A 114436-nucleotide genomic window follows, 5' to 3' on the forward strand; every position below is an offset into this window, starting at 1 on the left:
CGCCGCGACAGCCCCCGAAACACCGCTACTCCTCACAGCCCTCCAGCGGCTCAACGCCCTCGCCCCGCCATAGGATCAACGACCGCCGACCACCCCGACACAGAAAGACGAGCAGCTGCACCGTGATGGACGTGGAACCATCACCGATCACCGCCACGGTCAGCGGCAGAAATCGTCACACCCACATGCCAACATCAACACCATCAGGCAGCCAGTAAGCCCCGATCACCGAAAGAACCCCGCCTCATGAAAGATCGAGGCTAAGCCCTACTTCCAGTCGACGAGGACCTGAATCGTTACCGTTCTATAGCGGCCGAACACCCGGTTTCGAAACTTCTGCGAACGGTCCTGATCCAACCGTCCGTGCGGGCGCACGGTGTCTGTTACGACCACGTCGGAGTTATACGCGTTCCAACCTCCGATGCCGGCCGATCGGCAGGTCGACGTCCACGGCGTCGTCGGGTGAAACGGCGCCCCCGCGAACGACGACGCCCATGACGCCTGCTCTACGGATCACGTTGCCTGCGTCATCCCGCGGCAACACAGCCTTGAGGAGTCCGGCTTGGAAGTGGTCGATCTGCCAGCAGGGATTGCGGAGCCCGGTCACCTCGACCAATGCGTCCGGACCAACGCGTAGGAGGGCGCCGACAGGTAGGCCGAGGAGATCGATACCTCGGGTGGTGATGTTCTCACCGAGATCGCCTGGGCTCACCCGGAACCCTCGGTGCGCGAGATCATCGAACAGCTCTGCCTGGATGAGATGTACCTGACGGAGGTTGGGCTGAGAGGGGTCCGCTCTGACCCGGGAGAGATGTTGCACGGTTGCTCCTGCGTGAGCGTCACCCTGCACGCCTGATCCCTCGACGAGCAGGATCGACGCGACGGGTTCCTTGGTGAAGTCGTGAGAGGCGCTCATGCTGACTGACATGACCGATCCGCGTATCGCCGCCGTCATCGAGTCGTAGTCAAGGGCGGGCAGCGTTCCGGACGAGCTCTGCGATGAGTGCAGGCTGTTCGAGGCCAGGCAGGTGTGCCACCGCGGGCAGGACCCGTCCTGGTTCCTGGCCTATCCGGCGCGCGGTCTCTTCGTAGAACGGTATGTCGCAGGGCAGATCCAGCTCACCCCAGGTACACAGGACGGGCACGCTCACCTCGTCGAGTCGGGTCCATGCATCAACGCCGGCATCCCCGGCGGAGTCGGGAGCTCCGACCGCAAGAATTCTTCGATTCATCTCCACGAAAAGGTCGCGGGCACTACCGGAGACCCGGCCTTCCGGCGCTTCCGGACCGTCCAGCCACAGGTGGGCGAGCGCTCTGATCCTGTCATCGGCTGTCGCCTCGGCGTCGTCTGCACGTGCCAGCAGTGGCGCAGAGGCGTCGTCCGGTTCCCAGTCGAACGCGGTGTCGTCGTCGGTCATGCCGGATACTCCAGCGCCGAGGAGCACCAGGCCGCTGACGCGATCAGGATGCAGCAGTGCTGTATCGATGGCGACTGCACCGCCCATCGAGTTCCCGACGAGGAGAACCTTCTGCAGATCGAGATCATCGAGAATGTGAATCAGGTCGTCGACATGCGTGAATGATGACGACGGTGCGGCGGCCGGGGTGTCGCCGTAGCCTCGTCTGTCGTATGCGAGGAGATCGAGACTCTCACCCCGAAGCGTGTCCGCAACCAAGGTCCAGGACCGCCGATCGGCCACACCAGCGTGCAGGAAGACGATCACAGGTCCCGGCGCTGGCCAGCGGGTCACGGCGAGCTGGGCTTGGTCCGGGGCTGTCACCATGAGCTGCTGAGCATCCATGAGTCCGAACCTACGTCAAAGCTGGTGCCGCCGACAGGGCTTGCTCGTCCCAGTTCCGCACCCGCAGATGGATTCTGGCGGTCGCTGCGGTACGACTTGCGTCAGCCAGCGACAATTTCCACTTTTCTATCGACGATCATTGCGACGACGTCGTCAAGAGTTCCCTAGCACTTCTCCAGTTCAGGCAGGTGGTAGAAGCTACCTGTCGTCTCGGGACCGGTGATTGATGTCCTCCGGCGCATGCAGAATTGTCCACTTGCGTCGACCGATCGCGATGCCAAGCTCAAGGTGCGTGCTCTTGCCGCCTCGAAGCAGGACGACGACGTGCTGTTGGGCCTCGCGGCGAGACGAGTTACGCGCGGGCTATGAGCCATTCGATCTGCGCGCCGGTGAATGCCCGGTCCGCATAGATCCTTCGGCAGACATCGGCTGCGACAGCGTCCCTCGCCGGTCCTTCCCAGCGCAGCGTCAGGCCCGCGCGCTCCGCGACAGCAGACGAGGCCGGGTTGTTGGAGAGCACGCGAGCCATGACCGGCGCGGTGGGATCCGCCGTCGCCGCCGCCGATAGCGCCGCCGCGGCCAGCTCCGTAGCAAAGCCATGGCCCCAAGTGGCCGGCGTCAGACGGTAGCCGAGGTTCCAGAGCCCTGAGCCGGTCAGGGTCACTCCGCCGATCCCGATGAATGCTCCCGGCGGCAGGCCACCCGGACCTCCGGCCTCTCCCACCCTGACGGCCCATGGTCCAGCCCCCGATTCGTCCCAACTTCTCTGCCCGGCGGCGATCAAGGCTTCGGATTGTTCTTGGCGTCGGTGGCGGCCGGAAGGTAGATGCGCCCAGGTCCTCGGGTCGCTGAAGATCTCGAACACGTTGGCGAGGTCACCCGGTGAGAGTGGCGTCAGGGCGAGTCGCGTGGTGGTGACGGAGGTGATCGGGTCCATCACCCCATTCTGCAACCGGCACCGCCGACTCGCTCACGTGCATACGCTGAGCCCTCAGCGTGCTGCGGCGTCGCATACTTCCTGGTCGCGCCGCTCCGGCCGTGGACGAGCCTCTTCGTCACTGCTGCACAGTGGGGCCGCTGTGACACGCGGGTCATCGCCCGTCGCTGCCGCCAGCTTCGCTGAGTGTGCGGCCGCCCGGGGCTGGTGCTGCCCCGGGCGGATCCATTACCACCACTGATGCAGGGCAGCTCGATTTGCGGACCCTGTTCTGTACACGGTCGAACGAAATCTCGAGTGCAACATGCACCGAATAGAGCTAGCTTGAGCGCATGGCAAAGGTGATGCGGATTCGAGACGTGCCCGATGACGTGTACGAAGCCCTCGCAGAAGCTGCGCGGACCGAGGGGTTCTCGCTCACCAAGTACATGCTCCGTAAACTCGAACACCTGGCTCGGGTGCCGCAGATCGCGAGGCACAACAGCGCGGTGATTCGTCGCACTCAGGAGAAGGTTCAGGGGCGGGCAGATCGTACGACGATTTTGTCCGTACTCGATGGCGGTCGTGGAGATCGAGAGTCGTGGATGCCGGCGTCGTCGTCGAACTGCTTGCCGGTGGACTCGATCCCGGCCTTCTGGGCGACGAGGAACTCGCGGCGCCCCATCTGATCGACAACGAGGTCATGCATGCGTTGCGCGGTCTTGTCCGACCGAGCATGCTCACCGGGGAGGAGGGCTCCATCGCCATGGAGGGCTTCAGCAGTCTCAGGATCACAAGATTTCCTGGCGACTGGCTCAGATCGCGGATGTGGGCACTGCGCCACAATCTGAGCGGCTATGACGCCACCTACGTCGCGCTGGCCGAAGCAACTGCTGCACCCGTCCTGCTGACGACAGACGTCCGCTTGGCCGAGCGCCCGGCGTCGAACGCAGGATCGAGCTGTTGGCCTGACACCCAGGCACTGCTGCCAGGACGCGACTCCCGAGATCTGCTACGCGGAGATGCTGCGTATTCCACGTCAGGGCCTTGTAGAACCGACGTCGAGAACTCGACGGCCGGCGTGTCGGACCGACGGTGGTCGTAGGGATTTCCGAACATAGTCCGAGGTTGCACTCGTCTTGCGGCTGTCGCGTGACGAATACCATATGTGCGGCGCAGGCGATTTTCTTCACATCGCTCGCAGCGTCCGTGACTTCGATCCGATCCGTCGAGACGTCGGATGGGTCGAGGTCAGCACACCAATACACCGTCCATCTCTGGAGAACATCGTGAAAACTGCAAAGCACGCTTTGTCCGCCGTCGTCCTCGCCGCTCTGGTCATGGGGTCCACCGCCTGCACCCCGGAGGAAACCAACACCACCGATCCGCCCGAGGGCGTGATGCCGAGCTCGGCCGCGGCAGCGCCCATGACGTCAGCTCCGGCCATGCCGACGACCGAGGGTCCCTCCGCAAGTGAGGCCCCCGCATCATCCGACGCCGCCCCAGCCGAGGAGGCGATCATCACGATTGCGGATTTCGAGTATCAGATGCCCGAATCCATCGCCCCCGGCGCCGAAGTGACCGTCACCAACGAGGACGATGCGCCCCATACAGTCACCGCTGACGGTGAAGGCGACTTCGACGTCGAGGTGGGTGCAGGAGAGACCGTGACCTTCACCGCCCCCGATGAGCCCGGCGACTACGCCGTGGTGTGCACGTACCACCCCCAGATGTCCGGGACGCTGGTCATCGGGTGATGTCGACGAGAGCTCCTGACGGTATCGGCGGTGGAACCGTGTTCCGCATCCAGGGCGTGATCGCCATCCTCTCGGCACTGTACGTCCTCGTCAGAGGTAGCAGCAGAGCCTTCCTGATGGCGGGACTGGTGGCGTTCGCATCCCTCGCGGCGGTGCTGGCTTACCGGTACCTGCAGATTCCGTCGATCGGTCCGATCCCATCCATGTACGAGCCCGTCTGGTACACCACGAAGGTCATCACCGCCGTCGTCGAAGGACTCGCCCTGATCCTCGCCGTCGTCGCCTACCGGCTTCAGCGCGGCACCTCCGCGAGCTGAGCGCAAACGTTGGTGCGTTCCCTGCAGCGGCGTGTCCTCGTTCGCTATGGTGGCGGGATCGACGAGCCGGATTCAGTTCCGGGGTACGGGGGAGCACATGCAACGTGTGGAGCCAGGGATCGATCGGCCGAGGATTTTCGGCGTAGCGCGGGTGCTCAGTTTCATCCACATCGTCGGCGCGACCCTGGTAACCCTGGTCATCATCGTCTCCGTGGTACTCCTGGACCGACCGCAGCAGATCGAGCTTCCTGTGGTGTCCTTCTGGCCGCAGATCCCCGAGCAGATCACCGTCTCCGAAGGGCCCACAGCTGAAGTGGTCGAGGGCGGATTCACACATGCAGAGGTGCTCGTCTCCGGCCTCGGCAACGGCGTGAAGTTCTGGCTCGCGGTGGGCCATCTGACCCGGGGAACGACTGCCGTCCTCATCGGTCTTGCCGTCCTTCACCTGGCGTCATCCCCCGATCGCACAGGAGTATTCCGGCCGGCCGTCAGTCGCGCGGTGACGGTCGCCGGTGTCGCGATCATGGTAGGCGGCATCGTGTGGCAGGTGGCATTCTCGATAGCGGGATCGATCGCGTCCCAGGAAACTCTCCGCTACACCAGTTGGAGAAGCGAGGGTGAGGTACCTCCGACGGTGACCGAGTCCTTCCCGCCGAGTCCGCTGGGTATTGCGCCGACGCCGGACATCACGGTCGAGTTCTGGCCTGTCTTCGTGGGTGTGGCGGTTCTCGCTGTTGCCGCCACGCTTCGGTATGGCGAGAAGGGCCAGTCACCAGGTGCGGTACTGAATGCCGCCGGACGCTAATAGATCACTCGCGTCGCTGCGCCGTCCCGGAACCGGGGACGTCACCCGGCTGGCCGATGAAGAACCAGAAAAAGGGACCAAGAAGCGGGAAGGCGAGAATGATCAGCACCCACACTGCTCGAGCCGTGCCGGACAGCCGCTGGGAGCGGGCTATTCCTACGAGGGCGACGACGAAGAGAATGAGCGCCCCGATGGCCAGGACAAGACCGAAGATCATGACTCCGCTGGTCAGCCTCATGACCTTTCCCCTTCGCTGCGGTCCGCTTCATCGGCCGGACGTCCTGATCGCAGACTGTACATCAGGGAAATGGCCGACTGCTTGAAGGCTGATGGTTACTGCGGGGTTCGTCCGGAACGGATACCACGGCCCTCCGGGGTGAAGGTGCCGGGTATCCGATCGACGCTCAGTCCTGCGGGGGAGTGACGAGACCGAAGAGGTTGCCGAAGGGATCGCGGACCTGGAGCAGGCGCTCACCACTGAAGATCGTCTTGGGTCCCCGATGTGCAGTAGCGCCGAGCTTCTCGCAGTACGCGAGCGCGGCGTCGACGTCGTCGATCCCGAAGTAGGCGACGGTTCCGGCGGTGTCCGCGGCCTGGACGTTGTATTCGTCCTCCGAGTGGACCGTGAGGCGAACGCCGTCGAGCTGCCACACGGCGAGCTGCTTCTCGCGTTGCTCCGGCGGGCGGCCCACGAATCGTTCGTACCAGTCCACAGCGTCGTCGAACTGCCGCACGAACAGGAAGACATTGCCCACCGAGCCAAGACCTACACCCTGCTGATCCGTCACTGTCCCGCGCCTTTCACTCGTGACCCTGGGGTCATGTAGCGGAATCTTCGCCCCGAAGGAGTGCTGGTCGTACAGCCGTTCTGCACGTCCTTGAAGCACTGCCGCACCGCGGAGCGCATCATCAGCCGATGACGCGCTGCAGGAAAGCGAGTGTGTCGTCCAGGGCGTCGTCGCGGTAACCCTTCGCATGCCGACTGCCCGCGATGGTCCGCGCCGTGGCCTCGCCCCCGTGCTTCGCGAGTTCGGACTGCAGGGCGAGGATCCCATTGACCGGGACGAACTCGCGCAGCGAATTGATCAGCAGCATGGGGCCGGCGCCTTCTTCCACCCGCCTCAGCGGCGACGCCGCGCGGGCTGCATCCGGGTCGTCACCGAGGTAGTTGAGCAGGAACCACTTGTAGAACGGCTCGTCCTCGCCCGACTGGTCGATCTCGGACGACGACGTATCGTTCCCGGAAATGCCCTCGCTCTTGCGGGCGACGACGTCCGGGTGCTCCGCCAACCACGTGTCGATCTCGATGATCCCCGACCACGAGACCGCCGGTAGTGCCCTGCGCAGGCCCATCTCGATGGCGAGATTGCCTCCGGCTGAGGAGCCGAAGACGGCGAGGCGATCGCCGTCGATCGCGACATCGGATCCGAGATTACGCGCGATCACCCAGTCGATGGCGGCGGAGACGTCCTCAATGGGCGCCGGGAAGCCGGCATCGGGCGCCAGCCGATAGTTCGGTATGACGGTGACGAAACCACTCTCGGCGAAGATGGCGCCGAGGTCGGCGTCCTTGGCTTTGTCGCCCTGGAAGAAACCACCACCGTGGAGGTCGACGACACAGCCGCCGTTGGGCGATTCCGGGAGGTAGACGTCAAGTGGGAGCTGATGCTCGGCACTGTAGACGAGGTCGGTTCGGGGTGTCGTCATGGGGTTCTCCGATCGCAGGACCGCGGATGCCCGGCCGACGTTACTCCGCGACGAGTCGGAGAACAATATCGGGCCGGGTCACCTCAGACGGGCTGAGCACATGCCGGACGGGCGAAGGAGGCGGCCAGCGCTACGCTCTCCTCGACGAATCTGCCGAGCCATTGGACGGGACCGAGGTCGGGCTGCGACGAGGCCATGGTCACGGAGGCCCGGGAGCACTGGGAGATATTCACCGAAGCCCGGGTTACGTGATAGGTGGACGTCACGACGATCACGGTGTCCCAGCCCTGCTCGCGAGCAAGGGCGGCGATCGCGCGCGCCTCACCCCGGGTGGTGAGTGGGTCGGGGCTGAAGCAGGTCACCTCAGGGGAAGCGACCCTGCAGACTTCGTCGGTAGCGGCATTCCCGGGCAGGCCGGTGGACGAGAGCGCGAGCTCACGGGCGATGCCGCGGTCGATGAGTTCCTCCGCGACCGGCAGGCGTTCACTCGCGGCTCCCGCGAGAACGACGACGGCATCGGCCGAGCCGAGCGGAGGGTCGGGCGGGCTGTGGAAGAGCTGGAAGGCAAGAACGAGCCAGCCGATACATGCACTCAGGGCGATACCGAGCGCCAGACGCCGAGCGCTGCGCCTGGCGCTCGGCCTCGGTTCCTCGGGTACGACGACGGGATCGGGTGTCACAGGGCGAGCCTAGACCGGGTACCAGATTTTGGGGCTGTCCCTCTTGACGGGCTAGAATGGTTCGTCGGTCATATGTTCTACAGGAGTCACCATTAGAAGCGATCTCAGTTCGCCTCTGACATTCAATGTCAGGGACCTCGGACGCAGTCCGGGAAGTATGCGGACAATCGAGGAACATGTACCGGCACCCAAGGACTTCGGAGTGGCACTGGTCGGTGTTCAGGAGGGTTCCGACATGGAACTGGACCTGCGCTTCGAATCGGTCCACGAAGGCATCCTGGTGTCGGGGACAGCCCACCTCGAGGTTACCGGTGAGTGCGGGCGGTGCCTGGAGCCGCTGCACTTCGAGCGTGATGTGGACCTCCAGGAACTCTTCTTCTACAGCGACTCCGAGTCGCTGCCGGTGGAAGACGACGAGGAGCAGTACACGGTGGAGGACGATGCCATCGACCTGGAACCCGTCCTGCGGGATGCGGTAGTGACATCGCTGCCGTTCCAGCCGGTGTGCCGGGAGGATTGCAAGGGCCTGTGCTCCGAGTGCGGAGAACAGCTCAACGATGATCCCGATCACCATCATGAAGTTCTAGATCCTCGCTGGTCAGCCCTCGCCGGGTTGACGGGCACCGCCGCTGAGAACGACGCGGCGAACAAGTCAGAGTCAGACGAGAGAGAAGAGAGTTAGCCGTGGCTGTCCCGAAGCGGAAAATGTCCCGCGCGAATACCCGCGCACGCCGGTCCCAGTGGAAGGCAACAGCGCCGAAACTGGTCAAGACCCTCGAGAACGGCCGCGTCACCTACAGCCTCGCGCACCAGGCGAAGGTCGTCACCGACTCGGCGGGAACGCCCCTGTTCCTCGAGTACAAGGGCCGTAAGGTAGCCGACGTCTGATTCGGACCACCCGCACTGCGGCTGCGCTCTGCAGCTGAGGGTACTCGTCGGATGCAGCGTCAGCTGATGTGATCGTGAAGAATCCCGAAGAACTCTTGAAGCGTCTCGGAGTCGACATCGACTCCGAGACGCTTCGTCTTGCCCTCACACACCGGTCGTACGCCTACGAGAAAGGGGGCATCCCCACCAACGAGCGCCTGGAGTTCCTCGGCGACTCGGTCCTCGGCCTGGCCGTGACGGATGCCCTCTACCGTGACAATCCGGCGCTCTCGGAGGGGGAGCTCGCCAAGCGGCGCTCCGCCGTCGTCAGCACGAAGGCGCTGGCCGGCGTTGCGCGCACGCTGGACCTCGGGAGTCATGTCCTGCTCGGGCAGGGGGAGAAGCTCACCAACGGACGCGACAAGGCATCGATTCTCGCCGACACGATGGAGGCCGTGATCGGAGCGGCGTACCTGAGTCACGGCGTCGAGACTGCGCGTGCCATGGTGATGCGACTCATCAGCCCGCTGCTGCGTGATGCAGCCGTGTTGGGCGAGGGGACCGACTGGAAGACCCGGATCCAGGAGGCTGCGGCAGCACGCCGGTTGGGACTGATCGACTACCGCGTCGAGGGCGCCGGTCCCGACCATGCCCGGACCTTCACGGCACGCCTGCTGATCGGCGCCGTGGAGTACGGCTCCGGGAGCGGCCCCTCGAAGAAGGACGCCGAGCAGGCTGCCGCGGCGCAGTCCTGGAAGATACTGACCGAGGGCGCCGCCCCGGCTCCCGCCGATCCGCACGTGGTCGGCGACTGAGTGCCGGAGCTTCCCGAGGTGGAGGTGGTGCGGCGAGGGCTCGCCCGCTGGGTGACCGGACGCACCATCGAGTCCGTGCGGGTCCTCGACGCCCGATCGCTGCGACGCCACGTGGCCGGCGTCGAGGACTTCATGGGCACTGTCGCCGGATCCCGCGTGCGGGATGTCGTACGCCGCGGGAAGTTCCTGTGGATGATCCTCGAGGAATCGGGCCACCCGGAGCCCCTGCCCCGGGTGGCCCTCATGGCACACCTGGGAATGAGCGGTCAGCTGCTGATCGAGGAACCCGAGGCACCCCCCGAGAAACACCTCAGGGTCCGGCTGCAGCTCTCCGCGGCCACGGACGAGGACGGCGTGAATCTCCCCACCGAACTGCGCTTCGTGGACCAGCGGATCTTCGGCGGGATGTTCGTCGCCGAGCTGGAGCCGACACCGGACGGTCAGCCGGGTGGGCTCGGCGACGGACTCCTGCCCCTGATTCCCCATCAGGCCGGCCATATTGCCCGTGATCCGCTCGACCCAGCCTTCTCCGGCGAGGATTTCCATGTACGTCTGCGCGCCCGCCGGACCGGCTTCAAGCGTGCGCTCCTGGATCAGGGCCTGATCTCCGGGATCGGGAACATCTACGCCGACGAGGCCCTCTGGGCAGCACGAATGCACTATGCGCGTCCCACCGACACCATGCGGCGCCCGGACACCGAGCGTATCCTCGACGCTGTCACCTCGGTCATGTCCCGAGCCCTGGCCGCCGGCGGAACGAGCTTCGACTCCCTGTATGTCAATGTGAACGGGTCCTCCGGCTACTTCGCCCGCGAGCTCGAGGCCTACGGGCGCGCAGGACAACCGTGCCGTCGATGCGCTGCCGCGGGGCGACACACTCTCCTGAGGCGCGAGTCCTTCATGGGCAGATCCTCCTTCCTGTGCCCGTGGTGCCAGCCGAGGCCACGGAACGCGCGCCTCTGATCTCTCCGAAGCCGTCAGAAGCAGTGCGGGGGAGGGATGAGGGGGCGATATCAACAGCTTCGTGACCTTAACGTGACAATCGGCTTTCCACCCAGTACCGTTTATCTCGCGCTCGATCCACAATGGATGAGAGCCCGTCCTCATTCTGCTCAACCCTGTCGATGAGGAACGGACCGTTCGCTCTACACATTCGACAGGGGCGGGGGAACCATCAGATGGGCTCCTTCAGGAGTCCTAGGGGTAAAGACACGTCATCACCGGCCCTGGCGCTGGTGGATGCACTGCGTGTCCGGATGTCCCATCCGAATCCGACAGCTAACTCCGCAGGCACAGGGAAAGGCATCAACTTGTCCAAGAACATCTCTTCAGCGCGCCACCGTGCAGTTCCGACGCGTGTCAGCCCCTTCGTCACGGCATCGCGTGCCGTCACCATGAGCGCCTCGGTGGCAGGCAAGCCTGCTGCTGTGGTCGCAGCAGCTTCGGGCCTGATGCTCGGTGCAGCACTTCCCGCCAACGCGGCCGGTGAGATCGCTCCGGCATCAGCGACCGGAGGCGTCTACACCGTCACCGAGTGGGACGAGACAGGGACGCGCACCTACACCACCAACCAGTGGAACGCCGACCAGTTGGGTGCACCGGCGCCAGCCACGTACGCCCCCGCAGTCGCGGCACCCGCGTACACGCCCGCACCCGCGTACACGCCCGCACCCGCGGCCACCTACACCCAGGCTCCTGTCGCAGCACCGGTAGCCGCTCCGGCTGCAGCCCCTGCGGCCGCCGCCCAGTCCGGATACAGCCTGCAGACCTCGGCATCGCTCAGTGTCCGCCAGAGCGCACCGGCAACCGGTATCGTCGGAACGGCGATGCAGGGTGAGGGCGCGGGCTACTCCTACGGCGGGACCGCATTCGGTGCCTGGGACTGCTCGGGCTTCGTGCAGTGGGTCTACGCGCAGAACGGCATCAACCTGCCGCGCACCACCTGGAGCCAGTTCGCCGCGCTGACGCCCACCTCGAACCCGCAGCCGGGTGACCTCGTGAGCCAGAACGGTGGCAGCCACGTCGGCATCTACCTCGGCAACGGCCAGATGATCAGCGCACTGAACCCGGGTTCCGGCACGCAGGTCCACTCGGTCAACGCCATGTCGGTGGACGGCTACTACACCCGCTAGACGGTGCAGGTTCCCGGCCCCCACGCTGACGAACCAGTGAGCTACGACGAAGGACGGGATGATCTTCATCCCGTCCTTCGTCGTAGGTAGGAGTTCCTCCGAGCGGCAGGCGCGATCAGGGCCGTCGTGAGGCCGGTGAGCCGAAGGCCCATTCCTCAACGGCGGTAGTACGACTCCAGCCGCCGAAGGCCCTCCTCGATATCCACGGCAGGTGTCCAGTCGAGAACCTCACGGGTGGCACGCTGGTCGAACCAGTGCGCAGTGGAGAGCTGCTCGGCCAGGAAACGGGTCATGGGCGGCTCCTCCGAACGGCCCGCCGCCAGCCATGCCCGTTCGATGACGGCTCCGGCGCCACGCGCGACGAGGCCCGGAACCGACCAGCGAGGTGGTGCGACACCGCCCGCGCGGCAGATGCCCGCGAGCAGTTCGGCGATGGGCCGCGGCTCTCCGTTGGTGACCACGAGGGCCCGTCCCTGTGCCTGGTGCATGCGGCGCAGACAGGCGACGATCGCAACGGCCGCGTTGTCCACGTAGGTGGTGTCGATCAGGGCGGTCCCGCCGTCGAGCAGCGGGAGGCGCCCCTGGCGGGCGCGCTGGATCACGCGCTCCACGAGCTGCGTGTCGCCCGGACCCCAGACGATGTGGGGCCGCACGGCCGCAACGCGGAACCCGGGGGACGACCGGGCGAGGGCGAGGAGTTCGGCCGCGGCTTTCGTGCGGGCGTAGTGACCCCTCGCATGCGTCGGGTCCGCCGGCCCCGCCGGGGCGCCCACGAGGGAGGATCCACTGTGCGCGACGGACGGTGAGGAGACGTACACGACGTCGCCGACGCCTGCCTTTCGTGCCGCATCGAGGAGGCAACGGGTCCCCACGACGTTGATCCGGTCGAAGTCGGCCGCGGTGCCGGTGAACGAGACCTTCGCGGCGAGGTGGACCACGCTCGAACACTCCTGTACTGCCTCCGTGACGGCGGCGGAGTCCTCGATGGACCCGAGGTGGTCACGGGCTCCCCGCACACCGGAGGGGCGGCGCTGGAAGCAGCGCACCTCCTCGCCGTCGGCCAGAAGCTGTTCGGCCACGGCACGTCCGAGCATGCCGCTCGCCCCGGTCACGAGAACGGTCACAGGGGCCCGGACCGCCCGCCTGCGAGGAAGCGAGCGCTCCATCGGGCAACACGGGTACGGTCGATCTTCGCGTTGTGGCGGATGTCCACCGGGAGCCGCGGGACGGCGATCACCGCAGCGAGGTCGATGCCGCGTTCGCGCGCAAGCGCCCGGGCACGTGCGGTCACGGTATCGTCGGCCAGGCGCGCGCGACGACGCTTCGGTGCTGCCCTGCCTCCGCCGTCCACTGCATCACCCGCTGTGTCTTCTTCGATGACGGCGACGACGACCTGCGTACCCATCGGGCCGACGCCGACGACGGCGGCGAGCCGGACGCCATCGAGCCCCTCCAGCGCCTGCTCGAGCCCCACGGGCGTCATGGCGCCATCGGGTGAGCTGATGACATGACCCAGCCTGCCCTCGACCCAGAGCCGTCCGTCGGCATCGAGGTGCCCTACGTCGCCCGTGCGGTGCCACGGCGGAATGCCGGCGGAGAGTTGCTCCGTCCTCCAGAGGCGGAAATAGCGATCCTTCACGTGCGGGGCGCTGACGAGGATCTCGCCGGTCACACCGGGCTCGACGGTCACGTCCTGCGACGGGGCGCCGACGTCGTCCAGCGCGGCGATGCCCACGCGAGCCCCGTGCACCGGACGCCCCACGCACACACCGTTGCCAGCGCCCTCCGTGCCCGTGCCGACCGCGGTCATGGCCTCCCGGATGCCCTGCAGATCGATGTCGGCGACCAGAAGGGACTCCGTCATCCCGTAGGGCGTGTGCAGGTCGGCGGCTGGAACGAGGTCCTGCACGGCTTCGAGAAGGGGCACGGGAATCGGTGCACCGGCCGAGAGGAGCAGCGTGATCCGGGCCAGCGCAGTCCTGCCCGACGGCGTGAGCTCGCCGCGTGTGGCGAGGACATTCCGCAGCGCGGCGGGAGAGGCGAACACGACGGTGGCCTCGATGGCCTCGGCCGCCTCCGCCAGTGCCTGGGCGGTGAGGGTCCGTGGAGCAGTGACGTCCATGGCGGGCGTGACCGAAGTGGCGCCCAGTGCAGGCCCCAGCAGCGCGAACGGAGCGAAGCCCGCCACGAGTGCCGTCCCCGGGCCGAGGCCGAGCGTTCGCTCCACGGCGTCCCGCATGGCGGCGAGCTGCCGATGGGTGTAGACAACTCCCTTCGCAGGACCTGTGGAGCCGGACGTGAAAAGGATCGCCGCATCGGCGTCAGGGTCCGCCTCCGGTTCCGGGGGAGCACCTCCGGTAGCAGACAATGCGGTGGATCGCAGATCCTTCAGGGACGCCTCTATCCCGAGCGCCGATCGTTCGGCAGCGGACAGGGGTGCCGCGCTGATCCGGCGCCCGGGCCAGCCGAAGACCCGTGCGGCGACAAGGGCTCGCTCTATGCCGATGACCACATCGGGTGCCGCCCCCCGGACGGCGCGGCTCAGACCGCGCGCCCCGAGGCCTGCATCCGCCACGACGATGACGGCGCCGACACGCAGGCACGCGTAGATCAGTACCGTGAGGTCCACGCCCGGCGGCACGAGCAGGCTCACCCGGCTGCCGTGCCCGATTCCGCGGGCCAGGAGACCGTGGCTGACACGCTCGATGTCGTCCTGCAGTTCGCGCCAGGACAGCGTTCTCGGAACTCCGGCGGCGGTCATCTCCGCTACGGCGGTGCTGCCGCTGTCCGGTCCGACCGCGAGCTCACCGACGCGCTGTCCGAGCGGTGCGTATGCCGTGTGTCCGGAGCGTTCGAGTGCTCCTGCGGGGACCGGGTCGAGTCCCACACCGCGGGCCTCGAGCCACTGCAGGGCCGTGGACGCGGTATCGGCGTCCTCCTGCACCAGATGTCCGGCGCCTTCGAAGCGATGGATGTCCGCGTGGGGGAGACGCCGGGCCAGATCCTCGAGATAGGGGTCGGAGAAAATGGGATCCTGCGGTCCCCACATCATCAGCACGGGAACCGTGATGCTGCGGATACCCTCTGCCGCTGCTGTGAGCGCGGCGTAACTGGGGTGCGTGGGCCCTACCGGGATGTCGGCCACGAAGTTCGCGATGCCCTGGCGGGCCTTCGCGTCACGATAGGGAGCCCTGAAGGCACGGCGCACCTGACGGTCCAGGCGCGGCCGTGCCAGCGCGAGGGTCACGTCGAGGAACGCGCTGGTGGTCCGTGTGCCGAGCCGGTGGACGCCCCTGGCCAGTGCGAGCCGGAGTGGGGCAGGGATGGGGCGTGCGGGATCCTGGTGGATGGCCGTGTTCGTGAGGATCACACCCGCCAGCCCTGCGCGGTTCCGGTCGGCGTAGCCGAGACTCACCACACCGCCCCAGTCATGTCCCACGGTGACCACAGGGCCCGTGAGGCCCACGGCGGCGACGAAGTCCTCGAGATCGGTGATGCGGTCCGCGAGCCGCCGGAACACGCCGGTCCTGGCGGAGTACCCCATGTCGAGCTGATCCACGGCGATCACCCGCCACCCGGCTGCAAGCCCTGCCGCGAGGTATGTGCGCCAGAGGAAGGAGAAGGTGGGGTTGCCGTGCACGCACAGGAGCGTTCCCTTGACCGTCCTGCCGTCGTGGTCCGCCCGATTGTCGAGGTAGTGCCAGCGGTGGGTGGTGCCGGGGGTGTCGGCCGAGCTGGTGGAGGGTACGTCCGCGAACGTCGACCACGAGGGGTCGACGCCAGGGAGTGCTACCACGCAATCTCCATCATCGACGTATTGAGGCCCGATCCCACGCCGAGGCAGAGCACGCGGTCGCCCGGGTTCAGCGACTGGGACTCCTGGGCCAGGGTCATGGGCAGTGATGCCGGGCCCACGTTGCCCCAGTGGGGGAAGGTGATGGGAACGCGCTGCCGCTCGAGGTCGACGGCCTTGATGATGGCGTTGGTGTAGGACGTGGAGACCTGGTGGGTGACGTAGCGATCCATCGCGTCCCACTTCCAGCCGTCCTCCTGGGCCTCGTGCCAGGCGGTGACCACCAGATCCAGACCGCCGTCGAGGAGTCCCTTGGTGTCGGTGTACATGCCGTCGATCCCGCCGACGCACAGTTCATGGTGCTGCGTACCGGCGCGGGACACGCCGCCGAGGATCCGGTGCGAGCCGGGGTGGAGGTCGGCCGGCCCGATGACGGCCGCGGCGGCTCCGGAGCCGAGCGTCAGGGTCGCGAACTCGCTGAGGAAGTCCTCCCGCGTCGAATCCTCGTGATTGAGCCGATTGAAGGTGGCCTCCTGCGTCTTCTGCGCGTCCTCACCTGCCACGATCAGCGCGTACTTGATCTGGCCCGAATCGATCATGTTCGCGGCCAGGGTCATCCCGTTGACGAAACCGAGACAGGCATTCGCGAGGTCGAAGTTCATGGCGGAGGTCGGCAGACCCAGGGAGTGGTGGATCTTCACGGCCACGGACGGCTCGAGGTTGCGCCGGGTCACCGACGTGTTGACCAGCAGGCCGACGTCACCGGGCTCGATCCCTGCCTCGGCCATGGCTTTCGCACCGGCCTCGATCGCCGCGTCGTCGAAGTCGGAACCTGGGGACCACCACCGGCGCTCCGTCACCCCCGCCACCCGCTCGAGCAGTCGCTTGGAGAGCCGGAGCCTCTTCAGGCTGGGGGCCAGCCGTTCGTCGAACTCGGTGGAACTGACGACTACCGGCGCCTCCACGCTCGTGACGGCGAGCAGAGCCGTGTTGTCATGTCGGAACGTCGCGTTACCGGTCAAATTTCCTGCCTCGTCAACTGGTCAGCGTCCGTGAAACGCCCCACCGGCGGGTGGGAGCGAACGCCTTCGGATAGTGCTGAAACTTTGGTAAGCCTACTTGGTAGGCGGGGTCGGGTCACGTGGAGCTCTCCCGTACCCGCGACCGAGCGGTCCCGATGCGGTGGTCCTCGGATGCCGTCCAGTAGATTGGGCAAGTCCTACCCCACCTGGAGATCCTGACACCGTGCATCTGAAGAGTCTAACCGTGCGCGGGTTCAAGTCATTCGCCTCGGCGACAACCTTCGACTTCGAGCCCGGCATCACCGCCGTCGTCGGTCCCAACGGATCCGGCAAGTCGAACGTGGTGGACGCGCTCGCCTGGGTGATGGGTGAGCAGGGTGCCAGGAGCCTGCGCGGCGCCAGGATGGAGGACGTCGTCTTCGCCGGGACCTCCGCCCGCGCGCCGCTCGGGCGTGCCCAGGTGGTCCTGACCATCGACAACAGCGATGGCGCCCTGCCGATCGACTACACGGAGGTCACGATCTCCCGGACCCTCTTCCGGACGGGAGGTTCCGAGTACGCGATCAACGGCAGAGCATGCCGGCTCCTCGATGTCCAGGAATTGTTGTCGGACTCGGGTCTGGGTCGGGAGATGCACGTGATCGTGGGCCAGGGCCAGCTCGACAGGGTGCTGCACGCCACGCCGGAGGAGCGCCGCGGTTTCATCGAGGAGGCCGCAGGAATCCTCAAGCACCGTCGGCGGCGGGAGAAGACGGTACGCAAGCTCGAAGCCATGCAGACGAATCTGGCTCGGCTGTCCGATCTCACCGCCGAGCTTCGACGGCAGCTGACCCCCCTGGGCAAGCAGGCAGAGGTCGCGCGCCGCGCCCAGCAGGTGCAGCTCGCCTTCCGGGACGCGCGGTCGCGTCTGCTCGCCGACGATCTGGTGAGTCTGCGCGAGGCCCATGACCGGGAGGTCGCGGCGGAGGCAGAACTACAGGCGAAGCGCTCGACGCTCGAGGATCAGCTCGCCGTGGGCCGCGAGCGGCAGCGCGAGCTCGAGCAGGACTCCGCCGCAGCTGCGCTCCACCTCGAAGGAGCGAGGGAGTCCTGGCACGGGCTCTCCGGTGCCCGGCAGAAGCTAGCAGCCCTCGCGGTGCGAGCGGAGGACCGGGCGTACCTGCTGGAACAGGGCGAGTCCAGCCCGGATAGGCGGACCGACCCGGACCGGCTCGATCGCCACGCCGCGCAGGCGCGGGCGGAAGCCGGTACGCTGCAGGAGCAGGTCACCGCGAATGCCCGAGCGCTCGAGGACGCTCTGGTCCATCGCACGGAGGCGGAGGCAGCAGCCTCGCAGGAGGATGCCAGACTCGCCGGCCTCCTGCGCTCCGCGGCCGATCAGCGCGAGGCGATGGCGAGACTCACAGGAACCGTCGGCGCGGCGCAGACCCGGGTCGACGCCGCAGTGGCCGACCTGGCACGACTGCGTGCCTCGATCAGCGCAGCCGAGGAGGACCAGCGAACAGCCGAACGCGCGTTCGCAGCACTCGAGGGTCAGGTCCGGGTGGACGAGGCCGGCGAAGCAGGGCTCGACGCCGAGTACGAGAAAGCATCCGCGATTCTGACGTCCATCGGCGCGGAGCTGGAATCACTCCTCGACCAGGAGCGTCGGACCGATCGTGAACGCAGTTCCCTGGCGGCCCGACTCGAGGTGCAGCGCGAGGGGCTGCTCCAGCGCGATGCCGCAGGGACACTGCTCGACGCCGGACTGGACGGTGTGCTGCAGCCGCTCTCCGACGTCCTGCAGGTGGCTGCGGGTTACGAGCGGGCGCTCGCCGTCGCGCTCGAGGAATTCAGCGACGCCGTGATCGTCGAGAGTCTCCCTGCGGCGCTCGCTGCTCTCGAGCGGGTCAGGCGCGACGACGCCGGTCAGGTCTCGCTCGTGATCGCGCCGGGACACCGCGCGGTCCAGCGCGGGGACATCGAGCCCGGCACCGCGGATCGCACGGCGGAAGCACAGGAGGGCGTCGCCGGTGAGGGTGCTGTTCCGTTGCTCTCGGTGGTCGCAGCCCCACCCGAGGTCCGGGCCGCGCTCGAGAGTCTGCTGGGCGGGCTCGTGGTGGTGGACGATCTCCCGCACGGCGTCCGCGCGGTGGAGAGCGGATCAGCTCGCGCAGCGATCACCCGGACCGGTGAGGTCCTGTCCCCGCACACGGCGCGCGGCGGCTCAGCCGGGGCGCCGGCGTATCTCGAACGGCGCGCGGCCGCCGAGCAGACCCAGGCTGAGCTGACGCGCGCCGTCACGGCAGCGGAGGACATCCGGGTTCGTCTGGGCACGGTGCGCGGACGTCACCGGTCAGCCCGGCAGCACGTCGACGAGGCACTGGGACACCTGCACGACTCCGATGCGAGAATGGCCGCGCTGACCGAGAAACTCGGTCAGCTGAACGCGACCCGGCACTCGGCCTCCGGCGAGAAGGACCGTCTGGATGCTCTCCTGAGCACCGCCCGGTCGACGCACGAGCGCGAGGTCACGAAGCTGGCGGACGCCGCACGAGCCCTCGAACGACTCCGCGAGCGTCCTGTGGAGACCGAGCCGTCGACTCAGCGGCAGGAGGAGCTCCGGCAGGCCGCCGCCGAGGCACGCCAGGGTGAATTCGAGGCACGCCTGACCCTGCGCAGTAGCGAGGAGCAGCTCTCGGCCCTGAAGAATCGGGCCCTGTCGCTGGAACGGGCGGCGGGTGACGAGCGCCGGACGCAGGAGCAGGCGGCCCGCAGGGCCCGGATCCGCAGGGCCCAGGCGCTCAGGGCCGGTGCAGTTGCCCGGGGTGCACGGCAGGCGGAGGAGTACGCGGCTGCGTCCATGGCCGTGGCCGCCGAGAACCGGACCACCATGGAACAGTTGCGCCGCGACCGGGACATGCAGCTGCAGGAGATCCGGCGGAGGAACACGGATCTCGGTGAGGACCTGGCTCGACTGACCGATGCGGTGCATCAGGACGAGCTCGCTCGCACGCAGCAGAGACTTCGGATCGAAGCCCTGGAGAAACGGGTGCTCGAGGAACTCGGGCTGACCCCGGATCATCTCGTGGCGGAATTCGGCCCCCACCGTCCTGTCCCGGAAGATGCGGTGCACGAGGACAGGTGGGCCGAGCTGCGCGCACCGGTCGACGACGCCGGTCACCCCGTCCCGACGGGGCGGCCCTTCGTGCGCAGCGAGCAGGAGAAGAGACTCAGGCGGGCCGAGAAGGACCGCGCCGCGCTCGGAAAGGTCAATCCCCTGGCGCTCGAGGAGTTCACGGCACTCGAGGAACGGCACCAGTTCCTCAGTACGCAGCTGGCCGATCTCGAGGACAGCCGCAAGGATCTGCTCGAGATCATCCGGGAGGTCGACGAGCGCGTGGAGCAGGTCTTCGCGGCGGCCTACCAGGACACCGCCGAGCAGTTCGAGCGCGTCTTCGCCGCCCTCTTCCCCGGGGGAGAGGGCAGGCTCGTCCTCACCGATCCCGAGGACATGCTCTCCACAGGCATCGAGGTGGAAGCCCGGCCGGCCGGCAAGAGGATCAGGAGGCTCTCGTTGCTCTCGGGCGGGGAGCGTTCCCTGACGGCGGTTGCCCTACTGGTCGCCATCTTCAAGGCGCGCCCCTCGCCGTTCTACGTCATGGACGAGGTCGAGGCAGCGCTCGACGACACGAATCTCGGTCGGCTCATCGCGATCCTGCAGGATCTGAGCCGGACCAGCCAGCTGATCATCATCACGCATCAGAAACGGACGATGGAGATGGCCCACGCCCTCTACGGCGTCACCATGCGGGGCGACGGCGTATCGACGGTCATCAGCCAGCGCCTCGCAGCGCCGGCTGAATACTGAGCACGCACGCGTCGAGCCCGCTCAGTCCGTGCCGTCGGAGGAGGCCCCTGCCTGCTCGCCACTGGTTTTCCGCGACTTCGACAGGGTCTCCCTGGCGCCGAGCCAGACCACGGCGGCGAGCAGGGCGATGGCGCCCGTGGTGATGAAGGCCAGATCGTAGGAGCCCACCCAGAGCCGGTCGATGATGATCCCGGCCACGATCGGGCCGAAGATGGCGCCGAGGTCGGAACTCATCTGGAACGCGGCGAGAACCTTCCCCCCGCTTCGGTCCCGACCGATGACGTCGGCCACAGCGGCCTGCTGCGCCGGATTGAGCAGCCCCGTTCCGATACCGCCCACCACGCAGATCGCCAGGAACACGACGACGTTGCCGGAGAACCCGAGGGCGGCCATCGCGAGCCCGTTGATGATCAGGCCGGTGATCACGAGAGGTTTCCGGCCGGCGCTGTCCGTGAGGCGCCCGGAGACGGTGAGGGCGAGAGCGGTACCGGTGGCGAAGAACGCCAGGGACAGTCCGGCGATCTCGGGGCCGGCACCCAGGACCGCCGAGGCGAACAGGGGCACCAACGCGATCCGGATGCCGAACGAGGACCAGCCGTTGGCGAAACTGGACACCAGCGACGCACGGTAGGCGGAATCGCGGAGTGCGACCCCGACGGTCAGCGGCGCCTGCTTGCGCGCTGCCTGGCGATCGGCGAGGGAGGTGTCCTTCAGCTGGAAGAACACCACGGCCGCGGCGATGAGCAGTGTCACGGCGTAGACGAGGAACGGTACGCGGAGCCCGAACCCCGCGAGCAGACCGCCGATGACGGGTCCGCCGATGTTACCGAGGAGGAACGCGGTGGCGTAGGCGCCGGAGACCCGACCGCGGATCGCCGAAGGGGCGAGTCGGACGATCAGACCCATCGCGGAGACCGTGAACATGGTGGACCCGATACCGCCCAGGCCGCGGAAGATCAGCAACTGCCAGTAGGAGGCGGCGAACCCGCTCGCAGCGGTGGAGAGTGCCACGATCAGCAGGCCGGCAATGTACACGGGCCGTTCCCCGGCCCGCTCGATCAGCCACCCGCCTGCCGGCGCGAACAGCAGGCGCGTCAGGGCGAAGGCGCTGACGATCACCGATGCCGCGGTCACCCCGACGTCGAAGCTCTGGGCGAAGGCGGGCAGGATCGGTGCGACGAGCCCGAAGCCGATCGCGATCACGAAGGCTGCTGCGATGAGGACCTTGATCTCGCGCGGGATCGGCTGCTTCTCGACGGCGGACCGGCTGGATGACGGCCGCCTCCTGGAGGGATCGCCGGGGGAGGGGTGTCTGCGCGTGCGTGGGGAGCCGGACATGGTTCTCGCATTCTCTCACTGTCCGACGACCCGTGATCACGGACGAGTGGTCACCGGTCGTCGGACAGGTGGGCGGGATGAGCGCTGTGAGAAGGTGGATCGGTGAATGAATTACTGCTGCCCGTCATTTTCATCGTCCTCGCCATCGCCGTCATCGGCTCGCTCATCACGCTACTCGTCCGCGGCCGACGCACACCGCCGGGGCTGTACTCGTCGCCGCGTGATCCCGATGACCGCGTGGAGCCCGGACCGCACGGTGCCACCTCCACGGATGTCCTGGACCGCCCCGACGGCACCACGACGGACGTGCTCGTCCCCGACGATCTCAGCGGCCTCGAGGAGGCACCGCCCGCTCCGGGACTGGACCTCGTCGACCCGGTACAGGGCAGGCTCGCCCGCCTCCGGGCGCGGCTGGTGCGCTCCAACAACGCCCTCGGCAAGGGCCTGCTGGCCCTGCTCTCGCGGGACAGGATCGACGAGGACGTCTGGGACGAGGTGGAGGAGACGCTCCTGCTGGCGGATCTGGGAACGGACCCCACCATGGAGCTCGTCGATGCACTGCGCGAGCGCGTGAAGGTAGCCGGCAGCCGTGACGCCGCGGAGGTCAAGGGCATGCTCCACGAGGAACTCGTCAAGCTCGTCGACCCGGCCATGGACCGATCGCTGGCCACCGAGCGCCATGTGGACCGCCCCGCCGTCGTGATGGTGGTCGGCGTGAACGGTGTGGGGAAGACCACGACGGTCGGCAAGCTGGCCCGCGTCCTGGTGGCTGACGACAAGGATGTGCTGCTCGGAGCTGCGGACACCTTCCGTGCAGCCGCGGCGGAGCAGCTGGCCACCTGGGGTGCGCGGGTCGGCGTGCCGACCGTCAGGTCCGACGTCGACGGCGCCGATCCCGCCTCCGTGGCGTTCGACGCCGTGAAGGCCGGCATCGAGCAGGAGGTCGATGTGGTCCTGATCGACACGGCAGGGCGTCTGCAGAACAAGGTGGGGCTGATGGACGAGCTAGGGAAGGTCAAGCGCGTCGTGGAGAAGCACGGTGCCGTGGATGAGGTCCTGCTGGTGCTGGACGCGACGACGGGCCAGAACGGCCTGAATCAGGCCAAGGTCTTCGCCGAGGTGGTCGACATCACCGGGATCGTCCTGACGAAACTGGACGGTACGGCGAAGGGCGGCATCGTCGTGGCCATCCAGCGCAGCCTCGGGGTACCCGTGAAGCTCATCGGGCTGGGGGAGGGCGCGGACGACCTGGCGCCGTTCGAGGCCGAAGAGTTCGTCGACGCCCTCCTGAACTGAGCATCTCGGCCGGTGTCAGCGGACCGTGAGTCAGCTAGCACCGGCGGCGCCCGGCTACTCGCCGCGCGAGGTCGGCCAGGCCTCCGGCCCGGCCGACCCGGCGGTGTACTCGTCGAGTGGAACCTGGCCCTGGGACCACGACTTCAGAACGGGGTCCACGATGCGCCAGCAGTCCTCGGCCGTGTCACCGCGGACCGAGAGCGTGGGATCCCCGGCGAGGACACCCTCGAGCACCTCGCCGTAGGGGAGCAGATCGGTGGCGTTCAGATCGGTACTGAGGGTGGTGCGGTCCAGTGAGAAGATGTCGCCCGGACCGTTCACGTCGATTTCGAGCTGCAGTGTGTCGGGGCCGAAGCCGATGCGCAGTTTCGTGGGGACGTCCTCACCCTTGAAGCCGGTGGGCAGATGGCTCACGGGCTTGAACGTCACCACGGCCTCCTTGCGCGTGACTCCGAGGGCCTTGCCGGAGCGAAGGATGAACGGTACCCCCGACCACCGCTCATTGTTGATCGAGACGGTGATCTCGGCAAGCGTCTCCGTGTTGTTGCCGGCATCGACGCCGGGCTCGGCCGTGTAGTCGGAGACCGTCCGATCGCCGATCCGGCCCGCGGTGTACCGGGCACGCCGACTGCTGCCCGGGGCGTCGAGATCCACCGAACTCGCGCGTAGGACGGAACCGATGTGGTCGCGCAGATCCCGCTCGTGCAGGGTCGACGGCGCGTTCAGGGCCAGCAGAGCCATGACCTGCAGCAGATGACTCTGGATCATGTCCCGCAGGGCACCGGCGTGATCGTAGTAGCGGGCACGGTTCTCGAGGGCGAGTGCCTCGTCGAAGAAGATCTCGACCTTCTCGATGTGGAGATTGCTCCACACCGGCTCGAGGATGCGGTTGGCGAAACGCAGTCCGAGGATGTTGAAGACCGTGGCCTTACCGAGGAAATGATCCACGCGGTGGATGTTCTGCTCGGGGACGACCTTCGCCAGCTTCTCGTTGAGCAGGTGGGCAGAGGCCTGGTCCGTGCCGAACGGCTTCTCCATGACGAGTCGCGTGCCCTCGGGCAGGGAATCGGCACCGAGAGCATTGAAGGCCTTCTGGCTGACGGCCGGTGGCAGGGCGAAGTAGATGGCGACCGGGCCGTCGAGGGTTGCCACGAGATCGGCCAGACCCGGCTTCGTCACGTCGAGGAAGTGATAGGAACTGTCATTGCGGACCTGCTGCAGTGCGGCCCGCCCGGCGTCGTCCGCCTTCTCCATCGCCAGGGCGAACGAGCCGTCGATGCGCTCGTGCCAGTGCTCGTTCGTCCAGTCGTCGGAGCCGGCACCGACGAGCTTGAGGCCGTCAGCGCGCCCGAGGCGGATCAGCCGGGCCAGTCCGGGGAGCAGGAGGCGGCCCGCCATGTCACCGGACGCGCCCAGGACCAGCAGCGTCTTCACGCGGGTGTCCGCTTCGGCGGGGATCGAATCGTGTTCTGCGAGTGAGTGAGTGTCCACGCCCTCACTGTGCCATGACTTCCCGGGCGTGTCCCATATTGTCCCCCGTCATTGTTCCCCGTCATTGTTCCCCGTCCAGGTCACCGGGCCGCGCAGGTACTGCCCGGCGCACATTCGTGGGCACATGCCCTGTTGATACCCTAGGGAACCAGAGTCTCCATCCTTTCCCGATGAAAGAAGTTCACGGCACGTGTTCAATTCACTTTCCGACCGCCTGACTGCGACCTTCAAGAACCTCCGTGGCAAGGGGCGGCTGAGCGAAGCCGACATCGACGCCACGGTCCGCGAGATCCGGCGCGCCCTGCTCGACGCCGACGTCGCCGTCTCCGTGGTTCGCGCCTTCACGGCGTCCATCAAGGAGCGCGCGCTCGGCCTCGAGGTGTCGCAGGCGCTGAATCCCGGCCAGCAGATCGTCAAGATCGTCAACGAGGAACTCGTAGGGATCCTCGGCGGCGAGACGCGGCGCATCCGCCTCGCAAAGAATCCGCCGACGGTCATCATGCTGGCCGGACTGCAGGGTGCAGGCAAGACCACCCTGGCCGGGAAGCTCTCCACGTGGCTCAAGGGGCAGGGGCACAGCCCGCTGCTCGTCGCGTGCGACCTCCAGCGCCCCAACGCCGTGCGGCAGCTCCAGGTCAACGGTGAACGCGCCGGCGTACCGGTCTTCGCGCCGCACCCCGGTGTCAGCTCCGAGTTCGAGGCGGCCACCGGCGACCCCGTGGCCGTGGCCCGCCAGGGCGTCGCCGAGGCGCGCGCCCGCCTGCACGACGTCGTCATCGTGGACACGGCCGGACGCCTCGGTGTCGACGCCGAACTGATGCAGCAGGCCGCGGACATCCGGGCGGCGATCAGCCCCGACGAGGTGCTCTTCGTGATCGACGCGATGATCGGTCAGGACGCCGTCACCACCGCACTGGCGTTCAGCGAGGGTGTGGACTTCACGGGCGTGGTCCTGACCAAGCTCGACGGTGATGCGCGCGGCGGCGCGGCGCTCTCGGTCGCGTCCGTGACCGGCAAACCGGTGATGTTCGCCTCCACGGGTGAGGGGCTGAAGGACTTCGAGCTGTTCCACCCTGATCGGATGGCCTCGCGCATCCTCGACATGGGCGACATCCTGACCCTGATCGAGCAGGCGGAGAAGTCCTGGGACAAGGACGAAGCGGCCCGGATGGCGAAGAAGTTCGCCGACCAGGAGGACTTCACCCTCGACGACTTCCTGGCGCAGATGCAGCAGATCCGCAATATGGGCTCCATGAAGAAGATGCTCATGATGATGCCCGGCGCCGCCAACATGCGGGAGGCCCTCGAGAACTTCGACGAGCGCGAGATCGACCGCGTCGAGGCGATCGTGCGCTCCATGACTCCGCACGAGCGTGTTGCGCCGAAGATCCTCAACGGCTCCCGGCGCGCGAGGATCGCCCGCGGGTCGGGCGTGCACGTCTCCGAGGTCAACGGACTGCTCGAGCGCTTCGCGCAGGCGCAGAAGATGATGAAGAAGATGGCCTCCGGCGGCGGTGTCCCCGGCATGCCCGGGATGGCCGGACCCGGTGGTTTCGGTGGAGCCCGCAAGAACAAGGCCGTCGCGGCCAAGGGGAAGAAGAAGCCGCGCTCGGGCAACCCGGCCAAAGCGGCGCAGGAGGCCAGGGAGGCCGAGGAACGGCGCGTCGCGGCCCGCAGCGCTGCGCCCTCGGGTGCGGCGTTCGGCGGCCAGCAGGACTTCGATCCCTCGGCGATGAATCTTCCGAAGGGCTTCGAGAAGTTCCTCGGGAAGTAGCCCCGGTGGTACGGGTCCGGCCGACGGTGAACCGGGAACGGACGTGAGGCCCGGGCGCATGGTCCTCGTCCACGGCGCAGGCTCGTTCGGTGCAGCGGCATGGCCGCGCCAGCACGGACTGTCCCTGGAGTTCGATTGCCTGTATGTGCGGCGCCACGGGTTCTCGGAGACGGAGGCACCGCTGCCCACCGACCATGAGCGCGACAAGGCCATCATCGCCGAAGCACTCGGCGCCGGGGGACACGTCGTCGCTCATTCGCAGGGTGCGGTCGCTGCCATGCTGCTGGCTGTGGAGCGCCCGGATCTCGTGCGCACCCTGACCCTGGTCGAACCGGCCTGCTTCTCGCTGACCGCGGAGTTGCCGGCGACGAAGGCGCACATCGAGCTGGTGGCGCCCCTGTTCGCCGAACGGGAGAAGATGTCGGACGAGCAGTTCCACCGGGAATTCGTGCGCCTGGTCCTCTCCGCCGATGCCCGTGAACCCACCACGGAGGCGGCCCGCCGCTCGGCGGCGAGGCTGCGACTCCAGAGTCCGCCCTGGGAGGCGCCCCTGACGATCGTCCCCGGTGTGCCCACGCTCGTGCTCACCGGGGGGTGGGAGCCGCTCTACGAGGAGGTCGCCGGGTACCTGGCCGGCACGGGGGCCATCCATCACCACGCGCCGGGCGGTCACCGTCCGCAGGATTCGGACGAGGGGGACACCCTCATCAGGACGTTCCTGCGCTCTTCCGCTCAGGCCGAAGTCGCCTAATGCAGCACCGTCTGGCACAATGAATCCGTACCCGATCCGCATGGCCCCTCTCTCCGTGCGCGCATCGTGTCCTGAAGAACCCCCATGAATGGCCCGCCCCACGGGAGCAGGATGACGGGTTCGCCCCTTTTCATTTACAAGGAGTGACCACACCAGTGGCCGTAAAGATTCGCCTCAAGCGCATGGGCAAGATCCGTGCACCGTTCTACCGTGTCGTCGTCATGGACGCACGCTCCAAGCGTGATGGCCGTGCCCTCGAAGAGATCGGCAAGTACAACCCCACCGAGGAGCCCTCGTTCATCGAGATCGACTCGGACCGGGCCCAGTACTGGCTCGGCGTCGGTGCGCAGCCGACGGAGCAGGTCTCCGTCCTGCTCAAGATCACCGGCGACTGGCAGAAGTTCAAGGGACTCAAGGGCCAGGAAGGCACCCTGAGGACCAAGGCATCGAAGGAGCAGTTCGTCGCTCCCGACAAGGGCTCCGTGATCGTCCCCGAGGCCATCACGCCGAAGGCGAAGAAGAGCGACGACGCCGCAGCGGAAGCGACCGAGGCGGAGTAGGTTGCTGGCCGAAGCCCTGGGGCACCTCGTCCGCGGCATCGTCGACAATCCCGACGCCGTGCGGGTCTCCGCGAGGAACGACCGCCGCGGTGAGACCCTCGAGGTCCGCGTGCACCAGGAGGACCTCGGCCGGGTGATCGGCCGCCAGGGCCGCACCGCCCGCGCACTGCGCACGGTCATAGCAGCCCTTGCGGACGGTGAGCCGGTGCGCGTGGACGTCGTCGACACCGACCGCCGCCGGAGCTGAACCGCACCTGAACCACGGAGCACGAGCGCTTCTGATCGGCCCCACCACCAGGACCTGGCGGTGGGGCCGTTCTCATGCACGACCCCCATCGATTTCAGCAGGAGCACCACCATGGACGTACTCGTCGCCAGGATCGGCAAGCCGCACGGCATCAAGGGCGAGGTGACCGTGCAGCTGTTCACCGACGCGCCCGAGGACCGCTTCGACACCGGCGAGGTGTTCCGCGTCGAGGGAGCGGCCGTGACGGAGCTGACGGTCGGGCAGGCCCGCTGGAACAAGGACATCCTGATCGTCGGGTTCGAGCGGATCGGCGACCGGAACCAGGCGGAGACCCTCCGCGGCGCCCGGCTGTTCATCGACACCTCCGAGGTCCAGGACGAGGACGACGACGCCTGGTACGAGCACGAACTCGTCGGCCTCGATGCCCGGGTGGACGGCGTGTCGGTCGGCACGGTCACCGCGCTGCGGACCATGGCGGTGCAGGATCTCCTGGTCGTCGAACTGACCGACGGACACGAGGCCTACGTGCCGTTCGTCGGCGACATCGTGCCCGAGGTGAACCCGGAGGAAGGGTTCATCGTGATCACACCGCCCGCAGGGCTCTTCGAACTCAACACACCGGGCTCGAACCAGGCGCCCGACGACGGCGACGGCGTCGATGACGGTTCCGGGGCACGTCCGGGGTCCGGCGAGGCGCTGCGCTAGTGCGCATCGACGTCGTCTCCATCTTCCCGGAGTACCTCGCGGCGCTTGATCTCTCCCTCATCGGGAAGGCGCGCCGGGACGGCGTCCTCGACATCCGTATCCACGATCTGCGGGACGCGACGACCGACCGGCACCGGACGGTGGACGACACTCCGTACGGCGGCGGGGCCGGGATGGTCATGAAGCCCGAGCCGTGGGCGCAGGCGCTGGAGTCTGTACAGGCCTCGGCTTCCGTGCCACGACCCACGCTCGTCGTCCCGTCGCCGGCGGGGGCGGTCTTCGACCAGGCGATGGCCCACGACTTCGCCGAGCTGGACCACCTCGTCTTCGCCTGCGGCAGATACGAGGGCATCGACGAGCGCGCCATCGACTGGGCGCGGGAGTTGTTCGACGTCCGTCCGGTCTCACTCGGTGACTACGTGCTCAACGGCGGGGAAGTGGCCGTCCTCGCGATGGTGGAGGCCGTGGGCAGGCTGATACCCGGCGTCGTCGGGAATCCGGCCTCCCTCGTGGAGGAGTCGCACGCGGACGGACTGCTGGAGTACCCCGTCTACACGAAGCCGTCCTCCTGGCGGGGCCGGGAGGTCCCCGAGGTGCTCCTGAGCGGCAATCACGCCAGGATCGCTCAGTGGCGGCGACTCGAACAGGTCCGACGGACAGCGCAGCGGCGGCCGGATCTGCTGTCCGGGCTCGATGCGCCGGCGTTGACCGACGAGGAGCACGCGGCGGTGCGTGAGGCCGGAACCGGGCCGGACGACGCTCGGCGCTGACCGGGGCAGCATTAGCGGTTGGCCCGGCCGCTGTGGAATAATCGGTGCCTGTGTCCACTGGGCCGGACCCTGCCACAGGGGGCGTCCGGTCGACAGTTCCACACCGGCCTGCCGAATCATCGGACCGGCCGGACATCCCCTTGCCGGAGGTATTGCCGGGACCTACGTGTCCCGTCCTTGCCGCCGTGACCCACGTGAATGACCTGTGGCGTTCATCAGGAGCACCAATATGCATATTCTCGATTCCGTCGATGCCGGATCCTTCCGCAACGACGTCCCGGACTTCCGCGCGGGCGATACCGTCAACGTCCACGTCAACATCATCGAAGGCAGGAACACCCGCGTCCAGATCTTCAAGGGTTTCGTCCTCGGCCGCCAGGGCGATGGTATCCGCGAGACCTTCACGGTCCGCAAGGTGAGCTTCGGCGTCGGGGTGGAGCGGACGTTCCCCGTCCACAGCCCGGTGCTCGAACGCATCGAGGTCGTCTCCCGTGGCGACGTACGTCGCGCCAAGCTGTACTACATGCGTGATCTGCGCGGCAAGGCTGCGAAGATCAAGGAGAAGCGCGACCCCAAGACGCTCAAGTAGCTGGTGCACGAACCCCCTGCCGCCCGGCCGACGACCGGGAAGCACGCGAGACGCCGGTCCCGATCCGTGGGCTGGCGTTTCGTGCTCTCCGCCGTCGTCATCGCGACGCTCGTCACCGGACTGGTCCGGGGCTTCCTCGTGGATGTCTACTTCATTCCGTCCCCGTCGATGGAACCCCTCCTCAGCGAGGGCGACCGCGTCCTCGTGGACAAACGTGCGGGTACTGCCGGGCAGGTGCGGCCGGGAGAGATCGTCGTCTTCGACGGCAGGGGGTCCTTCGACCCGATCACCGACGATCGGGAGCTGCCCGAGCGCCTGCTCGCAGCCACCGGCCAGTGGCTCGGAGTCAGTGGTAGCGACACCGTCTACATCAAGCGCGTGATCGGGGTCGGCGGTGACCATGTGCAGTGCTGCTCGAAGGAGGGGGACCTGACCGTCAACGGCTCCGTCCTGGACGAGCCGTACCTCTACCCGGGCGACCGAGCGAGCGACGACGACTTCGACGTCGTCGTGCCGGAGGGGCGTGTGTGGGTCCTCGGGGACCACCGTGCGGTGTCGCAGGACTCGCGGTCACTGCTCGGTGCGCCCGGCGGGGGACTCATCGCCGAGGATCGGATCATCGGGAGGGCCTTTCAGCTAGTCTGGCCCCCTGGACGGTTTGCGCCGATCCCGGGTTCGGCCGCCTGAGCCGGTCGGAACTGCGGGGAGCAGATCAGTGCGCCGGGCCCGCGACGGGCAGCAGCCGGGCATCACCACGACCACAGAGGAATCAGTACATGGCACGGAGCTTCCGCAGGAAGTCGAACCAGGGGAACGAAGCAGCCGGGTCCCACGCCGTCGAGCCGGCCATGGATCCCGCGCTCGCTCCGGCTGCCGACGATGCGCCCCGGCGCGCGTCCCGCCAGAAGGCGGAGAAGAGTGCCGATCGCGGGATCGGTGCCTGGCTCAAGGAGATCGCGACGATCATCGTGATCGCGTTGGTCCTCTCGTTCCTGATCAAGACCTTCTTCTTCCGTGCCTTCTTCATCCCGTCGGGCTCCATGGAGGAGACCCTCGAGATCGACGACCGCATCTTCGTCAATCAGCTCGTGCCCCAGCCCTTCGATCTCCAGCGGGGGGACATCGTGGTCTTCGAGGACACCGAGGGCTGGTTGCCGCCGCAGGAGGAGGTCCAGCTCAGCTGGCTCCAGGAGGCGCTGATCTTCATCGGTCTCTCCCCGGACCGGTCCCAGCAGCATCTGGTGAAGCGTGTGATCGGGCTGCCCGGGGACACCGTGGCCTGCTGTGACGCCGAGGGTCGCCTCACGGTCAACGGTGAGCCCATCGTGGAGCCCTATCTGTTCCCGGGCGCGAACCCCTCGGACGTCCCGTTCGACGTCGTCGTCCCCGAGGGCAGCGTCTGGGTCATGGGGGACCACCGCAATGCCTCGGCCGATTCCCGCGCGAATCAGGACAAGTCCGGGGAAGGGTTCGTCGACATCGACGACGTCGAGGGCAGGGCCGCCGTCATCGCCTGGCCGCTGGATCGCATCGGCTTCCTCGACAATCATCCGGACGGCGTGTTCGACGGCGTTCCGGAGCCTGCGGGATCGTGAATGCCCTTCGTCGGCCACGCTCAGTTGCCCCTACCCTCCGCGTCGAGAAGTCCCTCGCGGAGCAGGGCCACAGATTCGTTGCGGGATGCGACGAGGTCGGTCGGGGAGCTCTGGCCGGTCCGGTGTCGGTCGGCGTCGTCGTCGTCGACCTGGAGTCCGTCAAGGGGTTGCGCGGAGTCCGCGACAGCAAGCTGCTGCGGCCCGCCGAGCGTGAAGCGCTGGTGCCGCGCATCCGGCGCTGGTCCGTGGCCTCCGCCGTGGGCCACGCCTCCGCCGCGGAGATCGACGCCGTCGGTCTCATGGGCGCCCTCCGGAGCGCCGGGAGCAGGGCATGGGCAGCCGTCAGCGCGATCGTCCCTCCCGACGTCGTCGTGCTCGACGGGAACCACGACTGGCTGTCCGCGCGCCTGCCGGGCGCACGGGGCGAGGACGCCGGGAGTGCTGCGGCTGAGCCGGGCTGCAGGGCACCCGTGCACACACGGATCAAGGCGGACCTCACGTGCCTGAGCGTGGCCGCCGCGAGTGTACTCGCGAAGGTGGAGCGGGATGCCCTGATGGTCTCGCTCGCCGCACACCACCCGTCCTTCGGATGGGACGTCAACAAGGGGTACGCCACCGAGGGGCACCGCGCAGCGATCGACGCCGCCGGCCCCACGGGGTATCACCGTAGAACCTGGCGTCTGGGCAGCCTCGACAGGCCTGCCGCGCCGATCCTGGAAAGAGGATGATCGAATGAGTGCCGAGGATCTCGAGAACTATGAAACCGATATGGAGCTCCAGCTCTACCGCGAGTACCGGGACGTCGTGGGGCTCTTCAGCTATGTCGTGGAGACCGAGCGCCGGTTCTACCTGGCGAACCATGTGGATCTGCAGGCGCGCTCCGCGGACGGCGAGGTCTACTTCGATCTGACGCTGCAGGACGCGTGGGTGTGGGACGTGTACCGCTCGGCGCGGTTCGTGAAGAACGTCCGCGTCATCACGTTCAAGGACGTCAACGTCGAGGAGCTGACGAAGACGGACGACATCACCCTGGCGAAGGACGGGACGCTGGGCAGCTGAGCGCGGCTCACCCCACCTGGTCCCGCGCCGTCAGAGCACGATGACCTGCCGTCCGGCGGGGCGCCCGTCCGGCGGTGACGCGAGTACAGCCAGCGCCTCGCCGGCGTCGTCGAACGACCACTCGTCGACGTCCAGGGGCTCGAGTGCGCCGGAGTCGAACCCGCGTCCTGCCTGCGTGAGCGCATGCGCCGTCTCCACGCCGGTGAGCTGCAGAGTGTCCAGGCCGATCAGCCGGCGTCGACCGTGGAAGAACTCGGCCAGATCGAAACTCACGGTGGGCTCCGCCGAGAACATGGCGACCTGCCGCCCGGGGTTGGCCTGCGCCTGCACGGACGGGGCGAAGAAGTCACCACCGACGGTGTCCAGGACGAGGTCGGCGCCCCGTCCCTCGGTGACGTCCTGCACGGCATCCGCGAGGTCGGCGGCATCGAGGTGCAGCATGTCATGGACACCTCGCACCGGGGAACCCGAATGTCGGCTCGCGCCGATGACCCGCGCCCCCGACCACGCCGCGACCTGCGCAGCCATCCGACCGACGGCGCCGGTGACCCCGGTGATGAGCACCCGCTCGCCGGGCTGCACCCTGCCGATCGAGACGATGGCCTCCCACGCCGTGAGCGTGGGAATACCGTGCGCTGCGGCCTGAGCCGGTGAGAGGGACCGCGGCCGCCGTGCCACCCAGTCCGCGGGCACGGTGACGTACTCGGCGAGGCTGCCGTCCCGGTCCGCTGCGAACCCCTGCGGGGTGCCCCACACGGCGACCCCGTCGAGGTCACCGCCCGCTACCGTCCCGGCGAAGTCCCGCCCTGCCGTCCGCGGCAGTTGGCCTCCGAAGGCGCCCTGCAGATTCGCAAGATCCATCGGGTTCAGACCTGTCGCCTCGACGCGGACGAGGACCTCACCTGCACCAGCCTGCGGAGTGTCGACCGTTCCGAGGTGCAGCACCTCCGGTCCGCCGAACTCCTCGAATCGCCATGCCCTCATGTCAGCTCCTCTCGACTCAGCTGTCGTCGTTCAACCACTCGCGTCCCTGCGCGTACAGGGCTTCGACCTCGGGACCCTTCATACCCGGTCGCGGGGGGCCCTTGACCTCGTAGCCTATCTGCGTCTGCAGATAGGCCAGATGGCGGTACCCGTACGGGAAGGAGTCGAGCAGGCTCCGGTCGAGATCGACGCCCGCCCCGGGTGTGGTCGGGTCCATGCGGTCCTTCTCGTAGATGCAGCGACGGTGGACGATGGCCCAGCGTCCGTCGCGTTCCTCGAAGAAGTCGTAGAACCGGCCCGTGCACACGACGTCCACCTCGACCCCATGAACCTCCGCGCGCTGCGAGATCGTCATCTTCGTCTGGGCGATGGCCCGCCGCCCCACCAGGTCGAGGCTCGTTCCGCCGAGTGCGTGAATGATCGAGACGCCCTTCTCCCACCCTTCCCGGCGTCCGGCCATGAAGTCGTCGGCGGACGCCTCGCGCCACGTCGCGGACATATCGGCACCCTCGTGCCACACGGTCCCGAACTCGTCCCAGAATCCGGAGTCGGAGAAGACGATCCAGTTCTCGATGACCTCTCGGATCGCGAGCTTGTCCTCCCAGCGAGTGGTGCTCATCGTCCCGTCACCCCTGGCTTGATGGAGATGTGCGTGAGCTCGAGGAAGTCGTCGAGCACGGCGCTACCGCGCATACGGCCCGTACCGGAGGCCTTGAAGCCGCCTTCCTCGAACTGGTCGTACAGCGCCGCCCGGTCGTTGATCCAGATGGTCCCCGCATCGATCGCCTCGGCGACGCGCAGCGCGCGATCGACGTCACGTGTCCAGATGCTGGCGGCGAGGCGGTACTCCGTGGCGTTGGACATCTGTACGGCCTGCTCCTCGGTATCGAACACCTCCATGGTGAGAACCGGACCGAAGATCTCCTGCTGGACGACGCCGTCGATCCGGTCTGCATTCGCCTGGTCGATGACCGGGCCCATCTGACTGTCCGGGTCCGAGGCGGGTCCGACGACCAGTGCCTCGAGGGCGTCCTTGAGTCTGCTGCGCACCTCGTCGGCAACGCCGCTCTGTACGAGCAGGCGGCTGCCGGTCATGCAGAACTGCCCGGCGAAGACGGCGAGGGCCAGGACGGCCTTCTCGACGGCCTCGCCGAGGTCTGCGTCGTCGAACACGACGAGGGGGGTCTTGCTCCCGAGCTCCAGAGCGAAACGCTTGAGGTGTTCGGCCTCCTGCTCGGAGATGACCCGACCCGTGGCCGTCGACCCGGTGAAGCTGATCGACGGGACGTCCGGGGACTTCACGAGCACCTGCCCGGTCTCCGTGCCGCCGTTGAAGAAATTGACGACGCCCCGGGGCAGGTCCTCGGTCTCCGAGACGACCTCGGCGATGAGGGAGTTCGTGTGCGCGGTCTGCCACGGCAGGTGGAAGGCCACGGTGCAGCCGGCGGCCGGAGCCAGCGAGCGGATGCCCAGAGCAATGGGACTGTTCCACGGCGCGATGATGCCTGCGACGCCCATGGGCTGTCCGATGACCCAGTCCAGTACGCCGGCCTCGACCGACGACACGTGACCGCTCTCGGTCAGGGCGAGGGCCGCATTGAACCGCAGCGTGTCCGGCACGAACCCGAACTCGACCTCGGCGTGGGCGCGCACCTTGCCGTTCTCGGTCATGAGGACCTCGAGCAGGTCTTCCTTGCGTGCCTCGAAGCGGGCGGCCATGTTGTTGCCATTTTGTTGAGGACCCGGGCCCGTAGCCGACGGTCCCGCTTCCAGTCGGTCGTGTCGAACACGCGTTTGGCGACGTCGACAGCGTGCTGCGCGTCGTCGGCGGTCGCCTCCGCGTACTCACCGATCTCCTCCCCGGTTGCCGGGTCGATGGACATACCGGTTCGTCCGGAATCCAGCCACTGGCCATCGATCCAGTGGCGGGCCTTCTCGTATCTCGTCATCGTGGGCCGCGTCCTTTCGAGCTGCCGGAATGATGCACACGATGGTACAGGGCACTCAGCCCCCTGCGCCCCCCTTGACGAGACGGGATCCGTTTCGTGCCATGGTTCCTCCCGCCTCGACCCTCGGAGCTGCCCGGCGAGGAATGTCCACCGGCTGTGGTGCGCGTGCTGTTGTCCACATAGCAGCTTCTCTTCCTCGGTTCTTCCTTCCCCTGTTCCAGGCTGGGGGTGGAGGTGATGACCATGTTGGCGAAGGATCAACTGGGACGCCGCGGGGAAGCGACGGCCGCTGAGTTCCTCAAGGGCGAGGGCCTGCTGATCGTGGACCGCAACTGGCGGTGCCCGGCGGGTGAGATCGACCTCGTCGCGGTGGAGGGCTCCACCCTGGTGATCGTCGAGGTGAAGACGCGGAGCTCGGACGACTTCGGGCAACCGCTCGAGGCGATCAGTGCCGGCAAGCTCGAGAGGTTGTACCGGCTCGCCCTGACGTGGGCGCGGGCCCACGAGTTGCGCTTCAGCGGTTTCCGCATCGACGCGGTCGGGGTGCTCGACGACGGTTCCGGGGCTCCGCGTATCGAGCACGTCAGGGCCATCGTCTGATGGCCCTCGGTCGGACCTACGCGGTCTCGCTCGTGGGCATGAACGGTCACGTGATCGAGGTGGAGGCCGACATCGGGCAGACCCTGCCGGCGTTCGTGCTCCTCGGGCTGCCCGATGCCTCGCTCAACGAGGCGAAGGACCGCATCAGGGCGGCGGCCCGGAACGCCGGTGTTCCGCTGAGCCGCAGGAAGCTCACCGTCAATCTCATCCCCGCCTCCCTGCCCAAGCGCGGTTCGGCGTTCGACCTGGCGATTGTCATGTCGGCTCTTGCCGCGGCGGGGGATGTGCGTGGGTGCGGTTCCACGGTCTTCATCGCAGAACTCGGACTGGACGGCCGACTGCGTCCGGTCAGAGGAGTGCTCCCGGCGGTCATGGCGGCTGTGGCGGCCGGACATCATCGCATCGTCGTCGCCGAGGAGAACGAGGCGGAGGCCGCACTGGTCCCCGCGGCCGAGGTCAGTTCCTTCCGCACACTTGCCGACGTGGCGCTCGCCTTCGGCGCCGACGCGTCACTGGTGAAGCTGCCCGATCCCGTGCTCGCCGTGGCGACGGCGGCGGAGCACGCACAGCCCGAGCACCTACGTGACCTCTCGGACATCGCCGGCCAGCAGGAGGCCCGCTTCGCGCTCGAGGTCGCCGCTGCGGGCGCCCACCACCTGCTGATGGTCGGACCGCCCGGGGCGGGCAAGACCATGCTCGCCGAGCGTCTGCCCGGAATTCTGCCTGATCTCCAGGACGACGACGCGATGGAGGTCACGGCCATCCACAGTCTCAGCGGTGACAGACCCTGTGCGGAGCTGGTGCGCAAGCCTCCCTTCGAGAGCCCGCACCACACGGCGACTCCGGCCTCCGTCATCGGGGGAGGCAGTGGTATTCCGCGCCCGGGTGCAGCATCCCGTGCCCATCGCGGTGTGCTGTTCCTCGACGAGGCGCCGGAGTACGAGCGGCGGGTCCTCGAGGCGCTGCGTGAGCCGCTGGAGAGTGGGCGACTCGTGCTGCACCGAGCCTCGGGAACGGCATCCTACCCGGCTCGTTTCCAGCTCGTGCTGGCACTGAATCCGTGTCCGTGCGGTCTCGCCAGCGGAAAGGGAACCGACTGCGTGTGCACGGCCCAGCAGCGTCGACGCTACTTCAACAGGCTCTCCGGGCCGCTGCTGGATCGTGTGGACCTGCAACTGGCGGTGCGGCGGGTCGGACTCGCCGACTACGCCGATGCCCATGCAGCGGAGTCCTCGGCCGTGGTCGCGGCACGGGTCTCCGGTGCCCGTGGTGCCCAGCGGGAGCGGTTGAGCGCGTGGGGCATCGCCACGAATGCGGAGGTGCAGGGCCGGATCCTTCGCGACGAGCTCGCCCTGCCGCGCACCGTCACGGCCTCCCTGGACAGGGCCCTCGAACTCAATCTCGTCAGTGCGCGTGGCTGGGACAGGGTCACACGCGTCGCATGGACCATCTCGGACCTCGCCGGTCGCACCCGTCCCGATGCCGACGACGTCGTCACCGCGCTCGGGTTCCGACTGCAGGAACGGGCGGCGTGATGAAACCCGACAACTCCACCACACTCGCCAGGGCGGCACTCTCGCGCCTGTTCGAGCCCTCGGACAGCGTGGGACTCGGTCTGGTCGCCATGGTGGGACCCGTCGATGCCCTACGGATCGCCCGCAGGGACCTCTCGGCGGACACCACCCTCGGGTGCTCTCTGCGTGAGTTCCTCGGGATTGCCGACGGGCCGCGGGACCCGCTCCAGGACGGGCTCACCCGGTGGGCACCGCGACTGGCCGATCTTTCTCCTGAGCGTGACCTGGCCACCCTCCGCCGGCTCGGCGGTCGGCTGGTCACCCCCGAGACCGATGAGTGGCCCGAGGCCCTGGACGATCTCCAGGGCGCTGCTCCGGTGTGCCTGTGGGTGCGTGGGACGCAGTCGGTCCCGCCGCTGAGCCGTGTGGCGGCCGTCGTGGGATCCCGGGACAGCACCGCGTACGGCGACTCGGTGACAGCTGAACTGTCCTCGGGTCTGACCGAACGCGGGTACCGGGTGATCTCCGGTGGTGCCTACGGCATCGATGCACGTGCGCACAGGGCTGCACTGGTGTCCGCCGATGGTCAGGGTCCGTCGACCATCGCGGTGCTTGCCGGCGGCATCGACAGGTACTATCCGGCGGGCAACGAGGAGCTGCTACGCAGTATCGCGCACTCGGGTCTACTGATCTCCGAAGTTCCGCCTGGGGGCTCTCCCACCCGCTGGAGATTCCTGCAGCGGAACCGGTTGATCGCAGCGCTGAGCGCTGTGACCGTCGTCGTGGAGGCGCGTTGGAGATCGGGAGCCCTGAACACGGCACACCACGCCGCAGGACTCGGCCGTCCTGTCGGTGCCGTGCCCGGCTCGGTCCATTCCGCCAATTCGGCCGGGTGTCACAGACTGCTGCGCGACGGGTCCGCGGTCTGCGTCACCGACGCGGCCGACGTCGTCGAACTCGCCGGCCCGTTGGGCGGCGAGCCCCTGGGCGATCGTGCACGGGCCGAGGCCGCTCCCACCCGTGACCAGGACGGCCTGACGGTACCGGATCTGCTGGTACTGGACGGGTTGCCGGTACGGAGCACGACGACCGTGGACAAACTGTCGTCCGTGGCCGGTCTCTCCGTCCGCGAGGTCATCAGCGGGCTGTCCCGCCTCGAACTCGCAGGCCTCGCATGCCGCACCGGTGAGGGGTGGCGGCGGCAGAGAAGATGACGTGCCCGACCAGGGCTCGAGCAGCCGGTACCCGGCCGACAGCAGGAGGATCACCATGGCGAGAAGCAGTGCAGGCAGCATGCGTGAACGATGGCATCAGGAGATCGAGTCCCCGGTGGGAGGACTCGTGCTCGTCGCCGAGGCAGAGACCCTCGTCGGTCTCTACCACCGGAACCACGACCCGGCACCCGAGCCTGTACGGCTCGGGTACGCCGTCCACCGGTCAGGGCCGACGCCCGCGGTGGCGGGGACGGGTAGCGGGTCCGATGCCCAGCAGCCCGTGCCGGACACCACGATGGCCGTCCTCGACCGAGCAGCACTCCAGCTCGGTGAGTACTTCGCAGGCGCCCGTCAGGGGTTCGATCTTCCTCTTGGGCTTCACGGCTCCGACTTCCAGGTACGCGTCTGGACCGATCTGCTGAAGATTCCCTACGGCGAGCGTCGCAGCTATCGTGATCTCGCCGAACGCGAGGGGAATCCCGCCATGGGCCGGGCCATCGGAGCAGCCGTGAGAGCCAATCCGGTGTCCATCATCGTGCCGGGTCACCGAGTGGTCAGCAGTTCCGATCGACTCGTGGGTTACGCCTCCGGTATCGGGACGAAAAGCGCCCTGCTCGAGCACGAAGCCGGAACCCGCAGCCTCGTAGGTACTGTGGGAGGGGCTGCCGGCCGTGGGTCGCAGTGAGTACTCGCTGTGGGGCGCGGTGAGGCGCGATAGGAACCGGAAGCGGAGGCGTCATGGGAAGCGGCAGCGCAGCAGGCCCCAGGCAGTTCGAGACGGCACTCGAGATGTTCCTGGATTACCTGACTCGGGAGCGTCATCGATCCGACCACACCAGGCGCGCCTACCAGCTGGACATCGAGCTGTTCCTCGCACATGCCTCTGGTGCTGGCGCGTCCGGTCTGCAGGACCTCGAACTGCACCACTTCCGTGCCTGGCTCGGTGCACTGGATGCCGCCGGCCTCTCGCGTTCCACGATCGCGCGGAGGGCAGCCTCGGTCCGGACCTTCATGGACTGGGCCGTCCGCGACGAGCTGGTGCCGGTGAATCCGGCACTGCGCCTTCGTGCGCCGAAGCGGGCCAGTGCTCTCCCCGAGGTGCTGAGCCGGTCGCAAGCCACAGCGCTGTTCGACACGCTCGCCGAGCGGGCCCGGTCCGGCGACCCGCGCGAGCTCCAGCGGCGCGCGATGCTCGAGCTGCTGTACGGGTCAGGGGTTCGCGTGGGGGAACTCGTCGGCCTCGACATCGACGACCTCGACCTCGAGCGCCGCACGCTCGTGGTTCTGGGCAAGGGGGAGAAGGAACGAACGGTTCCGTACGGAGTGCCCGCCGCGGAGGCCACGGATGACTGGCTGAGGCGAGGACGAAAGCAGTGGGTCACCGGAGTGAGCGGTGCCGCGTTGTTCCTGGGACCACGTGGCGGGCGAATGGGTCAGCGCGCCGTGAGGTCCCTCGTGGCGGAATCCCTCGAGGCGCTCGGGGACACGGCAGCCCGCGGTCCGCACTCCCTGCGGCACAGCGCTGCAACCCACCTGCTCGACGGCGGTGCCGATCTGCGGTCGGTGCAGGAGCTCCTGGGTCATTCGAGCCTCGCAACCACCCAGTTGTACACGCACGTCTCGGTGGACCGCCTCCGCCAGAGCTACCAGCAGGCGCACCCCCGGGCCTGAGAGCACTACAGCCCTCCACCGGGACCCGCGGCTATCCACCTCGCCCGGCCGGCGCTCCCCGGCAGTGGCGCGATCCGCCGATCTCGGGCACAATGAGCCGTAGCCGGCGAGGATCCCTCGTTCCGCGGAAGACTTCCGCGGAAGACGTGGACAGCGTCGGTATGACACGGGCAGTGCCATCCATCACTGAAGGTCGTTGGGGAAGACGTACCTACAGCTATGGAGGATGGAATGTCTGTTGTGATGGCGCGCGGTGTCCTGTACGTGCACTCGACCCCCAGTGCGCTCTGTCCGCATGTCGAGTGGGCCGTAGGGTCCGTGCTGGACCAACGCACCGACCTGGCGTGGACCGTGCAGCCTGCTGCTCCCAGCATGCTGCGAGCGGAATTGCCCTGGTCAGGCGTGCAGGGCTCGGGTTCCCGCCTGGCATCCGCGTTGCGCGGCTGGGCGCACCTGCGTTTCGAAGTCACCGAGGAGCAGAGCCCCGGTGCCGACGGCGGCCGGTGGTCCTACACTCCCGAACTCGGAATCTTCCATGCGACGACGGACGTGCACGGCAACATCATGATCAGCGAGGACCGGATCCGCTACGCCTACGAGGCCGGAGCGGGAGATCCCGCAGCTGTCTACCACGAGCTGTCGCTGGCGCTCGGCGAGTCCTGGGACGAGGAGCTCGAATCGTTCCGTCATGCCGCCGAGGGGGCCCCTGTCCGATGGCTCCACCAGGTGGGTTAGGAACAGGTCGGCCGGGAACTCGCCGGCCAGGTGTATCGACCCCAGGGGTGGCCGGCAGGAGGACGCAGGCCGCTGCCAGATGTATCTCGCCCAGGGTCGACCGGCGCTCAGACGTTGCGCAGCACGATCACCGCGTTGTGTCCTCCGAAGCCGAACGAGTTGCTCAGGGCGACGACGTCTCCCGCCGGCAGATCGCGGGGTGCGGTCACGATGTCGAGGGGAATCTCCGGATCCTGGTTGTCGAGATTGATCGTCACGGGGGCTTTCCGCTCATGCAGTGCCAGGACCGTCATGATGGCCTCCATCGCGCCCGAGGCTCCGAGAAGGTGACCTGTCTGCGACTTCGTCGCCGAGACGGCCACCTGATCGAGATGAGCGCCCAAGGCGGCGTTCAACGCCGTGTACTCGGGCTTGTCACCCACGGGCGTCGATGTGGCGTGGGCGTTGACATGGACGACATCCTCCGCCTGGGCACGAGCGTCGAAGAGTGCTGCCTTGAGTGCCCTGGTGGCGCCGAGACCCTCGGGATCCGGTGCGGTGATGTGGTAGGCGTCGGCTGTGACGGACGTCCCGGCGAGTTCCGCGTAGATCCGCGCGCCGCGGGCCAGCGCGTGCTCTTCCGCCTCGATGACGAGGGCGCCGGCGCCCTCTCCCATCACGAAGCCGTCGCGGTCGGTGTCGTAGGGGCGTGAGGCGAGTTCCGGTTCGCTGTTGCGCCGTGACAGGGCCTGCATCGAGGCGAAAGCGGCGATCGGCATCGGGTGGATCGCAGCCTCGGCCCCACCGCACATCACCACATCGGCCTTGCCCGAGCGAATGAGTTCCAGTCCCTGATGAAGTGCTTCTGTCCCCGAGGCACACGCCGACACCGGAGTGTGTGCTCCTGCACGCGCGCCGAGGTCGAGACTGACCGCCGCGGCAGGGCCGTTCGGCATCAGCATCGGGACGGTCATCGGCAGCACCCGGCGCGGCCCCTTCTCCCGGAGCGTGTCCCAGGCATCGAGCAGGGTCCAGACACCGCCGATACCCGTTGCGAAGGCCACGGCCAGCCGGTCCTTGTCCACCTCCTCGATGCCCGAATCACGCCAGGCCTCACGCGCCGCGACCACGGCGAACTGCGTCGAGGGATCCATACGCTTGGACTCCACGCGGGAGAGGACCTCCGATGCCCCAGTGGCGATCTGGGCGGCGAAGGTGACCGGTAGCTCGTACTTCTGCACCCAGTCCGCTTCGATGGTTCGTGCACCCGAGACCCCCGTGAGGGCGTTGGCCCACATGGTGGGTACGTCCCCGCCGATCGGGGTGGTTGCACCGAGTCCGGTGATGACGACTTTGCGTGGCATGGTCACTCTTTCGAAGCGGGAAGAACGCACCGGCTGCACCGGGGCGAGGACGTGACGACTGCGGCCGCTCACACGGCGGGTGTGCCGGGAGCGGCCGCAGGGCGGGAGCCGGAGCTGCTAGGCCTGGGCGCCGGAGATGAAGGTGACGGCGTCGCCGACGGTCTTGAGGTTCTTGACCTCTTCGTCGGGAATGCGTACGCCGAACTTCTCCTCCGCATTGACCACGATGGTCATCATGGAGATCGAGTCGATGTCGAGGTCGTCGGTGAAGGACTTGTCCATCTCGACGGACTCGGGGGCGAGCCCGGTCTCCTCGTTGACGATCTCTGCCAGGCCGGCCAGGATTTCTTCGTTGCTCGCCATTACGGCTCCTTTTCTGTTCTTGCCGGCGGACCGGCGGGGATGGGCAGATCGCGCTGTCGCGATCTGGGCTTGGGGACTAGGGCAGAACCACGACCTGCGAACCGAAGACGAGTCCGGCACCGAAGCCGATCTGCAGCGCGAGCCTGCCACTGAGCTCGGGCCGCTCCTTGAGGGTGCGGTGCATGGCCAGCGGGATCGAGGCGGCCGAGGTGTTCCCCGCATCGACGATGTCCCGCGCCACGTAGACGTGCTCCGGCACCTTGAGCTGCTTCACCATCTCATCGATGATACGGATATTGGCCTGATGCGGCAGGAACACGGCGAGATCGTCGACGGTCACACCAGCGGCATCGAGGGCGCGCTGGGCCACTTTCGCCATTTCCCAGACCGCCCAGCGGAACACCGTCGGGCCGTCCTGGCGCATGGTCGGCCACAGGCTCTGCCGCTCCGCGTCCACGTCCTGCTGGCGTTCGGCGTCGGTGGCGACGGCGCCGATGGCGTAGTCGCGCACGTCCAGCAGCGAGCGGTCCATCCGGATCGCGTCGCGCTTGCTGCCGTCGGAGCCCCACACCGACGGTCCTATCCCGGCGGAGTCGGCGGGACCCACGACGACGGCGCCGGCACCATCGCCGAGCAGGAAGGAGATGGTGCGGTCGGAGTTGTCGATGAAGTCCGAGAGCTTCTCGACGCCGACCACCAGGACGTACTCGGCCGTTCCGGCATGCACGAGGGCGTCGGCCTGCGCGATTCCGTAGCAGTAGCCGGCGCAGGCGGCGGAGATGTCGTATGCGGCGGCGGGCGTGGCCCCCAAGCGGTCCGTCAGCTGGGCCGCTGCCGAGGGAGTGGCGTAGGGATGTGTCACGGTCGAGACCAGGACGGCGCCGAGCTGGGAGGCGTCGATGCCGGAGGCTGCAAGTGCCTCCTGGGCTGCGGCTTCCGCCATGTCGATCACGCTCACATCGCGCGGCGCACGGTGGCGTGTGACGATGCCGGTCCGCTGCCGGATCCACTCGTCCGAGGAGTCGATCCACTGACAGACGTCCTCGTTCGTCACGATCACCTCTGGCCGGTAACCGCCCACGCCACGGATACGTGTGTGTTCGCGGAGGGGGGCCTGCTTGAGTGTACTGATGCTCACTTGGATCCTTCGGGTATGAGAGACGGATCGAGATCCGGGGTCCGCGAATGCTCTTCGATGAACGCGGCGGCGGCGTCCAGGTCCTCGGGAGACTTTACGGGCAGCGATGCGGTTCCGCGCATTCCCCGGCGGGCCAGCCCGGTCAGGGTTCCGGCGGGGGAGAGCTCGATCATTCCGCTGATCCCCATCTGCTGCATCGATTCCATGCAGAGATCCCAGCGGACCGGACGCGATACCTGCGCGATCAGGCTGTCGAGGTTCTGCTGCCCCTGGACGATGGGCCTGCCGTCGTAGTTCGAGATCAGCGTGGCGACCGGCGCCGAGGGGGAGAGCGAGGGCCGAAGCGCCTCCAGCGCCGTGACGGCCGGCGTCATGTGTCGGGTATGAAATGCGCCCGCGACCTTCAGGGCGATCACACGTGCCTTCGCGGGAGGATTCTCGGCGAGGGACGCGAGTTGCTCGGTGGTACCCGCGGCAACCACCTGTCCGCCACCGTTCATGTTCGCTGCGGTGAGTCCGAACTCCGCCAGACGCGCGGCGACGTCCTCGGGGTCACCCCCGAGCACCGCGCTCATGCCGGTCGCTGTTTCGGCGGCGGCCTCGGCCATGGCATTGGCCCGGACTCGGACGAAGGCGACGGCGTCGTCCTCGGTCAGCGCTCCGGCGACGGCCGAGGCGGTCAGTTCCCCGACGGAGTGACCGGCGACGACGGTGGCCGCCGTCAGGAGGAAGTCCTCGAGGAGAAGGCGGGCCGTGACCAGGCCGGCGGCGACGATGAGCGGCTGGGCCACCGCGGTGTCCTTGATGGTCTCCTCGTCCGAGACGGTCCCGTGACGGACCAGGTCGACCCCGGCTCGCTCGCTGAGCTGTTCGAGGTGATCGCGGACTCCTGCGAGTTCGAGCCAGGGGCTCAGGAAGCCCGGAGTCTGGGAGCCCTGTCCGGGGCAGGTGATTGCAAGCACTCTTCCAGCTTTCCAAATGGAGTCGGTGTTACCGCGTGGCCGGCCGAACCAAGCTGGTTGTGGCCCTTTGTAGGAAGTCTACAAGGAGCCGGGACGTCCGGCAGTCGACGGCCTCGCCTTCGCGGCGGCAGTCGTCCGCGGTGAGGTAGTGCTCGCCGCGGGCGATCCGCTGTGTCGGACGGGGTCGGCGCCTGCCTCGGCAGGGGTGAGCCGCCCCACGACCAGCGCCGTCTGCAGGACATAGGCCTCGCGGGGGACGAGAGGATCCCAGCCGGTCAGATCGCTCACCCGGCGCAACCGGTACCGAACGGTATTGGCATGGACGAAGAGCGATCTCGAGGTGGCTTCGAGGGAGTGACCGAGCTCGAGATAGGAGGACAGCGTCTGTTCCAGACCGTTCGATGCTGCCAGCAGGGGCCTGTAGATGCTGCGGACCAGTGCACCGCGTGCCGTTGCGTCACCCGAGATCACGCGCTCGGGCCACAGGTCCTCCGAGGAGACGGGGCGGGGTGCGTCCGGCCACGCTCTGGCCGCCGTGAGCCCGGCGAAGGCGGCCTGCGCCGAGCTGCTGGCCGTCACCAGCGACGAGGCTTCCGGGCCGAAGACGACGGCGCCGGCGCCGAAGAGCTCACTGATGCGTGGGTAGGCCTTCTCCGGTTCCCGCACTCCGCCCAGGACCAGGATGAGCCGCTCACCCTGGATGCCCACGAGGACGTCCTCCGCCAGACGCCCCGTGATGCGTCGGAGCTCGTTCAGCAGACCGGCGTCCGGATCCCGCGGCGTACTGCCGACCATGACGGTGATCCGTGCCTGTGACTTCCAGCCCACGGCCGCGATGCGGGAGCGCAGGGCGTCCGAGCTCTCACCGCGCAGGATGGCGTCGACGACCAGTGCCTCGAGCCGGGTGTCCCACGATCCCCGGGTCTCGGCGGCACGGGCATAGACATCGGCCGCAGCGAAGGCGACCTCACGAGAGTACCTCAGCACAGCCTCCCGCAGAGGTCCCTGATCAGGGGCGGGCGCGAGGAAGGGCACCTGGTCCTCGACCACCTGGACGACCACGCGGATCAGCTGCAGCGCCTTCTGCAGGCTGATGGATCGGGTCAGTTCCGTCGGAGCAGTACCGAAGACGTCACTGAGCACCCATGCCGGCGAGACGGGCTTCTGGTACCAGTTGACGAAGGAGGCGATGCCCTTCTGCGCCACCAGGCCCAGCGCGGAGCGTTCGTCGGGCCTCAGACCGCGATACCAGGGCAGATCGGCGTCGAGTTGCCTGAGGGTAGCCGTGGACAGCGAGCCGATCGTCGCCCGCAGCTTCTCGACGGTGGCCGGGTCGGGAGGAGTGCTCCCCGCATTCGTCGCTCCGACCCCACTGCGGGCCCTGCCGGGGTCGACTTCGGGTTGCGGCATCCTCCGAGCATACGGCGTGCGCCCTGTGGACCTCCATTTGTGCAGAAGCTACAAAGAACGACGGCGGGAAACGGCTGTGAAGCCGCTCCCGCCGTCGTTCCTGCTCAGGTGTTGTGTTCGTCGTGCTCAGGCGTCTCCGCCGGTGTTGCCGGTGGTTCCGGCGTTGACGTCGTGGAGGTTGTATTTGTCGATGGCCTGTTGTGGTGCGTCGGTGTCGATGTCGCCGTTCTTGGCGAGCATTTCCAGGGTGCGGACCACGATGGAGTGGCTGTCGATCTTGAAGTAGCGCCGTGCGGCCTGGCGGGTATCGGAGAAACCGAAGTCATCGGCTCCGAGGGTCGCGAAGTCGTGGGGCAGGAACTGGCGGATCTGGTCGGGCACGGCTTTCATGAAGTCCGTGACAGCGACGACCGGTCCGGTGGCCTCGGCGAGTTGCTGTGTGACGAACGGGGTGCGTGGTTCGGCGTCGGGGTGCAGGAACGCGTGTTCCTCGGCGGCCAGGCCGTCGCGGCGCAGTTCGTTCCAGGACGTCACGGACCACACATCGGCGGCCACCCCCCAGTCCTCGGCGAGGATCTGCTGGGCTTCGATCGCCCAGGGCATGGCCACGCCCGAGGCCAGCAGCTGGGCCGCAGGTCCCTCGCCGGTGGCCGGCTTGAGCCGGTAGATGCCCTTGAGCAGTCCCTGGACGTCGAGGTCCTCGGGTTCGGCCGGTTGCAGGATCGGCTCGTTGTACACGGTGAGGTAGTACATCACGTTGCGGTAGGACTCGGGCCTGTCGCCGATGTCCCCGTACATGCGCTCGAGCCCGGCTTCCATGATCCGCCCGATCTCGTACCCGAACGCCGGGTCGTAGGAGATGACGGCCGGGTTGGTGGAGGCCAGCAGGGGCGAGTGTCCGTCGGCGTGCTGGAGACCCTCACCGGTGAGCGTGGTCCTGCCCGCGGTGGCCCCGATCAGGAACCCGCGGGCCATCTGGTCCCCGGCAGCCCACAGGGAGTCCCCGGTGCGCTGGAATCCGAACATCGAGTAGAACACGTAGATCGGGATCAGCGGTTGGCCGTGGGTGGCATACGCGGTCCCGGCGGCGGTGAACGCGGCAACGGATCCGGCCTCGTTGATCCCCGCGTGCAGGATCTGGCCCTGCACGGATTCCTTGTAAGCCAGGATCAGATCCCGGTCCACCGACAGATAGTTCTGGCCGTGGGGGTTGTAGATCTTCGCGGTCGGGAAGAACGAGTCGATACCGAACGTGCGCGCCTCATCGGGGATGATCGGCACGATCCGCTCCCCGAACTCCTTGTCCCGGGTCAGGTCCTTGAGGATCCGCACGAACGCCATCGTCGTCGCGGCCATCTGCTTGCCCGATCCCTTCCGGGCCATCTCGTACGTCTTGGGTGCAGGCAACACCACATCGGTGTGCCCGGTCCGCCGCTCGGGCACGAACCCGCCGAGCTCCCGCCGCCGGGCGAGCATGTACTCGATCTCGGGGGAGTCCGCATCCGGACGGTAGTACGGTGCGTTGTACAGGTCCTCGTCGATCTGCTCATCGGTGACCGGGATCCGCAGATGATCCCGGAACGCCTTCAGATCCTCGTTCGTGAGCTTCTTCATCTGATGCGTCGCGTTGCGGGCCTCGAAGTGCGGTCCCAGCCCGTACCCCTTAACCGTCTTGGCCAGGATCACCGTCGGCTTGCCCTTGAACTCCGTCGCCGCCTTGTACGCCGCGTACACCTTGCGGTAATCGTGCCCGCCACGCTTCAGATTCCAGATCTGCTCATCCGACATGTCCTCCACCATCGCCTTGGTCTGCGCGGAGCGACCGAAGAAATGATCCCGCACGAACCCACCGGACTCGGCCTTGAACGTCTGGTAGTCGCCATCGACGGTCTGGTTCATGATCTCCACCAGCGCCCCGTCCTCGTCCCTGGCCAGCAGCGGATCCCACTCCCTACCCCACACGACCTTGATCACGTTCCAGCCCGCACCACGGAAGAACGCCTCCAACTCCTGCATGATCTTCCCGTTACCACGTACCGGCCCGTCCAGGCGCTGCAGATTGCAGTTGATCACGAAATTCAGATTGTCCAGATTCTCGTTCGCCGCCAACTGCACCAGACCCCGCGATTCCGGCTCGTCCATCTCCCCATCACCCAGGAACGCCCACACCTGCTGCTCGGAAGTGTCCCTGAACCCCCGATTATGCACATACCGGTTCGACTGCGCCTGATAGATCGCGTTCATCGGACCCAGACCCATCGACACCGTCGGGAACTCCCAGAACTCCGGCATCAGACGCGGATGCGGGTACGAGGACAACCCATGACCCTGCCTGGACTTCTCCTGCCGGAACCCATCCAGGTCCTCCTCCGACAACCGGCCCTCCAAAAAGGCCCGCGCATACATCCCCGGAGAGGCATGACCCTGGAAGAACACCTGGTCCCCACCCGAGGGATGATCACGGCCCTTGAAGAAATGGTTGTACCCCACCTCGTACAACGTCGCAGCCCCCGCATACGTGGAAATATGCCCGCCCACACCGATCTCCGGACGCTGCGCCCGATGCACCATCACCGCCGCGTTCCACCGCAACCACGCCCGGTACTTCCGCTCGATCTCCTCATCCCCCGGGAACACCGGCTCCTGATCGACCGGAATCGTGTTCACATAATCCGTCGTCGTGACCATCGGCACACCCACCGACTGCGCACCCGCACGCTGCAACAAGGACCGCATGATGAACTGCGCCCGCTCCGTCCCCTGGACACGGATCAACCCATCCAACGACTCCACCCACTCAGCCGTCTCCTCCGGATCACCATCAGCCTTGCCAGCGGTCAGACCGCTCAGAATGTCCCCTGTACCTTGATCTGCAGCCACGCGATATCTCTCCACTTCCACGGACCAGCGCCCGTGTCGCTTTGTACCTGTACCGGCCTTCGAAGCAGGCACGGCGATGCATGCGGAACCGCCGGGCATCGGCTCAGCGGCCATATGATCACTCTATCGCCGCCGTCCTGCCCGTGCGTAGCGGGACCGGGGATCACTGCCGATCGCGACGGGTCCGCGCCCGCGGTGCGCACCCCGCGACGCTCCGCAGCGCTCGATCCAGCAGCGGATGAAACCGAATACCGGCTTGATGCCTGACGTATAAAGGTGTTGGCTGGTAGCAAGCAGCACCAACTCGAGGGCGCGTCATTCGACGGTCCGTCTTTTCAGGAGGAGTTAATTGAGCGAGGCTGAAGCCGCCACTGCGGTTGATGTGGCAGGCAAGTTGGGTTTCAAGAACGGGGATCTCGTTCAGGAACTCGGCTACGACGACGACGTCGACTTCGACTTCCGCGAACTCCTCGAGGCGGGCATCGGCGGCGAACTGCTCACGGAGGACGATCAGGAGGTCGTCGACGGAGTCATCCTCTGGTGGCGCAGCGGCGACGGTGACCTCGTGGATGCGCTCGTCGATTCCCTCACCTCCCTCGATGCCGGCGGTGTGGTGTGGCTCTTCACCCCCAAGACGGGTCGTGCCGGCTACGTCGCCCCTGCGGACATCCAGGAGGCCGCTCCCACGGCGGGTCTGCACTCCACGTCATCGGTAGGTGTCTCGGGCGACTGGGCCGCCACACGACTCGTCAGCCGGAAGCAATAGGCCATGCCGCTGGAGGTCGGTGTGGCGTCACCCGAGTTCGCCCTGGCCAACCAGTTCGGCGAGACCGTCGAGAGCGCATCCCTCACCGGCGGTGCGGTGGTGGTCTTCTTCCCCTTCGCCTTCTCCAGGATCTGTACCGATGAGCTCGGCGAGCTTCGCGACAATCTGGAGATGTTCGATGCGGCAGGCGTGGCGCTGGTGGCCATCGCCGTCGACCACAAGTACACGCTGCGGGCCTTCGCGGACGTGAACGACATCTCCTTCGACCTGCTCGCCGACTTCTGGCCGCACGGATCTGTGACACGGGCCTACGACGCGTTCGACGAGGCCAACGGATACGCGCAGCGCGTCAGTTATGTACTCGATGGGAACGGCACGGTGCGCTCCGTCATCACCGCTGCGCACGGACAGGGAAGGCCCATCGCGGAATACTCACGCGCGCTGAGCCTGGTGGAAGACGTCCTGTGACGATGTCCGGCGGTGACATCACCGGGCGCGCATCGCAGCCGGGGCCGGAGTCCAATCCACGGCTCGGTCTTACCGGCTTCGTGAGCACGACGCCGATGTCGACCCTTGCTCCCCTTCTGCGCGAAGAACGCGACATCCTGGATCGGGCTGTTTCCCTGCTCAGTGGACTGCCGCTCGCCGTACTGACGGGTGCCGGCCTGAGCACGGATTCCGGGATACCCGACTACCGCGGACCCCAATCGGTGAAACGTAACCCGATGACCTATCAACAGTTCGTCGGGGATGAGGAACTGCGGCGTCGGTACTGGGCACGCAATCATGTGGGCTGGCGGCACCTGCGCCGTGCCGACCCGAATGCCGGGCATGCGGCTGTGGCGCTGATGGAGGAGCGCGGTCTGCTCACCGGTCTGGTCACCCAGAACGTCGACAAGCTCCATTCCTCCGCCGGGAGTCTCAACGTCATCGATCTGCATGGCACCTTCGACCGCGTGGTCTGCCTGCAGTGCGGGTCGGTCTTCCCGCGCAGTCGTGTCGCCGAGATCCTCGAGGAACTCAATCCCGGCTACCTCGAGCGGGAGTCCGACGCCGGTGATGTAGCGCCGGACGCCGATGCGGACGTCGACGACACAGGTGACTTCTCGATGGCGCCGTGTCCGGTGTGCGGTGGCATGCTGAAGCCGGACTTCGTCTACTTCGGGGAGAACGTGCCCAAGGACAGGGTGGCGGCAGCGTACGCGATGGTGGACGCGGCCGGCGCCCTCCTGGTCGCGGGTTCCTCGCTGACGGTGATGAGTGGCCTGCGGTTCGTCCGGCACGCAGCCAAGCAGGGAAAACCTGTCGTCATCATCAATCGCGGGCCGACGCGCGGCGACGACTTCGCCTCCCTCAAGATCGAGGTGGGCGTCTCGGAGGCGCTGACCTACCTCGCGGAGCAGCTTCCCGCGCTGCCGACCGGGCACGTACCGGTGCCGAAGGAACCTGAGTAGCCCAGCACCTGATTCAGGTAGCCGCTACTGTTCCCGAGCCGTTCTTCCCGTCGTACGTTCATCTCCTGGGTCTCTCGACTGGGGTGGAAAATGCGTCATTCAACAAGGTCTCTGTTCGTGGGTGTGGGAGCGGCTACGGCTCTGCTCGCACCTCTCCTCCTCGACATGGGGGAGGACGAGGGGAGCGCAGGGAGCACGGTGGTGCCGGTGGCTCTCCAGCAGGGGCCCGTACCTGAGGAGGACCTGCCGAGGGCAGGAGCGCTGACGATGAAGGAGGTGCCGGGCGCCGTGGCCGTCCGGGACGAAGGCTCCGGCGCTGTGCCGGCGTCGTCCGCCGGGAGTGCCATGGGAGGGGATCTACCGACCAGCGGGTTGCCTTCGCCTGCATTTCCCCGATGTCCCACCCCGGCCGAGGGAAACTGGTGGACCGATCCGGCCGATCCCTATACCTGCCTGCCTCCGGTCCCGGTCCCGTTCCATGAGCCGACGCCGCCGGGGATGCCGCCGGAGCTGCTTCAGCCGATCGACGCGGCGCCGACGGCGCCGGGGGTGCTGCCGGTCCCGGTCCCGTTCCATGAGCCGACGCCGCCGGGGATGCTGCCGGAGCTGCTTCAGCCGATCGACGCGGCGCCGACGGCGCCGATCGACACCGACGACTGCCGGGTGAGTGGTGCGATGCAGTGCACCGTGACGATCATGGGCCAGGCCTATGTCATCGACTTCGTGGGCGGCGAGCCGGTGGCAGTGAGCCCGGCCGAGTAGGCGTGGAATCGCCGGCAGGCACCTCCCGCCTATGCTTGACCCATGCGACGTGCTCGGCGGTGGAACCGCACAACAGTCATGTTCGTCGTCGGCGCCTCACTGATGGCGCTGTGCGTCGCGGCGCTGAGACTGGGACTCGGTACGGCGACCGGGGAGGGCGGACCTGCGTGGTGGCTGGCGGCGATGTTCCTGGTCGGCGCCGGCCTGCTGATGATCGTCCTGGTGCAGAGGATCCTTGCCATGGTGCGGAAGCCGTGAGGGCTTCGCCCGACCGATGATGGTGGGTCCTACCGGGATCGAACCGATGACATCCACGGTGTAAACGTGGCGCTCTACCAGCTGAGCTAAAGACCCTTACGTACTTCTTTCTCACTGTCAGCACCGCCGGATGTCTCCGGCCGGGCTCACGAGGACCGACTATACCGGCTCGGCTCCGCCCCTCGCCACTTTCCCGTGAGCATCACTCCTCGGCAGCGAGTTGCCCGCACGCTCCGTCGATCTCCTTGCCGCGGGTGTCGCGGAGCGTCGTCGGAATCCCGGCGGCGCGGAGCCGGTCGATGAACTCGGCCGAGACGGAGGGTTCCGATGCCGTCCAGATGGAGCCCGGCGTCGGGTTCAGCGGAATCGGGTTGACGTGTACCCACCCCCGACCACGCTGGTTCAGCTTCTTCGCCAGCAGGTCGGCGCGCCAGGCGTGGTCGTTCATGTCCTTGATGAGCGCATACTCGATGCTGACGCGGCGCCCTGTGGTCCGGTAGTAGCCGTACGCCGCGTCGAGCGCCTCGTCGACCTTCCAGCGCGTATTGACCGGAATGAGCTCGTTGCGCAGTTCGTCGTCGGGCGCGTGGAGCGACAGCGCGAACGTGACCGGCAGCGACTCGGCAGCGAGCTTGTCGATGGCCGGCACCAGGCCGACGGTCGAGACCGTGATGTTGCGCGCCGACATGCCGAGTCCCGCCGGGGATTCGTCGACGAAGCGATGCAGGGCGCCCATCACGCGCCTGTAGTTGGCCAGCGGCTCGCCCATACCCATGAACACGATGTTGGTGACGCGGGGCGCATCGTGTCCGCCGTCCGTCCGCAGGCCGCCGAGTGCGTTCTCGGCCAGCGCACGATTCGCGGCGACCACCTGATCGACGATCTCGGCGCTCGACATGTTACGCGTCAGCCCGGCCTGTCCGGTGGCGCAGAAGGGGCAGTTCATCCCGCACCCGGCCTGCGAGGAGACGCAGAGGGTGACGCGTCCCGGATAGCGCATGAGCACGGACTCCACGAGCGCACCGTCGAACAGCCGCCACAGGAATTTGACGGTGTCCCCGTTGTCCGTGGTCAGCCGCTTCACCTCGGTGAGCAGCGGCGGGAACATCGCGCGCACGAGATCCTCGCGTCCGGCCTTCGGCAGATCGCTCATCAGCTCGGGGTCGGTGGTGTGGTGCGAGAAATAGTGCGTGGAGAGCTGCTTGGCGCGGAAACCCGGGTGGCCCAGTTCCTTCAGCCGTTCCTGCCGTTCGGCGAGGGTGAGATCCGCGAGGTGCACGGGCGGCTGGCTGACACGGGGGGACTTGAACTGCAGCAGGGGACGGCCGTCGCTCGCGACGATCGGCTGCGCACCCTCCACCTCAGGGCGGACCTGTGGTCGGGCGGCAGCGGGGACAACGGGGGTAACGGTAACGTCTGACATCGTCTTTATTGTTTCACGTATCAGAAGCACCCGTGCCGGCGTGTGGCGGCGGTCCCGGGACGGTAATAGTGTGAGATCACCGGGATGGTCCGCGCGGACGTGCGCGGTAGCGCCGGCGTACGCAGCGCTATGCATCCAGCTGAAAACGACGGAGAACACAGTGAGCGCACAGATCGGTGTCACAGGCCTGGCAGTCATGGGGGCGAATCTCGCCCGCAACCTGGCCCGCAACGGCTACACCGTGGCCCTGCACAACAGGTCCATCGAGAAGACGGACGCCCTGCTGGAGGAGCACGGTGACGAGGGCGATTTCGTCAGGACCGAGACGCTCCAGGAGCTCGTCGACTCGCTCGAGAAGCCCCGCCGCATCCTGATCATGGTCAAGGCCGGCGCGCCGGTCGATTCCGTGATCGAGCAGCTCACACCGTTGCTCGACCCCGGCGACATCGTGATCGACGGCGGTAATTCGCATTTCGAGCACACGCGGCGTCGCGAGGCCACCCTCGCCGGGCAGGACCTGCACTTCGTGGGTGTGGGGGTTTCGGGCGGCGAGGAGGGCGCGCTCCTCGGCCCGTCGATCATGCCCGGGGGCTCCCGGGAGTCCTACGACTGGGTCGGTCCGATGCTGGAGAAGATCTCCGCCAAGTACCACGGCGAACCCTGCTGCCGCTGGATCGGCACGGACGGCGCCGGACACTTCGTGAAGATGGTGCACAACGGCATCGAGTACGCCGACATGCAGGTCATCGGGGAGGCGTTCGATCTGCTTCGCTCAGGTGCCGGCATCGAGCCCCAGGACCAGGCGAGGATCTTCTCCGACTGGAACGCCGGGACCCTGTCCTCGTACCTGATCGAGATCACCGCAGAGGTCCTGGGCCACACGGATGACAGAACGGGCAAGCCGTTCGTGGACGTCGTCGTCGACTCAGCCGGCCAGAAGGGCACGGGACGCTGGACGGTCGTCTCCGCCCTGGAACTGGGGAGTCCGACGTCGGGAATCGCCGAGTCCGTCTTCGCCCGCGCGCTGTCCTCGCAGCAGGACCAGCGCGTCCTGGCACAGGAGTCACTGGCCGGGCACGAGGCGACGGTGGAACTCCCCGAGAACTTCGTCGAGGACGTCCGCCTTGCCCTCTACGCCTCGAAGCTGGTCAGTTACGCGCAGGGTATCGACATGCTGACCGCTGCGGCAGCCGAGTACGGCTGGGAGCTCAAGCTCGATGAGATCGCCTCGCTGTGGCGGGCCGGGTGCATCATTCGCGCCGAGCTGCTCGATGACATCATGAAGGCCTATGCAGGCAAGGACCGCCCGGCGAATCTTCTGCTCGCGCCGGCCTTCACCGAGGCCATTGCCGGCGCCGTGCCCGCGTGGCGCAGAGTGGTGTCGATCGCGGTGCAGCTGGGCATCCCGGTGCCGGTCTTCTCGGCCTCCCTGGCGTACTACGACGGCCTGCGACGCGAGCGGCTACCCGCCGCCCTGACCCAGGGCCTGCGCGATCTCTTCGGCGCGCACACCTACAACCGCGTGGACACCGAGGGGACGTTCCACACGATGTGGGGTGCCGACAGGTCCGAGGTCGAAGGGGTCGACACCCACTGATCGCTGATGCAGACGAATGCCCCCGGACCAAGGATGGTCCGGAAGGCATTCCTCCGCCGGCTCAGATGTACCCGCTCAGATGTACCGGCTCAGATGTAGATGGCCGGGTCCACGTACTCGGCGGGGTCGACCGCAGGCTGTGTCTCGCGTCGGGCATCCCGGTGCCGGAACGTGGCAGGGATGCCCGTGACGATCGAGTCCGCCGGCGCGTCCTTCACGACGACGGCGTTGGCGCCGATCGCGCTTCCGGACCCGATGGTGATGGGCCCGAGCACCTTGGCGCCGGCACCGATCGTGACGCGATCACCGATGGTCGGGTGCCGTTTGACCTTCTCGAGCGACCTGCCCCCGAGCGTCACCCCCTGATACAGCATGACGTCGTCGCCGATCTCGGCCGTGCTGCCGATGACGATCCCCATGCCGTGATCAATGAAGAACCTGCGCCCGATCGTCGCCGCCGGGTGGATCTCGACCCCCGTGAGGGTCCTGGCGAGCTGGGACAGCGCGCGTGCCGGGAAGCGCAACCTCTCGTTCCGCCACATCCTGTGGGTCAGGCGGTGCACCCAGATGGCGTGGAGTCCCGAGTACACCGTCGTCGTCTCGATCGGGCCACGGGAGGCCGGATCATGGGTGCGAGCGGTCTCAAGATCCTCACGCAGTCGCTCCATGAAGCTCACGGAGGCTCCTCTCAGCAGAAATAGCGGCATCGTCGGCGTCGTCGCGGGCTGTCTCCCCGGGGAGTCAGCCGCGGATGTCGTCGAAGAGGACCGTGGAGATGTAGCGCTCACCGAAGTCGCAGACGACGGCTACGATGAGCTTGCCGGCGTTCTCCGGGCGCTTCGCGAGTTCCAGGGCCGCCCAGACGATGGCTCCCGAGGAGATTCCACCGAGAATGCCCTCCTGGGTGCCCAGCGCCCGTGCTACCCGGACCGAGTCCTCCACCGTGGCGTCCAGGACCTCGTCGTAGGCCGTGCGGTCCAGGTTCTCGGGGACGAAGTTGGCACCCAGGCCCTGGATCTTGTGCGGTCCCGGGGCGCCGCCGTTCAGGATGGGGGAATCGGCGGGCTCCACCGCGACGATCTGCACACCGGGCTTGCGCTCCTTGAGGACCTGACCGACGCCGGTGATCGTTCCGCCGGTCCCCACGCCCGCCACGAAGATGTCCACCTCGCCGTCGGTGTCGTCCCAGACCTCTTCCGCCGTGGTGGACCGGTGTATCGCAGGATTGGCGGCGTTGGCGAACTGTTCTGCCCAGATCGCGTTGTCGGTCGTCGCGACGATCTCCTTGGCTCGCTCGACCGCGCCCCGCATGCCCTCCGAGCCGGGTGTCAGCACGATCTCCGCGCCGTAGGCCCGGAGCATGACCCGACGCTCGGTCGACATGGTCTCCGGCATGGTCAGAATGACCCGGTACCCGCGCGCGGCGCCGACCATGGCCAGTGCGATACCCGTGTTGCCCGAGGTGCCCTCCACGATCGTGCCGCCCGGCTGCAGTGCTCCCGCCTGCTCCGCCGCGTCGATGATGGCCACGCCGATCCGATCCTTGACACTGTTGGCCGGATTGTAGAACTCGAGCTTCACGGCGACCTCCGCGTCGAGGCCTTCGGTCAACCGGTTGAGTCGCACGAGGGGCGTACGTCCGACCAGCTGGGTCACGTCGTCGTAGATCTTTGCCATGCGGGGCCTGCCTGTTCCGGAACGGAGGATGGATGGGGAAGGTGTGGTGCGGCTCGTGGGTGGTGAAGTCACCCACGAGCCGATGGTACTGCTACTACGCCGCCAGCCACTGGGCGTGCTGCTTGCGCGCCTTGGACAGTTTCGGGTCGATGATCACCTGGCAGTACCCCTGCTCGGGGTGCTTGGCGTAGAAGTTCTGGTGCGTCTCCTCGGCGACATGGAACTCCGGGAGACGGGCGATCTCCGTGACGATCGGGTTCTTCCAGTTCGACTGGTGTCTGCGGATGGCGTCCTCGAACAGTTCCTTCTGCTGCGCATCCTGGTAGTACATGACGCTGCGGTACTGCGTGCCGACGTCGTACCCCTGCCGATTCAGCGTGGTGGGATCGTGCGAGACGAAATACAGGTCGAGGATGACGTCCTCGGGGATCACGGTCTCGTCGAACGTCACGGCGACGACCTCTGCGTGGCCCGTCATGCCGGAGCACACGGAGTCGTAGTCCGGGGCCCTGGTGTGTCCGCCGGTGTATCCCGAGACCACTTCGGTCACTCCGCGCGTCTTCTGGTAGAGAGCATCGAGGCACCAGAAGCAGCCTCCTCCAAGTACGAAAGTCTTCATGCTGTTATCAATGCGCCGCTCGCCGCGATGATTCCCGTCCGGGATCAGCCTGCGGTGAACAAGGCGGAATTGCCGCCACCAGCAGCGGCGGGTATGACTGGGGCATGGAACAGAACCAGCACGACGCCGGTGCAGCAGGCTCGAGCGAGGGGCCGGCGTCGGCGGGTGAGCAGAAGGACGCCGTGACGGGACCTGATCCAACTGGGCCCGACTCCGCCGCGTCCGCCTCGGCTCCCACGGTGGCCGATGTGATGGCTGCTGTGGAGGAGCTGTGGCCGCAGGGTCTTGCCGAGCCGTGGGACGCCGTGGGGCTCGTCGCCGGACGGCCGGGCACCCGCGTGGAGAAGATCCTGTTCGCGGTCGATCCGACGACAGCCGTGCTCGACGAGGCGTTCGCGTGGGGCGCGTCGATGATCCTCTCGCACCACCCGCTGCTCCTGAAGCCCGTCTCCGGCGTTGCGGCGTCCGGTTTCAAGGGTGAGGTGATCCACCGGCTCATCGAGGGCGGATGCGCCCTGGCCACGGTCCACACCAACGGCGACAGCGCCGTGGGCGGCGTCTCCGATGTGCTCGCGGAGGCACTCGGTCTCCACGACCTCGAGCCGCTGATGCGTGCTGATGGGGGATCGCCCGCGGAAGGGATCGGGCGCGTGGGCGAGCTGGGAACGCCACAGGCTCTGGGGGACTTCGCGGAGGCGGTCTTCTCGATCCTTCCGGCCGTGGCCGGAGGGGTCCGCGTGGCGGGGGACCGGAAGGCGCTGATCCGCAGGGTCGCCGTCTGCGGGGGAGCAGGCGACTCTCTCTTCGATCAGGTCCGCTCGAGCGGGGCCGACGTCTTCGTCACGGCTGATCTGCGCCACCACCCGGCATCCGAGGCCAGGGAGGCGGCCGGTCCCGGAACCCCGTATCTGATCGACGTGTCCCATTTCGGCAGCGAATGGCTCTGGCTGACACCGGCTGCAGCACGCCTGGGCGCCCTGCTCTCGGATCGGGGATTCGGCGTCGACATCCGGGTCAGCGAGGTCAACACCGATCCCTGGGACTTCGTGCTCACCCCGGGCCGCTGACGCCTGAGCGCACTGACGTCGGGCTGAACGTCAGTGGGAACAACGCCTAGGCTGGAACCGGCGTCGGTGCGGGCGCCTGTCCCCGTACCCCATTCGTTCCGATCCCGGAGGTTTATCGTGGCCAAGGCTGCACCTGAGGAACAACTCCGTCTGCTCGATCTGCAGGCCCTCGATTCGACCCTCAATCTCCTGCTGCGTCAGGCTGCTGCCGCCCGCAGCAATCCGGCCCTCGCGGCTGCTGCGGCGCGGGTGGCGGAGGGCGACGGCGAACTCGTGCGCGCCGAGACCGAGCTCGGTGATCTGGAACGCGAGCTGACCCGCGCGGAGGACGAGGTCCAGGCGGTCGTCACCAGGCTGGAGCGTGACGAGAAGCGGCTGAACAGCGGCACCGGCACCTCGAAGGACCTCACGGCGCTGCAGCACGAGGTGGCCTCGCTGTCCAGGCGACGGTCCGATCTCGAGGACGTGGAACTGGACGTCATGGAGCGCGTCGAGACGGCACGTGCGGCCCGGGCCGCGATCCAGGAGCGGACGAACAGCGTCCGCGCCGAACTCCGCGACCTCGAGCAGACCCGTGACACCGAACTCGCCGGGATCGAGGAGCAGCGGGCGCAGGTCCAGGCGCAGCGCGAGGAACTCGCGGGAACCTTCGACGCCGGCCTGCTGAGCACCTACGAGCGCATTCTCGCCCGGCGCGGCGTCGGCGCCGCACGGCTCTTCCACGGCAAGTCGGAGGGCTCGGGCATGCAGCTGAGCCCCGGAGACCTCCGCGACATCTCGGGTGCCGCGCCCGACGACGTCGTGATCTGTCCCGACTCCGGGGTCATCCTCGTCCGCTCCGCCGACTGGGGGAGCCAGTGACCGTGGATGAGAGGCAGCTGTTCGACACCGCTGGCACGGACGACGACGGGAGCGCCGGGACGGGCAGGCGCCTGATCGTCGAGGCCGATGGAGGCTCCCGTGGCAATCCGGGTCATGCCGGCTACGGCGCGCTCGTGCGGGACCCCGAGACGGGGCGGATCCTGGTGGAGAAAGCAGCGTACATCGGCAAGGCCTCGAACAACGTCGCCGAGTACACGGGCCTGGTCGCCGGGCTGGAGCTGGCTCGCGAGATCGATCCGCGCGCGAGCGTTCACGTGAAGATGGACTCCAAGCTCGTGGTCGAGCAGATGTCCGGTCGGTGGAAGATCAAGCATGCGGACATGCGGGTCCTGGCGGAGAAGGCACGGAAGGTGCTGGCACCTAGGCGGGTGCGCTACGAGTGGATCCCGCGCGAGCGCAACAAGGACGCCGATCGCCTGTCCAACGAGGCGATGGATGCCGGTATGGCCGGCGTCGACTGGGCGCCCCGGAACGCGAGCGCGGCGGACCGGAGGCGCGACCCGGAGTCGGCCGCGACCGGAGGGACCGCCGCACCGGGTACGACCTCGGTGACGGGTGCGGCGCCGGCAGCCGAGCAGGGGCAGCGACCGACCGGAAGCCTGCATCACGTGGAGGTGTGGACGGCGGATCTGCCCGGAGCGCAGGCGAGCCTCGGCTGGCTGCTCGAACGTCTCGGGTTCCCGCAGCGGAACGCCTGGGGCGGCGGAGCGAGCTACGGGTCCGACACGTTCTACCTGGTGCTCGAGAGTGGGCCCGATCTCGCACCGGGAGGCCACGAACGCCGTCGTCCCGGGGTGAACCACCTCGCGTTCAGGGCCGGCTCGCGCGCCGACGTCGATCTGCTGGCGCGTCGGGCATCCAGTCACGGCTGGACGCTCCTGTTCGCCGACCGGCATCCTTTCGCCGGCGGCGCGGGGCACTACGCCGCGTACCTGGAGAATGCCGAGGGCTTCGAGGTGGAGCTGGTCGCGGACTGAGCATCCGGTCCTGCGGGCTCCTGGCGAGCGCGGTCGGGCACGGTGGTCGGTGGAGCACGATGCTCACTCGACCAGGATGTTCAGTTGCGCCGGTTTCCGTGCTGTCGCCGGCGTCAGGTCCGCAGTCCATTTCTCCTGTGTCGCGGCCAGCAGTGCAGCCGGGGTGGCCGGCGGTGCTCCGCGGCGGGTCAGCAGATGGCGTGCCAGCTCGCCCCGGGTGTGCTTGGCGAAGTGCGAGACCACGGTGCGCCGGCCGCCGCGCAGTGCGAAGACGTTCACCGCGGCGCTGTTCTGCGGAGGAGGAGTCCAGGCCGCTGCGTAGGTGCTGGAGCGGCAGTCGACCACGAGGTCATGGCCCGCATGTCGGGTGAGCGGGGCGGCCAGCTGCTGCTTCCAGAAGGTCGTCAGGCGTCCGATGCCCGGCAGGTCCACCGCCATCGACAGCCGGTACGCGGGAATGCGATCACCGAGGCCGATTGCCCCCCACAGTCCCGAGACCACGATGCACTGGCTCCGGGCCTTCCGTTTCTGGGCCGGCGTCAGAGTTGCGTAGCCGAGCGCCTCGTACAGCACTCCGGAGTAGATGCTGTGGGCGCCGGATGCGGGTGCTGTCCCGAGCAGGAGATTCCGCCGGATGTCTCCGGCCAGCGATGCCCCGACGCCGAGGACGGCGTGGGCGTCAGGGGCGTCGCTGGCCTTCTGCAGGCCGGCGAGCACTGCCCTGCGCGCCTCGTTCAGTTCGGGGAACAGGAGCTCGTCCCAGCGGAACGGGGTTCCCCTTCGCGCGGAGGACTTGCCCTCGGAGGGTGGAAGCAGGATCAGCACCGATCAACCCTACCCACTGCACGACGGCGTCCCGTCCCGGACGAGCGGGGTGGCGTGGTCACCTCTTCGGTCGGAACATCTAGGATGGTCACTGGATGGGTCGACCAGGCGGCCGCGTTGGACGGTGCCGAGGCATCCGGTCCACCGAGGAACGTCCGGGCTCCACAGGGCAGGGTGGTGGGTAACGCCCACTCGGGGTAACCCGCAGGCCAGTGCCACAGAGAACAGACCGCTGTCCGCAAGGGCTTCGAGCCCGAGCGGGGAGTAAGGGTGAAACGGTGGTGTAAGAGACCACCAGCGCACCGGGTGACCGGTGCGGCTCGGTAAACCCCACCCGGAGCAAGGCCAGACAGTGCGCGATCGAGGGCTGCCCGCCCGAGTGCACGGGTAGGCCGCTGGAGGTCGTCGGTAACGGCGACCGTAGATGGATGGCCGCCACTCGCACGACGGCGACGTCGTGCGATGACAGAACCCGGCGTATCGGTCGGCCCATCCCACTGCCTGTGCCACGGCCCAGTCACCGCCCGACGACGGCACACCGTGCTCACCGTGCGAAGTCCCGGCGCGTCGTGCCCTCCCCGGCATCGTAGGGGTGCCTACGCTGTGGGTACCGCCGCGGGTCTCACACGCTCGGCGCGACGGTACGAACGGGCCGGCCTGCTGCTGGGGACCTGGGGCCGGCCCGTTCACCACGACGGCGATCAGCAGAAGACCTATCGAAGGGGTGACCGCATGAGTCGATCCAGCAGTATCACCGGAGGGTCACCGATCGTCAAGAGCTGCGCACTTTCCTGCGTGGACCGCGCCCATCCGGTCAGGCAGCCATTCCTGACGCGGTTAGAGTGATTCGATGGTTGCTGGGGGCATCAAAAAAAGTCTGTTCGTGCGCAACGCGAACTTCCGGGCATTGCTGGTCTCCAGTACCTCGGGTGTGCTCGGCAACGCCATCGCTGCGGTGGCGCTTCCGGTCATCGCCGCCGTCGAGCTCGACGCCAGTAATTTCGCCGTAGCCGCGCTCGCAGGCATGACGTTCCTGCCGTGGCTGCTGTTCGGTCTGTTCATCGGTGTCTGGGTGGACCGGCTACCGCGCAAGCCCGTGATGCTGACAGCCCTCACCGCACGCGTGATCGTCCTCTCGCTGCTTCCCCTGGGGTACTGGCTGGGGTTCCTCACCACACCCCTGCTCTTCGCGGCGGCTTTCGCTGCCGGTGTCGCCTCGGCCTTCTTCCAGCTGGCGGACGCGGCACTCGTGCAGCAGGCGGTGACCCCGGACGAGCTGATGGAGGGCAACGGGCTCATCACCGGAGCCGGAGCCGCGGTGGATGCCGGAGGACGATCCGCGGCAGGATGGCTGACGGGTCTCGCCGGGGCGTCCAACACACTCGTCGTGCAGGTGGTGACGTCGATCGTCTCCCTGGTCGCCATCCACCGACTGCAGGTGAAGGAGGTCCTTCAGCCGCCCAGTGGGCATCACATCTGGCGGGAGATGATCGACGGACTGCGCTACACGTTCAGTACCGCACCCCTGCGAGCCCTTCTCTTCAATGCCGCTCTCTGGAATCTCGGAGGCAACATCGCGGCGTCACTGCTGGTGCTGCTGGTCCTTCGGACCCTTCAGGAGTCGGAGATCTGGCTGGGTCTGCTTCTGGCAGCGGCATCCGTGGGCGGCGCGGTCGGAGGGATCAGCGCCCACGCGATGGGCGAGAGATTCGGATCCGGGCCGCTGTGGCGCTGGTCGATGGTGCCGGGAGTCCTCGGCTATGCCTCGCTGCTGATCCTCACACCGGGCTGGGGCATGCTCTGGGGCGTACTGGGCATGTTCGTCATGGGCTCGAGCGTCGCCTGGAACATCGTGGTCGGGTCGAGCTTCCGCCAGCGTGTGTGTCCCCCCGGCATGATGGGGCGGCTCGGTGCGGCGTCCAGGATGGTGAGCTGGGGAATGCTCGCACTGGCGAGCTTCGTGGCGGGTGTCCTCGCCGAGGTGATCGGTATCCGTGAAGCCATTCTGGTCGGGGTCGTCATCGCCTGCTCGGCACCGCTGGTGGCATTGCTGGGTTCGTTGCGGGGCATCAGGCGGCTCGAGGATCTCGTCGAGGCGCCCGCTCCTGCCGGGCTGGACGCGACGCCCTCCCAGGGGTGAGGGCCCGCGGTGAGGACATGCGCCCGGTCAGTGGCCGAACGGGTCGGGATCGACACCGGGCAGCCACGTGAGTCCGGGCACGCCCCACCCGTTGTTCCGGATGGTCCTGCGTGCCTTGCGCTGGTAACGGCTGGTGAGCCGGTCGACGAAGAGCTTGCCGTCGAGGTGGTCGTACTCGTGCTGCATGCACCGCGCGAACCAGTCGGTGGCTTCGAACTCCAGCGGAGCGCCGTCGCCGTCGAAGCCTGACACGCGGGCCCACGACGCACGTGTGAGCGGGAACGACTCACCGGGGACGGAGAGGCACCCCTCCGACTCGTCGTCGGGATCGGGCTCCGAGCCCGGGATCTTGGAGGTCACGATCGTCGGGTTCACCAGGACGCCGCGCGCCGGGACGTCGTCGTCGTTCTCCATCCCGTATACGAAGACCCGCAGTCCGACGCCGATCTGCGGCGCGGCGAGCCCCACGCCGTTCGCCGCGTCCATCGTCTCGAACATGTCCTCGACGAGCGTGCGCAGCCCGGCGTCGAAGCTCTCCACGGTCCGGGCACGCCGGTGGAGGACGGGTTCTCCGGCGATGGTGATGGGATGTACTGCCACGGAGGACTACCTGTTCTGCGCGGGGCGGTCCGCGATCGACCGTCCGATGGACTCGCGCATGATCTCGCTGGTGCCACCGAAGATGGTCAGCAAACGGGCGGCCAGGAACGCCTGCGAGACCGGGTACTCGAGGATGTACCCGTACCCGCCGTGCAGCTGCAGGCAGCGATCCGTGATCGACTTCGCCCGCTCGCTCGCCCAGAGCTTGGCCTGCGCAGCGGCCTCTCCGGTGAGCGACCCGGCGTTGAATGCCAGGACGCACCGGTCCACGAAGGTCTCGGTGACCTCGAGTTCGGTGAGGATGTCCGCGAGGACGTGCCGCGTGTTCTGGAAGTCCAGCACCCGCTCGCCGAAGGCGCTCCGCTCGGTGACGTAACGGAGCGTCTGCGCATAGGTGGCCCGTGCCAGCGCGGCGGCAGCGACGGCGATACCGAGGCGGCCCTGCGGGATCTGCTCAAGGCTGTACCGCAGGCCCTGACCCACTTCTCCGACGAGATCGGCGCCGGGGACCCGCACGTTGTCGAAGAACAGCTCAGCGGTGTCGGAGGCGCGCAGGCCCATCTTGTCCAGCTGCCTGCCGGGCGTGTAGCCCTCGCCCTTCCGCACCATGAACAGCGAGAAGGCGTCACTGGACCCGCGACCCGAGCTTCCGTCCGTGCGGGCGAGCACGAGGGAAGCGTCCCCGCTGATCCCGTTGCCGATGAAGACCTTCTGGCCCGTGATCAGCCAGTCGTCGCCGTCGCGCACCGCCCTGGTCCGGATGCCGCGCAGGTCGCTGCCGGCCCCGGGCTCCGTCCAGGCGCAGGAGGTGACGATCTCGCCGGAGACCATCCCCGGGAGCCAGCGCTCCTTGAGGTCCTGCGAGCCATGGGCCAGCAGGTGCGGCAGGACGAGGTCGTCGTGCAGGTGGAAGGCGAGGCCGACCGCGAGGTGGTTGCTCCGTGCGAACTCCTCGTCCAGTACGGTCCGGAACCGGTAGTCGGGCATTCCGGCGCCGCCGAACTCCTCCGGAACCGCCAGACCGAGCAGGCCCTGCTCGCCGGCGGCGGTCCAGACCGAGCGATCGATCATGTGCTCGCGGTCCCACTGCGCGTAGTGGGGGGCGACGGCGCGTTCGTTGAACTCGCGGGCTACGTCGCGGAAAAGCTCGTGATCCTCTTCGAACACTGTGCGTTCCATGGAAGTGGTCCTTCGGTGCTGTCGGCCGGAGGAGGCGATCGACCGGCGTCGCCGTCGTCCCGGGCTTCGGATTGCTGGAGCCGGAAATGCGGATGCCGTCCCGGAGTCTTTCCGGGACGGCATCCGCTGCCAGGAGATCTCCTGACATCCGAGGGTGAGTAACGGGGGTTGAACCCGCGACCTCCTGGACCACAACCAGGCGCTCTGCCAACTGAGCTATACCCACCAGGTGTCTTCGCCGGTTCGGCCGATGAGGTTCACGGACGCGATGTCGACGAAAGGCAGCGGTCACAAGTCTACACACTCCCGGGAGTGATCCGGACCGTCACCCGGAAGAGCCGCCGGGAGGCTCGGCGTTCTCAGGGAGCGATGGCGTCGGCTATGGCCTTGCTCGCTGCCGAGTCCGGTCCCGGCGAGGCGACGAAGACGGCCTGACGGTAGTACCGCAGTTCCCTGATGGAATCCTCGATGTCCCCGAGGGCGCGGTGCCCGCCGGTCTTGGCCGGCGACTGGAAGTAGGCGCGGACGTACCAGCGGCGGGCGAGCTCCTTGATGGTCGAGACGTCGATCACGCGATAGTGCAGGTGGTCGACGACGGCCGGCATGTCGCGGACGAGGAACGTCCGGTCGGTGCCGATCGAGTTGCCTGCGAGTTGTGCCTTGCGCGGCTCCGGGACCCGCTCGCGAATGTACTCGAGCACCCTGGCCTCGGCGTCGGCCATGGTGAGCCCGCCGTCGAGTTCCTCGAGCAGGCCCGACGTCGTGTGCATGTCACGGACGAAGTCGCCCATCTGGGCGAGGGCTTCGGCGGCCGGCTTGATCACCACGTCCAGTCCGTCGTCGATGGTGTTCAGCTCGGCATCCGTCACGACGACGGCGACCTCGATCAGGGCGTCGCGGTCGAGGTCGAGTCCGGTCATCTCGCAGTCGATCCAGACGATGCGTTCATTCGATATCGGCATCCGACCAATGTACCGCCCGGTGCTTCGGCGCCGACGACATCCCCAGGGCAGGACGAGGCAGCCGCGACAGTCCGCGCGGGCTCCGGTGCTAATATTCCTACAGCCCATCCGGAAGCGCGCGCTGACCCGAATGTGCTGCGCCTGTCGTCGGCAGGAGTGCCGCCGAAGACCGGCCCGGGCGGAAGATTCTCCAGCCTTTGTCGTGACACGGGAGCTCAGCGCCACCTCGAGCCTGCCGACGATTGGACCTTCCCTATGCCCGCCCATGTGCCGCGCGTCGACACCGCGCCACCTGCGGGTCGGAATCGGCCGAACATCGCGATAGTGCAGGGCTTCATCGGGTCGCTGATGATGTGGCTGGGATCGCTCGGGGTCGGCTGGCTCTCACAGGCATCGGTCGAGCTCAGACGCAATCCCATCATCATCGCGCTCCGTTTCGAGCCGGTGGGTGCGGTGATCTCGGTCCTCCTCCTCGCACTGGGCGGGATGCTGCTCGTCCGGGCGTGGCTGCGACTGGGCCAGCGGCTCAACGGCTGGTCCGAGGACGCGCGCCCGTACGTCCTGAAGGCGATCATCGCGTGGGCGGTTCCACTCGCTGCTGCGCTGCCACTCTTCAGTCGCGATGTGTTCGCCTACATCGTGCAGGGACAGGTGATGGTGGCCGGCCTGAATCCCTATGTCGACGGCTATTCGCAGATCTCCAACTACCAGCAGATCGGGGCCGACGAGCTCTGGGCGCAGAGCCCCACGCCCTACGGACCGGTGTTCCTGTGGATCGAGGAGGGAATCGTCCGTCTCACGGGTGGGAATCCGGACACCTCGATCATCCTCTTCCGGATCATCGCCCTCATCGGCGTCGCCCTGTGCGTCTGGGTGGTGCCCAGACTCGCCGAGCTCCACTCCGTGAACCCGACACGGGCCCTCTGGCTGACGGCGGCGAATCCGCTGCTGCTGATCAACTTCGTGGCCTCCGTCCACAACGATTCCCTGATGATCGGTCTGGCGCTCGCGGGACTGTATCTCGCGGCGAGAAGGCGTCCCGTCGTGGGCATCCTCCTGATCACCCTGTCCGTCGGTATCAAACCGATCACGCTGATCTTCCTGCCCTTCGTGGGTCTGCTGTGGGCCGGGAGGGGAGCGTCGTGGCCCAGGCGCTTCCTCTACTGGTTCGTCACTGCAGCCATCAGCCTGGGCATCCTGTGGATCATGGGACTGATCAACACCTTCGGCTTCGGCTGGGTAGGGGCACTGAGCACGCCGGGAAGCGTGTGGATCTGGTATGCGCCCGTCGGGTTCATCGGCATGGTCGTCGCAGTGCTGGGCAATGCACTCGGCCTTCCCGGGTGGGACCTGGCCGACGTCGTCCACACAATGGCACGGGTGCTCTCGCTGGTGGTGATCGCCTACGAGGTCCTCCGCGGTGACCACAGCCACATGGTGCGTCGGCTGGCGATCGCCTTCGCGGCGATCGTGCTGCTGGCACCCATGATCCAGTCCTGGTACGTGGTCTGGCTCATACCGCTGTTCGCGGTCACCGGGATCCGCGACGACTGGCAGGTGAAGTCGCTGTACCTCGTCGTGGCGTTCTTCATGGTCTACGCGATCACCGATCAGCTCGACATCTTCCCCTACTTCGGGTTCAGTCTGCTGATGGCCCGGGTGATGGCCGCCGTCGTCGCCCTCGCCTTCGGGATGTACCTCGTGTTCTTCGACCGCAGTACCAGGGTGCTCTTCCGCAGGCGCTACACCCCGCCGGCACCCGGGCACCTCCACTGATCCGCAGGATGCACCCGGGCAGGCAGCGTCACACTGCATGCCTACCGTGCAGGTCCGTCACCGAACGGCAATACTGGGCAGATGACCGAATCAGGGATCGAGACGTATCACGGTGAATTCGAGATCACTGCCTGGGACGCAGCGGCCTACTCGGAGCCCGGCAGCCATGACGAGCTGTCCCGGGTCAGCGCCGCGAAGGTCTTCGAGGGGGATATCCGCGGTACGAGCACGGCCGAACTCCTCATGGCGGGCAACGCCGTGGGCGCAGGGTACGTCGCGTCCGAGCACTTCGACGGGGCGGTCGGAGAGCGCCGTGGTGCGATGACGGTGCAGCACTGGGGTGTGGCCGAGGGCGTCGATGCGGCGAGTTCCGGGCACATCATCCCGGGCTCGGGCACGGGGGAGCTGCGCGGTATCTCCGGCCGTGCCATCTACACGCAGGATCCGGACGGGCAGCATCGCCTCGAACTCCGCGTGAGCTTCGCCGATGACCCGCCGGGCGTCGACGCGGATGCCGACCCCGACGTGTAGCCCCGCCCTGGCATCCGACGCACCGCTGAATCCGCCCATAGTAAAGTGGGTGTACTGCCTCCGTAGCTCAGGGGATAGAGCAGGGGCCTTCTAATCCTCTGGTCGCAGGTTCGAATCCTGCCGGGGGCACCACTGCAAGGGCCCCCTGACCCGCATCACCGCGGATCAGGGGGTCCTTTCCCGTTCTGGCATGACGTTGTCAACATAGGCCAGCGACCACTCCCACGTCGTAGCGGTACCTCGGAGACTGAGTCCGGGGCGGCACGCGCCGCACTCCTGAGCGAGGGAAGGACCGACCATGACCGACATCATCACCGTACGGGGCTACGTAGCGACGGAGGTACGCCTCGCCGTCGCCCACAGTGGCCTGCCGATCTCGAGCTTCCGGATGTGTTCCACCGAGCGCCGTTTCGACAAGGAGGCGAACGGGTGGGTGGACGGCACCACCAACTGGTACTCGGTCTCCATGTTCCGGCAGCTCGCGACGAACGCCGGAGCCAGCATCAAGAAGGGCGACAGGGTGATCGCCACCGGACGGCTCCGCATCCGCCCCTGGACCACCGCCGACGGCCGCACGGGAACCTCCGTGGAGATCGATGCAGACACCGTCGGGCATGATCTGATGTGGGGTACGGCGAACTTCAGGAGGAACTCAGCGGATCGTGCACAGGGGCAGAGCGGAAGCCCGGAATCGTCGGCAGACGGGAGCGGCGAGCACGACCTTCCGGAAGGGGTCGATCCGGGGACCGGGGAGGTCTACGACGGCGTGTTCGGCAGTGCTCGCGATGAAGGTGCTGCCGACGGTGCGGCCGGCGCCGTGTCCACGCACGGACCGGACACGGAAGAGCACGACGGCGGGAACCACGACGCGCTGCACGCCGGGGCGGTTCCGTTCTGACCTGCGTTCCGCCGCGCCCCCTGCCCGTACCGTGGAACCGCACGCGTCCGGGGTGAATGGGAGAACCGGGTGGTCTACCACTAGCCTTGAGGACATGGCGGAATTCATCTACACAATGACCAAGGCCCGCAAGGCCGTTGGTGACAAAGTCATCCTCGACGACGTCAGCATGTCGTTCTATCCCGGTGCGAAGATCGGCGTGGTCGGTCCGAACGGTGCCGGTAAGTCCACCATCCTGAAGATCATGGCGGGTATCGACACCCCGTCCAACGGGGAAGCCCGCCTGAGCCCCGGCTACACGGTCGGGATCCTCCTGCAGGAACCCCCGCTGAACGAGGACAAGACCGTTCTCGGCAACGTGCAGGAGGGCGTCGGGGAGATCTACGGGAAGATCCAGCGGTTCAACGAGATCTCCGAGGAGATGGCCGACCCCGACGCCGACTACGACACGCTGCTCGACGAGATGGGGAAGCTGCAGGAGGCCATCGACGCCGCCGATGCCTGGGACATCGATTCCCAGCTGGAGCAGGCCATGGATGCGCTGCGCTGCCCGCCCCCCGACGCCGATGTCAGCGTCCTCTCCGGCGGTGAGCGCCGCCGCGTGGCGCTGTGCAAGCTGCTGCTGCAGAAGCCGGACCTGCTCCTGCTCGACGAGCCCACGAACCACCTCGATGCCGAGAGCGTGCTCTGGCTGGAGCAGCACCTGAAGTCCTACGCCGGCGCCGTCCTCGCCGTCACCCACGACCGGTACTTCCTGGACCACGTGGCCGAATGGATCGCCGAGGTCGACCGCGGTCACCTGTACCCGTACGAGGGCAACTACTCGACGTACCTCGAGAAGAAGCGCGCGCGCCTCGAGGTCCAGGGCAAGAAGGACCAGAAGCTCTCCCGCCGCCTGACGGAAGAGCTCGAGTGGGTGCGCTCCAACGCCAAGGGACGTCAGACCAAGTCCAAGGCGCGCCTGAACCGCTACGAGGAGATGGCCGCGGAGGCTGATCGCACCAGGAAGCTGGACTTCGAGGAGATCCAGATCCCGCCGGGCCCCAGGCTCGGAAGCCAGGTCATCGAGGCCCGCGATCTGCGCAAGGGCTACGACGACCGCATCCTCATCGACGGGTTGTCGTTCTCTCTGCCGCGCAACGGCATCGTCGGAGTCATCGGTCCCAACGGCGTGGGCAAGACCACGCTGTTCAAGACCATCGTGGGTCTGGAGCCCCTCGACGGCGGAGAGCTGCGTATCGGCGACTCCGTGAAGATCTCCTACGTGGACCAGTCCCGCGCCGGTATCGACCCGGACAAGTCGCTGTGGGAGGTCGTCTCCGAGGGCCACGACTTCATCCAGGTGGGCCAGGTCGAGATGCCGTCCCGTGCCTACGTCTCCGCCTTCGGCTTCAAGGGGCCGGACCAGCAGAAGAAGGCGGGCGTGCTCTCCGGTGGAGAGCGGAACCGGCTCAACCTGGCCATGACCCTCAAGCAGGGCGGAAATCTGCTGCTGCTCGACGAACCGACGAACGACCTCGACGTGGAGACACTCTCGAGTCTGGAGAACGCGCTGCTGGAATTCCCGGGCTGCGCCGTCGTCGTCTCGCACGATCGCTGGTTCCTGGACCGCGTCGCGACGCACATCCTGTCCTGGGAGGGAACGGACGAGGACCCGGCCAACTGGTACTGGTTCGAGGGCAACTTCGACGCCTACGAGCAGAACAAGATCGAACGCCTCGGCGCCGATGCGGCCAAGCCGCATCGCGTGACGCACCGCCGCCTCACGCGCGACTAGCACAGCGCGTACCCGGCGGAGTCGGAGGGACACGGCCGCATGGCCGTGCCCCTCCGTGGTTCTGGGTCGTGGATCAGCGGCTCTGCGCCGGACCCCGGTGCAGTGGGTTGTCAGGCCGGGGGAATCCGGACCATGCCCTCCTGGGCCACACTCGCCACGAGTTGTCCGCTCCGGTCGTAGATGCGTCCTGCTGCCAGGCCCCTGGCACCCGAGGCGCTGGGCGAGCTCTGCACGTACAGGAGCCACTCGTCGACCCGCACGGGTCGATGCCACCACATGGCGTGGTCGAGGCTGGCAACACTCATTCCCGGGCTGATCCAGCTGAGGCCGTGCGGGCGCAGGATCGGCTCCAGGAGCGTGTAGTCGCTCGCGTAGGCCAGGGCTGCGCGGTGCAGCTGGGGATCATCCGGCATCGGCCCGATACTGCGCATCCATACGGCGTTGCGCGGCTCGCTGGCACCGGTGTTCGAGGTGTAGAGCGGACTGTCGACATGGCGGATGTCGAACGGACGCTCGAAGGCCCACGCGCGGGCCACGGGATGGTCGAAGGTACCGAGGATTTCCGCCGTGGTCGGCAGGCTCTCGGGCTCGGGGATGCCGGCCGGCATCCCGTCCTGGTGGGTGATGCCGTCGTCGGGCTCCTGGAAGGAGGCGATCATCGACAGGATCGATACACCGTTCTGGTAGGCGTGGGTACGGCGCGCGGAGAAGGACCGTCCGTCGCGCAGCCGCTGCACGCCGAAGGTGATCGGTTGGTGAGAATCGCCGGCACGCAGGAAATACCCATGCATGGAATGCACCTCGCGCGAGGGTTCGACGGTGCGCATGGCGGCGACGAGTGACTGGGCCAGCACTTGCCCGCCGAAGACGCGTCGACCGGGCTGCCGGGAGGACGCGCCGACGAAGATCTCCTCGTCGGTCTGGGCGCCGTCGGCGCCGCTGAGGTCGAGGATGTCCAGGAGGTCCGCCGTGGGGTCCCTGCGCGTGCTCGGCTCCGCCTCTGTCTCTGCTGCCGGCGCCTGATCTGCCATGGTTCGGAGTCTCCTCGGGGACGGATGGGAGCGGAGCCGTTGCTCCGTGGCCTTCACTGACACTAGACGGCACGCAAGCCGTGCTCAAAACGGGGGCTCGTGATGCCTCCGCCGACCGTGATACTGCCCGGTGCACCCGGGTCGAGGGGTCTTTGAGAGAATGGGGTCATGTCTTTCGTGCACACCGTTCCCATGCCTCTGCGCTTCGGCGACGAGGATTCCTACGGCCATGTCAACAATGTCCGGTTCCTGCAGTTCCTCGAGGACGCGCGCGTGATGCTGATGAGCGAGCCCCGCGACAGCGGTTCGTTCATGGAGCTGCTCGACGCGGATCACTACACCCTCGTGGCACGCCAGGAGATCGAGTATCTCGCGCCGCTGAATTTCAGCACGACTCCGGCGGCCGTCGACGTGAGGGTGACATCGGTCGGTGCCTCGAGTTTCGAGATGGGATACGTGGTGCGCGATCGCGTCGGCACCGAGGGGAGCACGACGAGTGCGATCGCTTCCACCAGCCTGGTGCTGGTCAGCCGGAGCACCGGGCGCCCGGTGCGCATCGCGGACGTCCTGCGGACGATCCTCGACTCCTGGCTCGGTCCCGCCGTCCTGTTCCGGCGCTCCTGTTCCGGGCGGGATGCGTGAGCGTCGACGAGCTGCGCTTGACCGATGTCGAGACGGTACGTGACTTCCGCACCCTGGCCGCGCGAGCCCGGGCGGCGGACGACGACGGTGCTGTGCGCCTCGTGGGAACGGGTGGAGTACTCGCCGCCTATGTCCGTGCGCTTGGCCCCACCGTGCTCGGCGAAGCGGTACCGACGGTGCTCGGGCTGCGGACCATGGCGCTCCAGGACGACGCCGACGTCGATGTCACGGTCCCTCTCGGCGCGATCCTGGACCGGCTCGCACGGATGCCCGAGGACGGCCTCGTCCTCCCCCTGCCGACCGTGAGCGCCACGGCGGCATGGGCCGGGGTCCTGCCGCCGCGTTCAGGGTGGATCCATGAGGGAACGGTGGCCGGTGAGGTGCTGGTGGAGGCGGCCCGGGCCGGGATAGCGGAAGTTGCAGGCGTTCTGCCGGAGCGCGCGGGAGCACCGCTGGTCAGCAGCGCGAGGATCGCGGTCTGGGGGCGGGAGCTCGAGGGCGTTCCCGGGCGCATTCCTGCCGGCGCGGCGTTCGGCGGACTCAGCCTCGGTTTCCTCGGGACCGGGGCGGAGGCGACAGCTTACAGCAACGGCCGCTGGTCCCGGCTGAGCACCGTCCGCGGCCATGTGCTGGTCCGCGCCGCTGCCGTCCTGTGACGCGGGAAGGAACGCGAGCCCGGATGCAGGCAGGCTCTCCGGCGGTTCAGTCCGCGGCGTTCACCATCGAATGGGCTGCCCGCTCCAGGTAGTCCCACAGTGTCGCCTCGTGCAGGGGGGCCATTCCGAGGGCGTCGACGGCGGCGCGCATGTGCTGCAGCCAGTGGTCCCGCGCCTGGGGTGTGACGCGGAACGGCAGGTGCCGCATGCGCAGGCGGGGGTGGCCACGCTGTTCACCGTAGGTCTTCGGCCCGCCCCAGTACTGTTCGAGGAAGAGCAGCAGGCGTTGCTTCGCGGGTGCCAGGTCCTCCTCCGGATACATGGGCCGCAGCACCTCGTCCTGGGCCACGCCGTCGTAGAAGGCGTCCACGAGCCTCACGAAGACCTCGTGGCCGCCCACGGCCTCGTAGAAGTTGTCGGTGTACTGGGGCTGGGTGAACTGGCGACCGGCGGCCGCCAGTCGTTCGACCGGCAGCGCCGTCCGGTCACCGGGGTTCTCCGCAGCCGAAGGATTCTGAGTGCTCATGCCTGGCCTTCCGCGGCCGACGAGGTCGTGCCGACTGGAGCGTCCGGACTCTCCGGCGCCACGTAACTGCCCTGCGATCTGTTGCCCACCTTGGCGATGTCACCGTTGCGGATGTACCAGACGGCGCCATCGGCATCGACCAGCCGGGTGATGCGCAGACCCAGTGACTCCACGACGCCGACGGTCTCGCCGACCTCGATGGTGTCGCCGATGCCGTACTGGTCCTCGATCGTGATGAAGAACCCGAGGAAGGCGTCACGGATGACCTCGCGGGCGCCGAAGCCGATCGCGATCCCGACGATGCCGACACTGGCGAGAATGGGCCCGATCACGAACCCCAGCGTGTCGATCGCCATCAGGACCGCCACGGTGGCGATGGTCCCGGCGGCGATACTCGAGAGCAGGCCGCCGATCGTCTGCGCGCGCTGCACACGCCGGGCGCTGTCGAACGGGCGGAACACCGGTTGGGCCCATGCCAGGTGCGCCTTCTTGAAGACCGTGTCCCCGTTCTGCACGCGCCTGACCGCGCGGGCGATCAGTGCGCGGATCACGAGCCACAGGAGCAGCGCACACACCAGGATGATCAGGGCACCGATGATCCGGCCGCCGTAGCCGAGGGAGGGGAAGAAGGTCATTGCAGTCACTTTCACACAATCATTCCCGACCGGGCATCGGAGGTTGTCCGCGCACGGTCTGGAGCGTCTCGGGTGCAGGGTGTTCCTCAAGGCTACCGCGGGGATCATGCCCGCCTGCCGCGAGGGTGGCTCGCGTCCGGGTGCACGACGTCAGTGGGAGGACACCTCGCCGATTGCGGGTCCGGAGGAGGAGGGTTCGTGCTGCACGGGGAAGTTCACGGATCTCGCGATGAAGCACAGACTGTTCGCTTCCGCGTGCAAACGGTCGGCCAGGGAGGACTGAGCCGGATCCTCCAGTTCCACCTGCGGGTGCAGGACGACGCCGGTGAACTCGCCACTGCCGTCGGCATGCAGGCGCAGGGTACCGGTTGCCGTGTCCCGGTAGCCCGTGACCACGACGCCGGCCCTCACCGCGACATGCAGATAGGACAGCATATGGCACTGCGCGAGGGCTGCCAGGAGCAACTGTTCGGGGTTCCAGCGGTCCCGTGAGCCGTGGAAGGTGGGATCCGCGGTGCCCAGGAGCACACCGGCGCCCTGGACCTCCACCTCATGATCACGACTGTAGGTGCGATACCCCGATGTGCCGGAGCCCTGGTTGCCGGTCCAGCGGAGCTCAGCCGTGTAGTGGTGTTCCGCGAGTCCCATGATGTGATCCGCTGCTATCCGTCGACGGCCTGGGCCCGGAGCGCCCGCTCCACGCCGTCGCGGCTCTCGAGCACCAGTCGGCGCAGGGACGAGGACTCGGGATCGAGACCGGCCAGGAAGGCATCCGTGGCGTCGAGTGTCGCCTGCTCGGTCAGGAGTGAGGGATACAGCCCGACGACGATCTGCTGGGCGATCTCGTGTGTCCGGGAGGACCAGACGCCCTCGATCGACGTGAAGTACCGCTCGACGAACGGAGTGAGCAGGGACCGGTCGTGGACGCGCGTGAAGCCGGCGATCATGGAGCGTTGCACCGCGTTCGGCAGATCCGCGGAATCGACGAGCGCACTCCACGCGGCCTCCTTCGCCTCCGCCATTGGTACCGCTGCCCGTGCCCCTGCTGCGGCGAGCTGCCCCGTCGCCGTGGAGTCCTGCACCAGTTCGGCGGCGATCTCGCTCTCCGTGAAGCGGCCTCCGACGACGAGACCGGTGAGCAGCTCCCACCGCAGATCCTGGTCGATGGTCAGTCCGGCAGGAACACGCTCACCATTCAGCATCGCCTCGAGCGTGTCGAGCTGCCCTTCCGTACGCGCATGGTCGGCGAAGGCCTTCGTGAACTGGAGTTGTGCATCGGAGCCGGCGGGTGCCGCCAGGGCGAGCTCCAGCAGACTGTCCGCTGCCGCATCACCCAGGGCACCGCGGTCCTGCGGCCTCACGTAGAACGCCAGGGCCGAGGCGAGCTGACGCAGCAGCACGAGCACGACGGAGGAATCTGACTCGGCGCCGATGTTCCGTAGGACCAGTTCCAGGTACTCGCGAGCAGGACTCTCGCCGTCGCGGGTGGCATCCCAGGCCGAGGCGAGGACGAGGGTGCGGGGGAGGGAGTCGCGGAAGTCCCTCACGTGCTGCACGGACGTGCGCAGGCTGGCGGGGTCGAGCCTGATCTTCGCGTACGTGAGGTCGTCGTCGTTGAGCAACACCAGGGCCGGCTGCTGCCGGCCGATCAGCTCCGGCACGTCCGTGCGCTCGCCGTCGACGTCGAGCTCCACGCGGTGCACGCGGACCAGGGCGCCGCCGTCGTCGTGGTCGTAGAGGCCGACCGCGAGGCGGTGCGGGCGCAGGGTCGGGAATGCCTCGACGGCACCCTGCAGGATCGCGAAGGAGGTGATGCGCCCGTCATCGTCGGTCGTGAGGTCCGGGCGCAGGGTGTTCACGCCGGCCGTCTCGAGCCAGAGGGCCGACCACGCCTTCAGATCGCGGCCGCTGGCTGCTTCCAGCTCGGTCAGGAGATCGACGAGCTCGGTGTTCTTCCCGGCGTGCTCGGCGAAGTACCGGCGGACTCCGGCCATGAACTCCTCCTGGCCCACCCAGGCGACCAGTTGCTTGAGCACCGACGCGCCCTTGGCGTAGGTGATGCCGTCGAAGTTGACCTGGACGTCCTCGAGATCGTCGATCCGCGCCACGATGGGGTGGGTCGAGGGGAGCTGGTCCTGACGGTAGGCCCAGCCCTTCTCGAGCATCGTGAACGTGGTCCACGCCTGTTCGAACTCGGTCGCCTCCGCAGCCGCGAGGGTCGACATGTACTCGGCGAACGACTCGTTCAGCCACAGGTCGTTCCACCAGCGCATGGTCACGAGGTCCCCGAACCACATGTGGGCGAGCTCGTGGAGGATCGTGATGGCGCGGCGCTCGACCGTGGCGTCCGGGACACGCGAGCGGAAGACATAGGTCTCCACGAGAGTGACGGCCCCGGCGTTCTCCATCGCACCGGCGTTGAACTCGGGAACGAACAGCTGGTCGTACTTCTCGAAGGGGTAGGGCGTGCCGAACTGCTCCTCGTAGAAGGCGAAGCCCTGGCGCGTGAGCTCGAAGATGTTCTCCGCGTCCAGGTACTGCATGAGCGACTTCCGGGCGAAGACGCCGAGCGGGATGGTCCGGCCCGACGAGCTCGTCAGCTCGCTGCGGACACTCTGGTAGGGACCGGCGACGAGCGCGGTCACGTAGGAGGAGATCACGGGCGTGGGCGCGAAGGACCAGGTGGAGCCCGCCGCTGCGTCGGGACCGGCAGGGACAGGGTCGGGCGTGGCGCTGTTGGAGATGACGTCCCAGTGGGAGGGGGCGGTGACCGAGAACCGGAAGGTCGCTTTCAGGTCGGGCTGTTCGAAGACCGCGAAGACGCGGCGGGAATCAGGGACCTCGAACTGGGTGTAGAGGTACACCTCGTCGTCCACGGGATCGACGAAACGGTGCAGTCCCTCTCCGGTGTTCATGTAAGGCATGTCGGCGTCGACCACGAGGGTGTTGGTCGCGGCCAGCGTCGGCAGCTGGATGCGTACCCCGTCGCTGACGTCGTCGGGCTCCAGCACCACCCCGTTCAGTTCGACGCGGTGCAGCGTCTGCGTCACGGCGTCGATGAACGTCGAGGCGCCCTGCTCGGCGTCGAAGCGGATCACGGTGGTCGACCGGAACAGCCGATCGCCGCGGGTCAGATCGAGCGTGATGTCGTAGGAGTGGACGGTGAGCAGATCGGCGCGCGCTCGTGCTTCGTCGCGCGTCAGGTTCAAACCGGGCAAGGATCGCCTCCAGGGTCGGCAGGGGTAATCGCGGGTGTGATCGTGCCCACGCGGTGCTTCGTATTCTGCCACTGTGGCATGCGTGCAGCATATCGATCCGACCGAGTGCCGACTACGCTGGGAAGGTCCGTCCGGACCCGGGGGACCCTCTGAGCCCGTCGCGGGCCACGCCGGCGAGATTCCCAGGAAGACAAGGAACCCACAGTATGCGCGTCCACCTCGCAACAGACCACGCCGGTATGGAACTGAGCGCCAATCTGCTCTCGCACCTGACCGCGGCCGGGCACGACGTCGTGGATCACGGTCCGTCGTCCTTCGATCCCGAGGACGACTACCCCTCGTTCTGCATCAACGCGGCCGAAGCCGTGGTGGCAGACCGCGCGGCCGGTGTCGACGCTCTGGGGATCGTGCTCGGTGGCTCCGGCAATGGCGAGCAGATCGCGGCGAACAAGGTGCACGGGGCTCGCGCGGCTCTCGCGTGGAATCTGGATACCGCGCGGCTGGCCCGGCAGCACAACGACGCCAATCTCGTCGCCGTCGGCGGCCGCCAGCACTCCGTGCAGGAGGCGACGGAGATCATCGACGCCTTTCTCACCGAGCCGTTCAGCGGTGCCGAACGGCACAGCCGCCGGATCGCGCAGATCGCCCACTTCGAGGAAACCGGAAGCGTTGCCTGAGGGTCATTCGGTCCACAGGCTGGCACGGCAGTTCACGTCGGTCTTCGGCGGTGAGCGGCTCAGGGTCTCCAGCCCGCAGGGGCGCTTCGCGGACGGGGCCGCGCGGCTCGAGGGTGCCACCATGCTCACGGCCCTGGCACACGGCAAGCAGATGTTCCTCCGGTTCGACAACGACCTGGTGCTCAGGGTGCATCTCGGGCTCTACGGTGCGTGGAGCTTCGGCGGCGATTCGACCTTCCGCGGTGCCTCGAGCATCGGAGCCCCCCGCAGGGTCGGTGAGTCCGAGCGCTCCGAACCTGTGGGAGACGCAGGGCCCGGCGGCAGTACGGAGTACATCGGGCCACCCGAACCCGTCGGAGCGGTGAGGGTCCGGCTCGTCTCGGAGCATGGCTGGGCCGACCTGCGTGGTCCCACGGCCTGCGAGGTGATCACTGCCGCCGAGGAGCAGGCCGTGCGTGCCAGGCTCGGCCCGGATCCGCTGCAGCCGGGCGCCGACGGAACGCACTTCGAGCGGAGGATCACCTCCAGCGTCACGCCCGTCGGTGTGCAGCTGATGAACCAGGCGGTGATCGCGGGCATCGGCAACATCTACCGCGCGGAGCTCCTCTTCCTGCAGGGCGTCAGCCCGTGGCGCCCGGGCAGGCAGTTGCGCCAGGACGAGGCGGCCGGTCTCTGGTCCGATGCGGTGCGGTTGATGAGCGACGGGGTGCGGGAGGGCCGGATCATCACCACCACGCCCGAGGCTCGTGGCGGACGGCCGAGGAGATCGGCCCCGCACTACGTCTACAAGCGGACCGGGGAACCGTGCCGACGCTGCGGCACCCCGATCCGGAGCTCGGAGATGTCGGCTCGCACCGTGTTCTGGTGTCCGCAGTGCCAGCCGGACTGAGCTGGTCCGCGCGGCTGGTCTGTGCGCGAAGCGGGAGAACACGAGAGCCGGAAGAAGAGAGGGGATGACGGGAATCGAACCCGCATCATCAGTTTGGAAGACTGAGGCTTTACCACTAAGCTACATCCCCGCGTGAGCACATTTCGCTGCCCAGGAACGCCTACAACTACACCACAGCTCTTCCACGATCGCCAAATGTGCATGGCGGTGAAAAAAGATGCGTAGACTAGCACTCGCACTTACGGGGTGTAGCTCAGCTTGGTAGAGCGCCTGCTTTGGGAGCAGGAAGTCGCAGGTTCAACTCCTGTCACCCCGACTCTGTCGTGCAATGAGGAGAGTGCCTTGCGCTGCAGAATCATTCCCAATCATCTCAGGAGTCCTACGCTGTGAAGAGCGCTGTTGAAACCCTTTCCCCCACCAGGGTGAAGCTGGCCGTCGAGGTTCCCCTCGAGGAGCTGAAGCCGAACATCGACGAGGCCTACAAGACCATTGCGACCCAGGTCCAGGTTCCCGGGTTCCGCAAGGGCAAGGTTCCACAGCAGCTCATCGATCAGCGGGTCGGCCGCGGCTACGTGATCGAGCAGGCCATCAACGACGGCCTGAACGGTTTCTACCAGAGCGCGGTCCAGGAGACGGGCATCCGCCCACTCAGCCGCCCCGAGGTCGAGATCACCGAGGTGCCCGATCCGGCGAAGAAGGAGGGCCGGCTCGCGTTCACCGTCGAGCTCGATGTCCGTCCCGAGATCGAGCTCGCCGAGTACAAGGGCCTCGAGGTCACCGTGGCGCCCGTGGAGGCCTCCGATGACGACGTCGAGAAGGCCATGGACGAATTGCGCGGCCGCTTCGGGACGCTCAGCGTCGTCGATCGTCCTGCCCAGGACGGCGACTTCCTGACCATCGATCTGAGCGCGTCCGTCGATGGGGAGGAAGTCGACTCCGCGCAGGACCTGTCCTACCAGATCGGCTCCGGAACCATGCTCGACGGCATGGACGAGGCCGTCACCGGTCTGTCCGCCGACGAGGACGCCGTCTTCGAGACGAAGCTCGCCGGCGGTGAGTATGCCGGTGTCGACGCCGAGGTCAAGATCCAGGTGAAGGCCGTCAAGGAGCGCGAGCTGCCCGAGGTCGACGACGAGTTCGCCCAGCTGGCCTCCGAGTTCGACACCGCGGAGGAGCTGCGGGCGGATCTGGCCAAGCAGGCCTCCGAGTCCAAGCTCCTGGACCAGGGCGTCGAGGCGCGCGACCTGGTCCTCGACAAGCTCGTCGAGATGGTCGGAGTCCCGGTTCCGGAGAGCGTCATCGAGGATCAGCTCGAACAGCACTTCAACGGGGAGAACGCCAGCGGCGGCGAGGACCACGACACGGAAGAGCACCGTGCAGAGATCCGCAGCAACACCGAGCGTGCCTTCCAGAACGAGGTGATCCTCGATCTCGTCGCCGAGAAGGAAGAGGTGGGGGTCAGCCAGAGCGAGCTGATCGACTACATCGTCTCCACCGCCGGCCAGTACGGGATGGAGCCGAACCAGTTCGCGCAGATGCTCGACCAGAGCGGGCAGGTGCAGATGATCGTCGGCGAGGTGCGGCGTCGCAAGGCCCTGGCCAAGGTCCTCGAGTACGCGACGGTCACGGACACCGATGGTGCCGTCATCGATCTCAGCGACTTCGTCCGCGGCGAGGGCGACGAGGACGGATCGGGCGTCACGGACGACGTCGAGCAGGACATCGACGCCACTGACGTCGGGCAGGGCGTGGATGACGCTGACGTCGAGGCGGACGACAGCGATGACGCCGATGGAGCCGCACCGACGGAGCAGACCGAGGAAGCTGCGGGAGAGCCGGGAGCGCTGCAGGAGGCTGCAGGGCAGCCCGCGCCCACGGAGCAGACCGAGGAGGCCGCCGGGGAGGCGGTGTCCACCGGCGAGCCCGGGAAGACGAACAAGACGTCGGAGTAGGACCGAGGTCCCTCTGCCGATACGGCGGCGCCGCAGCCCACGGGCAGCGGCGCCGCCGTTCTCATCAGGGGCGATACGGCTCGCTCCACTCCCGCAGGAGTGCCTCGGAGGCGGTGTCCGAGGTGCACGGGGAGCGCATCCTGCGCACCGTGCGCCGTCAGCGAACAGTCCGTGCAGCGGGAGTACATCCGCGCGCTTGCGGGTTAGTGTCCAAGGAGAGACAAACGGACGGGTCCGCCGGAACGGCGTGGCCCGCCAGAGTGAAAGGTCAACGCCCATGGCAACCGAACCAAGCACCCCGAGCATGGCCGGCCCCGAGATGGCCGGTCGTGACGAGTACATCTACAACAGGCTCCTCAAGGAGCGCATCATCTGGCTCGGTTCAGAGGTTCGCGACGACAACGCCAATGCGATTTGCTCGCAACTGCTTCTGCTGTCCGCCGAGGATCCCGAGAAGGACATCTTCCTCTACATCAACTCCCCGGGTGGTTCGGTGACGGCCGGCATGGCCATCTACGACACCATGCAGTTCATCCCCAACGACGTCGTCACGGTCGCCACGGGACTGGCGGCCTCGATGGGGCAGTTCCTGCTCTCCTCGGGCACGAAGGGCAAGCGCTACGCGACGCCCCACGCCCGCATCCTCATGCACCAGCCCTCCGGCGGTATCGGTGGAACGGCAACGGACATCCGCATCCAGGCCGAACTGATCCTGCACATGAAGCGGGTCATGGCCGAGCTGACGGCGGAGCAGACGGGCCAGAGCGTCGAGAAGATCCTCACCGACAACGACCGCGACAAGTGGTTCACGGCCCAGGAAGCACTCGAGTACGGATTCTTCGACCACATCTCCGCTCACTCGGGTTCCGTCTCGGGTGGCGGCGGAACCGACCAGACGTCGTAGTCCGCAGAACATCAACGACCAGTCGGCCAACAGGAGACACCATGAACCACGAATTCCAGGCAGCAGCGGGATCGAAGGCGCAGAACCTTCCTTCCAGCCGTTACATCCTTCCCCAGTTCGAAGAGCGCACGCCCTACGGGTTCAAGCGCCAGGACCCGTACACCAAACTGTTCGAGGATCGCATCATCTTCCTCGGCACGCAGGTCGACGACGCCTCGGCCGATGACATCATGGCCCAGCTGCTCGTGCTCGAGTCCACGGACTCCGAGCGGGACATCACGCTCTACATCAACTCACCCGGTGGTTCGTTCACCGCGATGACGGCGATCTACGACACCATGCAGTTCATCCGTCCCGAGGTCCAGACGGTCTGCCTCGGTCAGGCTGCCAGTGCAGCTGCCGTGCTGTTGGCCGCGGGCGCACCGGGCAAGCGGCTCGCGCTGCCCAATGCGCGTGTGCTGATCCACCAGCCCGCACTTTCCGGGGGCCAGGGCGGACAGGCCTCGGACCTGGAGATCCAGGCCAACGAGGTCATGCGCATGCGGACCTGGCTCGAGGACACCCTGGCACTGCACTCGGGGCGGACTTCCGAGCAGGTGAACCTCGACATCGAGCGTGACAAGATCCTCACCGCGGCGGACGCCGTGGAGTACGGACTGGTCGACGAGGTGCTGAACTCCCGCAAGCTCACGCCGCCGAAGATCAATACGCCCTAGCACTCCGGACGGCAGTCCGAGACCGCGCGAGCGGTCTCCCGGAGTGTCGTGGAACCGGTCGCTGAATGCCCGTGGTGCCCCGAGGCACCACGGGCATTCGTGTACCGGTTCTGCTGCACTCGTGGCCTAGAGTGGAGATAGTAATCGCGTAGAACCTAAGGGGATCCAACATGGCTCGCATCGGTGAGAGCACTGATCTGCTCAAGTGCTCTTTCTGCGGGAAGAGTCAGAAGCAGGTCCGGAAGCTGATCGCCGGACCCGGCGTGTATATCTGCGACGAGTGTATCGACCTGTGCAACGAGATCATCGAGGAGGAACTCTCGGAGGTGGCCGACCTCGGCACGTTCGAGCTTCCGAAGCCACGCGAGATCTTCGACTTCCTGCAGGAGTACGTGGTGGGCCAGGAGCCCGCGAAGCGCTCCCTCGCAGTAGCGGTGTACAACCACTACAAGCGCATCCAGTCCGGTAGCGGCCCACGTGCGGCAGGCACCCTCGCCGATGCGCTGGACACCGAGGACGTGGAGATCGCCAAGTCCAACATCCTGCTCATCGGACCCACGGGCTGTGGCAAGACGTACCTCGCGCAGACCCTCGCCCGGAGACTGAACGTTCCCTTCGCCGTTGCCGACGCGACGGCCCTGACGGAGGCCGGTTACGTGGGGGAGGACGTCGAGAACATCCTCCTGAAGCTCATCCAGGCCGCGGACTACGACGTCAAGAAGGCCGAACAGGGCATCATCTACATCGACGAGATCGACAAGATCTCCCGCAAGAGCGAGAATCCCTCGATCACGCGTGACGTCTCGGGCGAGGGCGTGCAGCAGGCCCTGCTGAAGATCCTCGAGGGTACGGTGGCCTCCGTGCCGCCGCAGGGGGGCCGGAAGCATCCCCATCAGGAATTCATCCAGATCGACACCACGAACGTGCTCTTCATCGTCGCGGGGGCGTTCGCCGGTCTCGAGGAGATCATCGGCTCACGCGCGGGACGCAAGGGCATCGGCTTCGGCGCGCCCCTGAGTTCGCTGACCAACGAGGAGGTCAGCTACAGCGACGTCATGCCCGAGGACCTGCTCAAGTTCGGTCTCATCCCCGAGTTCATCGGGCGTCTACCGGTGATCACCACCGTCACGCAGCTCGATCGGCCGGCACTCATGCAGATCCTGACCGAGCCGAAGAACGCCCTGATCAAGCAGTACCAGAAGATGTTCCTGCTCGACGGCGTGGAGCTCTCCTTCGAGCCGAAAGCGCTCGAGGCCATCGCCGATCTCGCGCTCGAGCGGGGCACCGGAGCCCGCGGGCTCCGGGCCATCATGGAGGAGGTGCTCCTGCCCGTCATGTTCGACCTGCCGAGCCGGGAGGACGTGGCAACCGTCCTGATCACCGACGACGTCGTGGCCAAGCGCGCCGAACCGACGCTGATCTCCCATGAGGTCATGGCCAGACGACGCACCAAGTCCGCCTGATCCTCCGCGCTGGGTAGGGTGGAACGTGGAAGGGCCCGGCCGACCGGCCGGGCCCTTCCACGATCTTGCGTCCCGAGCGTCAGAGACTCGACGCCGACACCGACGCCGTTGCGGCGTCCGTCTCGGCGAGGGGATAGGACGGCGGATGGACCGCAGCCATCTCCTCGAGTACGCGCACGACCTGGCAGCTGTACCCGAACTCGTTGTCGTACCAGACGTAGAGCACGAGGAACTTGTCGTTGGAGATGGTGGCGAGGCCGTCCACGATCCCGGCCCGGCGGGAGCCGACGAAGTCCGTGGAGACGACCTCCGGGCTGTCGATGTAGTCCACCTGCTTGCGCATGCCGGAGTGGAGCGAGATCTCCCGCAGGTGCGTGTTCGCCTCCTCCTTCGTGGTGCCCTCCTCGAGCGTGAGATTGAGGATGGCGATGGAGACGTCCGGGGTCGGCACTCGGATGGAACTACCGGTGAGCTTTCCCGCGAACTCCGGCAGGGCCTTCGCGACCGCGGTGGCCGCGCCGGTCTCCGTCAGGACCATGTTCAGGGCTGCGGAACGGCCGCGGCGGTCCCCGCGGTGGAAGTTGTCGATCAGATTCTGGTCGTTCGTGAAGGAGTGCACGGTCTCCACGTGCCCGTGCACCACACCGAAGCGGTCGTTGATGGCTTTGAGGACCGGTGTGATCGCGTTCGTGGTGCACGATGCCGCGGTGATGATGCGGTCGTCCGCGCCGATGGCGTCGTGGTTGATCCCGTGCACGATGTTCTTCAGGGATCCCTTGCCCGGAGCGGTGAGGAGGACCTTGGCCACCCCGGTGCTCTTCAGGTGCTGGGACAGTCCCTCCTCGTCGCGCCAGCGACCGGTGTTGTCCACGACCACGGCGTCCTGGATACCGTACGCCGTGTAGTCGATGGAGGCCGGGTCGTTCGCGTAGATGACCTGGATCCGCACCCCGTTTGCAGTGATGGTCTCGGCTTCCTCGTCCACCTGGATGGTTCCCTCGAAGGAGCCGTGGACGGAGTCCCGCCGGAGCAGGCTGGCGCGCTTCATGAGATCGTTGTCAGAACCACGACGCACGACGATGGCGCGGAGCCGCAGCCCGTGGCCCCCGCCGGTCTTCTCGATGAGCAGGCGCGCCACCAGGCGCCCGATACGCCCGAAACCGTAGAGCACGACGTCGGTGCTGGTGCGCTCGTCACGACCACCCCGACCCACGATGTCCGCCAGTTCGGCTCGGACGAAGTCCTCCAGGGAGCTCCCGTCGGCGGCGCGATCATAGGCCAGACGCAGCCTGCCGATGTCGATCGAGGCGGCACCGAGATCGAGATCGGCGAGGATCCGCAGCAGGGGAGCGGTGTCCTCCAGCCGGAGCTCCTCGGTGGTGATGCGCCGGGCGAACCGGTGCGCCTTGAGGATGCTCATCGTGGACTTGTTGACGAGGCTGCGCCCATGGATGCTCGTCACCACGTTGTTGGTCCGGTACAGGCGTCCGATGAGCGGGATCATGGCCTCGGCGAGTTCCTCGCGTTCGAGCCAGATGTCGTGGTTCTCGGTCCGGTCAGGGTGCGTCAACGGGATCCCTCACTGCTCCGGTCATGCCGGTGCTACCTCACCCAGCCGGGCGGCAACGCAGGGATAGCGCCAAGCATCAGCGACTGGTCGTGTCCTACAATTACACCGCCTCCCGGCGCGCGGCACAAACCCGGGCCCGTCGCAGGACGGAATACGCCGATGAGGGGTCGGGTTGCACCCGGAAAGGCCGCGGCCCCGTCCCACCCTTCGAGGAGCATCGAATGACCGAGTCCACCACCGCCCGGAAAGCCGTTCAGAAAGCGGATTTCTGGTTCGATCCGCAGTGCCCGTTCGCCTGGGTCACCTCCCGCTGGATCCAGGAAGTGGAGCAGGTGCGCGAGATCGCCGTCGACTGGCATGTGATGAGCCTGTCCGTCCTCAACGAGGGACGTGATCTTCCCGAGGACTACCAGGAGATGATGCTCCGTGGGTGGGGCCCGGTCCGCGTGATCACCGCCGCGGCGCACCGGCACGGCGAGGAGTACGTCAAGCGGCTGTACGACGCGATGGGTACCCGCATCCACGTGGAGGGCAACGAGGACTTCGACGCGGTGATCGCCGAGTCCCTGGACGACGTGGGCCTGCCCGCCGAGCTCTCACGCTACGCGCATTCCCAGGAGTACGACGATCAGCTCCGGGCCTCCCACCAGGAGGCCATCGACCGGGTCGGCGACGACGTCGGCACTCCCGTGGTGGCGTTCAACGGTACGGCGTTCTTCGGGCCCGTCCTGACGAGGATTCCGCGTGGTGAGGAAGCCGGGCGGATCTTCGACGGAGCAGTTCTCATGTCCGGGTTCCCGGAGTTCTTCGAGCTCAAGCGCACCCGTACCGAGGATCCGGCCTTCGGCTGACCCGTGCGCGGATCGCTGCCGCACGGATCGTTGCGACGCAGCTGAGCGGGACGGTGGAGGACTGCCGCCCGCGGGTCCTCCACCGTCCGAGAGCCTCAGCCGGCCTCGGGCACCAGTTCGACGTCGCCGATGGTGAGGGACTCGCCTACCGCGAGCTCCAGCGTCGTCGCGTTGCCGGCGGCGAGCAGATCGGGGAGCCCGAGCCGCACGTGGGAGAGCTGTCCTGCCGGTGCGCTCACGACGGCGCTCCGGACCTGCGTGCGTTGCTTGACCTTCGCCTCGGACTTCGCCTTGCGGAGACCGCCGAGCGCGAGGGCGACGGAGGTGAGCACTGCTGCGTCGGCGGTCTCCGGCAGGGGGGTGAGCCCGCGGGAATCGGGCCAGGGTGCCCGATGGACGGATCCGGCACGCCACCAGCTCCACACCTCCTCGGTGGCGAAGGGCAGGAACGGCGCGAAGAGGCGCAGGAGGGCATCGAGTGTCGTCGCGAGGGTGGCCTGCACCGACCGGGTCCCGGCATCAGCCGCGTCACCGTACGCGCGGTCCTTGACGAGCTCCACGTAGTCGTCGGTGAACGTCCAGAAGAACGACTCGGTGAGTTGCAGGGCGCGCGCGTAGTCGTACTTGGCGAAGGCGGTGCCGGCCTGGTCGGTCACGGTGCGCAGCTGGGCCAGGAGGGACTGGTCCAGGGGGTTCGTCACCTTCTCCAGGGAGCCGGCACCGATCGAGGCCTCGCTGACCCCGAGATTCAGCACGAACTTCGACGCATTGAGCAGCTTGATGGCCAGGCGGCGACCGATCTTCATCTGGTTCACCTCGTACGCCGTATCCGCGCCGAGCTTCGCCGAGGCGGCCCAGTAGCGTACGGCGTCCGCCCCGAACTGCTCGAGGACATCGGTGGGTACCACGACGTTGCCCTTGGACTTGGACATCTTCTTGCGGTCCGGATCGAGGATCCATCCCGAGAGCGCCGCGTGGTTCCAGGGCACGGAGTCCTGCAGCGCGTCGGCACGGACCACGCTCGAGAAGAGCCACGTCCGGATGATGTCGTGGCCCTGCGGACGCAGATCGAACGGGAAGACCTTGGCGAACAGGTCCTCGTCCCGTGACCAGCCACCCACGATCTGCGGTGTGAGCGACGACGTCGCCCAGGTGTCCAGCACATCGCTGTCGCCGATGAAGCCGTTCGGCTGATTGCGGGCGGACTCCTCGAAGCCCGGTGCCGGCTCTGCGGCCGGGTCCACGGGCAGGGAGTCGAGGTCCGGCCTGATGGGGCTCTCGTAGTCCGGTTCGCCGTCGGCGTCTAGGGCGTACCAGACGGGGACCGGGACGCCGAAGAACCGCTGGCGGGAGACGAGCCAGTCGCCGTTGAGCCCGTCGATCCAGTTCTCGTAGCGCGAGCGCATGAACGCCGGATGGAACTCGATCTCGCGACCGCGCCGGATCAGGGCCTCACGCCGGGCTTCGTCCCGTCCGCCGTTGCGGATGTACCACTGACGGCTGGAGACGATCTCCAGGGGCTTGTCGCCCTTCTCGTAGAAGTTCACCGGATGCATGACCTTCGTCGGCTCACCCTGGAGATCGCCACTGTCCCGCAGCAGCGCGACGGTTGCCTCCTTGGCGCTGAAGATCGTCTTGCCCGCAACCTGTGCGTAGTTCCCGCGGCCACGCTCGGTGCTGATCCACTCGGGAGTCTCGGAGCGCAGGCGTCCGTCGCGACCGACGACGGCGCGCGTGGGCAGCTGCAGCTCCCGCCACCAGGTGACGTCGGTCAGATCGCCGAAGGTGCAGATCATCGCGATGCCACTTCCCTTGTCGGGCCTGGCCAGCGGATGCGCCTTGATCTCCACCTCGACGTCGAACAGCGGGGAGGTCACCTCGCTGCCGAAGAGGGGTTTGTAGCGCTCGTCGTCCGGGTGGGCCACCAGCGCAACGCACGCCGGGAGGAGCTCGGGCCGCGTCGTCTCGATGTGGACCGGTTTCCCGTCCCGGCCGTGGAAGGCGATGCGGTGGTAGGCGCCGGGTTGCTCGCGGTCCTCCAGCTCCGCCTGTGCCACGGCGGTGCGGAAGCTCACGTCCCACAGGGTCGGCGCCTCGGCGAGGTAGGCATCGCCGTCGGCCAGGTTCTGCAAAAAGGCACGCTGCGACACTGCCCGCGAGGTGGCGTCGATGGTCCGGTAGGTCAGGTTCCAGTCCACGGAGAGCCCGAGCGTACTGAAGAGGTTCTCGAAGACTCGCTCGTCCTCTACGGCGAGTTCCTCGCAGAGGGCGATGAAGTTCCGACGCGAGATCGCGTCGAAGTCACGCTGGTTCCGGGGCGGTTCTGCCGGCGGCTCGTAGTCGGCGTCGTAGGGGATCGACGGGTCGCAGCGCACACCGTAGTAGTTCTGGACACGGCGCTCCGTGGGCAGACCGTTGTCGTCCCAGCCCATCGGGTAGAAGACGTTGGCGCCGTTCATGCGCTTGAACCGGGCCATGACGTCGGTCTGGGTGTAGGAGAACATGTGACCCACATGGAGCGACCCGGATGCCGTGGGCGGAGGGGTGTCGATCGAGTAGACCGCCTCGCGCGTGGTGTCGCGATCGAAGGTGTAGGTGCCCTCCTCACGCCACTGGCGGGACAGTCTTTCCTCCAGGCCCTCCAGTGCGGGCTTGTCAGGAACGGAAACAGGGTGTGATGGGGGCGTGTCTGTGCCCCGCGCGATATCGGCCATCCTTCCATTGTGTCCTACCCCGGCAGGATCGACGGTCCACGTGCACGGACCTTGCAGGGCGGCGGGTGCGGACGACTACGAGCGTGAGGCGACGGGGAGTGGCTCCCGGAGGAGATCCCCGATCGCGGTCACACGGGAGGAGAGCTGTTCCTTGATGCTGTCGTCGAGGCTCGAGTCGTCGATGGCGCCGCCCGTGCGGCTCAGGTGGTGCAGCAGTGCCTCGCGCTGCTCGGCGGACCGGTGCGGTCCTGACGTGATCGTGATCTCCCTGAGCATCGCGACGGCGCGGTCGGCTGTTCGCGGATCGGTGAAGGCGTAGGTGATCACCTGGTCCATGGCGAGATCGAGGAGCTCCACGAAGGTCGGGTACGTGAGGACGGCGCGGGGCCGCCCGTCGTCGTCGGACAGTGTCTCCGGACCTGTGGCGCGGCGAGCGATGGATGCGAGGACGGCGGACAGGTGACTGAGCGCGTGGACCGCGGTGGTCGGATCGTTGACGCCCGGGGAGAGTGCCTTGTTGGTGACGTCGAGCAGCTGCTGCAGCCCGAAGGCCACGTCCTGTGTGGCGGTCCGCTCGAAGCCCAGCTGCACGGCCCCGTTCAGGTGTTCCTGCAGCTTGGCCGAGCGGCCCGCGCTCAGCGGTCCGCTCGAGCCCCAGACTCGCGCGAAGGGCATCCCGTGGATGAGCGACGCGCCGGGGTGGGAGTCGATGACCACGAAGGCATCCGCGGTCGTCGCCGCGGCCAGCACCCGGCGCCAATCCACGCTGAGGAGGAATCCGGAGGAGGTGATGTGCAGGGACTCGGCGGGGGAGGCGGGGATCGGCGCGTCCTCGTGGCGGCGGTCCGTGGGGAAGATCCGCTCCAACGTGCGGTCGTTCTCTCGGTGCACGTCGCGCAGCATGGTCTCGACGCGGATCTGGCGTGCCAGGTGCGCGAGGAACAGGACCAGGCCGACGACGCTGGCGAGGGTCAGGACGAAGGCGAGGGTCACCGCCAGCTCGGGGACGAAGCTGTCACCGTCGCCGGAGTCGACCCGGATGCTGCGCAGCACGGTCAGTGCGTAGGCGAAGGTGGCCAGGAACAGTGCCAGCGTGTTGTGCACGAAGCGGTCGCTCGTGAAGGTGCGCAGCAGGCGTGGCGAGAACTGGCTGCTGGCCAGCTGCAGGGTGACGACCGTGAGGGAGAAGGTCAGCGACGTGACCGTGACCATGGAACCCGAGATGGTCTCCAGCAGTGAGCGGGCTGCTCCGGGTCCGCCACCGAAGAGCACACCGCTGACCGTCGGCGGCAGCGCACCGTCGAGGACCTGATCGAGGAAGGGCATGAACTGGCCGAGCGCCACGGCCAGGACGATGGCCAGCAGGGGAACAGGCCAGAGTTGGGCGCGCAGCGAATCGCGCAGGGACTCGCCCCGAAGACTCTTCATCGCCATGTCGTCATTTCCGTTCGTCCGGGAACCGAGCGTGCTCCAGCGGTCAGCGTACTGGCCGTGGGCCCCGTCGCGGGGTTGTGGAACATCAAAAGGGAGCCGCGTCGTCGGGAGCAGGGTCGCTCCTGGTACCTGTACGGATCTGCAGGTGACCACCGCGTGCCGAGAAGGCCCTGACGCCGTGGCAGTCCCGCTCGACACCGTGCCAGGGATGAGCCGAGACGTCCGCCCCTCCCACGCGGCATGCGAGTCTCACCACAGGGGTGAGAAGGGCGAAGTGGCCGGTGGGATCCTGCATGTTCACCACGGGAGAGCCCGACGGAGTCCACGGCGATCGTCCTGCCTGCTCGGTAGAACGGATACTCGCCCGAGAGCAGATCGTACAGCGGGGCGAGGAGGGCGTACTTCTCGACCATGACCACTCCTCCGGGTTGGTGCGGGGATCGTCGACCGGGCGGGGGTTGCCAGGGCTCTGAAAAGGTACCACCGCTTCGCAGCGAAGGAAGTGACCGATCGAGGGGAGCGACAACCATGCACAGGATCGATGACATCGTGGACCTGCTGGTCGTGGGCGGCGGTACGGCCGGGATCGTCGGCGCCCGCACGGCAGCGAAGCTCGGGGCGAAGGTCCTGCCGGCGGAGCGCTCACGCACGGGAGGGGACTGCCTGTGGACCGGCTGCGTACCCTCGAAGACGCTGCTCTCGGCGGCGGCAGCCGGCGCTCACCACGACGGCACGAACGCCGAGTACTTCGCGGTCGCGCGGCGAAGAGTGGCTGCCGCGATCACGGCGGTCGAGCCCGACGACGCGCCGGAGACTCTCAGGGCTGCGTGCGTGGAGGCGCACACCGTCGGTCCCACCGCTGACACCGGGGGATCCGGTTCCGTCGTCGTCAGCACCTCCGACGGCGCGTCTTACCGGGCGGACGTCCTCCTTAGCCACTGCCGGAAGGACACCGCGCACCGACGGCTGGGTCTTCAGGGGCTCGGAGTCGATCTCGACGAGGACGGCCATGTGCTGGTATCTGCGGCCATGCGGACATCGGCGTCCACGATCTGGGCTGCAGGAGACGTGACCACACACGCGGATCTCACCCATGTCGCCGGGGCGTATGCCAGCACGGCGGTCTCGAACGCGGTCCTGGGCCTGCGCCGATCGATCAGCCTGACCGTTCCCCGCGTCACGTACACCTCACCGGAGGTCGCGGCCGTCGGTGTCACCAGCGTGGGTGGACGGGGTCTCCGCGAGTCGGTCGTCCAGCACAGCCACGCGGACCGGGCGATCACCGAGGGCCAGGAGGAGGGCTTCTCCCGGCTGATCATCGGCAGGGGCGGCCGGATCCTGGGCGGCACCATCGTAGGGCCTCGGGCGGGTGAATCACCGGCCGAACTCACCCTCGCGGTGCAGCGCAAGCTCTCCACCACCGACCTTGCCGCGGTGATCCACCCCTACCCGACGTACAACGACGCCCTGTGGAATGCCGCGCTCGCCGATGCCCGGACAGCGCTGGAGAGCAGACCCGCGATGATCGCACTGTCCCTGCTGATCCGACTCACCCGACGGCGGGTGACCCGGCGCCGTCAGCCACCTGCAGTCGGTTGAGCGCGCCGGCGAGGGGCGAATCTATCAGTGGCCGCCGCCGAGCGTGCCTCCCAGTCGCTCGCGCATCATGGTCGAGGCGTCGTTGAGTCCTACCACCTGCACCTCGGTACCGGAGGAGCGGTACTTCTCCTGGATCGCGTCCAGCGCTGCGATGGTCGAGGCGTCCCACAGGTGGGAGGCGTGCAGATCGATGATGACCCGCTGCGGATCGGTCGCGTACTCGAACTGGGTGTAGAGATCGTTCGAGGAGGCGAAGAACAGCTCGCCGTTCACCGTGTAGGTCGCGATGCGCTCGCCGTCCTGCACAGTCTCGGTGCGCTCCACGGTGACGAAGTGGGCGACCCGCCGGGCGAAGGCGATCATGGCGACGAGAACCCCGGCGGCGACGCCGATCGCGAGATTCTCCGTCCAGACGGTTGCGACGACCGTGGCGAGCATGACGGTGGTCTCGCTGCGGGGCATGCGCCTGAGCGTTGCGGGCCGGATGCTGTGCCAGTCGAAGGTGGTGATGGCCACGAAGATCATCACGGCCACGAGCGCCGCCATGGGGATGAGCGCGACGATCCCGCCGAGCGCCACGACGAGCACGAGCAGGAAGACTCCCGCGAGGAAGGTCGAGATACGGGTGCGGGCGCCGGAGACCTTGACGTTGATCATGGTCTGGCCGATCAGGGCGCACCCGCCCATGCCGCCGAAGAAGCCGGTGATGATGTTCGCCGCCCCCTGGCCCCAGGACTCGCGGGTCTTGTTGGACCGGGTGTCGGTGATGTCGTCGACCAGCTTGGCGGTCATGAGGGACTCGAGCAGGCCCACCGCGGCCAGCGCGAGGGAGAACGGGGCGATGATCTGCAGGGTCTCCAGCGTCAGCGGTACATCCGGGAACATCAGGGAGGGCAGGCTCTCGGGCAGTTCGCCCTTGTCCCCGACAGTGGGGACGACGGCGTCGGCGAGGACCGCGAAGACCGTCAGGACCACGATGGCGACCAGGGGGGCGGGCACCGCCCGGGTGAGGCGTGGCAGTCCGAAGACGATCAGCAGTCCGACGGCGGCCATCGGGTAGACGAGGAACGGCACGCCGATCAGCTCGGGGACCTGTGAGAGGAAGATGAGGATGGCGAGGGCGTTCACGAAGCCGACCATCACGGAGCGCGGGATGAAGCGCATGAGCCGGGCCACCCCGGTGATCCCGAGGACCACCTGGAACGTCCCGCCCAGGATCACCGCGGCGATGAAGTAGTCCACGCCGTGACTGTCCACGAGCGGGGCGATCACGAGGGCGACCGCTCCGGTTGCGGCGGAGATCATGGCGGGGCGGCCGCCGAGGAACGCGATGGACACGGCCATCGTGAACGACGCGAAGAGACCGAGGCGGGGATCCACGCCGGCGATGATCGAGAAGGCGATGGCCTCGGGGATCAGGGCGAGCGCGACGACGAGTCCGGCGAGAACCTCGGTCTTCAGGAGCCGGGGGCTTCTCAGCGTGCGGAGCACGGACTGTCGTTCGGCGGGCGTCGGGCCGGCGTGGGCATGGTCGATGGAGGGCTGCATTCGCGGTGGTCCTTCGGTGCATTCGGGGCGGGGATGTCCGCAGGCGCCGGATACCCCGGACACGCCGATGTGGGGGTTCCTCTATGGCGGGGCGCAGCACGCGCCCACTGCAAGCCTAACGCGGGCTCGCTACAGTGACCCCATGACCAACGAGGACAGCCAGGACAACCAGGACAACCAGGACAGAGTGCGAACGCTCGGCGCACCGGTGGAGCCAGCTCCTTCGGCACTGCGGGTCGTCGTCACAGGCGCGAGCTCAGGCATAGGCGCCGCCACGGTGCGTGCCCTGCGCAGGGACGGCTGGGACGTGATCGCGGCAGCACGCCGCGCCGATCGCCTCGGCTCGCTCGCGGCGGAGACGGGCGCCGTCGCCATGACGCTCGATGTCACGGACCAGGCCTCCGTCGACGCGTTCGCCGAGGAGGTGACGGCCACCGGAGCCGTCCACGCGCTCGTGAACAACGCCGGGGGCGCGTTCGGAGCGGACCGGATGTCCGAGTCCGTCACCGCGGACTGGGAGAGGATGTACGACGTCAACGTCCTCGGGTCCATGCGCATGAGCCGCGCGCTGCTCCCGGCCCTGCGCGGGTCTGGTCAGGGGAGTGTGCTGTTCCTGACCTCCACCGCCGCGCTCGCGGCCTACGAGGGCGGCGCCGGATACTGCGGGGTCAAGGCCGCCCAGGAGGCCATGGCGCGCTCGCTCCGGCTCGAGGAGGCCGAGAACAACATCCGCGTCATCGAGGTGGCTCCCGGCATGGTCCGAACCGAGGAGTTCGCCCTCAATCGACTGGGCGGGGACAGGGAAGCGGCGGACAAGGTCTACGAGGGCGTGGAGTACCCCCTCACGGCCGACGACGTCGCACAGGCCGTCGCATTCACTCTCAACGCGCCGCATCACATGAACATCGACCAGCTCGTGCTCCGTCCCCTCGCGCAGGCAGCGAACCACAAGGTGCTCCGCGGCTAGCTGATGTCTCGAATTCCGTCCCACAGTGGTTTTTGTCGGCGATCATCAGCTGCCGATCGTCGCGGCGGTTCCGGATGGTGGCGGGCGTGGGGGTGCCGGCCAGGATGCTGAGGAAGCGGGCATGGCGCAGCCACCTCTGTGCCCTTCCAGGAAATCAGAAGTCCGGTCAACACCACTGATTCTGGATGGCCGTGACCTGTACCCCGGGTGCAACACTCCGATCCGACCCCTTGGAATCAATCATCTAGACTGGGCCCAGACACCACGCATGCTGTCGTTGCGCATGCTTGCAGGAGCCTTACGCACGTCAGGAGTCCGAGATATGGCCAAGGAACTAGCGACCCAGCTCATCGAGCAGCTTCAGAGCGCCGGAGTCCGCCGAATCTATGGGATTGTCGGAGACAGCCTCAACCCGATCGTCGACGCCGTCAGGAGAACGGGCGGTTCCCGCAAGGGCGGCATCGACTGGGTGCATGTCCGGCACGAGGAAGCGGCTGCCTTCGCGGCGTCGGCCGAAGCACAGCTGACCGGCCAGCTGGCGGTCTGCGCCGGCTCCTGCGGCCCGGGAAACCTCCACCTCATCAACGGCCTCTACGATGCCAACCGCTCCGGCGCGCCCGTACTGGCCATTGCCTCCCATATCCCGAGTGTGCAGATCGGCAGCGGCTTCTTCCAGGAGACCCACCCGGACCGGATCTTCAATGAATGCTCGGTGTACTCGGAACTGATCAGCACCACGGACCAGGCTCCGAGGGTCATGAACAGCGCCATGCGCCAGGCGCTCGGACGCGGAGGCGTCGCCGTCGTCACACTTCCCGGCGACATCGCGGGCCTGGACGCCACGGCAGAGACTCCCTTGTTCTCCCCGGTGGTCCAGGGCAGCGTGACGCCCTCGCATGAGAGCGTGCAGGAGTTGGCCGATGCCATCAACGACGCCGGCAAGGTCGCTATTTTCGCCGGTTACGGGGTGCGGGGAGCGCACGATGAGGTGATTGGGCTGGCGGAGAAGCTCAACGCACCCATTGGCCACTCGCTGCGGGGCAAGGACTTCATCCAGTACCGGAACCCCTACGACATCGGCATGACCGGGCTGCTCGGCTATGGAGCGGCCGCCGAGGGTATCGCCGACGCGGATCTGCTGGTCCTGCTGGGCACCGACTTCCCGTATGACCAGTTCCTTCCGTCGACGCGGACCGCGCAGGTGGATTCCAACGCGGCCATCCTTGGCCGCCGGACCGATGTGGACGTGGCCGTCCATGGCGACGTGCAGGCCACAATCTCAGCGGTCATGCCCTTGATCGAACCCAAGAAGAGCACACGCTTCCTGGACCAGATGCTCAAGAAGCACGACACGCTGATGAACAGGGCCGTGGGCGCCTACACGCGCAAGGCCGACAGGATCACGCCCATCCATCCCGAGTACGCCGCTTCGCTGCTCGATGAGGCAGCAGCGGAGGACGCGATTTTCACCACCGATACGGGAATGTGCAACGTGTGGGCCGCACGCTACATCAACCCGCTGGGCACCCGGAGGCTCATTGGCTCCTACCGCCACGGTTCCATGGCCAATGCACTCCCGCAGGCCATCGGTGCGCAACTGGCGTTCCCGAAACGACAGGTCATCTCCATGTCAGGCGACGGCGGACTATCGATGCTCATGGGCGAACTGATCACCGCCGCTACCTACCAACTGCCCGTGAAGATTGTGCTGTTCAACAACGCGACGCTGGGCATGGTGAAGCTCGAGATGCTCGTCGACGGGCTGCAGGACTATGCCGTGGACGTCCCCGACACCAACTACGCCCAGATCGCCGCGGCGATCGGCTTCCACGCCGAACGGGTCACCGATCCCAAGGACATCAAGCAGGCCTACCGCAAGGCCCTTGCCCACAAGGGGCCGGCGTTGGTGGAGCTGATCACCGATGCGAACGCTCTGTCCATCCCGCCGAAGATCACCGGCGACCAGGTTCTCGGTTTCGCCACGGCCATGTCCAAGGTGGTCCTGAACCGTGGAGCCGGCGAAGCCGTGAGCATGGCCCGCAGCAACCTGCGGAACATCCCGCGCTCGTAGCGCACGCATCAGCTGCTGAACGACGCTGCGATGAGTTCGTCGAACTGGAGCCGTACGTCTTCGAGCTCCTCTTCGGCACGGATGGCATCGGTGAGGACATCGTGCATGGCCATGACGACGTCGCAACTCCCGGGGAAAAGGTTCTCGGATTCGGCACAGCTACGGTCCCGTCATCCGCAGAGCGAGGCCCAGGATGGCTGAATCCGGAGATCCGGAGATCCGGAGGTTCCGGAACCCACGTATCCACGGACGTGAGGGGCTCAGCGCCGAGCAGAGACCCTGAGGGTGATCGAGTAGTTGTCCATGGTTCCAGGAAGAGGGCGCTCGGGGTCGAGTCGCTGTCCGGAGTGGACACTGAAGTCGTGGTCGTCCACCAGTGAGGCCAGGGCGGCGCTCGTCAGGAGCAGGACCAACTGCCTGCCGGGGCAGATGACCGGCCCGTCGCTGAAGGGTACGAGCGGCCAGGCAGCGTCCTCGTTCGTCAGCCAGCGCTCCGGCAGGAAGCTGTGGGCACCGCGCAGATTGCGCTCATCCCTGTGGAAGTACGGCGCGTAGACCAGCACACCGCAGCCGTCGGGCATCAGCCCGTGCTCCCACTGCACGGGCCGGGTCGTCTGCCGCAGGATCATCGGCGTCGTCGGCCACAACCGGAGCGATTCCAGGACAGCGGCACGGAGATAGGGCAGCACCCGGCGTCCGGAGTCGTCGCCGTCGATCTCGCGCCGCGCCGCGGCGAGCGCCTCCGGATGCGTCGCGAGGACCGTCAGTGCCCGGAAGGTGGCCATACCGGCCGGATCGAAGGCGAAGAGCCACTGCGGCACCTGCTCGGTGGGCTCGGCGCCGTCGCCCCTGGGCGCGGACGCCATCGCGGCAGCCAGACTCCCCGGCTCCGCATTCGCCAGTTCGTCGCTGATGCGCTGCAGGAACCGGGCTCGGGTCCGGGAGCGTACGGGCTTCAGGAACGCCCAGTTCCCGTCCTTGCGCAGTCTGATGATCATGCCCGTGAGGTCCTTGTCGTCCCGCGCATGGTCACCGAACACCACCCGACGGACCACGCGGTACCAGGCGTCGAGGAAGTCATCCCACGGCAGGGTGCCGGTGCGCTCCGCCCGCGCCAGGAGGTCCTTCATCTCCTGGCGCACGACGGGGACGAACCACTCTGCAAGGTGATGCACCGGATGATGCGTATCGAGGACCTGCTCCTGCAGCGCGCGCCGGACACTGCGGACCGGGCCGCGGGAGATCAGCACGTTGTGGGGCTCGAAGTGGGACAGGGCGGCACGCTTCTCACTGCTGGCCGGTGAGAACGGCTCGGGTGATCCACCCAGCACCGTATCCACATCAGCCGGGGCGAGCAGGATGGCCTGATCGCGCACGGGCAGCTTCAGCAGCAGGGGCCCGTCCGGGTACTTCTCCTGCAGCCTCCTGAAGATGCCGACGGCCCTCGCATCGAGATCCCATCGCGCCACCAGACCCACGATGCGTGGGCGGCGGATGATCGGTCCCTTGGCGATGGTGGGAATCAGTACCCCCAGGACCACCCGGGCGGTCTCCAGCGCTGAAGCAGTAGGCAGTGCTCGGGTGCTCATGTGGCTCTTCCGGTCGAGGGCGGTGTCGGTCCCAGCGTGCCAGACGCGTGGCGGTCCGGGCTTCAGCGACCCGGCACGGCGTGGCGTGGCGTGGCTTCGACAACCGATTCCGCACCGGGCTGGAAGCGAGCTAGAATTGACGGACAAGCGCGGACCCGGCAATCACCGGCGAGCTTCCGGAAGAAGGTCGGCCCCCACGGCGATCGGTAGAACCGGACGGGACGGCCCGTGACAGCCTGAATGAGCGGCTCGCCCGCCCGCAGTGTCCGCGTGTTGCGGCACCGCGGACGACGGCGGCAAGTGAGGTGGTACCGCGGGTCCAGGCCCCCGCACCCGGTCAGGCACCCGGGAGTGGAGACCATGGCATCCGTCCTCACGGCAGGACTCCTGCTCCACCCGCCGCCGCACACAGGATGAGAACGATGCCGCAGATCTACCCCAAAGCAAGCTCAGCACCCCCGACGGCTGTGTCCTCAGCAGCAGGGCCCGACGTCGATGCCGCGCACCTGACCACCGGCGCCTCACTGCGCCTGTCCGAGCTCGAGGAACGCGTCCTTGGCTACTGGCAGGAGGACAACACCTTCCAGGCCTCCATCGACGCACGCGATCCCGGCGTCGACGGCTCGAACGAGTTCGTGTTCTACGACGGACCGCCGTTCGCCAACGGCCTGCCCCACTACGGCCACCTGCTCACCGGGTACGCCAAGGACCTGGTGGCCCGCTACCAGACGCAGCGCGGACGCCGCGTGGAGCGTCGCTTCGGCTGGGACACCCACGGGCTGCCGGCCGAACTCGAGGCCATGAAGCAGCTCGGCATGACGGACAAGCAGCAGATCCTCGCCATGGGCATCGACAGGTTCAACGACGCCTCCCGTGCCTCGGTCATGAAGTACGCCGATCAGTGGCGCGACTACGTGACGCGCCAGGCCCGCTGGGTGGACTTCGACAACGACTACAAGACCCTCAACCCCGAGTACATGGAGTCCGTCCTCTGGGCGTTCAAGACCCTGCACCAGAAGGGCCTGACGTACAACGGCTACCGGGTCCTCCCGTACTGCTGGAACGACGAGACGCCGCTGTCCAACCACGAACTGCGCATGGACGAGGACGTCTACCAGGACCGGCAGGACCAGACCGTCACCGTCTCCTTCCCGCTCCGCGCGGGCGCCACAGAGCTGTCCCGGCAGCTCGCCGGCGTCGAGGCGCTGGCCTGGACCACGACACCCTGGACACTGCCGACCAATGCCGCGCTCGCCGTGGGCCCGGGCATCACCTACGTGGTGGTGGAAGGCGTGCGCAATGACGCTCCCGTCCGGTACCTGATCGCGGAGGACCTCCTCGGCAACTACGCGAAGGATCTCGGCTTCGCCGATCCCGCTGCCGCGCGTGAGGCCGTCACGTCCCGCCATCTCGGCGCCGAGCTCGAGGGGCTGGAGTACGAGCCGCTCTGGGACTACTTCGCCGACCCGGAGGAGGGCGGCTACCGGAATGCCTTCCGCATCCTCGTGGCCGATTACGTCACGACGACGGACGGCACCGGTCTGGTGCACCAGGCTCCCGCCTACGGCGAGGAGGACCAGGCAATCTGCGAGCAGGCCGGGATCCAGGTGATCCTCTCCGTCGACGAGGGCGCGAAGTTCCTGCCCCTGTTCGCGCGCGGTCCGTTGTCGGACATCGTCGGGCTGCAGGTCTTCGAGGCGAACCGGGTCATCACGCGCGTGCTGAAGTCCGCAGGGCGCCTGATCCGTCAGTCGAGCTATGTGCACAGCTACCCGCACTGCTGGCGCTGCCGCAATCCGCTCATCTACCGCGCGGTGTCCTCCTGGTACGTGGAGGTCACGAAGATCCGCGACCGCATGGTCGAGCTGAACCAGGACATCACCTGGATCCCGGGCAACGTGAAGGACGGCCAGTTCGGCACGTGGCTCTCCAACGCGCGCGACTGGTCGATCAGCCGCAACCGGTTCTGGGGCAGCCCCATCCCCGTGTGGCAGTCGGACGACCCCGAGTACCCGCGTACCGACGTCTACGGCTCGCTCGCCGAGCTGCAGGCCGACTTCGGCCGGTTGCCCGTCAACCACGACGGCGAGGTGGATCTCCACCGGCCGTTCATCGACGAGCTGACGCGCCCCAATCCGGACGACCCCACGGGTGCCTCGACCATGCGCCGGGTCGAGGACGTGCTCGACGTCTGGTTCGACTCCGGATCCATGCCGTACGCCCAGGTGCACTACCCCTTCGAGAACGAGCAGTGGTTCGACACCCACCACCCGGCCGACTTCATCGTGGAGTACATCGGCCAGACCCGCGGCTGGTTCTACATGCTGCACATCCTCTCCACCGCGCTGTTCGACCGGCCGGCCTTCCGCAACGTCATCAGCCACGGGATCGTCCTCGGCTCCGACGGCCAGAAGATGTCCAAGAGCCTGAGGAACTACCCCGACGTCTCCGAGGTCTTCGACCGTGACGGGTCCGATGCCATGCGCTGGTTCCTCATGGCCTCCCCGATCCTCAGGGGCGGCAATCTCGTGGTGACCGAGCAGGGCATCCGCGACGGGGTGCGCCAGGTCATCCTGCCGCTGTGGAACGTGTGGCACTTCTTCGGCCTGTACACGAATGCGGCTTTCGACGGCGCGGGCTACGAGGCGAGGACCGTCACCCCCGACGCCGCAGTGGCGCTCGCCGACCCGCTCGACCGGTACATCCTGGCCAACACCGGCAACCTGGTCCGCGATCTCACCGGTGCGCTGGGCGCCCTCACGATCAGCGACGCCTGCGAATCCCTCCGCCGTTATCTGGACACCCTGACGAACTGGTACGTCCGGCGCAGCCGCCAGCGGTTCTTCGACGAGGACACGGACGCGTTCGACGTGCTCTTCACGTGCCTGGAGACGGTGTGCCGGGTCGCGGCTCCTTTGCTGCCGCTGGTCACCGAGGAGATCTGGCGCGGACTCACCGGAGGCCGTTCGGTCCACCTGACGGATTGGCCCGACACGGCAGCATTCCCTGCCGATGCCGAGCTCGTGGACCGGATGGACCGTACGCGCCAGGTGTGCTCGGTCGGGTCCAGTCTGCGCAAGGCAGCCAACCTCAGGGTGCGGCTGCCGCTGCGCGAGCTGACCGTCGTCGCCCCCGATGCCCATGCCCTGGACGGTCAGTACCGCTCCATCATCGCCGACGAGCTCAATCTCAGGGACGTCCGCCTGGTCGATTCGGCCGACGCCGACCCGTCGGAGTTCGGCATCACCCAGCGCCTCGTGGTCGATGCACGCGCTGCCGGTCCCCGCCTGGGCAAGGACGTGCAGAGAGCCATCAGGGCCTCGAAGTCGGGGGACTGGCTGGTGGACGACGACGGCGGCGTCGTCGTCGACGGACTGACGCTCGAGCCGCACGAGTACACGCTCGACACCGTCGTGACGGGCACCGAGGCCGCGTCGAAGGCCGTCACCGTCCTCCCCGGCGGCGGGTTCCTCGTCCTCGACACCGAGGTCACCGAGGAGCTGGCCGCCGAGGGTACGGCGCGGGACGCGATCCGTGCGATCCAGCAGGCGCGCCGCGATGCCGAGCTGTCGATCAGCGACCGCATCAGCACGGTCATCGGGGTCGACCCGGCCCGTGCTGCGGCGCTGGAAGCCAATGCGGAGCTCATCAGGAGCGAGACCCTGACGCTCCAGCTGCAGGTCGACGCCGTCGAGGACGCCGACGGCGACTTCCGCATCGCCGTCGAGAAAGTCACCGTCGAGAAGCAGGAGTCCATCCATGGATGACACGAACGCAACCAGCGGCAGGGACAGCGGTAGCGGTGCCGGGAACGAGAACCGTAGCGATCACGATGCGTTCTCGGTCGAGAGCGTCTACGCCGAACTGCTCGGTCGTGCGCCCGAGAACAAGATGGAGCCCCGGCTGGCTCCGCTGCACCGGGCCATGGAGATCCTCGGTGAGCCGAACCGGGCCTTCCCGATCATCCACCTCACCGGTACCAACGGGAAGACGTCCACGGCGCGGATGATCGAGAGCATCCTGCTGGCCCACGACCTGCGTACCGGTCGCTACACCAGCCCCCACCTGTCCCGTGTGACCGAGCGCATCAGCATCGACGGGGAGCCCGTGCCCGACGAGACCTTCGTGCGGGTCTGGGACGAGATCAAGCCCTACCTGGACATCGTGGACTCCGAACTGCTCGACGCCGACGAGCCGCGCCTGACCTACTTCGAGTGCATCACCATCCTCGCGTTCGCGATCTTCGCCGACGAACCGATCGACGTCGGCGTGATCGAGGTGGGGCTCGGCGGGATCACCGACGCCACCAACGTGGGCGATGGCCAGGTTGCCGTCGTCACGCCGATCTCCCTCGACCACACGGATCTTCTCGGGGACACCGTGGAGCAGATCGCGCTGGAGAAGGCCGGCATCATCAAGTCCGGCGCCTTCCTCGTGAGTGCCGTCCAGCCCCGCGATGCTGCGCAGGTGCTCCTCGAACGGGCACAGGAGGTCGGCGCCGAGTTCCGCTTCGAGGGCATCGAGTTCGGCGTCGAATCGCGGTCCATCGCCGTCGGCGGGCAGGTCGTGTCGATCACCGGGCTCGCCGGCCGCTACGGCGAACTGCTGGTGCCGCTGCACGGCGAGCACCAGGCCGAGAACGCGGCACTGGCCGTCGCCGCCGTGGAGGCCTTCCTCGGCGGGGGAGAGCGAGAGCTGGACACCACGCTCGTGCGGAACGGACTGCGCGCGGTCACGTCCCCCGGACGACTCGAGGTGGTCCGTACCGCGCCGACCATCATCGTCGACGCCGCCCACAACCCTGCCGGTGCCCGCGCGGCAGCAAAAGGCATCAAGGATGCCTTCGACTTCACCCGCCTCGTCCTGGTCATCGGTGCTCTGCAGGACAAGGATGCGGCTGGAATGCTCGCCGAACTCCATGAGGAGCTGGCCGGGACACTCGAGGACGTCTGCCTCACGCAGTCCACGTCACCGAGGTCCGTACCGGCCGCCGAGCTCCTGCAGGCGGCTCTGTCCGCCGGCTTCGCGGAGGAGAACATCAATATCGCCCCCGGCCTCGACGATGCACTCGAATGGGCGGTGATGAAGGCCGAGGAGAACAACGATCTCGCCGGGGGGATCCTCGTGACCGGCTCCGTCACCGTGGTCGGCGAAGCCCGGACGCTGCTGGGGAAGTAGGCAGAACATGGCACGTATGACGAAGGCGCAACGCGAGTGGCGCCCCGGAATGCCCAGGAAGCGCCGATCCACGAAGGTCCTCTTCGCCTCGACCGTGCTCGCACTCGAGGCGTTCGTGGTGTTCTTCGCGACGCTGGCCGTGTTCGGACTGCGGAGCGACGAGATCGATCCCGTCCTCATCCTGACCTCGGGGCTGATCCTGAGTGTGGTGCTCGTCCTGACCTGCGCGGTCGTCACGAGAGCGTGGGGGATCGGTCTTGGCTGGGTACTGCAGCTGGTGATCATCGCCGGCGGGTTCCTGGAACCGGCCATGTTCCTGGTCGGCGCCGCGTTCGCGGTGACCTGGTGGTACGGGCTCCGCCAGGGCCTACGCGTGGATCGGGAGAACGCGGAGCGCGACCGGCTGCAGGCCGAGTGGGAGAGGGCCCACCCCGAGTAGTGCGTGCCTCCTCGGTAGAATCGACTGCAGCATCCCATCAATCGCGTCGTCATCGATGACGCAGAGCCAGGAGAATTCATGAGCACCGAGCAGACCCTTGTCCTCGTCAAGCCCGACGGCGTGTCCCGCGGACTCACCGGCACCATCCTGGCGCGGATCGAGGCCAAGGGCTACAGCATCGTGGAACTCAGGCAGCTGCGTGCCACGCGCGAGCTGCTCGAGCAGCACTACGCCGAGCACGCCGGCAAGCCCTTCTTCGAGCCTCTCGTCGAGTTCATGCTCGGCGGGCCGATCGTCGCGGCGGTCTTCGAGGGCCAGCGCGTGATCGAGGGTTTCCGCTCGCTCGCAGGCAGTACCGAGCCGACGACGGCAGCGCCGGGCACCATCCGCGGCGATCTCGGGCGCGACTGGGGTGTGAGCGTCCAGCAGAATCTGGTCCACGGCTCGGATTCGGCCGAATCCGCGGAGCGTGAGATCGGCATCTGGTTCGCCTGACGCCCAGCGGCAGATATATCGTGTGCCCGGGGCAACTGTGTTGGTAGGTTAGGGCCATGACGACTTACCGCAGACTGGGTTCCTCCGGACTCAGCGTTTCCTCCGTCGGACTCGGGTGCAACAATCTGGGCCGAGCGGGCACCGCCTCCGAGTCGCAGGAGGGGACCGACGCCGTCGTGCATGCAGCGATCGACGCCGGGATCACGCTCTTCGACGTGGCCGACGTCTATGGCAGGGAACCGGGTGTGAGCGAGCTCCAGCTCGGCAGAGCACTGGGAGGCAGGCGCGACGACGTCGTCCTCGCCACGAAGTTCGGGCTCGACATGGGAGGGGTCAACGGGCCGGACTGGGACGCCCGCGGATCCCGCCGCTACATCGTGCGTGCTGTCGAGGCCTCCCTGCGCCGGCTCGGAACCGAGTGGATCGATCTGCTGCAGTACCACACCCCGGACGTGCTCACGCCGGTCGAGGAGACCCTGGCGGCTCTCGACGACCTGGTGACCAGTGGCAAGGTGCGCTACCTCGGGCACTCCAATTTCGCGGGCTGGCAGATCTCGGAGGCGGAGTTCACCGCCCGCAGCGGTGGCTACACGCCGTTCATCTCGGCACAGAATCCGTACAGCCTGCTGGACCGGCGACTGGACACGGAGGTCGTCCCGGCCGTCGAAGCCTACGGGCTCGGCATCCTGCCGTACTTCCCGCTCGCCAACGGTCTGCTGACCGGAAAGTACCGCCGGAACGAGGTCCCGGAGGGGAGCCGGCTGACCCACTCGCGGAAGAACCTGCTGGACACCGTCGACTGGGACCAGCTCGAGGCCTTCTCCCGCTTCGCCTCCGAGAGGGGCGTCAGCGAGGTCCAGGTGGCGTTCGGGTGGCTGCTCGCCCAACCCTCGGTCGGCTCGGTGATCGCGGGAGCCACCTCGCCCGGGCAGGTACGGCAGAATGCAGCCGGGGCAGACTGGGTACCGTCGGAGGAGGATCTGACGGAGCTGGACCGTATCTTCCCCAGCCCCGCAGCCTAGGCAGCGCAGGAAGAAGGAGGGCCGGCAGCACCGGCCCTCCTCCCGTTCCGTCGTTGTGGGTGTCAGCCCTGGAGGCCGGCCACGAAGTCGGGGTTCTCCTCCAGCCACTGGTCGACGGCTTCGGCCTCCTGGCCCGGACCGAACTCGTTGACCACGAGGTCCTCGAGCTGGCCGTACTGCTCGTCGTCCAGCGTGAAGTTGGCCATCATGTCAGCCACCTCGGGGAAGTCCTCGGCGAATCCCGTGCGTGCCAGGGTGTGCAGGCCCTCCACGGGACCGAGTGCACCCTCGGGATCCTCGAGATCCTTGATCGGGAACGCGCTGTTGGCCCAGAACGGCTTCCACAGGGTCACCACGATGTCCTCCTCGGCGTCGATCGCGCTCTGCAGTTCGGTGAGCATCGCCGTTGTGGAGGACTCGACCAGCTCGTAGTCGTCCTCGAGACCGTAGGTCGGCATGACGCTGTCCTTGGTCACGCCCGTCAGCCCTGCACCCGGCTCGATGCCGACGATCCGGCCGTCGAACTGATCGGCATTGCCCGTCAGATCGGCGACCGAGTCGATGTCGGTGTACTCCGGGACGGCGAAGGTGAGCTTCGCGTTGTCGTAGTAGGTACCGAGATCCTCGATGTCGTCCCCGTACTCCTCCATGTACTTGACATGGGTCGCATCGGGCCAGCCCGACGGGTAGACGTCGACGTCGCCGTTGGACAGGCCGGTGTACAGTGGGGCGGCCTCACTGAGCTCGGTGATCTCCACCTCGAATCCTTCGTCCTCGAGGATGTCCTGCCACAGGTAGGCCGTGCTCAGACCGTCGGTCCAGGAGGGGATGATGCCCAGGGTGATGGTCTGGGTCTCCTCCGTGGAGCCGGTCTCGCCGGCGCTCTCGGAGCTGTCCGCTCCGCAGGCGGTGGCGCCCAGGGTCAGGCTCAGGAGCGCGGCGAACAGTCCGAGATTTCGTACATTCGTCTTCTTCGTCATCGTTCTTCTTCCTTTTCTCATCGGAGGGAACCGGGGTGAACGGTGCCCCTGAAGTAGCTGGAGGATCAGGTACGGCTGCCTGCCGGGACGGGAGCAGCCGTCGTGCCGGAACGGCCGAGGATGCGGCCGAGGGCGCCCGAGATGCGTCGTGCTCGGGTTGCTGCCCCGCCGCCGACGGCGGCCGTGGTGCGGTCCAGGTAGATGGCCAGGGCGACGACCGACAGGCCCGCCTCGAAGCCCAGACCGATGTCGAGCTGCGAGATGGAGGAGGTCACGGCGCCGCCGAGGCCTCCGGCGCCCACGAGTCCGGCGATCACCGCCATCGACAGCGCGAGCATGATCACCTGGTTGACCCCGGCCATGATGGTGGGCAGTGCCAGCGGTAGCTGGATCCCGCGCAGGATCTGCCCCGGGGAGCTGCCGAACGCGTGGCCGGCCTCGACGACCTCGGCATCGACCTGTCGGATCCCGAGTTCGGTGAGGCGGACTCCGGGCGGAAGCGCGAAGATGATGGTGGCGACGACACCGGGTCCGACGCCGATGCTGAACAGGGTCACCATGGGCACGAGCCAGACGAACGCGGGCATGGTCTGCATGAGGTCCATCACCGGACGTACGGCGTTGCTCACCGAGTCGGAGCGTGCCGCCGCCAGTCCGAGCGGAACGGCGATGACGAGCGCGATGACGGTGGCGACGAGTACCAGGGCCAGCGTGGTCATGGCGTTCTCCCACTGGTCGACACTGATGATGAAGGCCAACCCGATGAACGATACGACGCCGAACTTCCAGTTCTTGACCAGCCAGGCAAGGGCTGCGAACAGAACGACGAGGATCAGGGGCGTAGGAGCGTTGAGGACATCGGCGAGAGTCTCGGTGGCACCGGAGACGGCGTCGCTGACCAGGTCGAAGAACGCCCCCAGGTTCTCGTTCACCCAGTCGAAGACCGCCTCGATGCCGTCGCCGACCGGCACCCGGGGTACTCCGGTCTCCTCGAACTGACTGGTAGGTACACTCATGCCATCACCTTCTGCTCGGGTCCGACGTGTTCGACGACGGTCGTGGGATCGCCGAGGGCGTTCAGGAGCGTGACCCGGGGGACCACGCCGCGGAGCTTGCCGTGCTCGTCGACCACGGCCAGCGCGGCCGGGCTCTCAGCGGCGGCGCTGATCAGATCGGACAGTGTGGTGTCCAGACGCACGGTCGTCGCGCTGCGGAGCACGCCGTCCAGATCGTCGGTGCCCTGCTGCACTGCCTCGGCCACCTCGTGTTCGTGGACGATGCCGTGGAGGGTCTTGTCACGGCCCACCACCATGAGGCTGGAGAGCTGGTTCTCGCGCAGGAGCCTGTGGGCTGCTCGCGGCCCCTGCTCGCTTCCCAGTAGGGCGACAGGTGCCTCCATGATGGCGGATGCGGTGAGTACCCGTGTACGGTCCACATCCTGGACGAACTGTGCCACGTAGTCGTTGGCCGGGTCGTTGAGGATCTGCTCCGTCGTGCCGATCTGGACGATCCTCCCGTCGCGCATCATGGCGATCCTGTCACCCAGGCGCATCGCCTCGTTGAGATCGTGCGTGATGAACAGGATGGTCTTGCCGAGTTGGTGCTGCAGATCCACCAGTTGGTCCTGCATCTCGCGCCGGATCAGGGGGTCGAGCGCACTGAAAGCCTCGTCCATGAGCATGACATCCGTTTCGGCCGCGAGCGCCCGGGCGAGGCCCACCCGCTGGCGCATGCCACCGGAGAGTTCTCCGGGAAGAGAGCCTCCCCAGCCTTCCAGTCCCACCAGCTGCAGCGCGACGTCGGCCTTCTTCTCGCGCTCAGAGCGGTTGAGCCCCTGCACCTTGAGCCCGTAGGCGGCATTCTCGCCGACCGTGCGGTGGGGGAGCAGCGCGAAGTGCTGGAAGACCATGCTGACCTTCTCCCGACGTACGCGTCGGAGGTCCTTGCCTCGGAGGCGCGTGATGTCCTCACCCGCAACGCTCATCGAGCCCGCCGTCGGCATGAGAAGGCCGTTCACCATTCTGATCAGGGTCGACTTCCCGGAACCGGAGAGCCCCATCACCACGAAGATCTCGCCTTCGCCGACGTCGAAGCTGGCGTCCATGACCGCAGGGGTCAGTCCGTCCTTGCGCAGGTCGTCACGGGTCGCACCGGAGCGCAGTCTTTCGACACCACGCTCGGGCTTGTTTCCGAAGATCTTGAAAATCTCGTGGGACTGGATCATTGGCACGAATATCTCACTCCTCGAGCTGCATCGTTGTTCCGTGTGCTGCACCTTGAATGGCTCGGAGCCGATCCGCTGATGACCATTCGGCGTCGTCGCAGGGCCTTCCCGGACCCGGATACAGACCGAGGAGTCAATATACCCCTGGGAGAAGCATCCTCTCTTGACCTGAAAGGGCTCTTGCCGATATGCCGATCCTCGCGAGGAACCGACGAGAATGCGTGTGAGCGCAGCTCCACGGCGGGTTCCCGGGGATTCCGGCACCTTCGGCCGCCCGGTCCCGAGCCCTGGACCAGCGCCGAAATAGGTATCGACTTGTTACCGGCGCGGGCCGCACCCGGTCCTCAGCCCTCCAGCTCGGCGGCCTTCCGTTCCATGCGGCGCTGTGGAAGAAGCCACAACAGGGCGACGGCGGCATAGACCGCCAGCCCGAGCCATGGCTGGATCAGGGTTGCTCCCATTCCGGTGAGATAGAGCACCGGGGAATACTTTCCTTTCCGCTCACCACGCAGCGCCTGTGCGAGATCTCCGTCAGGGCCGTCCTGGCGCACCAGGGCCATGCGCAGGAGCTGGAAGGCGACGGCGGCCAGCAGCAGATCGAGGCCGTAGATCAGGACCGGCACCTGGGCGAACTCGTTCTGCTGCATCCACCTGGTGCTGAACGGAATCAGCGAGAGCCAGAAGAGGAGGTGGAGATTGGCCCACAGCACCGTCCCGTCGACCTTGCCTGCGAGCTGCACCAGGTGATGGTGGTTGTTCCAGAAGATACCGACATAGACGAAGCTCAACAGGTAACTGAGGAAGATCGGCAGAACCTGCCGCAAACCGTCCCAGGTGGGCTCCTCCGGAGCGGTCATCTCGAGCACCATGATGGTGATGACGATGGCCAGCACGCCGTCGCTGAATGCCTCGACGCGGCTCGTGTTCATGCTGCTGTGCCTTTCCGCGGGCCGGTGCTCGAGACGTGCCGGATGTTACCCGTTCAGGCGGTCCATCCAGTCGGACGGGACCTTGCCGGCCGGTCCCGGCACGGGCTGCGAGGTGGGATGTGCGCGCGGCTCCGCGAGATCTGGTCCGTCGAAGCTCTGCCCGGTGTCGGCGTTCCAGAACCAGGTCTCGCCCGGTTCGAAGCTCGTCAGGACGGGGTGCCCGGCGGTGTGCGCGTGGCGCGTACCGTGCCGGGCCGGCGAACTGTCACAGCAGCCGATCTGTCCGCACTGTGCACAACGGCGCAGATGGAACCACCATCCTTCGCCGTCGCCAGCGAGGCACTCGGCACACCCCGTGCCGCTGGGTTCTGCTGAGGGGTCGATATGGTTCGACGTCGTTGAATCCATGACTGATCCTTCGTGAGTGGGTGGTGCATGGCACGCGTGGACCCGGCTCGTGCCGGCTGCGCGTCCTGCAGGATGATTTTACGCGGCGTGCGTCGGGTTCATGACACGAACGCCTCGTCGGACCACTGGGCGAAGGAGGTCCAGTGCATGTCCGGGTAGGTGGCACGAAGCTGCGCGAGATCGATCCGGTAGCCGGGATCGAGCAGGAACTCCCACATCGCTCTCATGTCCGCATTTCCGCTCGCGCTGAGCGGCGTCCTCTCATGGCGCACAGGGTGCCCGCTTGCCGCCGTCAGAGCCTCGGCCATGAGATGCGGGGTCGGTGCATCGCTTGCGAGCTCGATCCGAGTTCCTGTGAAGGGCTGCGGATCGAGCAGGACGGTGGCCGCGAACCGGCCGAGATCCGCACGAGCCAGCTGGTGCAGCGGGCGGTCGTCAGGCAGGGGAAGTTCGAGGACGCCGTCGCGGATCTGCTCCTCACCCCCGAGTGCGTTGTCGAAGAAGTACGCCGGCCCGAGAATCGTGGAGGGGACGGCCGAGGCGATGAGCTCGGCCTCGATCACCGCCTTGCTCTCGAAGTGCGGTACACCGCTGTCCTGCTGTGCGCCCGCGACCGAGCTGAACACCAGGTGCGGCACCGTCGCCTTCCCGGCTGCCGCGATGATGGCCCGGCCCTGGGCGACCTCGGCGTGGGTTCCGCTCTCGAAGGGTGTGGTGACGGCGAACGCCGACCGTACCCCGCGCATGGCCCGGGTCAGCGACGCGGTGTCGTCCAGGGAGCCCGCGACGACGTCGACACCCCGCCGCGCGAGGGCGCGCGCCGACGCGGATCCCGGCGTCCTGACCAGGGCGCGCACCGTGGTCCCTCGGGCGATCAGGGCAGCGGCGACGGCGCCACCCTGGCCGCCGGTTGCTCCCAGCACCAGGACGGGCGCGTCAGCCGAGCTCACGAATTCTCCTGCGCGGCGTCGTCGACGGTCGGCTCAGGAATCGTCGTCCGGACGATCGGCGAACACGCCCTCGAGCATCCCCGTCGCCTGACCGATCTCGATGAGATAGCCGTCCGGATCGCGCAGGTAGCACCGGATCTCGGCCTTGCGATCCAGCGGTTCGGTGAGGAACTCGGCGCCCTTCGCCGTGGCGGCCTCGTAGAACGCCGCAATGTCCGCGACGCGCACATTGAGGAAGGAGGTGATGGGATCGCCGTCCTCCGGTGCTCTCAGGCTCACGTCGGGCTTGTCCGGGGTGGGGCCGCCGCCCGGGTTCATGATGATCCAGCTGTTGGCCACTTTCACCATGCCCGGGTTCTCCCGCAGCACGACCTCGCCGCCGAAGATGTCCGCGTAGAACGCACGTGAGCGCTCCACGTCGCGGACGGTGATGTAGTGCGCCAGGGTGATGCCCTGTTCGGGAGCCGGCAGGTCTTCTCGGTTCATGGTGCAGTTCCCTTCCATTGGATGCACGTGCACGTCGATGACGCTGATCCAACCGTACGTCAGCGCCGACCGGAGGTCGAAGCGCGTCCACTGCAGGACGGAGCTTGCCGTGACGTTGCCGGGGCTTGTCGCCGTGGCGGAGGAGACCGGCATCCTCCAGCCGGAGTCACTCAGGTTGTCGGAGCCTCACCCCTGGTGGAACGGCTTGCCGTTCACGCGTTCGGAGGCGCCCACGCGGTCGAGGTAGGGCGTGATGCCGCCGAGGTGCATGGGCCATCCGGCGCCCATGATCATGCACAGATCGATGTCCTCGGGCGCGGCCACCACACCCTCGTCGAGCATGCGCCCGATCTCGTCGGCGAGGCCGTCCTGCGTCCGCCGGAGGACCTCCTCCGCGGTCGATGGGGTGTTCCCGCGGTCCATGAGGGCCAGCGTGGCATCCGGCACCTCGTACGAGCCGTCCTCCTGCTTCTCCCACAGGCCCTTGATCCCCGCGTCGATCAGCTTCTGCTGGTTGGCCGAGACGTGGAAGCGGTCCCCGAACGCCGCATGCAGGGACTCCTGGACGTGCTGGCCGACGGGCAGGCCCACCAGGGCGAGGAGCCTGAACGGCGACATGGGCAGACCCATGGGTCGTAGTGCGGTGTCAGCCGTCGCCGCATCGGTGCCTTCGTCGAAGACGGCGGTGATCTCCCCGAACATCCGGCCGAGGATACGGTTCACCACGAACGCGGGGGCATCCTGGACCAGGACCGCGTTCTTCTTCAGGCCCCTGGCGACCACGAAGGCCGTGGCCAGGACGGCGTCGTCCGTCCTGGGTGCGCGCACCACTTCCAGCAGCGGCATGGCCGCCACCGGGTTGAAGAAGTGGAAGCCGACCACGCGCTCGGGGTGCTCGAGGTCCGCTGCCATCTCCGCGACCGAGAGCGACGACGTGTTGGTCGCCAGGATGCACTCGGCAGAGACGACGGCCTCCACCTCGGCGAAGACCTGCTTCTTGACGGACATCTCCTCGAAGACCGCCTCGATCACGAAGTCGGCGTCCGAGAAGGCGTCCTTCGACACGGAGCCGGTCACGAGGTCCCGGGTGCGGTTCGCCGCGTCCCGGGAGATGCGTTTGCGGTCGAGCAGTTTGTCGATCTCGGCGTGGACGTGGCTCACGCCCTTGTCCACCCGGGCCTGGTCGATGTCCGTCAGGACCACCGGTACCGTGAGCTGGCGTGCGAACAGGAGCGCCAGCTGGCTGGCCATCAGACCCGCGCCGACGACCCCGATCTTGGTCACGGGGCGTGCGAGCTTCCTGTCCGGTGCACCCGCCGGGCGCTTCGCGCGCTTCTGCACCAGATCGAGGAAGGCGTACACCGTGGCGTGGAACTCGGCCGTCTGCATCAGCTCGGCCAGTGCAGTGCACTCGGCCGCCGCCGATTCCTGCCGCGACAGATGCAGCCCCGCCTCGAACAGGTCCAGCACGCGTGACGGCGCTGGTGCGGCGTTGCCGGTCTTCGCCTCGACGAAGGCGCGTCCGGCCGCGACAGCTCCCGCCCAGGTGCCGGCGTCGTAGTCGGCGAGCTCGCTGCGCCGCCGTTCCACGGTCTCCCGTGCCGCCGGATCCTGCAGCACGCGTGCCGCCCAGAGCAGGGACTGCTCGAGATAGTCGGCGGGTTCGAAGAGGGCATCGGCGATGCCCAGGTCGTAGGCCTCCGTGCCGCTGAGGCTCCGGTTGTTGCTCAGGGGGTTCTCGATCATGACCTTGACCGCGTTCGCGGGTCCGATCAGGCGGGGCAGGCGGTAGACCCCGCCCCAGCCCGGGACGAGCCCGATGAAGGCTTCGGGGAGACCGATCCCCTTGGCTCCGGTGGAGACGGTGCGGTAGTTCGCGGCCAGTGCCACCTCGAGGCCTCCGCCGAGGGCGACGCCGTTGATGAACGCGAAGCTGGGTACCCCCATGTCGGCCAGAAGATCGTACGCTTCGTGCCCGAGTTCGGCCATGAGTTTGCCGAGGTGCTCGGACTGCACACTCTTGACAGTGCTGAGATCAGCTCCGGCGACGAGGAAGTAGGGCTTGCCCGTGACGGCCACCGCGGTAATCTCGCCGTCGGCCA

General features: G+C 67.4%; 107 protein-coding genes, 5 tRNA genes, 1 other RNA gene and 1 riboswitch (1 of these 114 cut by a window edge). Of the genes, 62 read left to right on the forward strand and 51 right to left on the reverse strand.

The window, feature by feature from the left end; genetic code table 11:
* Positions 1 to 400: 400 nt before the first annotated feature.
* From E8P82_RS05555 to E8P82_RS05565, 3 genes are all read right to left on the reverse strand, one after another.
* Positions 401 to 928, reverse strand: a complete 528-nt coding sequence (locus tag E8P82_RS05555) for an MOSC domain-containing protein (RefSeq protein WP_425455999.1) — start codon at positions 926 to 928, stop codon at positions 401 to 403.
* A gap of 37 nt (positions 929 to 965) precedes the next feature.
* Complete coding sequence (locus E8P82_RS05560) at positions 966 to 1802, reverse strand: alpha/beta fold hydrolase (RefSeq protein ID WP_136453526.1); 837 nt, start codon at positions 1800 to 1802, stop codon at positions 966 to 968.
* 352 nt (positions 1803 to 2154) lie between these two features.
* Complete coding sequence (locus tag E8P82_RS05565) at positions 2155 to 2739, reverse strand: GNAT family N-acetyltransferase (RefSeq protein ID WP_136453527.1); 585 nt, start codon at positions 2737 to 2739, stop codon at positions 2155 to 2157.
* 580 nt (positions 2740 to 3319) lie between these two features.
* On the opposite strand from E8P82_RS05565, the gene E8P82_RS05575 reads away from it, so the two are divergent.
* From E8P82_RS05575 to E8P82_RS05590, 4 genes are all read left to right on the forward strand, one after another.
* Entirely contained in the window at positions 3320 to 3823 is a 504-nt protein-coding gene (locus E8P82_RS05575; RefSeq protein WP_211096802.1) for a type II toxin-antitoxin system VapC family toxin, read from the forward strand.
* Between the two features lie 184 nt (positions 3824 to 4007).
* Positions 4008 to 4475 (forward strand): cupredoxin domain-containing protein, encoded by a 468-nt coding sequence (locus E8P82_RS05580; protein ID WP_168796496.1) that lies wholly within the window; start codon positions 4008 to 4010, stop codon positions 4473 to 4475.
* Complete coding sequence (locus E8P82_RS05585) at positions 4475 to 4792, forward strand: hypothetical protein (protein WP_136453529.1); 318 nt, start codon at positions 4475 to 4477, stop codon at positions 4790 to 4792. Before E8P82_RS05580 ends, E8P82_RS05585 begins: the two co-directional genes overlap by 1 nt.
* Before the next feature lie 151 nt (positions 4793 to 4943).
* Entirely contained in the window at positions 4944 to 5597 is a 654-nt protein-coding gene (locus E8P82_RS05590; RefSeq protein WP_136453530.1) for a hypothetical protein, read from the forward strand.
* 4 nt (positions 5598 to 5601) lie between these two features.
* On the opposite strand, the gene E8P82_RS05595 is transcribed toward E8P82_RS05590, so the two are convergent.
* The 4 genes from E8P82_RS05595 to E8P82_RS05610 all read right to left on the reverse strand — a co-directional run bounded on the left by E8P82_RS05595 (position 5602) and on the right by E8P82_RS05610 (position 7984).
* Positions 5602 to 5835 (reverse strand): PLDc N-terminal domain-containing protein, encoded by a 234-nt coding sequence (locus tag E8P82_RS05595; RefSeq protein WP_211096803.1) that lies wholly within the window; start codon positions 5833 to 5835, stop codon positions 5602 to 5604.
* Between the two features lie 166 nt (positions 5836 to 6001).
* Complete coding sequence (locus tag E8P82_RS05600; protein ID WP_136453531.1) at positions 6002 to 6385, reverse strand: VOC family protein; 384 nt, start codon at positions 6383 to 6385, stop codon at positions 6002 to 6004.
* Between the two features lie 121 nt (positions 6386 to 6506).
* Positions 6507 to 7304: an alpha/beta hydrolase gene (locus tag E8P82_RS05605; RefSeq protein ID WP_136453532.1), complete on the reverse strand. Its 798-nt coding sequence runs from the start codon at positions 7302 to 7304 to the stop codon at positions 6507 to 6509.
* 83 nt (positions 7305 to 7387) lie between these two features.
* Positions 7388 to 7984, reverse strand: a complete 597-nt coding sequence (locus E8P82_RS05610) for a YdcF family protein (RefSeq protein WP_136453533.1) — start codon at positions 7982 to 7984, stop codon at positions 7388 to 7390.
* A gap of 157 nt (positions 7985 to 8141) precedes the next feature.
* Between E8P82_RS05610 and E8P82_RS05615 the strand changes: the two genes are divergently transcribed.
* From E8P82_RS05615 to E8P82_RS05635, 5 genes are all read left to right on the forward strand, one after another.
* Complete coding sequence (locus tag E8P82_RS05615) at positions 8142 to 8666, forward strand: YceD family protein (RefSeq protein WP_425456000.1); 525 nt, start codon at positions 8142 to 8144, stop codon at positions 8664 to 8666.
* Positions 8667 to 8668: 2 nt separating this feature from the next.
* Positions 8669 to 8872 carry a 50S ribosomal protein L32 gene (gene rpmF / locus E8P82_RS05620; protein WP_043445822.1) on the forward strand — a complete coding sequence of 68 codons (204 nt, stop codon included), beginning with the start codon at positions 8669 to 8671 and terminating at the stop codon, positions 8870 to 8872.
* Between the two features lie 74 nt (positions 8873 to 8946).
* The gene (rnc, locus tag E8P82_RS05625; protein WP_136453535.1) at positions 8947 to 9666 is read left to right on the forward strand and encodes a ribonuclease III; all 720 of its coding nucleotides are present in this window, start codon (positions 8947 to 8949) and stop codon (positions 9664 to 9666) included.
* Positions 9667 to 10629: a bifunctional DNA-formamidopyrimidine glycosylase/DNA-(apurinic or apyrimidinic site) lyase gene (mutM, locus tag E8P82_RS05630; protein WP_136453536.1), complete on the forward strand. Its 963-nt coding sequence runs from the start codon at positions 9667 to 9669 to the stop codon at positions 10627 to 10629.
* A 168-nt stretch (positions 10630 to 10797) separates the two neighbouring features.
* Positions 10798 to 10973, forward strand: a riboswitch (cyclic di-AMP (ydaO/yuaA leader).
* A gap of 3 nt (positions 10974 to 10976) precedes the next feature.
* A complete protein-coding gene (locus E8P82_RS05635; protein WP_246020996.1) occupies positions 10977 to 11798 on the forward strand; it encodes a C40 family peptidase in 822 nt (273 codons plus the stop codon).
* Positions 11799 to 11953: 155 nt separating this feature from the next.
* Here the strand turns inward: E8P82_RS05635 and E8P82_RS05640 are convergent, their stop codons facing one another.
* Genes E8P82_RS05640 through E8P82_RS05650 form a run of 3 tightly spaced genes read right to left on the reverse strand, consistent with a single transcriptional unit; the run spans position 11954 to position 16613 of the window.
* Positions 11954 to 12922, reverse strand: coding sequence for an NAD-dependent epimerase/dehydratase family protein (locus tag E8P82_RS05640; RefSeq protein WP_136453537.1), 969 nt, complete (start codon positions 12920 to 12922; stop codon positions 11954 to 11956).
* Positions 12919 to 15594: an alpha/beta fold hydrolase gene (locus E8P82_RS05645; protein WP_136453538.1), complete on the reverse strand. Its 2676-nt coding sequence runs from the start codon at positions 15592 to 15594 to the stop codon at positions 12919 to 12921. Before E8P82_RS05645 ends, E8P82_RS05640 begins: the two co-directional genes overlap by 4 nt.
* Positions 15588 to 16613 carry a 3-oxoacyl-ACP synthase III gene (locus E8P82_RS05650; RefSeq protein WP_136453539.1) on the reverse strand — a complete coding sequence of 342 codons (1026 nt, stop codon included), beginning with the start codon at positions 16611 to 16613 and terminating at the stop codon, positions 15588 to 15590. The genes E8P82_RS05645 and E8P82_RS05650 overlap by 7 nt, the downstream gene beginning before the upstream one ends.
* 223 nt (positions 16614 to 16836) lie before the next feature.
* On the opposite strand from E8P82_RS05650, the gene smc reads away from it, so the two are divergent.
* On the forward strand, positions 16837 to 20463 hold the full coding sequence (gene smc / locus E8P82_RS05655) for a chromosome segregation protein SMC (RefSeq protein ID WP_136453540.1): 3627 nt from the start codon (positions 16837 to 16839) through the stop codon (positions 20461 to 20463).
* 21 nt (positions 20464 to 20484) lie between these two features.
* Here smc and E8P82_RS05660 read toward each other — a convergent pair whose 3' ends face one another.
* Complete coding sequence (locus E8P82_RS05660) at positions 20485 to 21801, reverse strand: MFS transporter (protein WP_136453541.1); 1317 nt, start codon at positions 21799 to 21801, stop codon at positions 20485 to 20487.
* 102 nt (positions 21802 to 21903) lie between these two features.
* Between E8P82_RS05660 and ftsY the strand changes: the two genes are divergently transcribed.
* Complete coding sequence (gene ftsY, locus E8P82_RS05665) at positions 21904 to 23097, forward strand: signal recognition particle-docking protein FtsY (RefSeq protein WP_136453542.1); 1194 nt, start codon at positions 21904 to 21906, stop codon at positions 23095 to 23097.
* 54 nt (positions 23098 to 23151) lie between these two features.
* Here the strand turns inward: ftsY and E8P82_RS05670 are convergent, their stop codons facing one another.
* The gene (locus E8P82_RS05670) at positions 23152 to 24588 is read right to left on the reverse strand and encodes a glucose-6-phosphate dehydrogenase (protein ID WP_281275774.1); all 1437 of its coding nucleotides are present in this window, start codon (positions 24586 to 24588) and stop codon (positions 23152 to 23154) included.
* A gap of 190 nt (positions 24589 to 24778) precedes the next feature.
* On the opposite strand from E8P82_RS05670, the gene ffh reads away from it, so the two are divergent.
* From ffh to E8P82_RS05725, 11 genes are all read left to right on the forward strand, one after another.
* Positions 24779 to 26362: a signal recognition particle protein gene (ffh, locus tag E8P82_RS05675; protein ID WP_136453543.1), complete on the forward strand. Its 1584-nt coding sequence runs from the start codon at positions 24779 to 24781 to the stop codon at positions 26360 to 26362.
* A gap of 43 nt (positions 26363 to 26405) precedes the next feature.
* The gene (locus E8P82_RS05680) at positions 26406 to 27113 is read left to right on the forward strand and encodes an alpha/beta fold hydrolase (RefSeq protein ID WP_136453544.1); all 708 of its coding nucleotides are present in this window, start codon (positions 26406 to 26408) and stop codon (positions 27111 to 27113) included.
* A gap of 155 nt (positions 27114 to 27268) precedes the next feature.
* Complete coding sequence (rpsP, locus tag E8P82_RS05685; RefSeq protein ID WP_136453545.1) at positions 27269 to 27673, forward strand: 30S ribosomal protein S16; 405 nt, start codon at positions 27269 to 27271, stop codon at positions 27671 to 27673.
* 1 nt (position 27674) lies between these two features.
* Positions 27675 to 27920, forward strand: a complete 246-nt coding sequence (locus tag E8P82_RS05690; protein WP_136453546.1) for an RNA-binding protein — start codon at positions 27675 to 27677, stop codon at positions 27918 to 27920.
* Between the two features lie 111 nt (positions 27921 to 28031).
* Positions 28032 to 28625: a ribosome maturation factor RimM gene (gene rimM / locus E8P82_RS05695; RefSeq protein WP_136453547.1), complete on the forward strand. Its 594-nt coding sequence runs from the start codon at positions 28032 to 28034 to the stop codon at positions 28623 to 28625.
* On the forward strand, positions 28625 to 29395 hold the full coding sequence (gene trmD / locus E8P82_RS05700) for a tRNA (guanosine(37)-N1)-methyltransferase TrmD (RefSeq protein WP_136453548.1): 771 nt from the start codon (positions 28625 to 28627) through the stop codon (positions 29393 to 29395). The genes rimM and trmD overlap by 1 nt, the downstream gene beginning before the upstream one ends.
* Before the next feature lie 229 nt (positions 29396 to 29624).
* The gene (rplS, locus tag E8P82_RS05705) at positions 29625 to 29984 is read left to right on the forward strand and encodes a 50S ribosomal protein L19 (RefSeq protein ID WP_136453549.1); all 360 of its coding nucleotides are present in this window, start codon (positions 29625 to 29627) and stop codon (positions 29982 to 29984) included.
* A 3-nt stretch (positions 29985 to 29987) separates the two neighbouring features.
* Complete coding sequence (gene lepB / locus E8P82_RS05710; RefSeq protein WP_246020998.1) at positions 29988 to 30671, forward strand: signal peptidase I; 684 nt, start codon at positions 29988 to 29990, stop codon at positions 30669 to 30671.
* An 89-nt stretch (positions 30672 to 30760) separates the two neighbouring features.
* Positions 30761 to 31579 (forward strand): signal peptidase I, encoded by an 819-nt coding sequence (gene lepB, locus E8P82_RS05715; RefSeq protein WP_246021000.1) that lies wholly within the window; start codon positions 30761 to 30763, stop codon positions 31577 to 31579.
* Positions 31576 to 32307 carry a ribonuclease HII gene (locus E8P82_RS05720; RefSeq protein WP_136453550.1) on the forward strand — a complete coding sequence of 244 codons (732 nt, stop codon included), beginning with the start codon at positions 31576 to 31578 and terminating at the stop codon, positions 32305 to 32307. The genes lepB (E8P82_RS05715) and E8P82_RS05720 overlap by 4 nt, the downstream gene beginning before the upstream one ends.
* Before the next feature lie 4 nt (positions 32308 to 32311).
* The gene (locus E8P82_RS05725; protein ID WP_136453551.1) at positions 32312 to 32638 is read left to right on the forward strand and encodes a DUF2469 domain-containing protein; all 327 of its coding nucleotides are present in this window, start codon (positions 32312 to 32314) and stop codon (positions 32636 to 32638) included.
* Between the two features lie 30 nt (positions 32639 to 32668).
* Here the strand turns inward: E8P82_RS05725 and E8P82_RS05730 are convergent, their stop codons facing one another.
* From E8P82_RS05730 to E8P82_RS15150, 4 genes are read right to left on the reverse strand one after another with little or no spacing between them, the layout of a single operon-like run.
* Positions 32669 to 33622 (reverse strand): quinone oxidoreductase family protein, encoded by a 954-nt coding sequence (locus tag E8P82_RS05730; protein ID WP_136453552.1) that lies wholly within the window; start codon positions 33620 to 33622, stop codon positions 32669 to 32671.
* A gap of 16 nt (positions 33623 to 33638) precedes the next feature.
* Positions 33639 to 34241: a nuclear transport factor 2 family protein gene (locus E8P82_RS05735; RefSeq protein WP_136453553.1), complete on the reverse strand. Its 603-nt coding sequence runs from the start codon at positions 34239 to 34241 to the stop codon at positions 33639 to 33641.
* Complete coding sequence (locus E8P82_RS05740; RefSeq protein ID WP_211096804.1) at positions 34238 to 35341, reverse strand: aldehyde dehydrogenase family protein; 1104 nt, start codon at positions 35339 to 35341, stop codon at positions 34238 to 34240. Before E8P82_RS05740 ends, E8P82_RS05735 begins: the two co-directional genes overlap by 4 nt.
* The gene (locus E8P82_RS15150) at positions 35290 to 35571 is read right to left on the reverse strand and encodes an aldehyde dehydrogenase family protein (RefSeq protein WP_211096805.1); all 282 of its coding nucleotides are present in this window, start codon (positions 35569 to 35571) and stop codon (positions 35290 to 35292) included. The genes E8P82_RS05740 and E8P82_RS15150 overlap by 52 nt, the downstream gene beginning before the upstream one ends.
* A 234-nt stretch (positions 35572 to 35805) precedes the next feature.
* On the opposite strand from E8P82_RS15150, the gene E8P82_RS05745 reads away from it, so the two are divergent.
* The 6 genes from E8P82_RS05745 to E8P82_RS05770 all read left to right on the forward strand — a co-directional run bounded on the left by E8P82_RS05745 (position 35806) and on the right by E8P82_RS05770 (position 41305).
* Positions 35806 to 36171, forward strand: coding sequence for a YraN family protein (locus E8P82_RS05745; RefSeq protein ID WP_211096806.1), 366 nt, complete (start codon positions 35806 to 35808; stop codon positions 36169 to 36171).
* Positions 36171 to 37706: a YifB family Mg chelatase-like AAA ATPase gene (locus E8P82_RS05750; protein ID WP_136453555.1), complete on the forward strand. Its 1536-nt coding sequence runs from the start codon at positions 36171 to 36173 to the stop codon at positions 37704 to 37706. Before E8P82_RS05745 ends, E8P82_RS05750 begins: the two co-directional genes overlap by 1 nt.
* Complete coding sequence (dprA, locus tag E8P82_RS05755; protein WP_136453741.1) at positions 37706 to 38899, forward strand: DNA-processing protein DprA; 1194 nt, start codon at positions 37706 to 37708, stop codon at positions 38897 to 38899. Before E8P82_RS05750 ends, dprA begins: the two co-directional genes overlap by 1 nt.
* A 55-nt stretch (positions 38900 to 38954) precedes the next feature.
* Positions 38955 to 39584, forward strand: a complete 630-nt coding sequence (locus tag E8P82_RS05760) for a methylated-DNA--[protein]-cysteine S-methyltransferase (protein ID WP_246021002.1) — start codon at positions 38955 to 38957, stop codon at positions 39582 to 39584.
* A gap of 53 nt (positions 39585 to 39637) precedes the next feature.
* Positions 39638 to 40570, forward strand: coding sequence for a tyrosine recombinase XerC (locus E8P82_RS05765; protein ID WP_136453556.1), 933 nt, complete (start codon positions 39638 to 39640; stop codon positions 40568 to 40570).
* A gap of 231 nt (positions 40571 to 40801) precedes the next feature.
* Positions 40802 to 41305, forward strand: a complete 504-nt coding sequence (locus E8P82_RS05770) for a DUF3145 domain-containing protein (RefSeq protein ID WP_136453557.1) — start codon at positions 40802 to 40804, stop codon at positions 41303 to 41305.
* 107 nt (positions 41306 to 41412) lie between these two features.
* On the opposite strand, the gene fabF is transcribed toward E8P82_RS05770, so the two are convergent.
* The 6 genes from fabF to aceE all read right to left on the reverse strand — a co-directional run bounded on the left by fabF (position 41413) and on the right by aceE (position 49401).
* Entirely contained in the window at positions 41413 to 42648 is a 1236-nt protein-coding gene (gene fabF / locus E8P82_RS05775; RefSeq protein WP_136453558.1) for a beta-ketoacyl-ACP synthase II, read from the reverse strand.
* A gap of 117 nt (positions 42649 to 42765) precedes the next feature.
* A complete protein-coding gene (locus E8P82_RS05780; RefSeq protein ID WP_026552001.1) occupies positions 42766 to 43011 on the reverse strand; it encodes an acyl carrier protein in 246 nt (81 codons plus the stop codon).
* 76 nt (positions 43012 to 43087) lie between these two features.
* Positions 43088 to 44149, reverse strand: a complete 1062-nt coding sequence (locus tag E8P82_RS05785) for a beta-ketoacyl-ACP synthase III (protein ID WP_136453559.1) — start codon at positions 44147 to 44149, stop codon at positions 43088 to 43090.
* Positions 44146 to 45111 (reverse strand): ACP S-malonyltransferase, encoded by a 966-nt coding sequence (locus E8P82_RS05790; protein WP_136453560.1) that lies wholly within the window; start codon positions 45109 to 45111, stop codon positions 44146 to 44148. The genes E8P82_RS05785 and E8P82_RS05790 overlap by 4 nt, the downstream gene beginning before the upstream one ends.
* 78 nt (positions 45112 to 45189) lie before the next feature.
* The gene (locus E8P82_RS05795) at positions 45190 to 46521 is read right to left on the reverse strand and encodes a PucR family transcriptional regulator (RefSeq protein ID WP_136453561.1); all 1332 of its coding nucleotides are present in this window, start codon (positions 46519 to 46521) and stop codon (positions 45190 to 45192) included.
* Between the two features lie 126 nt (positions 46522 to 46647).
* The gene (gene aceE, locus E8P82_RS05800) at positions 46648 to 49401 is read right to left on the reverse strand and encodes a pyruvate dehydrogenase (acetyl-transferring), homodimeric type (protein WP_136453562.1); all 2754 of its coding nucleotides are present in this window, start codon (positions 49399 to 49401) and stop codon (positions 46648 to 46650) included.
* A gap of 349 nt (positions 49402 to 49750) precedes the next feature.
* Between aceE and E8P82_RS05805 the strand changes: the two genes are divergently transcribed.
* The 5 genes from E8P82_RS05805 (at position 49751) to E8P82_RS05825 (ending at position 52641) form a co-directional block, all read left to right on the forward strand.
* Positions 49751 to 50167, forward strand: a complete 417-nt coding sequence (locus E8P82_RS05805) for a DUF3052 domain-containing protein (RefSeq protein ID WP_136453563.1) — start codon at positions 49751 to 49753, stop codon at positions 50165 to 50167.
* Positions 50168 to 50170: 3 nt separating this feature from the next.
* The gene (locus E8P82_RS05810) at positions 50171 to 50635 is read left to right on the forward strand and encodes a redoxin domain-containing protein (protein WP_136453564.1); all 465 of its coding nucleotides are present in this window, start codon (positions 50171 to 50173) and stop codon (positions 50633 to 50635) included.
* Between the two features lie 2 nt (positions 50636 to 50637).
* On the forward strand, positions 50638 to 51621 hold the full coding sequence (locus E8P82_RS05815; protein WP_136453743.1) for an NAD-dependent protein deacetylase: 984 nt from the start codon (positions 50638 to 50640) through the stop codon (positions 51619 to 51621).
* Between the two features lie 117 nt (positions 51622 to 51738).
* Entirely contained in the window at positions 51739 to 52383 is a 645-nt protein-coding gene (locus tag E8P82_RS05820; RefSeq protein WP_136453565.1) for a hypothetical protein, read from the forward strand.
* A 42-nt stretch (positions 52384 to 52425) separates the two neighbouring features.
* Positions 52426 to 52641, forward strand: a complete 216-nt coding sequence (locus E8P82_RS05825; RefSeq protein WP_136453566.1) for a hypothetical protein — start codon at positions 52426 to 52428, stop codon at positions 52639 to 52641.
* A 20-nt stretch (positions 52642 to 52661) separates the two neighbouring features.
* Here E8P82_RS05825 and E8P82_RS05830 read toward each other — a convergent pair.
* Positions 52662 to 52737: transfer RNA gene (locus E8P82_RS05830), tRNA-Val, on the reverse strand.
* A gap of 106 nt (positions 52738 to 52843) precedes the next feature.
* Positions 52844 to 54064 (reverse strand): dual-specificity RNA methyltransferase RlmN, encoded by a 1221-nt coding sequence (gene rlmN, locus E8P82_RS05835; RefSeq protein WP_136453567.1) that lies wholly within the window; start codon positions 54062 to 54064, stop codon positions 52844 to 52846.
* A gap of 160 nt (positions 54065 to 54224) precedes the next feature.
* Here rlmN and gndA point away from each other — a divergent pair, with 160 nt between their 5' ends.
* Positions 54225 to 55661, forward strand: coding sequence for an NADP-dependent phosphogluconate dehydrogenase (gene gndA / locus E8P82_RS05840; RefSeq protein WP_136453568.1), 1437 nt, complete (start codon positions 54225 to 54227; stop codon positions 55659 to 55661).
* 89 nt (positions 55662 to 55750) lie between these two features.
* On the opposite strand, the gene epsC is transcribed toward gndA, so the two are convergent.
* The 3 genes from epsC to msrA form a co-directional block, all read right to left on the reverse strand.
* On the reverse strand, positions 55751 to 56338 hold the full coding sequence (gene epsC, locus E8P82_RS05845) for a serine O-acetyltransferase EpsC (protein ID WP_136453569.1): 588 nt from the start codon (positions 56336 to 56338) through the stop codon (positions 55751 to 55753).
* Positions 56339 to 56402: 64 nt separating this feature from the next.
* On the reverse strand, positions 56403 to 57338 hold the full coding sequence (gene cysK, locus E8P82_RS05850) for a cysteine synthase A (RefSeq protein ID WP_136453570.1): 936 nt from the start codon (positions 57336 to 57338) through the stop codon (positions 56403 to 56405).
* Positions 57339 to 57432: 94 nt separating this feature from the next.
* Positions 57433 to 57957: a peptide-methionine (S)-S-oxide reductase MsrA gene (gene msrA / locus E8P82_RS05855; protein WP_136453571.1), complete on the reverse strand. Its 525-nt coding sequence runs from the start codon at positions 57955 to 57957 to the stop codon at positions 57433 to 57435.
* Positions 57958 to 58061: 104 nt separating this feature from the next.
* On the opposite strand from msrA, the gene E8P82_RS05860 reads away from it, so the two are divergent.
* The 3 genes from E8P82_RS05860 (at position 58062) to E8P82_RS05870 (ending at position 60883) form a co-directional block, all read left to right on the forward strand.
* Entirely contained in the window at positions 58062 to 59024 is a 963-nt protein-coding gene (locus E8P82_RS05860) for a Nif3-like dinuclear metal center hexameric protein (RefSeq protein WP_136453572.1), read from the forward strand.
* Between the two features lie 117 nt (positions 59025 to 59141).
* Positions 59142 to 59885 carry a zinc ribbon domain-containing protein gene (locus E8P82_RS05865; protein ID WP_136453573.1) on the forward strand — a complete coding sequence of 248 codons (744 nt, stop codon included), beginning with the start codon at positions 59142 to 59144 and terminating at the stop codon, positions 59883 to 59885.
* A gap of 2 nt (positions 59886 to 59887) precedes the next feature.
* Entirely contained in the window at positions 59888 to 60883 is a 996-nt protein-coding gene (locus E8P82_RS05870) for a reverse transcriptase-like protein (RefSeq protein WP_246021004.1), read from the forward strand.
* A gap of 63 nt (positions 60884 to 60946) precedes the next feature.
* Here the strand turns inward: E8P82_RS05870 and E8P82_RS05875 are convergent, their stop codons facing one another.
* Entirely contained in the window at positions 60947 to 61708 is a 762-nt protein-coding gene (locus E8P82_RS05875) for a YaaA family protein (RefSeq protein WP_136453574.1), read from the reverse strand.
* Between the two features lie 96 nt (positions 61709 to 61804).
* Between E8P82_RS05875 and rnpB the strand changes: the two genes are divergently transcribed.
* Positions 61805 to 62204, forward strand: an RNA gene (gene rnpB, locus E8P82_RS05880) — RNase P RNA component class A.
* A 354-nt stretch (positions 62205 to 62558) separates the two neighbouring features.
* On the forward strand, positions 62559 to 63848 hold the full coding sequence (locus E8P82_RS05885; RefSeq protein ID WP_136453575.1) for an MFS transporter: 1290 nt from the start codon (positions 62559 to 62561) through the stop codon (positions 63846 to 63848).
* A gap of 27 nt (positions 63849 to 63875) precedes the next feature.
* Here the strand turns inward: E8P82_RS05885 and def are convergent, their stop codons facing one another.
* From def to orn, 4 genes are all read right to left on the reverse strand, one after another.
* The gene (def, locus tag E8P82_RS05890; RefSeq protein ID WP_136453576.1) at positions 63876 to 64448 is read right to left on the reverse strand and encodes a peptide deformylase; all 573 of its coding nucleotides are present in this window, start codon (positions 64446 to 64448) and stop codon (positions 63876 to 63878) included.
* 6 nt (positions 64449 to 64454) lie between these two features.
* Positions 64455 to 65627 (reverse strand): acyl-CoA dehydrogenase family protein, encoded by a 1173-nt coding sequence (locus tag E8P82_RS05895; protein ID WP_136453577.1) that lies wholly within the window; start codon positions 65625 to 65627, stop codon positions 64455 to 64457.
* 153 nt (positions 65628 to 65780) lie between these two features.
* Positions 65781 to 65853 (reverse strand) — tRNA-His (locus tag E8P82_RS05900).
* Between the two features lie 133 nt (positions 65854 to 65986).
* A complete protein-coding gene (gene orn, locus E8P82_RS05905; protein ID WP_136453578.1) occupies positions 65987 to 66589 on the reverse strand; it encodes an oligoribonuclease in 603 nt (200 codons plus the stop codon).
* A 255-nt stretch (positions 66590 to 66844) separates the two neighbouring features.
* Here orn and mptB point away from each other — a divergent pair, with 255 nt between their 5' ends.
* The 5 genes from mptB to ettA all read left to right on the forward strand — a co-directional run bounded on the left by mptB (position 66845) and on the right by ettA (position 71571).
* Positions 66845 to 68365 (forward strand): polyprenol phosphomannose-dependent alpha 1,6 mannosyltransferase MptB, encoded by a 1521-nt coding sequence (gene mptB / locus E8P82_RS05910; RefSeq protein WP_168796497.1) that lies wholly within the window; start codon positions 66845 to 66847, stop codon positions 68363 to 68365.
* A gap of 81 nt (positions 68366 to 68446) precedes the next feature.
* Positions 68447 to 68896 carry a DUF3224 domain-containing protein gene (locus E8P82_RS05915; protein ID WP_136453579.1) on the forward strand — a complete coding sequence of 150 codons (450 nt, stop codon included), beginning with the start codon at positions 68447 to 68449 and terminating at the stop codon, positions 68894 to 68896.
* A 56-nt stretch (positions 68897 to 68952) separates the two neighbouring features.
* Positions 68953 to 69028: transfer RNA gene (locus E8P82_RS05920), tRNA-Arg, on the forward strand.
* Positions 69029 to 69194: 166 nt separating this feature from the next.
* The gene (gene ssb / locus E8P82_RS05925; protein WP_136453580.1) at positions 69195 to 69794 is read left to right on the forward strand and encodes a single-stranded DNA-binding protein; all 600 of its coding nucleotides are present in this window, start codon (positions 69195 to 69197) and stop codon (positions 69792 to 69794) included.
* Between the two features lie 94 nt (positions 69795 to 69888).
* On the forward strand, positions 69889 to 71571 hold the full coding sequence (ettA, locus tag E8P82_RS05930; RefSeq protein ID WP_136453581.1) for an energy-dependent translational throttle protein EttA: 1683 nt from the start codon (positions 69889 to 69891) through the stop codon (positions 71569 to 71571).
* Between the two features lie 110 nt (positions 71572 to 71681).
* Here ettA and E8P82_RS05935 read toward each other — a convergent pair whose 3' ends face one another.
* The gene (locus tag E8P82_RS05935; protein ID WP_136453582.1) at positions 71682 to 72602 is read right to left on the reverse strand and encodes an acyl-CoA thioesterase; all 921 of its coding nucleotides are present in this window, start codon (positions 72600 to 72602) and stop codon (positions 71682 to 71684) included.
* 168 nt (positions 72603 to 72770) lie between these two features.
* On the opposite strand from E8P82_RS05935, the gene E8P82_RS05940 reads away from it, so the two are divergent.
* The gene (locus E8P82_RS05940) at positions 72771 to 73244 is read left to right on the forward strand and encodes an acyl-CoA thioesterase (protein WP_136453583.1); all 474 of its coding nucleotides are present in this window, start codon (positions 72771 to 72773) and stop codon (positions 73242 to 73244) included.
* Positions 73241 to 73900 carry a DUF8185 domain-containing protein gene (locus tag E8P82_RS05945; RefSeq protein WP_136453584.1) on the forward strand — a complete coding sequence of 220 codons (660 nt, stop codon included), beginning with the start codon at positions 73241 to 73243 and terminating at the stop codon, positions 73898 to 73900. Before E8P82_RS05940 ends, E8P82_RS05945 begins: the two co-directional genes overlap by 4 nt.
* A gap of 46 nt (positions 73901 to 73946) precedes the next feature.
* On the opposite strand, the gene E8P82_RS05950 is transcribed toward E8P82_RS05945, so the two are convergent.
* From E8P82_RS05950 to pepN, 4 genes are all read right to left on the reverse strand, one after another.
* Entirely contained in the window at positions 73947 to 74426 is a 480-nt protein-coding gene (locus tag E8P82_RS05950) for a globin (protein ID WP_136453585.1), read from the reverse strand.
* Positions 74423 to 75061, reverse strand: coding sequence for a mechanosensitive ion channel family protein (locus E8P82_RS05955; protein WP_136453746.1), 639 nt, complete (start codon positions 75059 to 75061; stop codon positions 74423 to 74425). Before E8P82_RS05955 ends, E8P82_RS05950 begins: the two co-directional genes overlap by 4 nt.
* A gap of 150 nt (positions 75062 to 75211) precedes the next feature.
* Entirely contained in the window at positions 75212 to 75709 is a 498-nt protein-coding gene (locus tag E8P82_RS05960) for an OsmC family protein (protein WP_136453586.1), read from the reverse strand.
* Between the two features lie 14 nt (positions 75710 to 75723).
* On the reverse strand, positions 75724 to 78270 hold the full coding sequence (gene pepN, locus E8P82_RS05965; protein ID WP_136453747.1) for an aminopeptidase N: 2547 nt from the start codon (positions 78268 to 78270) through the stop codon (positions 75724 to 75726).
* Positions 78271 to 78485: 215 nt separating this feature from the next.
* On the opposite strand from pepN, the gene E8P82_RS05970 reads away from it, so the two are divergent.
* Together E8P82_RS05970 and E8P82_RS05975 are read left to right on the forward strand one after the other, a co-directional pair.
* The gene (locus tag E8P82_RS05970; protein WP_136453587.1) at positions 78486 to 78956 is read left to right on the forward strand and encodes a ribose-5-phosphate isomerase; all 471 of its coding nucleotides are present in this window, start codon (positions 78486 to 78488) and stop codon (positions 78954 to 78956) included.
* Positions 78949 to 79845 (forward strand): Fpg/Nei family DNA glycosylase, encoded by an 897-nt coding sequence (locus tag E8P82_RS05975; RefSeq protein WP_136453588.1) that lies wholly within the window; start codon positions 78949 to 78951, stop codon positions 79843 to 79845. The genes E8P82_RS05970 and E8P82_RS05975 overlap by 8 nt, the downstream gene beginning before the upstream one ends.
* Positions 79846 to 79904: 59 nt before the next feature.
* Here E8P82_RS05975 and E8P82_RS05980 read toward each other — a convergent pair.
* A tRNA-Gly gene (locus E8P82_RS05980) sits at positions 79905 to 79975 on the reverse strand.
* A 112-nt stretch (positions 79976 to 80087) separates the two neighbouring features.
* On the opposite strand from E8P82_RS05980, the gene E8P82_RS05985 reads away from it, so the two are divergent.
* The 5 genes from E8P82_RS05985 (at position 80088) to clpX (ending at position 84880) form a co-directional block, all read left to right on the forward strand.
* A tRNA-Pro gene (locus tag E8P82_RS05985) sits at positions 80088 to 80161 on the forward strand.
* A 70-nt stretch (positions 80162 to 80231) separates the two neighbouring features.
* Positions 80232 to 81797 (forward strand): trigger factor, encoded by a 1566-nt coding sequence (gene tig, locus E8P82_RS05990; protein WP_136453589.1) that lies wholly within the window; start codon positions 80232 to 80234, stop codon positions 81795 to 81797.
* A 277-nt stretch (positions 81798 to 82074) separates the two neighbouring features.
* Positions 82075 to 82701: an ATP-dependent Clp protease proteolytic subunit gene (locus E8P82_RS05995; protein WP_425456001.1), complete on the forward strand. Its 627-nt coding sequence runs from the start codon at positions 82075 to 82077 to the stop codon at positions 82699 to 82701.
* Between the two features lie 41 nt (positions 82702 to 82742).
* Complete coding sequence (locus E8P82_RS06000) at positions 82743 to 83417, forward strand: ATP-dependent Clp protease proteolytic subunit (protein ID WP_136453590.1); 675 nt, start codon at positions 82743 to 82745, stop codon at positions 83415 to 83417.
* A gap of 170 nt (positions 83418 to 83587) precedes the next feature.
* Positions 83588 to 84880: an ATP-dependent Clp protease ATP-binding subunit ClpX gene (gene clpX / locus E8P82_RS06005; protein WP_136453591.1), complete on the forward strand. Its 1293-nt coding sequence runs from the start codon at positions 83588 to 83590 to the stop codon at positions 84878 to 84880.
* 79 nt (positions 84881 to 84959) lie between these two features.
* Here clpX and E8P82_RS06010 read toward each other — a convergent pair whose 3' ends face one another.
* A complete protein-coding gene (locus E8P82_RS06010; protein ID WP_281275775.1) occupies positions 84960 to 86450 on the reverse strand; it encodes a glyceraldehyde-3-phosphate dehydrogenase in 1491 nt (496 codons plus the stop codon).
* A gap of 221 nt (positions 86451 to 86671) precedes the next feature.
* Between E8P82_RS06010 and E8P82_RS06015 the strand changes: the two genes are divergently transcribed.
* Positions 86672 to 87301, forward strand: coding sequence for a mycothiol-dependent nitroreductase Rv2466c family protein (locus E8P82_RS06015; RefSeq protein ID WP_136453592.1), 630 nt, complete (start codon positions 86672 to 86674; stop codon positions 87299 to 87301).
* A 95-nt stretch (positions 87302 to 87396) separates the two neighbouring features.
* Here the strand turns inward: E8P82_RS06015 and valS are convergent, their stop codons facing one another.
* Together valS and E8P82_RS06025 are read right to left on the reverse strand one after the other, a co-directional pair.
* Entirely contained in the window at positions 87397 to 90015 is a 2619-nt protein-coding gene (gene valS, locus E8P82_RS06020; protein ID WP_136453593.1) for a valine--tRNA ligase, read from the reverse strand.
* Between the two features lie 75 nt (positions 90016 to 90090).
* Entirely contained in the window at positions 90091 to 91449 is a 1359-nt protein-coding gene (locus tag E8P82_RS06025; protein ID WP_211096807.1) for a DUF2254 domain-containing protein, read from the reverse strand.
* A gap of 528 nt (positions 91450 to 91977) precedes the next feature.
* On the opposite strand from E8P82_RS06025, the gene E8P82_RS06030 reads away from it, so the two are divergent.
* The gene (locus tag E8P82_RS06030; RefSeq protein ID WP_168796498.1) at positions 91978 to 93048 is read left to right on the forward strand and encodes an FAD-dependent oxidoreductase; all 1071 of its coding nucleotides are present in this window, start codon (positions 91978 to 91980) and stop codon (positions 93046 to 93048) included.
* A gap of 24 nt (positions 93049 to 93072) precedes the next feature.
* Here E8P82_RS06030 and E8P82_RS06035 read toward each other — a convergent pair whose 3' ends face one another.
* A complete protein-coding gene (locus E8P82_RS06035; protein ID WP_136453595.1) occupies positions 93073 to 94596 on the reverse strand; it encodes a SulP family inorganic anion transporter in 1524 nt (507 codons plus the stop codon).
* Between the two features lie 142 nt (positions 94597 to 94738).
* Here E8P82_RS06035 and E8P82_RS06040 point away from each other — a divergent pair, with 142 nt between their 5' ends.
* Positions 94739 to 95563 carry an SDR family oxidoreductase gene (locus tag E8P82_RS06040; RefSeq protein WP_136453596.1) on the forward strand — a complete coding sequence of 275 codons (825 nt, stop codon included), beginning with the start codon at positions 94739 to 94741 and terminating at the stop codon, positions 95561 to 95563.
* Positions 95564 to 95885: 322 nt separating this feature from the next.
* Positions 95886 to 97634, forward strand: a complete 1749-nt coding sequence (locus E8P82_RS06045; protein WP_136453597.1) for a pyruvate dehydrogenase — start codon at positions 95886 to 95888, stop codon at positions 97632 to 97634.
* Between the two features lie 260 nt (positions 97635 to 97894).
* Here the strand turns inward: E8P82_RS06045 and E8P82_RS06050 are convergent, their stop codons facing one another.
* Positions 97895 to 99223, reverse strand: a complete 1329-nt coding sequence (locus E8P82_RS06050) for a cytochrome P450 (RefSeq protein WP_136453598.1) — start codon at positions 99221 to 99223, stop codon at positions 97895 to 97897.
* Positions 99224 to 99636: 413 nt separating this feature from the next.
* Between E8P82_RS06050 and ileS the strand changes: the two genes are divergently transcribed.
* The 5 genes from ileS (at position 99637) to E8P82_RS06075 (ending at position 106357) form a co-directional block, all read left to right on the forward strand.
* The gene (gene ileS, locus E8P82_RS06055; RefSeq protein WP_136453599.1) at positions 99637 to 102990 is read left to right on the forward strand and encodes an isoleucine--tRNA ligase; all 3354 of its coding nucleotides are present in this window, start codon (positions 99637 to 99639) and stop codon (positions 102988 to 102990) included.
* Positions 102983 to 104401 carry a bifunctional folylpolyglutamate synthase/dihydrofolate synthase gene (locus E8P82_RS06060; RefSeq protein WP_136453600.1) on the forward strand — a complete coding sequence of 473 codons (1419 nt, stop codon included), beginning with the start codon at positions 102983 to 102985 and terminating at the stop codon, positions 104399 to 104401. The genes ileS and E8P82_RS06060 overlap by 8 nt, the downstream gene beginning before the upstream one ends.
* Before the next feature lie 7 nt (positions 104402 to 104408).
* Positions 104409 to 104840 (forward strand): DUF4233 domain-containing protein, encoded by a 432-nt coding sequence (locus tag E8P82_RS06065; protein ID WP_136453601.1) that lies wholly within the window; start codon positions 104409 to 104411, stop codon positions 104838 to 104840.
* A 78-nt stretch (positions 104841 to 104918) separates the two neighbouring features.
* Complete coding sequence (gene ndk, locus E8P82_RS06070) at positions 104919 to 105335, forward strand: nucleoside-diphosphate kinase (RefSeq protein ID WP_136453602.1); 417 nt, start codon at positions 104919 to 104921, stop codon at positions 105333 to 105335.
* A 56-nt stretch (positions 105336 to 105391) separates the two neighbouring features.
* Positions 105392 to 106357 carry an aldo/keto reductase gene (locus E8P82_RS06075; RefSeq protein WP_136453603.1) on the forward strand — a complete coding sequence of 322 codons (966 nt, stop codon included), beginning with the start codon at positions 105392 to 105394 and terminating at the stop codon, positions 106355 to 106357.
* Positions 106358 to 106419: 62 nt separating this feature from the next.
* Here the strand turns inward: E8P82_RS06075 and E8P82_RS06080 are convergent, their stop codons facing one another.
* The 8 genes from E8P82_RS06080 to E8P82_RS06115 form a co-directional block, all read right to left on the reverse strand.
* Positions 106420 to 107337 carry a glycine betaine ABC transporter substrate-binding protein gene (locus E8P82_RS06080; protein ID WP_136453604.1) on the reverse strand — a complete coding sequence of 306 codons (918 nt, stop codon included), beginning with the start codon at positions 107335 to 107337 and terminating at the stop codon, positions 106420 to 106422.
* A gap of 65 nt (positions 107338 to 107402) precedes the next feature.
* Complete coding sequence (locus tag E8P82_RS06085; RefSeq protein ID WP_136453605.1) at positions 107403 to 108353, reverse strand: ABC transporter permease; 951 nt, start codon at positions 108351 to 108353, stop codon at positions 107403 to 107405.
* Positions 108350 to 109561, reverse strand: coding sequence for a quaternary amine ABC transporter ATP-binding protein (locus E8P82_RS06090; protein WP_211096814.1), 1212 nt, complete (start codon positions 109559 to 109561; stop codon positions 108350 to 108352). Before E8P82_RS06090 ends, E8P82_RS06085 begins: the two co-directional genes overlap by 4 nt.
* Positions 109562 to 109905: 344 nt before the next feature.
* Positions 109906 to 110490 carry a TMEM175 family protein gene (locus E8P82_RS06095; RefSeq protein WP_136453607.1) on the reverse strand — a complete coding sequence of 195 codons (585 nt, stop codon included), beginning with the start codon at positions 110488 to 110490 and terminating at the stop codon, positions 109906 to 109908.
* Positions 110491 to 110535: 45 nt separating this feature from the next.
* On the reverse strand, positions 110536 to 110898 hold the full coding sequence (locus E8P82_RS06100; protein WP_136453608.1) for a UBP-type zinc finger domain-containing protein: 363 nt from the start codon (positions 110896 to 110898) through the stop codon (positions 110536 to 110538).
* Positions 110899 to 110996: 98 nt separating this feature from the next.
* Positions 110997 to 111848 carry an NmrA/HSCARG family protein gene (locus E8P82_RS06105; protein ID WP_136453609.1) on the reverse strand — a complete coding sequence of 284 codons (852 nt, stop codon included), beginning with the start codon at positions 111846 to 111848 and terminating at the stop codon, positions 110997 to 110999.
* A gap of 33 nt (positions 111849 to 111881) precedes the next feature.
* Entirely contained in the window at positions 111882 to 112487 is a 606-nt protein-coding gene (locus E8P82_RS06110; protein WP_246021006.1) for a VOC family protein, read from the reverse strand.
* A 33-nt stretch (positions 112488 to 112520) separates the two neighbouring features.
* Positions 112521 to 114436: the 3' portion of a 3-hydroxyacyl-CoA dehydrogenase NAD-binding domain-containing protein gene (locus E8P82_RS06115; RefSeq protein WP_136453610.1), read on the reverse strand. It continues 211 nt past the right edge of the window; only the last 1916 of its 2127 coding nucleotides appear in the window; its start codon lies off the right edge, out of view; the stop codon is at positions 112521 to 112523.

Source organism: Arthrobacter echini, assembly GCF_004803505.1.
Classification (GTDB): domain Bacteria; phylum Actinomycetota; class Actinomycetes; order Actinomycetales; family Micrococcaceae; genus Arthrobacter_D; species Arthrobacter_D echini.

Excerpts from the sequence above, each read along its gene's own strand:
- E8P82_RS05555 (WP_425455999.1), bottom strand. The coding sequence starts at position 928 with ATGTCAGTCAGCATGAGCGCCTCTCACGACTTCACCAAGGAACCCGTC.
- E8P82_RS05560 (WP_136453526.1), bottom strand. The coding sequence starts at position 1,802 with ATGGATGCTCAGCAGCTCATGGTGACAGCCCCGGACCAAGCCCAGCTC.
- E8P82_RS05565 (WP_136453527.1), bottom strand. The coding sequence starts at position 2,739 with ATGGACCCGATCACCTCCGTCACCACCACGCGACTCGCCCTGACGCCA.
- E8P82_RS05585 (WP_136453529.1), top strand. The coding sequence starts at position 4,475 with ATGTCGACGAGAGCTCCTGACGGTATCGGCGGTGGAACCGTGTTCCGC.
- E8P82_RS05595 (WP_211096803.1), bottom strand. The coding sequence starts at position 5,835 with ATGAGGCTGACCAGCGGAGTCATGATCTTCGGTCTTGTCCTGGCCATC.
- E8P82_RS05605 (WP_136453532.1), bottom strand. The coding sequence starts at position 7,304 with ATGACGACACCCCGAACCGACCTCGTCTACAGTGCCGAGCATCAGCTC.
- E8P82_RS05615 (WP_425456000.1), top strand. The coding sequence starts at position 8,142 with ATGCGGACAATCGAGGAACATGTACCGGCACCCAAGGACTTCGGAGTG.
- E8P82_RS05660 (WP_136453541.1), bottom strand. The coding sequence starts at position 21,801 with ATGTCCGGCTCCCCACGCACGCGCAGACACCCCTCCCCCGGCGATCCC.
- rimM (WP_136453547.1), top strand. The coding sequence starts at position 28,032 with ATGGACGTACTCGTCGCCAGGATCGGCAAGCCGCACGGCATCAAGGGC.
- rplS (WP_136453549.1), top strand. The coding sequence starts at position 29,625 with ATGCATATTCTCGATTCCGTCGATGCCGGATCCTTCCGCAACGACGTC.
- lepB (WP_246021000.1), top strand. The coding sequence starts at position 30,761 with ATGGCACGGAGCTTCCGCAGGAAGTCGAACCAGGGGAACGAAGCAGCC.
- E8P82_RS05725 (WP_136453551.1), top strand. The coding sequence starts at position 32,312 with ATGAGTGCCGAGGATCTCGAGAACTATGAAACCGATATGGAGCTCCAG.
- E8P82_RS05730 (WP_136453552.1), bottom strand. The coding sequence starts at position 33,622 with ATGAGGGCATGGCGATTCGAGGAGTTCGGCGGACCGGAGGTGCTGCAC.
- E8P82_RS05735 (WP_136453553.1), bottom strand. The coding sequence starts at position 34,241 with ATGAGCACCACTCGCTGGGAGGACAAGCTCGCGATCCGAGAGGTCATC.
- E8P82_RS05740 (WP_211096804.1), bottom strand. The coding sequence starts at position 35,341 with ATGGCCGCCCGCTTCGAGGCACGCAAGGAAGACCTGCTCGAGGTCCTC.
- E8P82_RS15150 (WP_211096805.1), bottom strand. The coding sequence starts at position 35,571 with ATGACGAGATACGAGAAGGCCCGCCACTGGATCGATGGCCAGTGGCTG.
- E8P82_RS05750 (WP_136453555.1), top strand. The coding sequence starts at position 36,171 with ATGGCCCTCGGTCGGACCTACGCGGTCTCGCTCGTGGGCATGAACGGT.
- dprA (WP_136453741.1), top strand. The coding sequence starts at position 37,706 with ATGAAACCCGACAACTCCACCACACTCGCCAGGGCGGCACTCTCGCGC.
- E8P82_RS05760 (WP_246021002.1), top strand. The coding sequence starts at position 38,955 with ATGGCGAGAAGCAGTGCAGGCAGCATGCGTGAACGATGGCATCAGGAG.
- E8P82_RS05765 (WP_136453556.1), top strand. The coding sequence starts at position 39,638 with ATGGGAAGCGGCAGCGCAGCAGGCCCCAGGCAGTTCGAGACGGCACTC.
- E8P82_RS05770 (WP_136453557.1), top strand. The coding sequence starts at position 40,802 with ATGTCTGTTGTGATGGCGCGCGGTGTCCTGTACGTGCACTCGACCCCC.
- fabF (WP_136453558.1), bottom strand. The coding sequence starts at position 42,648 with ATGCCACGCAAAGTCGTCATCACCGGACTCGGTGCAACCACCCCGATC.
- E8P82_RS05780 (WP_026552001.1), bottom strand. The coding sequence starts at position 43,011 with ATGGCGAGCAACGAAGAAATCCTGGCCGGCCTGGCAGAGATCGTCAAC.
- E8P82_RS05795 (WP_136453561.1), bottom strand. The coding sequence starts at position 46,521 with ATGCCGCAACCCGAAGTCGACCCCGGCAGGGCCCGCAGTGGGGTCGGA.
- E8P82_RS05810 (WP_136453564.1), top strand. The coding sequence starts at position 50,171 with ATGCCGCTGGAGGTCGGTGTGGCGTCACCCGAGTTCGCCCTGGCCAAC.
- E8P82_RS05815 (WP_136453743.1), top strand. The coding sequence starts at position 50,638 with ATGTCCGGCGGTGACATCACCGGGCGCGCATCGCAGCCGGGGCCGGAG.
- E8P82_RS05825 (WP_136453566.1), top strand. The coding sequence starts at position 52,426 with ATGCGACGTGCTCGGCGGTGGAACCGCACAACAGTCATGTTCGTCGTC.
- rlmN (WP_136453567.1), bottom strand. The coding sequence starts at position 54,064 with ATGTCAGACGTTACCGTTACCCCCGTTGTCCCCGCTGCCGCCCGACCA.
- cysK (WP_136453570.1), bottom strand. The coding sequence starts at position 57,338 with ATGGCAAAGATCTACGACGACGTGACCCAGCTGGTCGGACGTACGCCC.
- msrA (WP_136453571.1), bottom strand. The coding sequence starts at position 57,957 with ATGAAGACTTTCGTACTTGGAGGAGGCTGCTTCTGGTGCCTCGATGCT.
- E8P82_RS05860 (WP_136453572.1), top strand. The coding sequence starts at position 58,062 with ATGGAACAGAACCAGCACGACGCCGGTGCAGCAGGCTCGAGCGAGGGG.
- E8P82_RS05885 (WP_136453575.1), top strand. The coding sequence starts at position 62,559 with ATGGTTGCTGGGGGCATCAAAAAAAGTCTGTTCGTGCGCAACGCGAAC.
- E8P82_RS05895 (WP_136453577.1), bottom strand. The coding sequence starts at position 65,627 with ATGGAACGCACAGTGTTCGAAGAGGATCACGAGCTTTTCCGCGACGTA.
- orn (WP_136453578.1), bottom strand. The coding sequence starts at position 66,589 with ATGCCGATATCGAATGAACGCATCGTCTGGATCGACTGCGAGATGACC.
- mptB (WP_168796497.1), top strand. The coding sequence starts at position 66,845 with ATGCCCGCCCATGTGCCGCGCGTCGACACCGCGCCACCTGCGGGTCGG.
- E8P82_RS05915 (WP_136453579.1), top strand. The coding sequence starts at position 68,447 with ATGACCGAATCAGGGATCGAGACGTATCACGGTGAATTCGAGATCACT.
- ssb (WP_136453580.1), top strand. The coding sequence starts at position 69,195 with ATGACCGACATCATCACCGTACGGGGCTACGTAGCGACGGAGGTACGC.
- ettA (WP_136453581.1), top strand. The coding sequence starts at position 69,889 with ATGGCGGAATTCATCTACACAATGACCAAGGCCCGCAAGGCCGTTGGT.
- E8P82_RS05935 (WP_136453582.1), bottom strand. The coding sequence starts at position 72,602 with ATGGCAGATCAGGCGCCGGCAGCAGAGACAGAGGCGGAGCCGAGCACG.
- E8P82_RS05940 (WP_136453583.1), top strand. The coding sequence starts at position 72,771 with ATGTCTTTCGTGCACACCGTTCCCATGCCTCTGCGCTTCGGCGACGAG.
- E8P82_RS05950 (WP_136453585.1), bottom strand. The coding sequence starts at position 74,426 with ATGAGCACTCAGAATCCTTCGGCTGCGGAGAACCCCGGTGACCGGACG.
- E8P82_RS05955 (WP_136453746.1), bottom strand. The coding sequence starts at position 75,061 with ATGACCTTCTTCCCCTCCCTCGGCTACGGCGGCCGGATCATCGGTGCC.
- E8P82_RS05960 (WP_136453586.1), bottom strand. The coding sequence starts at position 75,709 with ATGGGACTCGCGGAACACCACTACACGGCTGAGCTCCGCTGGACCGGC.
- E8P82_RS05970 (WP_136453587.1), top strand. The coding sequence starts at position 78,486 with ATGCGCGTCCACCTCGCAACAGACCACGCCGGTATGGAACTGAGCGCC.
- E8P82_RS05995 (WP_425456001.1), top strand. The coding sequence starts at position 82,075 with ATGGCAACCGAACCAAGCACCCCGAGCATGGCCGGCCCCGAGATGGCC.
- E8P82_RS06000 (WP_136453590.1), top strand. The coding sequence starts at position 82,743 with ATGAACCACGAATTCCAGGCAGCAGCGGGATCGAAGGCGCAGAACCTT.
- clpX (WP_136453591.1), top strand. The coding sequence starts at position 83,588 with ATGGCTCGCATCGGTGAGAGCACTGATCTGCTCAAGTGCTCTTTCTGC.
- E8P82_RS06015 (WP_136453592.1), top strand. The coding sequence starts at position 86,672 with ATGACCGAGTCCACCACCGCCCGGAAAGCCGTTCAGAAAGCGGATTTC.
- valS (WP_136453593.1), bottom strand. The coding sequence starts at position 90,015 with ATGGCCGATATCGCGCGGGGCACAGACACGCCCCCATCACACCCTGTT.
- E8P82_RS06025 (WP_211096807.1), bottom strand. The coding sequence starts at position 91,449 with ATGGCGATGAAGAGTCTTCGGGGCGAGTCCCTGCGCGATTCGCTGCGC.
- E8P82_RS06030 (WP_168796498.1), top strand. The coding sequence starts at position 91,978 with ATGCACAGGATCGATGACATCGTGGACCTGCTGGTCGTGGGCGGCGGT.
- E8P82_RS06035 (WP_136453595.1), bottom strand. The coding sequence starts at position 94,596 with ATGCAGCCCTCCATCGACCATGCCCACGCCGGCCCGACGCCCGCCGAA.
- E8P82_RS06040 (WP_136453596.1), top strand. The coding sequence starts at position 94,739 with ATGACCAACGAGGACAGCCAGGACAACCAGGACAACCAGGACAGAGTG.
- E8P82_RS06045 (WP_136453597.1), top strand. The coding sequence starts at position 95,886 with ATGGCCAAGGAACTAGCGACCCAGCTCATCGAGCAGCTTCAGAGCGCC.
- E8P82_RS06050 (WP_136453598.1), bottom strand. The coding sequence starts at position 99,223 with ATGAGCACCCGAGCACTGCCTACTGCTTCAGCGCTGGAGACCGCCCGG.
- ileS (WP_136453599.1), top strand. The coding sequence starts at position 99,637 with ATGAGAACGATGCCGCAGATCTACCCCAAAGCAAGCTCAGCACCCCCG.
- E8P82_RS06060 (WP_136453600.1), top strand. The coding sequence starts at position 102,983 with ATGGATGACACGAACGCAACCAGCGGCAGGGACAGCGGTAGCGGTGCC.
- E8P82_RS06065 (WP_136453601.1), top strand. The coding sequence starts at position 104,409 with ATGGCACGTATGACGAAGGCGCAACGCGAGTGGCGCCCCGGAATGCCC.
- ndk (WP_136453602.1), top strand. The coding sequence starts at position 104,919 with ATGAGCACCGAGCAGACCCTTGTCCTCGTCAAGCCCGACGGCGTGTCC.
- E8P82_RS06075 (WP_136453603.1), top strand. The coding sequence starts at position 105,392 with ATGACGACTTACCGCAGACTGGGTTCCTCCGGACTCAGCGTTTCCTCC.
- E8P82_RS06080 (WP_136453604.1), bottom strand. The coding sequence starts at position 107,337 with ATGACGAAGAAGACGAATGTACGAAATCTCGGACTGTTCGCCGCGCTC.
- E8P82_RS06085 (WP_136453605.1), bottom strand. The coding sequence starts at position 108,353 with ATGAGTGTACCTACCAGTCAGTTCGAGGAGACCGGAGTACCCCGGGTG.
- E8P82_RS06090 (WP_211096814.1), bottom strand. The coding sequence starts at position 109,561 with ATGATCCAGTCCCACGAGATTTTCAAGATCTTCGGAAACAAGCCCGAG.
- E8P82_RS06095 (WP_136453607.1), bottom strand. The coding sequence starts at position 110,490 with ATGAACACGAGCCGCGTCGAGGCATTCAGCGACGGCGTGCTGGCCATC.
- E8P82_RS06100 (WP_136453608.1), bottom strand. The coding sequence starts at position 110,898 with ATGGATTCAACGACGTCGAACCATATCGACCCCTCAGCAGAACCCAGC.
- E8P82_RS06110 (WP_246021006.1), bottom strand. The coding sequence starts at position 112,487 with ATGCCGGTCTCCTCCGCCACGGCGACAAGCCCCGGCAACGTCACGGCA.